We start from the raw sequence: 113,334 nt of genomic DNA, 5'->3' as shown, positions 1-113,334 counted from the left end.
GATCGCACTGATCACCGCCCTCTGGCGCTGCCCAGCCTGCCACCGCAACCCCAACGACTCCACCACACTTGGTCAAGGACCATGACCGAGCCCTGAACCAGGGGATTGACACCCCTCGACCCACCGCACCGTCGTCCGGCGAACCGGCAGCCCGTGCGGTGGTGTCAGGTGCTGCGGTAGTTGCTGTCATCACGGAGCAAGGTCCAAAAGCCAGGTGTGCTGGCCGCTGAAGTGTGCGAACGCGGCGGTGCAGCCGAACGGCCGGTTGAAGCTGAACGTGGACCGGCTCGGCGCACTGGGCCAGCACACCGCGTTGCGCGGGGCGGGAACGGGCTGGAGCCTGCGCGAGTACCGCCATTCCGCCCTCACCCACCTCGGTGAGCAGAAAGCTGACTGTTGACGCTGATGGCGAAGTCCCGGCACCGGAAACCGGAGAGCGTCCGCCGCTACTTCAAGCCGTCTCCGGAGGCGATCGCCGAGATCACCAGCCTGCTGGCACCAGGCGACGCCCGCCGGTGACCTGACCCCGGCAAGCTGATGGAAACAGTTGAGTTCCGGTCCCAGGATCCAGCTATAGTCCTGGTGTGGCCGTCGTAGCGATCTCTCGCCGATTTACCGGCCCCCTGGCCCCCGAAGGGCGCCGCAGGGGTCGGACCTCGCCACGTCTCCAGAGCTGAGCAGGCTGACCCCACCGTGCGGCCAGGCCCAGGGGCTGGGGGGTTTCCGAAACCCCGTCACTGCTCTTGGCCAGGAGGCCGACATGCCCGCTCACCTTTCCGCTGAACAGCTCGCCCGGGACCTGTCCGTCCGCGACCTCACCGACCCCGCCACTGGGCCGCACGCTCTCCAGCTCGTCCTCAACCGTGCCGTCGAGGCCCTGGCGGAACGCTGGGGATGCGAGGTCCGCTGGAGCCGCGGCGAGCGCACGGTCACCATCGAGGACAACTACGACAACCTCGGCTACCGCGCCGACGACATCACCCGCGACGCCCGGTACACCCGCTACGTCGACGACCAGAGCATGCTGCGCAGCCACTCCAGCGCACTGATCCCGGCGGCGCTGCGCGCGTTGGCAGCGGACCCGGCCGACGACGTGCTCCTGGTCTGCCCCGGACTGGTCTACCGCCGCGACAGCATCGACCGCCTGCACACCGGCACGCCCCACCAGCTCGACCTGTGGCGCGTCACCCGCCGCCCGGTCCCCATGACCACGACCGACCTGGACGACATGGTCACCACTCTCGTAGCGGGGATCCTCCCCGGAGCGAAGCACCGCCACGAGGACCGTGTCCACCCCTACACCCTTTCCGGCCGCCAGGTGGACGTGGACCGCGACGGCGAATGGATCGAGGTGGCCGAGTGCGGGCTGGCCCATCCGAAGGTGCTGGAGCGGGCCGGCCTCGACGCCTCATGGAGCGGCCTCGCCCTCGGCATGGGACTCGACCGCATGTTGATGCTGCTCAAGGGCATTCCGGACATCCGCATCCTGCGCTCGGCCGAGCCCTCCGTGGCCACCCAGATGGCCGACCTGGCCCCCTACCGGACCGTGTCCGTGATGCCCGGCATCCGCCGGGATCTGTCCGTTGCCGTTGACCATGATGACCTGGCCGAAGACCTCGGCGACCGGGTCCGCGACGCTCTCGGCCCCGACGCCGACTGCGTGGAAACCGTCGAGATCCTCAGCCAGACGCCCTGCACGGAGTTGCCACCGCGGGCCCTGGAGCGGCTCGGAGCCCGCCCGGATCAGAAGAACGTCCTCCTCAAGGTGGTCCTGCGGCACCTGGACCGCACCCTCACCGACCACGACGCCAACCTGCTGCGCGACCGCATCTACGCCGCCGTCCACCAGGGCAGCGCCCACCAGTGGGCGACAGTCAGCTGATGTGAGCTCAAGGCCGGCGCCTTCCCCGTGAGGGCGCCGGCCCGCCGGTGGGTCACGCCTCCTCGGACGTCCCAGGGGCGCGAAGCGGCCTCATCCCCCTGGAATCTCGGGCGGTCGAAACGTTTCGCATGCCCCCGATCGCTCAAGATCAGAGCCCCGGTGGATCAGATGTCGATGATGATGATCCCCGCCAGCGAGTCATACCCATGCGGGTACCGCGTGGCCTCGCCCGGCGTCGCGTACGTACCGCGGCAGGCCGCCTTCGAGAACACGGACGAAGTACGGCTCGCTGAGGTGGCCGCGGACTTCGGGGAGGTCGGTGAAGACCATGGTGTCCTCGGTCTCGACCGGTGCGGCGAGCGTGGCCGAGACCCGGGCCAGACGCAGGCTGTGGACCGGGGAGAAGACGTGCGCTTGGCAATCCGCGCAGGAACGGGATCATCCTGACCGGGATCCGGACGACGCCCTCGTGATCCGGGACACCGGTGGCGTGGCCTTCCGCCCACTCGGTCTCGCTGACCACGCGGTACATCTCCATGTCCGGCAGCCAGCCCTGGACGACGATCTCCGCCGTCTCGTCCTCCAACCACACGGTCGGAGAACCACCGTTGGGTGTGTCCGGGTCAATACCCCTGAACCGTAAGGCCATGACCACTGCCTCTGCCAAGCCGGTTGCAAGTCCTTGCGCCCACCACCGTTCCGCTCCCCTGACAGGCCGTCAAAAGCGCACGGACGCAGCCGGACGGCACGCGCCGCACGACGGAGGCCCGCAGCGGCCAGCAGGCATCGGGCCCGTGCTCTCGATCAGGCGGTGCGATGCTCGCCGAACGCCAAGGTTCCGGAGGAGACCTGGCCGGTCGTTCTGGGATTCGCCGGACAGGGGAGGCAGGGCAGGAGCACGATGCTGCGCATGCCGCCCAAGTCAGCCGAGAATCCGACCATCGCCCTCCTGCCCGCCGCCCTCAACCCGGCCGCCGAGCACGCGAGCAGCACCTCCGAGAACCCGGCCGCCCAGGTCGTGGCCGCCCAGGCCCGCCTGGACGTCGCGGCCGGCGAGGGCACCGAGCACATCATGATGCTGGCCACCGGCATCCTCATCTCCGCAGCCGCCGTCACCGAGAAGTTCGCCACGCACCAGGACATCGAGCCCGGCGAGCTGCTGCGCCGCCTGGCTGAGGACGTCCCGGCCGACGGGGAGGGCGACGGTGAGGGCCTGGTCCCGCGTCTGCTGTGCAGCTTCTTCCCCGCGGAGGGCACCGACCTGCGCACGTCGCTGAACGGCATCACTCAGACGATGGCCGGGATCTGAGACCGGAGCGAGAGCGACTTCTTCGACCTGGCCCTCCACACCGCTGCCTTCGCGGCAGCCCTGGCCACGTCGCTGATCAACCGGCGCGTCTACACCCTCGACGAGATCGTCAAGGCCGCCGAAGCCGTCCTCGACCCCACTCCGGACCCCGCCTGACCGAGCCCCGTCGCCCCGTCCGCACCACCCGGTCCTTCACTGAAAGGGAACTCGTGAGCACTCCCGGCACACCACCACTCCCGGCCGCAGCGCCGGGCCGGACCGCCGGCCCGAAATGATCGAACTCGCCGAGCACCTCGGCCTCCGGGAGGAGGCGGAGAGCCTGCGGGGCGACCGGCGGGCGGAGCAGTTCCTGCCGCGGCTCCAACGTGCCCTCGAACTGGCCGGCCTGCCCGCCAGCACCGGCCCGGGCGACCCCGGGATCGTCTTCGCCCCGGTCGGTGACTTCGGTGTGGGCTTCACCGCCGGTCCGTCGCGGTGGAGTGGAGGGTCGGGAGCGGCCTCGAAGCGCTCTACGACGAGAGCGAGACCGGGGACCCGGCGGACCGGCTCGTCCACACCGTGACCGGCGGCATCGACAACGCCCTGCGCCAGATCCTGCGCCAGTGCGACCTTCGCATCCTCCCTGCGCAATCCGCACGTCAAAGCCGGACCGGGGGCGCAGGCCCGGCCGCCGAGGGTGGCCGGGCGACCGGGACAGCCAGGTGCGGGATCTCCAGCAGCGTGAGGTCGGCGGTCACCCCGTCCAGGCGCTGCGGTGCTGAGCAGAGTTTGGCGGCGAAACGGCGTCTGGCCCTCCACCATGAGAAGTGGAGGGCCAGACGTTGGGTGGTGCGAGGTCAGTTGTTGTACAGCGCGGTGACCTGCTCGGAGGTGAGGGGGTAGGGGTAGGTGCGGACGTCGCTGGTGGCGCCGGCCGTCAGGTTGCCGACGGGGTAGTTGGCGGCGGCGTCGGCGCCGATGGTGATGGGGCCGGTGGCGTTCCAGGGGGTGGGGTTGGTGTCGGCGCCGGCGTACTTGCCGTTGACGTAGAGCGTCATGCTTCCGGTACCCGCGTTGAAGGTGGCCACCAGGTGAGTCCACACGCCCAGTTGGGGCGGGGTGGCGCCGTTGGCGTGGTGGTAGGTGCCGGTCCAGTAGTTGTCCGAGTCGGGCGTGACGAACGCGAAGGCGTTGAAGGCCTTGGAGTACTGGAGGTAGTAGGAGCCGCGCTCCTTGCCGTTCTGGGTGACGAAGGTCTGATAGCCGTCGGTGTTGTCGAGCTTGACCCAGGCGGAGACGGAGTAGCTCCTGCTGGTGTCGACCGAGGGGCTCGCGGTCTTGTAGTAGGCGCCGTTGAGGTTGGCCGCGCTGTTGGCGGTTCCCTTGTGGTCGGTCGTCCAGGCGGCGTTCCCGACGAGGGTGGCGGGGTTGGTGCCGCCGGAGTCGGTTCCCCTGGCGGTGCTGTTCAGCAGCCACTGGTTGGGGACCTGGGCGGTGGTGAGCACGGTGTCGGGGCCGGTCTGCCAGCTGTACTTCGGGGCGGTCGGGGTGCCGGCCCGCTTGCCGGTCCAGATCTGGATCTCGCCTGCCTCGGTGATACCCCACAGAGTGGGGTTGCCGTTACCGGTCAGGTCACCGTCAGAGCCGACCCGGGGCCACAGTTTGGTCGTCAGGGTGCCACCGATATCGGTCGGGGCGCTGATCGCGGTCAGGGTCGGGTACTGCACCGGGTCACCGAACTCGTCGGGGATGCTGCCGGTGCCGGTGGTGAAGGTGAAGCCGAGCAGCACGCCGGTTGCGGCATCCCTGGTCCACAGGCCGGGGTGGCCCTGACCGGCCCAGTCGCCAGGGGAGAGCAGTTCGCGGTTCTTCCAGCCGGTGGCCGCGAGCCGGACCGGGGTGCCGAGTTGGTTGGTGCCGATGGTCGGGTAGTACCAGAGCCCGGCGTCCCCGTCGGCACCGCTCTCCACGGTCAGCAGGCCGGACTTGTTGCGGAACTGCTTGCCGGGGTCCAGATCGGTGGCGACCGGGTCACCGACAGCGGCGATCTGACGGGTGGTCGACCAGGTGGTCGCGTATCCGGTGCACTCGGCGGAGCCGGTGGCGCAGCCGGGCTTGGCCAGCTCGGCCTTGTTGTCGAACCGTCCCTGGACGTTGGTGTTGCCCGGGTTCGGGTACAAGTAGAGCTTGGGTGAGCTGTCCTTATGGGCGAGCAGGTCGTCCACGTTCTTGCCGCCGCTGAAGGTGCCGCGGTGTGTGGTGCGGTAGTTGGCCCAGCTGTCCTTGTCGGGAGAGTCGGTGACCTTGGCGGCCAGCGAGGTGGCCGGGCTCTTGGCGACCGGGTTCCCCGGGACGGTGTAGGCGCGCAGGTTGCCGTTGGAGTCCGGGCTCAGCACGTCCGGCGCGCCGTCGCCGGTGACGTCACCGAACACCGGGGCCGGGCCGCTGGCGTTCCACGGTACGTAGAACGCGTAGGGCGAGACCTGGGAGTTGTTGCCGGCGTTGTCCTGGGCCTGGACGTAGAGGATCTGGGTTCCCCAGTTGCCCGGGGTGACCTGGATGCCCGCGGTGGGCATGGTTCCGCCGCACTGCCAGGCGGCGTTGGTGAGCTGCGGGTCGTAGCTCCATCGCAGGCAGGCCAGACCGGAGGTGAGTCCGCCCGAGGGGTTGGGGTCGGTGGCGGTGACCGGAACGGTGCCGCTCTGCCCCAGTGCGATCTGCGGGGTCTGTCCGTTGCCGGCGGCCGGGAACTGCTTGCTCGGGTCGGAGACCGTAGCCGGGAAGGAGACGTTGGGTGCGGTCAGGTCGACCTTGAAGTGGCAGTCGGGCGAGAACTGGGTCATGCCGACGCCAGGGAGGGTGTCCGTGGCGAAGGCACCCCAGCCGTAGTGGTGACCGTCCTTCAGGGCTCCGGCGGGAAGCTGGAACGGAGCGTTCGCGCCGCTGTTGACCATGCCGGTGTAACCGGAGGCGATCTCCGGTACGCCGCTCTGCGCGTAGTCCCAGATGTGGTACCAGCCGGCCAGCTGGCCCTGGACCGGGCTGGTGACGGTCATGTTGAGGCTGGCGTCGGCGGAGTTGACCCAGCCCCAGCTGTCCAGGCCGCTGTTGTCGCAGGCGTCGCTGGACCCGCCGGGGACGACGGTGTGCGGTGACGCGGGACCGACGTGCGGGTTGGTCGGCACGTTCGGTACGCGGTCGTACTCGATGGACAGCGCCGCCCCGTTGTAGTCGAACCGCTTGAAGGCGTTGCGGTCGCTCTCGTTGCCCTGGATCGTGAAGGCTGCGACATTCCAGCCCGCGGCGATGCCGTTCTTGACGATTGTGGTGGCGTCCCAGGTGACGGCGACGCTGCCGGAGCAGCCGCTCTGGCGGGCGCCGCCGACCTGCGCGGTGCCCAGGAAGTCGTAGCGGGCGGGCGGGTTGTTCCAGGTGGTGTTGCCGTCGAACTCCGCCGACAGGTAGGCGTTGACGCCGTACTTGTTGCTGCAGGACCAGTCGGAGGTGGAGTACTCGTCGACCTTGAGGGTGGCCTTGTTGACGATCGCGCCCTTGTAGGCGGAGACGTTGAACTGGTAGTAGGTCCGTTCGATTCCGTACGGGCTGGACCAGCCCTGGTAGCCGACGCCGGGCCGGTCGGCGCCGGAGCTGCCGGCCTTGTTGAAGTTGCTGGTGCCGGGGAAGCCCTGCTGGATCCAGGTCCAGGACTGGCGGTCCATGGTGGCGGGGATCCAGGACGGGTCGATGTAGACGGGGTACTTGGTGTCGGGGCCGGCCAGTACAGTCTGGTCGGCCGTCAGCTCCACCGCTGATCCGGTTGCCTTGACCGGCATGGTGGCCACCTTGGCTCCGGTGCCCGGTCCGTCCGCGTTGCTGGTCGCCATGGACGTGGCCGGTGCGGTGGGGGTGCTCTTGGGGGCTGGGGCGGCCTTGAGGGCGCGGGGGGCTGCGGCGGGTGCCTGCTGACTGCTGGAGTCCCAGATCAGCGGTGCGGGTGCGTGGAAGACGGTGGTGCCGGAGGCGTCCTTGGCCTCCAGGTTGCCGCCCTCGTCCGCGGTGACGGTGACGCCGTCGGCGCTGGTGGCGAACTTGAGGTTCTTCAGTGCCGGGTTGGCTGCGGCGTCGGCGTTCTTGACCACCAGCACGGTGGTGAAGCCGCCCTGTTCGCTGGCGGTCACCTTGAGGTCAACGCCGTTCAGGACCTCGGTGTACAGCGCCGAGTTAGCGGTGACCGCCGGCTTGGGCAGGGCGAACGGGGTGCTCACCGCGAGGCGCTTGCCGTCCTTGGACCTCATGGTCGCCAGCGGACCGTTGCCGCCGCCCGAGAGCACCAGTTCCGACGGCGTCGCCTTCGGAACGAGCGATCCACCGGGCCCCGCCACCAGGGAGGAGTCCAGGGCGACCCAGGTGTCCCCACGCTTCATCCGCTGTTGCTTGGGATGCTGGGTTTCCGACAGCTTTCCCGCCGGGGTGGCCACGGTCTCGGTGTACTCGGTGTCCAGCGACGGGATCGGCACCTCGACGCTGCTCTGCAGCGCCTTTGCGATGGCCCGGCTGGTCTCGTCCTCACTCAGGGGGCGCCCAGCTGCGGGCGGGGTGTCCTTGGTGTGGGCCGCGTCGGCCGCAGCGATTGTGGCGTCCAAGTCGGCCTGGCCGGCCGACCAGGCGGCGGGAGCGGCGGCCAGGAGGCCAGTGGTGAGGCCGAGGGCCGCCAAGAGCGCTGCCGCGGACGTTCTCGGGCGCTTCCGGGGCACCGAGAATTGACTCGGCGTCAGTTTTTGCACGGGCTTTTCCCAACCGAAGACTGCACTGGCGACGTTCGCACAGAGACCAATCTGAAAGATGATCCAGCATTGAGAGAACGTCAATTCGTTACCATCCTAAATGCCCGATTTGCCTTGTCTTATAGATCTTTCACAGGCATGTGGTGTGCATCACCGTGCTGCGATTTCATGATCACCTTGACGTGAGGGGATGCGCTCCCCGTAAATTTCGCTGCATATCTCACGGCCCGAGGATCGAGCCGACATGATCCGGGGGGGCGAATGAAGCTGGGAGCACCGGCCCTCTGGGCTCTTGCCATGGCCCTGCTCTCCCTCGTCCTCGGGGTCAGGGCGACGCCAGGCACCGCCCAACTCGGGGCGGTCGCAACAACGCTCACCGCGCACTACGGCGCGGCGCTGACCGCCGCCAGCACTGCCGAGCCGATGCGCAGCGACGATCTTGCCCCCATGGGCAGATCCGCCCGCTCCGGGAGTGACATCCCTCCCACGGAGCTGGGTCTTCGGCAGCCTTGCGTCCGCGTCGAGGTGCGCACCGACCAGGAGGTTGCGCAGCGCTTCACCGACCCCGGCGGAGGCGATTCCAGCCGCTGGCAGCTGGCGCAGGACTCGTCTGCCGGGAGCGGCCGCGCCAGGTCTCCGGTGCGCTGATTGGCAATCGCTCACGTACCCGGGCATAGCGATTCACTGCGCCGGGTTCCACTCCTTCACGCGTCCGCCTCCCCGCTTCCCGAGGGCCTGCCATTTCGCACGCGTCGAGCAAATTCAGCGGCCGGTCGAACCATCCGTTCAACGGGGGCGTGATCACATCCAAGATCACGCATATGTGACGGACTGTCATTTCCATCTAAAAGAAGGTAAATCTGCTGTGAAACCACTCTGGCGTGCATCGCGCGTGCGCTACCTATCCGGGCGAAGGCGTGCGGCTGCGGCTGCGGGTGTGCTCGGGCTGGCGGTCTCCCTCCTCTCGCCGGCAGCCACATCGGCTGCCGCCAAGGACACCGATCGGATCTGGAGCCCGGACGGCACTCCCCTGCCGGTCACCACGTCGGTCGAGGGGACAGCCGCCTCCGGCGCGAAACCGGCGCAGCCGCGGTACCAGGTACCCACGGACTGGACCCCCGCCACTGCGGACTCCAAGGCCAAGGCAGGGCTGCAGGCCGCTCCCCAGACCCTGGCTGCCTCCGCCGGCCCGGCCGGCGGCGACGGGACTTTCTCCGCTACCAGCCTCTCCCCGAGCAGCGCCTGGGCGTCCGGCGGGACCAGCGGAGCGTTCACCTACAGCTACCCGGTAGACCTGCCCCCGGCGCTCGGCGGTGCCGAGCCCGGGGTCGAACTCTCCTACGACTCATCCTCGGTGGACGGTCGCACCTCCTCGACCAACGCCCAGGCCTCCTGGATCGGTGACGGCTGGGAGTACAACCCTGGGTTCATCGAGCGGTCCTACCAGGTCTGCGACAAGCACGGCATCGACAACTCGGCCGACCGCTGCTGGGCCGGCGACAACGCGACCATGTCGCTCGGTACCCACTCGGGTGAACTGGTCAGGGATGACACCGCCGGTGTCTGGCACCTCAAGAACGACGACGGGACCAAGGTCGAGTTCCTGACCGGCGCCGCCAACGGCGCTGACAAGGGCGAGTACGTCAAGGTCACCGACAGCGCCGGGGTGTCCTACTACTTCGGCCTGAACCACCTGCCCGGCGGGGACAAGACCGACCCCGCCACCAACTCGGCCTGGTCGGTGCCCGTCTACTCGCCGAACGTCGGCGACCCCTGCTACGACTCGGCCAAGGGCAAGGCCTCCTGGTGCAACCAGGCATGGCGCTGGAACCTCGACCACGTGGTGGACCAGCACGGTAACCTCACCACCTACAGCTACTCCGCCGAGGCCAACAGGTACTCACGCGGCGGTGCGCAGAACCAGGGCAACGGGACCCTGACGGCCTACACCCGAGGCGGTGCACTGACGTCCATCGGCTACGGCCAACGGCTGGCCGACCAGATCACGGCCAAGGGAGCGAACAAGCCCGCCGCCAAGGTGCTGTTCACCGCTGCCGCCGAGGGCCGCTGCTCCACCGCGGGCGGGTTCAACTGCACCGGCGCGACGCTCGGTACGGCCAACGCCTCGCACTGGCCGGACGTCCCGTACGAACAGAACTGCGCCGCGACCGGCACCTGCACCACCTACGGGCCGACGTTCTGGAGCAATGTCCGGCTGGCCTCGATCACCACCCAGGTGCTGTCCGGCGGGAGCTACAAGGACGTCGACGTATACGCGCTGACGCACTCCTTCCCCGACCCGGCGGACACCACCAAGCCGGTGCTCTGGCTGGCCGGTGTCCAGCGGACGGGCAAGGACGGCGGGACGCCGGTTACGCTGCCCGCCACCACCTTCACCCCGGTGATGCTGCCCAACCGGGTGGACGGCACCAACCTGGTGCCAGCCCCTGCGGCGTTCCACCGCCCGCGGATCCAGATGGTCACCACCGAGACCGGTGGCCGCACCAACGTGGACTACAACCTGCCCGCCTGCTCACGGCTGAACAGCCGGATGCCGGCCTCGGCGGACACCAACACCAGCACGTGCTTCAACGTCAAGTGGTATCCGCCAGGCTCGGCTTCCGACGCGGACCCGGTGGACGACTGGTTCAACCGATACACCGTCAAGTCGATCGCCGAGAACGACCCGCTGACCGGAGCACCGCAGAAGATCACGTCCTACACGTACGGGCCTGCCGCCTGGCACCGGAACGACTCGGCCCTGACCGAGGCCAAGAGCCGTTCCTGGGATGTCTTTCGGGGCTTCGCCGACGTGACGATCACCACCGGCGACGGCGCGGACGGAGCCCGGACCCAGACCCGGACGACCTACCTGCAGGGCATGGACGGCGACCTCCTCACCTCGGGTGCCCGCCGTGCGGTCACCCGGGCCAACTCGCTGGGCGAGCAGGTCACCGACGACGACTGGCTGGCGGGACAGGTGCTGGAGAGCACCACCTACACCCAGGCCGACGGATCGCCCACCGCCTACACGGTGAACCGGGCGACCAACCCGGCGACCACGGCAACCCAGGCCCGGGGAGCCGGCATGCCCGCCCTGGTAGCCCGCTACAAGTCCACCAAGGTCACCACCACGAACCGCACTCTGAAGGCCGACGGAAGCTGGCGCACCACAGGCAGCGTGGTCGGCACCGACCCGGCCAACGGCAACCGTCAGGTGAGCGAGAGCCAGACCGCCGACGGCCTGGCCGAGGTCTGCATCCGCACCGAGTACGCCACCTCCACCAACCCTCAGCTGCATTCGCTGGTCAGCCGCAGGCTCACCCTGACAGGGGACTGCGGTACCACGGCCACCGCGGCAAGCACCGTGGCCGACACCCGCACGCTCTACGACGGCAAGGCGTTCGGCCAGGCCGGCGACACCGGCGACGCCACCGCGACGCAGAGCCTGGACCGCTACGACGGCACCGGCACCGCGCAGTACGTGACGACCGCGACCACCGGCTACGACACCTACGGCCGGGTGACCTCCACGTCCGATCCCACCTCGGTCGATATCCAGCATCCGACCGGCGCAGTCATCAGGACCAGCTACACCGGTGCTACCGGTGAACTGCCCACGGCCGTCACCGTCACCTCGCCCGCCCCGGGATCCGCCACCGACTGGACGGCGAGCACCCTGCTTTCCCAGGGCCGTGGGCAGGTCGTCACCCGAACCGATCTCAACGGGAAGGCCACCATCACAAGCTACGACGCTCTCGGCCGAATCACCGCGCTCTGGTTGCCCGGCCGGAGCACGGCACAGTCCGCCAACACCACCTTCGCCTACGTGGTCAACGGGACGGGCGGCCCGAGCAGCGTCACCACCTCCAGGCTCGCCGACGACGAGCAGTACCGAACCGTCACCGTGGATATCTACGACGGCCTCGGCCGCGTCCGCCAGACCCAGACCACTCCGGGGATCTCGGCCTACCAGGGCCGCATGATCTCGGACACCTATTACGACTCGCACGGCCGGACGGCCAAGGCCAACACCGCCTGGTACAACGACGACACCGCCCCAAACGGGACCCTGTTCACCACCGGTGACGCCCAGGTCCCCGCACAGACCAGGACGTCCTACGACGGCCAGGACCGCCCGACCGCGTCGGTCTTCTACTCTCTCGGCCAGGAGCAGTGGCGGAGCAGCGTGGCCTATCCCGGAGCCGACCGGACCGATCTCACCCCAGCTCAAGGCGGCACTCCCACCTCGACGGTGACCGACGCCCGGGGGCGGGCAGTCCAGCTCTGGCAGTACCGGACCGCGACGGCGACCGGGAACCGGGCGGACGCCGACGTCACCACCACGGCATACACCGTCGGTGGACAGGTCGCCACCCGCACCGACTCCACCGGCAAGAACGTCTGGAGCTACGAGTACGACCTCCGGGGCCGTTCGACCAAGCTGCGCGACCCCGACACAGGCACGAGCACCACCAGCTACGACGCCTCCGGCCGGGTACTGACCCGGACCGACGGCCGGGGTGTCGCGACCACCCGGACCTACGACCTGATCGGCCGTCAGGTGGCCCTATTCGAGGGGACCACCACGACCGACCCGACCAAGCAGCTGGCCGGCTGGAGCTACGACTCGATCGCGAACGGCAAGGGCAAGCCGGCTGCCTCGACCCGCTACGTGGGCGGTACCTCCGGCGACGCCTACACCAGCAGGGTCTACGGCTACGACGACGGGTACCGATCCACCGGCTCGGTGCAGACGCTGCCCGGCAAGGTCGTGGGTCAGACCGGCCCGTTCAGCTACGCGACTCGCGCCTCGTACAACCCGGTGAGCGGCAGTCTGAAGGCGACCAACACTCCGGTGCTGGCAGACCGCCCGGCCGAGACGATCAACTACACCTACGACGTCAACGGACCGATGCTGTCCTTCGGCTCAGCCTCCACCACCTATGATCTGTCCACCAACTACGACGCCTACGGCCGGCCGGTCCGCACCACCGTCAACCCGTGGGGCACTCAGATCGTCTCCACGGTGAACTACGACGAGGCCACGGGGCGCGTGCTCTCGCAGTACGTGGACAAGCAGACCGCCGCCACCGGCGCGACCCAGCAGACGGGCTACACCTACGACCCGTCCGGACGGGTCACCTCGGTGCGGAACGTACCGGACAACGCCCCCGCCCAGACCGACCTCCAGTGCTTCGGCTACGACTACCTCGGACGTCTGAACGAGGCATGGACCGACCGGGGCACCGTCACCACCAAGCCGCAGCCGTCGGTCGCAGGCCTCGGTGGGTGCACCGCCACGACCCCGGTCAAGACCGCCATCGGTGGTCCCGCGCCGTACTGGCAGAGCTACGGCTACGACCTGACCGGTAACCGGACGAGCCTGGTCAAGCACGACCCGGCCGGAAGTCCCGGTGCCGACGTGACGGTCACCCAGACCTTCCCGACGGCCGGGCTGGCCAACAACGGCGACGGCACCGGCGGCCCGCACGCGCTGCAGGCGGGTACCGGCGACGCACCGGCCACGTACCGGTACGACGCGGCCGGAAACACCACCGCGATCACCACCACGACCGGCGCCAGCACCCTGAGCTGGGACGTCGAGGGCAAGCTCACGCGCTACTCCAAGCCCGGTGCCGGCGGTTCGACCGATTACGTCTACGACGTCTCCGGCAACCTCCTGGTCCGGTACGAGGCGGGGAAGATCACTGCCTTCCTCGGAGCGGACGAACTGACCTACGACGTGGCCTCAGGGAAGTCCTCCACAGTGCGTTCCTACACGCTGCCGAACGGCCTGACCGCCGTGCGCAGCGGGACCTCGATGACGTTCCAGATCGCGGACCCCCACGGCACCAACACACTCGCCCTCGACGCCACGTCTCTGGTCGAGGCACGGCGTCCGAGCGACCCGTTCGGCAACGCCCGAGGTGCCCAGGCGGGCAGCTGGACCGGCAGCCGCGGCTTCATCGGCGGACTCAAGGACGACGGCACCGGCCTGACCACCCTCGGTGCCCGGCAGTACCAGCCGAGCACCGGACGCTTCGTCAGCCCGGACCTGCTGCTGGCGGGTGACAACCCGCAGCAGTGGAACGGCTACGCGTACGGGGACAACGCCCCCACCTATCTGACCGACCCGACCGGTCTGATCCCGGACGGCTGCGGCACCGAGGGCGCCTGTTACGGGTACAGCCCGGGCGCGGGCTGCCCCGGCGGGTGCGGCAGCACGGCCAACACGGACTGGGGACAGAGCAAGGGACTCACCCCTACCAAGGGCGGCGGCTGCCGACCCGGGTACTGCGGTGTACCCAAGGCACCGCTCACCGCGAACGACAAGGCGTCGAACGCGCGAACCGCCAAGGCTGCTGCGTCCAACTGCACGGGCTCGATGCCGTACGGCTGCATCAAGGCGACCTCGAAGGTGACCAAGAAGCCGAGCGCAGTCACGGTCGGACTGCAATGGATCAGCGGCACCGGCCCCAAGGAGATCCATTTCGGTCCGGGCGACGAGTTCACCGAGGAGCTGCGCCGGGACCACTCGATGGACGTGGTCCGGGACCTGATCGGCAAGGGCATCGCCAAGGGCAAGCAGTCCGACAAGCTCGGGTACAACGTGCTCAGCCGCGAGGGGGCCTACCGCCTGTTCGAGGACTACACCGACGTGGTCACGCTGGGTCTGACCGCCGGAATCAAGGATGCCGGCTCGGGCGGACGGTACGGCAGTGCGACCTCGGTGTTCGTCGGGTCCTACGACATCTCGTACCAGGTGAAGTCGGTGGACAAGAGATCCGGCGTCGCCGATGTGGAGATCACCGTCACCAACAAGACCACCTTCAACTCGCTGGTGCACCCACCGGTGCTGCGAAACTTCTGGGACAGCTACATTGGTGGGCCGATCAACCGGGCAGCGGACGCGCTCGGCGGGCCGATATCAACCAAGACCCAGTACGCGACCTGGTCGGAAAGCATGGTGATCAAGTGAGCAGGCGGTTGAAGATCGCTGCCGGAGCGCTGGCCACCCTGCTCGCGCTCCTGCTCGGCTACGGCATCTCCACCGACGACCTGTCCGGCGGCGACGCGAAGGCCTCCGACCTGGTCGGTACCTGGCTGGGTCCGGACGGGGCGAGGATCTCCTTCGCGGCAGACGGCACCTTCGCCAGCCAGGACTACCCAGTCGAGGTCTCTCCCGCGACCGGACAACCGGTCCGCCGGGCCTCCGACAGCGGTGCCTGGGACCTGGCCGGCACGGCGAACTCGCCCGGCGACCAGGAGATCGAGCTGACCTTCCTCAACCCGGCCGACGGCACCAGGTACGGCGGTCGATTGAGGGCACTGGGGGCATCAGCCTCCAAGGGACTCTCCGTCTTCTGGTCGGAGGATGCCACTACGAAGATCGTCTTCAAGCACGTCGGTTCCTGACCCGCTGACCCACCACCGGCCCGATCTCCGGCCGAACTGAGCGCGCCCGTGTCGGGCGGACGGCCCTTCGACCATCCGCCCGACACGCTGCCGACTTCCTTCGTCACTGATCCGGCAGCGCTCCCAGCGGGCACCTCACCCGGCCCCGCGCCCGACGTCGAGCGTCAGCACCGGCCTGCTCCACTCACATAGCGGCTGCGCCCTCGCCGGCCGCCCCGCCCCTTCCGCCTGTCCCGGCCTGGCTCCCTGCCGCCATGGGAGCGGGGGTCCGGCCAGGGGCCGTACCTGCGGTCGTCACTCTTCACGACCAAACCTTCTGACGTTCTGTCATTTCCTTTCAAGAAAAGGTAAGTCTGCTGTGAAATCAATCTGGGGTGAAGCGCGTATGCGTCACCTATCGGGCCGAAGGCGTGCGGCTGCAACTGTGGGCATGCTGGGTCTGGCGGTCTCCCTTCTCTCGCCGGCGGCCACATCGGCTGCCGCCAAGGACGCCGACCGGATCTGGAGCCCGGACGGCACCCCGCTGCCAGTCACCACCTCGGTCAAGGGAACAGCCGCCCCCGGCGCGAAGCCGGTGCAGCCGCGCTACCAGGTCCCCAAGGACTGGGCCCCCGCGACAGCGGACTCCAAAGCCAAGTCGGGACTGCAGGCAGCACCCCAGGCTCTGGCTGCCTCCGCCGGCGCGGCCGGCGGTGACGGGACCTTCTCCGCCACCAGCCTCTCCCCCAGCGGCGGCTGGACCGCCGGCAACGCGTCCGGCTCCTTCACCTACGGCTACCAGATCCAGGTGCCTCCCGCCCTGGGCGGCAGCGCACCCGCGGTCTCGCTCTCCTACGACTCGTCCTCGGTGGACGGCCGGACCTCCTCCACCAACGCGCAGGCATCCTGGATCGGTGACGGCTGGGACTACAGTCCGGGCTTCATCGAACGCTCCTACTGGGGCTGCGACAAGCACGGCATCACCGGCTCCGGCGACCTCTGCTGGGCCGGGAACAACGCCACCATGTCGCTCGGCGGACACTCCGGAGAGCTGGTGCGCGACGACACCACCGGCACCTGGAAGCTGAAAAACGACGACGGAACCAAGGTCGAATTCCTGACCGGCGCCGCCAACGGCGCCAACCAGGGCGAGTACGCCAAAGTCACCGACAACGACGGCAACTCCCTCTACTTCGGCCTGAACCACCTGCCCGGCGGGGACAAGAGCGACCCGGCCACCAACTCGGCCTGGTCGGTGCCCGTCTACTCACCGAACGCGGGCGATCCCTGCTACGACTCGGCCAAGGGCAAGGCCTCCTGGTGCAACCAGGCATGGCGCTGGAACCTCGACTACGCCGTCGACAGCCGGGGCAACCTGACCGTCTACAACTACGCCACGGAAGCCAACAACTACTCGCGCGGCGCCGGCCAGAACCAGGGCACCGGCACACTGACCGCCTACAGCCGCGGCGGAGCCCTTACTTCGATCGGATACGGCCAGCGCCTGGCCGACCAAATCACGGCCAAGGGCGCCAACAAGCCCGCTGCCAAGGTCCTCTTCGCCACTGCCCCCGAAGGCCGCTGCTCCACCGCCGGCGGGTTCACCTGCGCGGGCGCGACCATCGGCACGGCCAACGCCTCGCACTGGCCCGACGTCCCTTACGACCAGAACTGCGCCGCCACCGGTACCTGCAACAACGCCGGCCCGTCGTTCTGGAGCAACACCCGGCTGTCCTCCATCAGCACCCAGGTGCTGACCTCGGGTGCCTACCGCACCATCGACAGCTACGCGCTGACCCACTCCTTCCCCGACCCCGCCGACACCAGCAAGCCCGCTCTGTGGCTCGCGAGTGTCCAGCGCACCGGGCAGGACGGCGGCACGATCGCGCTGCCGGCGACCGCGTTCACCCCGGTCATGCTGCCCAACCGGGTCGACGGCACCAACCTCGTGCCCGCGCCGGCCGCCTACAACCGCCCCCGGATCCAGATGGTCACCACCGAGACCGGCGGCCGCACCAACGTCGACTACAACCTCCCCGCCTGCTCCCGGCTGAACAAGACGATGCCGTCCTCGGCCGACAGCAACACCACCACCTGCTACAACGTCAAGTGGTACCCCCCGGGTTCGGCAAGCGGCGCCGACCCCGTCGACGACTGGTTCAACCGCTACACCGTCAAGTCGGTGACCGAGAACGACCCGATCACCAACTCACCCCAGAAGATGACCTCCTACCAGTACGGGCCCGCGGCCTGGCACCGCAACGACTCGTCGCTGGCCGACACCAAGACCCGCACCTGGGACCAGTTCCGCGGCTTCGCTAACGTCACCGTGACCACCGGTGACGGCCAGGACGGCGCCAAGGGACAGACCCGGACCAGCTACCTGCAGGGCATGGACGCCGACACCCTCGCCTCCGGGTCAAAGCGGACCGCCGCAGTCACCAACTCGGCCGGTGAGCAGCTCACCGACGACGACTGGCTGAGCGGACAGGCGTACGAGACCGGCACCTACACCCAGGCCGGCGGCAGCCTCACCGCGTACACCACCACCAAGGCCACCGGCCCGGTCGTCACAGCCACCCACGCCCGCGGATCGGGACTGCCCGCTCTGACAGCCCGCTACGCCGCCACCAGCACGACCGTCACCAACCGGGCCCTCAAGGCCGACGGGGGCTGGCGGACCACCGGCAGCACCGTCACCACCGACCCGGCCAACGGCAACCGTCCGGTCAAGACCTCGGACACCGCCGACGGCCTGCCCGAGCTGTGCACCCTGACCTCGTACGCGACCTCGACTAATCCGCAGCTGCGCTCGCTGGTCAGCGGGCGCACCACGGTGAGCGGCGCGTGCACCACCCCCACGGTCGCCAATACCGTCTCAGGTGACCGCAGCTTCTACGACGACAAGCCGTTCGGCCAGGCCGGCGACACCGGTAACCTGACCACCGGACAAGTACTGGACCGCTACGACGGCACCACGGCCGTGTTCGCCACCAAGGGCACGAGCACCTACGACCTCTACGGCCGAGTCACCTCCGCCACCGACCCGAACAGCACCGACGGCCAGCACACCGGTGGTGCGGTCACCCGCACCACCTACAGCTCCGCCGGGGCCGGTGAACTGCCCAACCAGGTCACGGTCACCTCGCCCGCACCCGGCTCGAGCACTGACTGGACCGCGACCACCACGCTCGCCCCCGCAAGGGCACTGCCCCTGACCACCACCGACCTCAACGGCAAGGTCACCACCCAGACCTACGACGCGCTCGGCCGGCTGACCGCAGTGTGGCTGCCTGGGCAGCCGACCAGCGCACTGGCGAACAAGAAGTACGACTACGCGGTGAACGGGACAAACGGTCCCACCACCATCACCACCTCGGCCCTGCCCGACACCGACCGATACCGCCAGATCAACGTCCAGATCTTCGACGGCCTGGCACGGCTGCGGCAGACACAGAGCACTCCAGGCGTCTCCGCCTACCAGGGCCGCCTCATCTCCGATGTCTACTACGACTCGCACGGCCGACCGGCGAAGGAGAACCCCTCCTGGTACAACGACGACACCAGCCCCAACGGAACCCTGTTCGGCACCAGTGACGCCCAGGTCCCGGCACAGAACCAGACCGTCTACGACGGCCAGGACCGCCCGACCACCTCGGTCTTCAAATCCCTGGGCCAGGAGCAGTGGCGCTCCAGCACGAGCTACCCCGGTGTCGACCGCACCGACAACAACCCGGTCCAGGGCGGCACTCCAAGCTCCACCCTCACCGACGCCCGGGGCCGAACCATCCAGCTGTGGCAGTACCGGACTGCTACCGCAACCGGAGTGATCTCCGACGCCGATGTCACCGCCACCACCTACACCCCCGGCGGCCAGGCAGCGTCGAGGACCGACGCAACCGGCAAGAACAGCTGGACGTACAACTACGACCTGCGAGGCCGGCTGATCGCCAGCACCGATCCGGACGCCGGGGCTGGGACCCGAAACTACGACGGCGCAGGCCGGCTGACCGGCACCACTGACAACCGCAAGGTCACTCTCACCCGAAGCTATGACTTGATCGGCCGTCAGACCGGCCTCTTCGAAGGCCAGTCAACGACTGACCCGGCCAAGCAGCTCATGGCCTGGAGCTACGACTCCGTCGCCGCAGGCAAGGGCAAGCCTGCCACCGCCACCCGGTTCGTCGGAGGTGCGACCGGCGATGCGTACACCAGCAAGGTGTACGGCTATGACGAGGGCTACCGTTCCACCGGCACCACCCTGTCCATGCCGGGCAAGGTGATTGGCCAGACCGGAACCTTCAGCTACACCACCCGCGCCTCGTACAACCAGGCCACCGGAACTCTGAAGGCCACCAACACCCCTGCCCTGGCGGACCGTCAGGCCGAGACGGTCAACTACACGTACGACGTCAACGGGCCGATGCTGAGTTTCGGCTCGGCAACCACCACCTACGACCTGTCCACCAACTACGACGCCTACGGCCGACCGGTCCGCACCACGGTCAACCCCTGGGGCACCCAGATCGTCTCCACCGTCAACTACGACGAGGCAACCGGCCGGACGGTCTCCCAGTACATCGACAAGCAGACCGCCTCAACCGGAGCCACCCAGCAGACCAACTACACCTACGACCAGGCCGGGCGCGTCACCTCCGTCAAGGACATCGCGAACAACACTCCTGCCCAGGCCGACCTGCAGTGCTTCAGCTACGACTACCTCGGCCGCCTGAGCGAGGCTTGGACCGACAAGGGCGGCGTGACGGTCAAGCCGCAGCCCTCCGTTCCCGGTCAGGGCAGCTGCACCAACGCCACTCCGGCGCAGTCGAACGTAGCCGGTCCCGCCCCGTACTGGCAGAGCTATCGCTACGACGTCACCGGCAACCGGACGAGTTTGGTCAAGCACGAGACGAGCGGTGACACTACCGTCAGTCAGGCATTCCCCACGCCGGGCAAGGGCAACACCGGCGACGGCACCGGCGGCGCACACGCACTGCAGAGCAGCGCAGGTAGTTCCTATACCTACGATGCTGCCGGTAACACCACCAGGATCTCCACGTCCGCAGGCAGCAGTGACCTGGCTTGGAACACCGAGGGCAGGCTCTCCGCTCTCACCGACCCGTCCGGCTCAACTGGGTACCTCTACGGACCCAACGGTTCCTTGCTCGTCCGCACGACGTCAGGCAAGACCACTGTCTTCCTGGGATCGGACGAACTGACCTACGACACGAGCACTGGTACTGCGAAGCTCGCCGATGTCCGGTATTACACGCTGCCCAACGGCCTCACTGCCGTCCGCAGCGGGGCGTCGATGACCTTCCAGATAGCCGATCCGCACGGCAGCAACACGCTCGCCCTTGACGCCACCACCCTGGCCGAGTCCCGTCGACCCATGGATCCGTTCGGAAACCCGCGCGGGGCCCAGCCCACCAGCTGGGCCGGGGACAAGGGCTTCGTCGGCGGAGTTAAGGACGACACCACCGGGCTCACCGCCTTGGGCGCCCGTGAATATCAGCCCGGCAGCGGGCGGTTCATCAGTCCCGACCCTGTGCTGGACGACGGGGATCCGCAGCAGTGGAACGCCTACTCCTACAGCAACAACGCGCCGACCTACCTGAGTGACCCCACGGGTCTGCGGCCCGAAGGTGCCTGCAGCGGACCGTGCAACGACGGACGTATCGAAACCTGGTCAGGCGGGCCTGGTAACTGGACCTACACCCAGGTCTTTCCGCCCGACTCGGACAATAACGTCAAGGTCGACCACATCGAGTTCAGCAAGAAGCCGACGAACTACACCGTCACCATCAAGGTCAAGCCCGCTCCGCCGAAGCCGGCCGCACCCAAGCAGGGCTACAGCATCGCGTCCGACCCACGACGCTGCGGTTACGTCATGGGCACCAACGTCTGCGGCGCGGACAACATGCGCAAGCCCACCGGCTCGGGTAAGGACCTTCTCTGGGGCATGCCCCGGCTCATACCGTCAACCCTGGACTTCGTCACCAAACTCGGCCCTGGCTGCTGGTTCCAGGAAGAAGCCTGCGCTGGTCACCTGGCTGAGAAGTGGGACGAATACGCCAAGTCGCATGGTGCAGACACCGACAGCGACCTGTACGGCGACGGTGAGACACTCGCCAGTATCGCGACCCTCGCCATCGGTGCCGAGGGCGTCGTGGTCAAGGCCGCCCGCGAACTCGAAGCCGCATCGGTGGCCGGCTCTGCCGCCAAAACCGCAGAAGCGGCGGAAGGCGCGAATGCGGGAGCTGCGGGAAGGCCGTCCTTCCGCGACGACCTGTCCCACATCTTCCGGAACGACCGAGGGCACTACGCGGACGATACGCCTGCCAACCGGGCTGCCATCGAGAGCGCGGTGAAGCCGGAGAACCTGAAGTTGAGCATTAACCTCGGAGAAAATGGTGCGAACGGCTCTCTCCAGAAGTACTTCATGGACCTGCCCGACGGATCACAGGTCTGGGCTGAGGTCCGCAACGGCAACACCATCACCAACGGTGGACTGAACCCGGCAGGAAAGGCGAAGAAGTTCTGATGACCAAATACACCATGGCGCTGAATGAGCGGGAGGCTTTCCTCGCCATGTCCAAGTTCGTATGGCAGTTCGCTAACCGCGCGGGCGACGACCTGCTCACTCTCCTTGGCGACATCCACATCCACGAGGATGGCGAAACAACCGATCCGGCTGCCTGGGATGACTGGATCAAGTGCGTGCGTGAAGTCATCGCTGAACGTAACCACTGACGCTGACACATGAAGGGAGGCTCGCGATCGGCACTCGGTCGCGAGCCTCCCGCATGTCACGCCATCAATTGCCAGGGGTCTGTACGGTCATCGGCTCTGGCTCACATTCGGTGGTGACGGAATGTGCGCTTCGTGGCGGAGTGTGATGGCGGGAGGTCAAGGAGGTGACAGGTGGGGCCGCCTCTCCCCGAGACGTCCAGACTTCCGGGACGGACAGTCCCACCCGGCCAGGCTCCGGCAGATGTCCACGGCGCGCTGACCTGCCGGCATTCCCAGTCCGCACACGCCAGGCCGATGTGACAATCCGTCACCACCGAATACGGGACAGAGCCGTTGGCTGGACAGACCCAGTTCAGTAGCGGGCGCTCCACGTCGTGCAGGCGGGCTGGTGCCGGCGGGTCCGCACCACCGTGCCGCCGAGCGTGATGTGCTCGCTCAGGGTGGTGGCGCAGCACCGGTAGCCGCCCGGAACGGGTACCCGGGGGGCCGTTTTCGGCTCGGCGTCCGGGGCGGCAACGGTGGTGGCGGAGGTGATCTTCCTGAACCGGGTGAGGCGGCGGCTTCGTCGTCCTTGCGTCATCGCCTCAGCATCCACACACCCACGGGCTCCCCCGCTTGGACGCGCCGCGGTACCGCCGTTCAGCGCAACCCCGGGCTCCCTCTGAGGCCGGTACGACGGAGACCACCGCGTCCCACTAAACAAAACAAGGGGAGCGGGCTGTCGCGGGAGCGCGGGCGGGGCGGTGACGGGCGGCCCGCCTGGGCTGGCCCGGCGCCACGCAGGGCTCACGGAGCCGCGCGCCCCACCGCGTCCTCAGCCACGGCGTCGATGCTCTCCACGACGCAGAACAATGAGGTGGTCTCGGTGATCTCCAACACGCGCCGGACGAAGCGGCTGGGCGCGACCAGCACGAGGTCGGTGCCCTGGGCGGCGGCGTGGCGGCGGGCGACGAGGAGCTGGTTGAGGCCGGAGCAGGTGAACAGCTCCACGTCGGCGAGGTCGACGGCCAGCACCGCGGGCCCGCCGTGCAGGGCGGCGGCAAGGGCCCGGGCTGCCTGCCGTTCGGTGTCGATGGTGAGGTCGCCGGCGAGCAGGCAGGCGGACACGGGGCCGACGCGCAGGGTGTCGGTGCGCAGGTCCGTGGGCGCAGGGCCGGCGCTCTGCTGGGTCGTCATGCCGCCGCACCTGCCACCGCGCTCGCGCTCGCCGGCCGGACGGGGGCCGGGGCCACGGGGGTGTCGCCCGCCTCGGCGGCGTGCTGAAGGCTCTCCCACAGCTCCTGGGCCCGGGGGCGCAGACTGAGGCAGGAGGGAGATCCTGCCGCCGCGGCGGTGAGGTAGGCGTCGATGCCTGTGATCATGTGCCGCACAGAACGGCGGGCCGGGTCGAGGCCCGCAGGGTCGTCCCCACCGTCCAGAGGGCCCAGGCGCTGGGCGAGGAAGGTGGTCAGCCGGTCGAGTCCGGCGCGGGTCGGAGTGGTCACCGGGCACCTCCGGCGCACTCGGGCCGCCCCGGGCGGGCGGCGGGAAACTGGACGTGTCTCCACCATGACCCGATCCTGATGTCACGTCAACCAAAGCACGAAAAGTCTGGCATGTTTTCACCGTCGTGTAACGCGCCGCGCACCGCCCTGAGCTGTCGGGGTGCCGAACCAAGCGGTGGCCCAGGCAGTGGACGTTCCTGACCAACCACTCCCGGGTGCGGGTGCAGATCGCCCGGGACCCGGCATCCGGGTCCGCGACATCGCCGACCGCTGTCTGCTCACCGAACGGGCCGTCCAGCGGATCATCGCCGGCCTGGAGCAGACCGATTACCTCTCCCACGAACGCCGTGGCCGGACCAACCACTACAGCGTCATCGACGGCAAACTCTTCGCCGTCCTCCTGCGCTGACCCCCGTACGCGGAGCGGACCCCGGCGACCGACGCGCGGTCCGGTCAGCTGCCGGTGCCGGGCGGCATGTCGAGCTCCGCCCAGACGGTCTTGCCCCACGGCTGGGGGGCCGCGCCCCACCGGTCGCAGGTGCGGGCGACGACGAACAGGCCATGGCCACCGGGCCGGGCGGGCAGGTGCGGCTTCCGCGGGACGGGCAGGACGGGCGAGGCGTCGTTGACCTCGATCCGCAGGCGCTGCTCGGTCGCGTCGAGGACGAGGTCGAGCGGTCCGCCACCGTGAAGCGCGGCGTTGGCGAGAAGTTCGGCGACCAGCAGCAGGACATCGCCGTCGTCCGGCCACGACCAGTCGGCGAGGGCGATGCGGGTGAAGCCGCGCGACACTGCGACGGGCCGCTGCCGGTCGGCCAGCGCCAGGCGGCGGCGCTGCCCGCCCGTCGGCAGGAGCGGCGGGTGTCCCGCAGGCTGTCCGTTCAAAGCCGGAGGGGAAGCGCTCATGCGGTCAGCCCTTCGTATCGGAGATCGTCACCGACTATGCGGCTGCCCGCTGTGGGGCGGTTGATACGGCTGGGCGACCTGTAGTTCCCGACTTGCCACCAGCACCGACCCGGACCTCGGGGTCAGGGGATCTCGGCGAGCGCCGCCCCGACCGTCGGGTGCACGTCGAACGCCGCCTGCGCGCCGGTGATCTCCAGCAGCCGCCTCACCGGCGGCGATATCGCCGCAAGGCGCAACTGCGCACCGGCCGCGAGCGCGTCGGCCCGGGTCTGGAGCAGCAGGTTCAGGCCGGAGGAGTCGCAGAAGGTCACCCCCTCCAGGTCGGCCACCACGACCTGGATGTCCCAGAAAGCCCGCTCGAAAGCCTCCCGGGCCGGAGCCAGCGTCTCGATGTCCAGGTCTCCCGAGATGCGCACCACGTTGTGGTCGGTGCCGGGGCGCACCTCGACGTGCAGACCGATCTCCGTGTCCTGGGGGCCCGCCGCATGGCGTGCTGCTGCGTCGTCGTGCGCCGGCATCCTCATCCCCTCCTGGGACTTCCTCGTGTCGGTCGGTCCGCGCGCCCGGGGCGGGGGCAGCCCCGCCCCGGGCGGGTGTCAGGCTGCCTCCAGGCCCTGGCGCAGTTGGGTGAGGATGCGGGCGAGCAGGCGGGAGACGTGCATCTGGGAAAGGCCGAGGCGCTCGCCGATCTGGGACTGGGTCATCTCCTGGGTGAAGCGCATCGACAGGATGAGGCGGTCGCGCTCGGGCAGGGCCGCGACCAGCGGCTGCAGCGACACCAGGTCCTCCACCAAGGCGAAGCGCTCGTCCGTGCCGCCGAGGCGGGCACCGAGCACGCCGGGGCCCTCGTCGTCGTCACCGGCCGGCACATCCAACGAGTCGGTGCTGTGCGCGTTGGCGGCGGTCAGCCCCTCGATGACCTCCTCCTGCGACATCCCGACGAGCTCGGCGAGTTCGGCCACCGTCGGCGCCCGGTCCAGCTTCTGCGACAGCGCGTCCTGGGCCTTGGCCAGGGTCAGACGCAGCTCCTGCAGGCGGCGGGGCACATGGACGGCCCAGGTGGTGTCGCGGAAGTGGCGGCGGATCTCGCCCACGATCGTGGGAATGGCGAAGGTGGTGAACTCGACCCCGCGCTCGGGGTCGAACCGGTCGATGGCTTTGATCAGCCCCACCGAGCCGACCTGCATCAGGTCCTCCATGCTGTCGCGGTGCGCGCCGAAGCGCCGCAGCGCGAACCGCACCAGGGAGAGGTTGAGCTCCACCAGCGAAGCGCGGACGTAGGAGTACTCGCGGGTGCCTTCCTCCAGTGCGGCCAGGCGCACCAGCAGCACGCGGGTCAGGTCCCGGGCGTCGGCCGGGGCGACCTCGCGCAGCTCCTCGACGTCGGCCAGCTCGGGCGCCGCCTCGAAGGAACGGCTTGGCGCCGGTGCCTCCGTACCGCTTCGTACACAGGTGCTCTGGAGGAGTCCCTCACTGGTAACGGCCATGTCGGTCCTTTCCCTCGGCAGCGGTCCGTACCCAGCTACCCTCTCACCCGGTTCGCACTCGCCCGAATGGTGTGAAGGATTCGTGGAAAGGCGCGGTGATGGTGGAGGCCCGCACCGCGCCCGTGCAACCACCGCGCCCGACGGCCCCGGCCGCCGTCGCCGGGGCGGTCCTGAGCGGGTCAGCTTCGACTGCGCTTGCCGAGCCGCATCCCACCGAACACCAGGGCGAGGATGAACAGCACCGCTCCGATCACCAGCAGCCAGAGCATGCCCTTCACCAACACTCCGACGAAGCCGAAGACCACCGCGATCAGGACGATGAACAGGAACAGGGCCATGCCGACCTCCAGATGACGGGGCGCCGCGTCCAGCGGCCCCGGGCTCGTCGTTCGCACCCGCCGTCCCTCAGCTCGCAAGCGCGCCCGGCGACGGGACCGCCTCAGACGCTGCCATCTGCTCGGGCAGCCCGCCACCGATGCCCCCAAACGGCCTGGCCTCCGCCTGGCCCGCTCGCCACCAACGCGGCGGCGAAGGCGCCCGAGCGCCTGTCGGCCGCACGTCCGCACACGCCGACGGGCTCCGCACCACGGCATCAGCGGTGCGGAGCCCGCCGTACGGCCGAGCGCGTGGCGCAGCAGACCTGTCGCAGAACGACTGTCGCGCCCCGCGCAGGCACAGCGGAACCAGGCCATCCGCGCACGTCACCCGACGCGACAGCACCCCCTGCGCAACAACGCACCCGCCACAAGGGCCGGGTGCCAGCCTGGCGGGAGAAGACCACCCGCTCAGGTGACAGGGCCGCCTCCCCTGGCCCACTTCGCCCTGACCACCGGAGCCACAATCTCCACCCTGCGGGCGACCGCGGTCCGCGGAAGACCGGTCTTCCCCGCCAGGGCATCGACTACCCGGCCCGCCGCCAGACCCCTGCCGTGCGCCCTATCCGGCAGGGCACCGTCCAACGCCCCGGCCGCCACATCCGGCCCCGGCCACCTCGGTGCCCAGGACACCCGCAACCTCCTGCAGCCCGTCCTCGCCCACCGCGTCCACACCATCGCGCGTCACCACATCGTCACTCGTAGCCCAACGTAGACCCCCCACGACACCAAGCGGTCCGCAACACCCTGACCACCCAGCACCGTTGACACCCCCAGGACAGCACCCAGGCCACCACCGGCCCGGTGGTCCCCACCCCAGCTGGAATACGACAGTCATTCAGTACACGGCTGATACACAGCCGCGCGTCAACGGAAGCCCCGCTACGAGCAGGCTGAAGTGCCGGTCGCGGAGCCTGTAGGCACACCCGGTGACCACTGCCACCGGGGTTCTTCGTCCCTTTGGCTCTGGGAGGCCGCTGTCGTGTCTGTGTCCACGCAACCTGAAGTCCGAGACCCGCACACCACCGCCGGTCGGCTCCCGCTGAGGCGCCGGGGGGCGATGTGGGCCTTGGCCGCCGTCCTCCTCGTCGGTGTCGGCGCCGGGGGTGGCACGCTGGTCCCTCGGCAAGGCGACGGTGCCGGACAGGTCAACGACAGCCGGGCGAGCCGGGCACTGGCGCTACCGGTGTCGGACGCAATCGCCGCTCTCGACCTCCCGTGGCCGCAGGAGGGGCAGTCGGCCGTCGCGGCGGCGAAGGTCGGCGTGCTCGCTGTCAGAGGGGGGCAGCAGCCGGTGCCGATAGCGAGCGTGACCAAGGTGATGACGGCGTACGTCGTTCTCCGGGACCATCCGCTCAAGGACGGCGAGGACGGGCCGACGATCACGGTCGACGCGCAGGCCGCCGCAGAGGCGGGTTCGGCGGACGAGTCGACCGCTCCCGTCACTGCCGGGCAGCGCCTGACCCAGCGCAAGCTGCTGGAGGTGATGCTGCTGCCCTCCGCCAACAACGTGGCGCGGCTGCTGGCCCGGTGGGACGCGGGCAGCGAGGAGGCGTTCGTGTCCCGGATGAACGCGGAGGCCGCCCGGCTGGGGATGACAGGCACCACCTACACCGGGGCCAGCGGTCTGGAGGCCACGACCGTGTCCACCGCCGCCGACCAGCTGAAACTGGCCCGTGAGGCGATGAAAGAGCCGGCGCTGCGGGCCACGGTGGCCCTGCGCGACACCACGCTGCCGGGCCGGGCCGAGCCGCTGCACAACACCAACAGGCTGCTCGACCTGCCCGGGGTGGTGGGTCTGAAGACCGGTTCGACCACCTCGGCGGGCGGGAACCTGATGTGGGCGCTGGAGGTCACCGACGCCAAGAGCGGCTCGGGGCGCCGGCTCGTCTACGGCGTGGTGCTCGGCCAGCGGGCCGGCGCCGCTCCCGCGGACGGCATGCGGGCGGCTCTGGAGAGCAGTGGCCGACTCGTGGACGCCCTGCGGCGGAAACTGCCCGGTGTCCTGCCGACGCTCGACGGCGGCCAGCGGGAGTGGGCGTGAGCACGCGCACCGGCACGGCCCCGGCAACGGTTGTCGCGGTCCCGGCCCACGGGTCGGGCGGCGGAGACGGGCTGCGCCGCCGGACGGTCCGTCGCCGTCTTCCGCACCGTCCGACCCGTCGGGCTGCGGGGCGGCGCGGGCGGCTGATCGCGGGGGCCGCCGCTGTACTGGCCGCCCTGATGGGGCTGAACCCCTGGCTGCCGAACGGCCCGGTCAACCTCGCCAGCCTCTGGCAGACCGTGCTGCCCTGGTCGGGCCTGGGCATCATGGCGCTGCTCCTCCTGGCGGCACTGCGACGCTCCGCCCCGGCCGCAGTGGCCACGCTGCTGCCCGCTCTCCTCTGGAGCGTCCTGTTCACACCGGCTCTTCTCGACAAACGCACGGGCGGCGGGGACTTCACGATCGTCAGCCACAACGTCAACGAGGACAATCCCGACCCCGCCCGGACAGCGCGTGCCCTGGCCGGTTCGGGAGCCGACGTCGTGGCGGTGGAGGAACTGGCGAGCCGCGCGCAGGAGGCCTACCGGCGCGAGCTGGCCACCACCTACCCGTACTCCCAGGTGCGCGGGGGCATCGGGTTGTGGAGCAAGTACCCGCTGCAGGGCGTGGAGCCGGTGGAGATCATGCCGTGGACCCGGGCCCTGCGCGCGACCGTCCAGACGCCCAAGGGCCCCGTCGCCCTCTACACGGCCCATCTCGCCTCGGTCCGGGTGCGCTTGGACGCCGGATTCACCACCGCCGACCGCAACGACGCGGCCGCCAAGCTCGCTGCGGCCGTCCGGAGCGAGCCGCTCGCGAGGGTCGTCGTCCTGGGCGACTTCAACGGCTCCTTCGACGACTCCGCGCTGCGACCGCTCACCGGGCAGCTGCGCTCGGCCCAGCAGGAGGCCGGGGACGGTTTCGGCTTCACCTGGCCCGCGCCGTTCCCGGTGGTGCGCATCGACCAGATCCTGGTGAAGGGCATCACCGCGCGGTCCGCGTGGACTCTGCCCGACACCGGCAGCGACCACCTCCCGGTCGCGGCGTCCCTGCGGCTGTGACCGCTTCCGCCCGCCCGCACCCGCCCGGGGCAGCGGCCCGCGCACCGCTGCCCCGGCAGCCGCGACCGGTCCCCGGCGTGTTGGAATGAGCACCCCACCCCCGAGCGACGACATCGGAGAGCTCTTGTCCGCCACCCGAGTACCCGACGCGGTCAACGTGCTGCTCGTCGAGGACGACGCGATCATCCGCCGCTCGGTCCAACTGGCCCTGGAACGCTACGGGTACCAGGTCGAGGTCACCGGGGACGGCCTCGACGGCCTGGACGCCGTCCGGGCCGGCGAGCACGACGTCCTGGTCTTGGACGTGATGCTGCCCGGCCTCGACGGCATCAGCCTGTGCCGGCGCGTCCGCGAGGAGACCCTCACCCCCATCCTGATGATGTCCGCCCGCGGCGACGCCCTCGACGTCGTGGCTGGCTTGGAGGCCGGCGCCGACGACTACGTCGTCAAGCCCGTCGACATCCCCGTGCTCGTCGCCCGCATCCGCTCCCTGTTGCGCCGCGCCACCTTCCGCGACCAAGCCGCCGCGCAGCCTGCACGAGCGGAGCAGCCCGTGCCGGGCGAGCCGCACAGCCCGCCCCCGCGCTCCCCTGCCGGGCAAGGGCCGGACCTGCTCACCTTCGGTGCCCTCACCATCGACCTCCGCGGCCTGGACGTGTGTCTGGACGGCCGGGCCGTCCCCCTCACTCCCACCGAGCTCCGTCTGCTGCTGGTCTTCGCGGAGCACCCTGGCACGGTCCTGGACCGCCGCCGCCTGCTGCGCGAGGTGTGGGACTACGGCTGGGAGGGCGACACCCGAGTCGTCGACCTGTGCGTGGTGCGGCTGCGGAAGAAGATCGGCGCCGACCGCATCGAGACTGTCCGGGGCTTCGGCTACAAGCTCGTGCGGAGCTGACGCGATGACCGCACGAGGCGTCGGTCCGCACTTGCTGGACCCGCGCTCCCTCCGCTGGAAGATCACCGCCCTGGTCGCGCTCGCCTGCGGTGCGATCGCCGTGGTGATCGGCGTGCTCGTCCACCAAGCGACTGCGGAGCGGGGCGACCGGACGGGGCGCGACCTGGCGATCGCCCGGCTGGGCTCCGCGGAGCAGGAGTTCTCCCGTACCGGCCGCCGCCCCGACTACGCCTCCCTCCAGCCCAAGGCCAGTCTGCCCGGGCCGCTGGCCCAGGCGGTCCAGGACTCGCAGGTCCCCGGTGAGTACGCGCTGTGGTACGACGTCAAAGCACCGAACTGGTACTGGATGTGGGCGGCCGTCCCGGTCGGCGACGACCAGGTGCTGACTGTCCGCACCGACTTGAGCGCCAGCGTGCGCAGCCTCCAACTGCTGGACCGCAGCATCGTCAAGGCCGCCCTCGCGGCCCTCGCCGTCGTCGTACCCGTCACCGCGCTGGCGGCGGAGCGGATGAACCGGCGCCTGCGCCACACCTCCCGGACCGCCCGCCGGATCGCGGACGGCGATCTCGACGCCCGCATCGGCCGCCGGGGCCGCGCCCGCGACGAGATCACCGAGATGTCCACGGCCGTGGACGAGATGGCCGCGACGCTGCAAGCGCGGCTCGCCGCGGAGAAGCGCTTCACTGCCGACGTCGCGCACGAACTTCGTACCCCGTTGATGGGCCTGGTCACCGCCGCCGGTCTGCTGCCCGAGGACGATGAGGCCACTGATCTGGTGCGCACCCAGGTCCGCGCCCTGCGCGGCCTGGTGGAGGACCTGCTGGAGGTCTCCCGTCTCGACGCCGGTGCCGAGAGCGCCCGCCTCGACGAGGTACCGCTGGGAGATCTCATCGACGAGGTGAGCAGGAAGGGCGACGGCGCTGTCCGGCTCCGGCTGACGACGCCCGCCACCGTCCGCACCGACCCGCGCCGGGTGGAGCGGATCATCACCAACCTCGTCGCCAACGCCCACCGGCACGGCACCGCCCCCGTCGAGGTCATCGTCACCGGCAGCCGGATCACCGTGCGCGACCACGGACCCGGCTTCCCGGACACCCTCCTCGCCGATGGGCCGCAGCGCTTCCGCACCGGGGCTGCGGAACGCGGCCACGGCCACGGCCTCGGCCTCACCATCGCCACCGGCCAGGCCGCAGTCCTCAACGCCCGTCTGACCTTCGCGAACGCCCCGGACGGCGGAGCCGTCGCCACCCTCGACCTCCCCGCCTGACCGCCCGTCGCGGTGCGCACGAGGGGGCGGCCAGCTGCGGCTGACAGCTGGAACTCACCGTCCTGGTGCCGAAACTCCCCGCCGGAGGTCAGCGCCCTGCACCGGGAAGCAGCGGGCCGGACGGATTGGGTCAGCGGTGCCACAGGGGCTTGGTGTGCTTCGCCTCGGCGGCTGTAGCCGCTGCCGCCGTCTGGGCGGCGGCCTGTTTTCGCTCGGCCCGCTCCGCAAGCCCGCTCGCGGGCCCGCTGGTCGGCATCGGTCTGACGGCACGGCCGCAGCGGCTGCGGTCGCGGTTGGGCCGGCCGGGGCCGCGTACGGTTCGAGGCGGGCGAGCAGCTGGTGCAGCGTCATCTCGATCCGGCCCGCGCGGTAGGCGAGCTCGGCGGCCGGCCCGGGAACGACGGCAAGGAGCGCCCGGCGGCCCGCGACCCGCCTCAGCGAGGCTTGACCGCGCCCTCCGGCGCGGTGCGCCGGTGCCGACCGGGCTCAGGCGTGCCGGGCGAGCTTGACGGCGGAGACGAGAAGGATCACAGCCAGCGCCGGGATGAGGACCACCTCCGGGAACGCCCCGAGCAGCAGCCCGCCCAGCACAGCGCCGGCCACCGACCCGGCGGCCATCACGACGGTGAAGCGGACATTGGCACCGAGGACGGCGAAGCTTCCGTCGCGGCTGTAGCGGGCGAAGGCCACCAGCATGGTCGGCAGCGAAACCAGCAGGGACAGGCTCAACAGCTGTCCTGTCTCAGCGGAGTTTGACTGGCCGGTTCTCGTCACCTGCGGGCCGGGGCGGCCTTGGTCCGGGTGGTGGCGAGGTCGGTTACACCGCGCCCTGTCAGCGGGAGCGGTGTAACCGGCGGCTTCCAGGTCGGCGATGATCCGCTGCACGGTGCTCTCGGTCAGCAGGCAGCGGGTGGCGATGTCGCGTACCCGGATGCCGGGATCGCGGGCGATCTGGACGAGGACCCGGGCGTGGTTGGTCAGGAAGGTCCACGCCGTCCCGGCACCTCTGCGGTGTCCATGGGCTCAAGAACAGGCTCGCTGTTTCACGGCAGCAGAAGCACGACATCCATTTCGTGTAAAACTTGACATGCGGTACGCGACGGGCAAAGAGTGGAGTGGTCGCTGCTCGAACGGGCCGTCTGCGGGCGGCCGCTCACGGAGGTGGCTCGATGGCGCGTCCCACTCGTGACGGCCCGGAGTGGCCCCTCGGCGCTCCGGTTCACCGTCCTGCCCCCGGCAGGGCCGTCACGGTGCTGGTGACCGACGACCCGCTGGAGGTCAGCTTGTCCGGCGGGACGGAGCGCGCGGTGGCCCACGTCAGTGGGGAGATCATCTTCGACAACGCAGGACGGCTCCTCGACGTGCTGAGCCAGGCGGCCCTGGCCGGCCCGGCCGGACTCGACGTCGACACCACGGGCGTGACGTTCACCGACAGCTCGGGCCTGAACGCCCTGCTCGAACTGCGCACCCGGGCCCTCGCCGCCGGGCGGCAGCTCACCCTGCGGCCCGGCGCGTGCGTGGGTCGGCTGTTGGACCTCACCGGCACCCGCGGCGTGTTCGCTCCCGCCACGGAAACGTCGGACGACGCGACGGACCGCGAGCCGTGACCGGGCGAGTCGGCGGCGCGCCGTCCTCCGGCGGACGATGCCGATGCGTCGGCTGACGACAAGTGACCCGCACGGTCCGGGCTTGCAGCGGCGCCGCCGAGGCCGCGCGTTCAGCTACCACGCGGCCGACGGGACGTTGGTGCACGAGGCAGCAGAGCTTGCACGGATCAAGGCCCTGGCCATCCCGCCGGCCTGGCGCGAGGTGTGGATCTGCCCGAAGGCCAGCGGACACATCCAGGCGGTCGGCACCGATGCGGCAGGCCGCCGGCAGTACCTCTACCACCCTGACTTCCGGGCCCGCCGGGAGGAGGCCAAGCACGCGCACGTGCTCGACGTGGTGGCCCCCGCGCTGCCACGGCTGCGCCGCCGGGTCGGCCGTGACCTGGCACTGAAGGGCCTGCGGCCGGAGCGTGTCCTGGCCTGCGCGACCAGGCTGCTGGACCTCGGCTTCTTCCGCAGCGGTTCCACTCTCTACGAGCGGGAGAACGGCTCCTACGGTCTCACCACGCTGCTCCGCGAGCAGGTCGACGTGCGCGGCGCGGCCGTCCGCTTCGCCTACCCGGCCAAGTCCGGGCGTCGGCGCGAGCTGGTCCTCACGGACGCCGACACCGCCGCGGTGGTACGGGCGCTGCTCGGCCGCCGGGACCCCAGTCCCCAGCTGTTCGGGTACTGGCAGGCGCCGCAGTGGTGCCCGGTGGACGGAGCGCTGCTGAACGCGTACCTGCGTGACGCGGCCGACGCCGACCTCAGTGCCAAGGACTTCCGGACCTGGCACGCCACAGTCCTCGCCGCCGTTGGGCTCGCCGCGTCCTGGCCGGTGGCCGAGCGCTCCGCGAGCGAGCGGCGGCGGGCCGCGGCCCGGGTGGTGCGGGAGACGTCCGAGTACCTGGGAAACACTCCGGCCGTCTGCCGCGCCTCCTACATCAACCCGAAGCTGTTCGAGCTCTTCGACCAGGGGTTGACCATCGCCCCGAGCCTGCCGCAACTCGGCGCGGGCGCCGGCGGCACCGGGCTGCCCGGGATCGGGAACAGGGTGGAACGGGCGGTCGTCGACCTGCTCGGCGGAGCTGCGGCCCGGACTCGCCCCGGAGAGTGAACCGAGGCACCGCGAGAGTGCGGCCCGCGACACAAGGCCCCGCGACAGGACCGCCGACGACCTCGACGGCAGGCCCCCGTGGCGCTCAGGGCCGTGGCGCGGGGTTCACCGTCGGGCGCGGCGCAGCGTGGTGACCGGCAGGACGACCCAGCAGAGCACGAACCAGAGCAGTACGGCGCCTGATATCGCCCAGGCAGCCCCGCCGAGACCGGCCACCCGCAGGAGCAGGAGCAGCGCCGCGGAGACCGTGACGGCGAGCAGGGCCAGCCCGAGGGTGATCAGACGGGCGACTGCGGTGACCATCCGTGGTTTGACGTGCTCCCCGGCCAGCAGGCGGTGGTACGACACCGGGGCGATGAGCGTCCCGACGGCGAACGCCCCGAGCGTCACCACCACGGCGTAGAGGCCGCGTTCGAAGCCGTCGACGGTGGCGAACCGAGGAGTGAACGCCACTGTCAGCAGGAAGCCGAACATGATCTGCGCGCCGGTCTGGGCGATCCGCACCTCCTGGAGCTGGTCGCCCCAGCGGCGGTCGGCCCGCTCCTCCTCCGTCTCGTCCCGGCCACTGTCAGCTGTGCGAGGCTGATCCGCCATGTGGGTCTCCGTTCCGTGCGAGAGCGTCCGACGCTGTTCACGGCGCCATGCGAGCCACTGCCGACGTCGGTACCGCATTCGGGATCTCGGCCCAGACGATCTTGCCGCGCGGCGCCGGGCTGCTTCCCCACCGTCTGCTGAGGCGCTGGACGACGAGGAGTCCGTGCCCGCCCGGCCTCCCCCGGCCGGCCGGCCGGTGCCGTGGGAGAGCGCTGCTGGTGTCCCCCACCTCGACCAGGAGGGCGCCGTCCCTGAGGACGGTCAGACCGAGGAGTCCGGGGCCGCCGGCATGCAGGGCTGCGTTGGCGACGAGCTCGCAGACCACCAGGACGGTGTCCTCGCCGACCAGCTCGGCCACCGCGAGGGCGGTCAGCGCGCCGCGCACGCTCCGGCGGGCTGAGCTGACCGGGTGGGCCTCGGCGCTGAGGTCGATCTGGAAACACCGCACCGAAGGCGGCCCGGCCGGGCCGGGCGGTGCCGCTGGATCGGAGGACACTGACCGTCACCTCACGCTCTGGCCTGTAGTGGTCGGTTGTCTGCCCTGCGTCTGCCCTCGCGGGAGCCGGCCCATCCGCGAACCTGTCCAGAATATGAGGAAATCTTCTTCTTCGTGGTGGTTCTCCGTTGCCCCAGTGGGCAGAAGTAGTGGACGGGGGCCTGCGGAAGGAGGAGCTGATGGCAGCCGAGACGATCGTTGCCCCACGGACGGTCAGCACCGACGATGCCCGTCAGCTGTCCCGTGCCCTGTTCCTGCGGCTGGCCGAGGCCGAGCCGGGGAGCGCGGCCTACTCGTACGTGCGCGGCACTCTGATCGAGCTCAACATGTCCCTGGTCCGTTTCGCCGCCCGTCGCTTCAGGAGCAGTCACGAGCCCATGGAGGACATCCTCCAGACCGGCATGGTCGGGCTGATCAAGGCGATCGACCGGTTCGACCCGGCCCGCGAGGTGGAGTTCGCCACCTTCGCACTGCCGACCATCCTCGGGGAGATGCGCCGCTTCTTCCGCGACACCACCTGGGCCGTCCACGTGCCGCGCAGCCTTCAGGAAGCCCGGCTCGCGGTGGCCCGGGCGACCGGCGAACTGGAGCAGACCCTGGGACGTCCTCCGGCCAACGCCGAGCTGGCCGACCGCACCGGCCTGACCGAGGACGCGGTGGCAGCGGGCATCGCGGTGGCGACCGCCCGCACCGCCGGCTCGCTGGACGCACCCGGTGCGGCGGACGAGGACGACGCCGGCGCCCTGGAACGCCACCTGGGCGGTGACGATCCGTCGTTCGCGGCGGTCGAGGCCGTCCAGTCGCTCAAACCGCTGATCGCCGCCCTCCCGGAACGGGAGCGTTCCGTCCTGGCCCTGCGCTTCACCGCAGACCTGACCCAGGCGGAGATCGGCCACCGCCTCGGCCTCTCCCAGATGCACATCTCCCGCCTGCTCACCCGGACCCTGGGCGACCTACGGACGGCCCTCACCGACTGCGACTGACGCGCGCCGACTCCCGCCGGTGTGCGCAGGTCGATCTCCCGTCCTCGCCGCCCCGCACCCGGTCGCCGCGCTGCGCACACAGCCGCGATGAAACACCCGAGAACCGGCCGATCGGTCCAGGTGGAGGAGGGTAGCGCGGCGTAGCGGGGTGCCGTTTCGCCGGTGCGCCGAACCCCTCGCTGGTCATCCCAATCGCCGACCCGGGAGGGTCCGAGGACTTCTGGAGGAACCATGGCGGTCCGTCACCAACTCATCAACCGGCCTCCGCACCAGGTGTGGGTCGTGCTCGCCGAACCGGACCGCTTCTCCGACTGGGTGGTCGGCGTGGCAGGCAGCACACCCGGCAGGGGCGAGTGGCCACAGGTCGGGGCGGATCTCCGCTACCAGGTGGCCCTCGGGCCCTGCAAGGTCGGCGGGCGCACGGTCGTCCGCCGGAGCGAGGCTCCCCACCTGCTCGAACTGGAGGCGCTCAGCGGCGCGCTCGGCACCGCGAGGATCGCCATCGAGATCCGGCCGTGGGGCGAGGAGGAGAGCCTGGTCGTCGTGGACGAGCACCCCCTGCGAGGCGTCGGGACCCTGCACAACGCGGCAGCGGACGCGTTCCTACAGGTGCGGCACCGCAGCATGCTCAGACGGTTGGCCGACGTGGTGGAGCGCACCACCGCCGGCCCTGACGGGCCCACGTCCTGACTTCCGACGACCGGCGCGCACGGGACCCGGCGCGTTCCCGCACCTCAGCGACCAAGGAGCTGTCCATGGCAGACGCAGTGGTCATCGGAGCAGGCCCCAACGGCCTGACCGCAGCCAACCTGCTGGCGGACGCCGGCTGGAAGGTGCTGGTCCTCGAGGAGCAGCCCGAGCCCGGCGGCGCGGTGCGCAGCGACTGCGGCGTCGATCCGGACTTCGTCAGCGACGTGTTCAGCTCGTTCTACCCGCTCGCTGCCGCGTCGCCGGTCCTGCGGGCGCTGCGGCTGGAGGAGGACGGGCTGCGCTGGAGCCACGCGCCGAGCGTCCTCGCCCATCCCCTGCCCGACGGCCGGTGTGCCGTTCTGGAACGGGACGTCGCGGCGACCGCTGCGGGTCTGGAGCGGTTCGGTGCAGGGGACGGTGAGGCCTGGCGTGAGTTGCACGGGCTGTGGGAGCGGTTCGGCAGCGAGCTGCTGGGGTGCCTGTTCACGCCGTTCCCGCCGGTGCGACCCGGGCTGCGGCTGCTGGGGAAGGCGCGGGGGGCCGGTGCGCTGCGACTGGCCCGCACCATGCTGCTGCCGGCCCGCCGGCTGGGCGAGGAGTACTTCGAAGGCGAGGGCGGCCGGCTGCTGCTGGCCGGCAACGCCCTGCACGCGGACCTGTCGCCGGAGTCCGCGATCGGCGGCGGTTTCGGCTGGTTGATGAGCATGCTCGCGCAGAGCCACGGTTTCCCGGTCCCGGTCGGCGGGGCCGGCTCGCTCACCGCCGCGCTGGTGCGCCGCCTGGAGCGCCACGGAGGGCAGGTGCGGTGCGGCGAACGCGTCACGGAGGTCATCGTCCGCAACGGCCGGGCGCTGGGGGTCCGAACGGCGGACGGAAACGCCGTCCGGGCCCGGCGGGCGGTGCTCGCCGATGTCTCCGCGCCCACGCTGTTCACCGAACTCGTCGCCGCCGAGCACCTGCCCGCGCAGCTGCTGCGCGACGTGCACCGGGGCTTCCAGTGGGACTTCTCCACCTTCAAGGTCGACTGGGCGCTGAGCGGCCCCGTGCCGTGGACGGCCGAGCCGGCGGCCGGCGCGGGCACCGTGCACCTCGCCGACGGCGTGGACGACCTGACCCGCTTCGCCGCGCAGCTCGCCACCCGGCACGTCCCCGACCGCCCGTTCCTGTTGGTCGGCCAGATGACCACGGCGGACCCGACCCGCTCGCCGCAGGGCACCGAGTCCGCGTGGGCGTACACCCACGTCCCGCAGCGGATCGAGCACGACGCCGGCGCCGACGGCATCCTCGGCAGCTGGAACGAACGCGAGCAGGAGGCGATGGCCGACCGGATCGAGGCGCAGGTCGAACGCTTCGCCCCGGGCTTCCGCAGCCGGATCCGCAACCGGCGCGTCCTCAGCCCAGTCACCCTGCAGCGCATGGACGCCAACCTCCACGGCGGGGCGATCAACGGCGGGACCACCGCCCTGCACCAGCAGCTCGTCCTCCGACCCACTCCCGGCACCGGCCGACCCGAAACCCCGGTCAACGGGCTCTACCTCGCCTCCGCCTCCGCCCACCCCGGCGGCGGCGTGCACGGCATCCCCGGAGCCAACGCAGCCCGGGCCGCCCTCCGCAGCCCGGCCACCCGGGCCGTCCTGACCACCGCCCGGCGGACCCTGGCGGGGTGATCGCGCGCGCTGATCCCGGCGGTGGCTCGATCGAGACCGCCACCTCGGCTCCACGATCGGCGTCCGCAGCGCCCCGCGCGGCCTCTCTCCGTCCTGCCCCGCCGTCACGGGCCGGCAGCTGGATCACCGCAGCTCACGGTCCGGGCCGCAGGCCGGATCGCCCGCGCCTGGACTGCTGGTGCCGTGCCCGTTCGGTGCCGAAGTGGGTGGGTCGGCGTAGGCTGAGCAGTGACGGCGCGTGTCCACACCGGACGTACGCCGCTCCCGCCGCTTCTCGTCCACCACTGGTCCGGGATCCCCGGACGGTGCTGGTACGAGTGGGCTCCCTCGTAGCGTGGGGACCATCGACGGGCCTGGAGGCCAGTCCATGTACCCCCACCACGACGACGCCTGCCTGCCGGACACGCCGATACGCACGGTCACCGCCCGCCTGGGTGACGCCGCCCTGTGCTACCTGGCGGGCACCCTCGATTTCGACACCGCGAGGCCGGCCCGCACCGCGCTGCACCGGGCCATGCTGCTCCCCTGTCCTGTGGTGTGCGTCGACCTGCGGGACGTGGACTTCTTCGCCTGCGCCGGCCTCAACGAGCTTCTCGACTGCCGCGCCGAGGCCCTGCGGACCGGCCGGACCCTCGTCCTCATCGCGCCCAGCCCGCCTGTCCTGCGCCTGCTGCTCCTCTCCGGGACCAGGCACCTCTTCGCCGTCTCCCGCGACGTGCGCCTCGCCCTCGCCGCCTACCGGCCGAACACCCCGCCCCGGGCCCGGGAGCGCCGCACCAACACCAACGGTGCGGACCCGGAGGGACTGACCTTGGTGATGCTGGTCAAAGCCCGGTGAGACAGCAACGCCTGGGCCCTGCACGGGCGACCAGCGGCCGGGTTCGGGTTTCCCGACCGCGCCGCTCCGTGGAACCAGGCGTCGACCGCCGCCTCACCGGCGTTCCGGGCCCCACCGCGCAACAGCAGCGTCATGGAGACGGACGGTGGAGCGCCGGATTCGGCTCGTTGCGGCCCGACAGCTGAGCGGGCGGGGGTGCCGTACGCGCCGGCGGCGGGCCGGTCTTGCACGGGCCCCGGCCCCGGCCCTGACCACTCGATGTCGTGAGGTGTCTACGCAGCCAGATCGGGGTGGCGTGTGTGCTGCCCGGTTGGGTGGGCAGACGCGGAGTCACGGGCTGAGGACGGTTGCCGACGTGACCTGACCGTGGGAGCCGAGCACCGTCCCCCGGCCGGCGGGAAGCTGAAAACTCCGCTCGCCGGTATCTGATCTGGAGGAATGATGGACAAGTCCAACCCGGTCCCGAAGGTCGTCGACGCTGTGGCGGATGAGACCGCCGAGCTGAGGGACCGAGAGCTCCCCGACCTCCCCGGTGCGCCCGGGGCTCGGCCACCGACGCTGGCCGAGCCCACCGAGCCGCAGGAGCCGCTGCCGCCCAAGCCGGACCAGTCCGCGCCCGCCCCGCTGTCCGCCACCGCCCGCCCGGCCGGCGGCGACCCGGCCCTCCGGGCGCAGGAGGGCGCGTTCCTGACGACGGCTCAGGGCCGCCGGGTGACCGACAGCGACCACTCGTTGAAGGCCGGGCCTCGCGGGCCGGTGCTGCTGCAGGACCATCACCTGCGGGAGAAGATCACCCACTTCGACCACGAGCGGATCCCGGAGCGGGTGGTGCACGCCCGCGGGGCCGCCGCCCACGGGGTCTTCCGCGGGTACGGCACCGCCGCAGGGGTGTGCCAGGCGGCGTTCCTGGCCGAGGGGGTGCAGACGCCGGTGTTCGTCCGGTTCTCCACCGTGCTGGGCTCGCGGGGCTCGGCCGACACGGTGCGCGACACCCGTGGCTTCGCCACGAAGTTCTACACCGGGGAGGGCGTCTTCGACCTGGTCGGCAACAACATCCCGGTGTTCTTCATCCAGGACGCGATCAAGTTCCCCGACGTCATCCACGCCGGCAAGCCGCACCCCGACCGGGAGATCCCGCAGGCGCAGTCCGCCCACGACACCTTCTGGGACTTCGTCTCCCTGCACACCGAGGCCACCCACCACACCCTCTGGAACATGTCCGACCGTGGCATCCCGCGTTCCTACCGGATGATGGAGGGCTTCGGCGTCCACACCTTCCGCCTGGTCAACGCTGAAGGCGCCTCCAGTCTGGTGAAGTTCCACTGGAAGCCCAAGGCGGGCGTGCACTCCCTGGTCTGGGAGGAGGCCCAGCTGCTCAACGGGACGGACCCCGACTTCCACCGCCGCGACCTCGCCGACGCGATCGAAGCCGGGGCCTTCCCGGAGTGGGAGCTCGGCATCCAGGTGTTCCCCGACACCGACGGGCAGACCTTCCACGGGATCGACCTGCTGGACCCGACCAAGCTCGTCCCCGAGGAGCTCGCCCCGGTGCGGCCGGTCGGGCTGATGACGCTGACCGCCAACCCGACGAACTACTTCGCGGAGACCGAGCAGGTCGCCTTCCACCCCGGCCACCTGGTCCCCGGAATCGACGTCACCGACGACCCGCTGCTCGCGGGGCGGCTGTTCTCCTACCTCGACACCCAGATCACCCGCCTCGGCGGCCCCAACTTCGCCCAGATCCCGGTCAACCGCACCCACGCGCCCGTCAACGACATGCTCCGCGACGGCTTCCACCAGGACGCCGTCCACACCGGCGTCGCCCCGTACAAGCCGAACTCCCTCGACGGCGGATGCCCGTTCTTCGCCGGCCCCGCCGAGCGCGGCTACGTCGACTTCCCGACTCCCGTTCCGGCGGCGGCGAAGGTCCGCGAGGCCCCGGCATCGTTCTCCGACCACTTCAGCCAGCCCCGGCTGTTCTGGCTCAGCCTCACCCCCACCGAGCAGCAGCACGTGATCGCGGCTTACACCTTCGAGCTGTCCAAGGTCCACGAGCAGGCGATCAAGGAGCGCACCCTCCAGGTGCTCGCCAACATCGACCCCCGCCTCTGCTCCGAGGTCGCCGCCGGTCTCAGTCTGCCCGCACCCCACCGTTCCGAGCAGCTCGCCGACCCCGAGCCCAGTCCGGCCCTGTCCCAACTGGCCGGGTCCTGGCCGGTCGAGGGCCGGGTGATCGGGATCGTCGCCGGCCCCGCCGCCGACGTCGGCAGGGTTCGCGAGGCCCGCGACGCGGTACGGGCCGCCGGGATGACCGCACTGCTCGTCGCACCCACCGGCGCCCCCCTGGCCGAGGACGTCCCCGTGCAACGCACCTTCGCCGCCGCCCGCTCGGTGGAGTTCGACGCCCTCCTCGTCCTCGGCGCGCCCACCCCCGGGGCCGACGACCTCGGCGCGCGCGACGCGAAGTCCGCCCCGCACGGCGCGGCCGGCGGCGTGGACTCCCGGGTCACGCTGCTCGTCGGCGAGGCGTACCGGCACGCCAAGCCGCTGGCCGGCCCCACCGATGCGCACCCCGTGTGGGCCTCGGCCTCCCTCGACCCGCACACACCCGGCATCGTGACCACTGACAGCGCGGCCGATCTGGTCAACGGCCTGGTGGGCCACCTGGGCACCCACCGGGTGTGGGACCGCTTCCCCCCTCCCGCGAACTGACACCGGCAGGCCGGCCTGCCGGAGCCCGCAGCCACCAGGGGCCTCGGCAGGCTCGATCTGCGGCAGAACGGAGGGACGATGTCCTCCACGCCAGAGCACGCCGGGTTGACCCGGCAGATCCTCGCCGCACTCGCGGCGGCGGAGAGCACCCTGTCAGTCGCCGAGTCCCTCACCGGCGGCCTGCTGGCCTTCACCGTCGCCGAAGCCCCCGGCGCAGGCGAGGTGTTCCTGGGATCCGTCACGGCCTACGCGACCGCCGTCAAGGCGGACATCCTGAAGGTGGACCCCGATCTGCTGGAGGCACGCGGACCGGTCGACCCCCAGGTGGCCGAGCAGATGGCCGAAGGGGTCCGCCGCCTCCTGGGCTCCACCTACGCCCTGGCCACCACCGGCGTGGCCGGCCCCGCCCCGCAGGACGGCCACGAGCCCGGCACCGTCTACATCGCCCTTGCCGCCCCGGACCGAACCTGTTCCCTGCGTCTCGACGTCTCCGGGAACCGCCGCGCGGTTCAAGGAGCCGCGGTCGGCGCGGCCCTGACCGCCCTGCGCGACCGTCTGCGCCCCGCCTCCGGCGTCCGCCACCCCGGAGCGGCGGACGCCGGAGGCGGCGAGGCGCCCGGTATGACACCGGGCGGCCCGCCCACCCCAGGTGTTGAACCACCTGAACGGGGCAGGCGCACGGCAGGTGACGCAGCACGTCACAGCGGAGCGGCCGACCGAGAGGGAACGGACATGAGCGAGCAGCAGAAGGCCACCCCCGGCTCCGGTGAGAGCGTCGACGAGAAGGTAGGAGCAGCTGCCGAGCGCATCCAACGCGCCCTGGGCAGCCCGGATGCGGGACGGGTGGCGGGCCCCGGCGCCAAGTCGGACGACCGTCCCCAGGGCGGCCCCGCCGAGCGGGCTGCCGGGAGTGAGCCCCCTGCCGCTGACAGCGAGGCCCCCTGAGCGGGGCACCCCGGACGGTGGGACCGGTCTGCGTCAGCTGACCGCCCGCCGATCCGGTCCCCGCTGCTACCACTGAGCCGCACGTCCGGGAGGTTCGTGATGACACGCGCTCTACCGAAACAGAGCGAGACGGCGCCACCACCGCGCGCCGAATGCTCCGTCATGATCTGCGGTGAGTGTGGGCACCAGACCGCCCGGAACTCGACGGGGTTCTGCAGCCTCACCTGCTATCAGACCCGCCCACGTGACCCGGGCACGGCACAGCGGGCACTCTCGTACTTCCTGGGCCGTACCGCGCTGCGCAACCACGCGCGAAATCCCTGACACGTGGACCAGCCCTCACCGGACGGGGCACGTACCGTCCGGACGTCCTCCCAGTTCCCGAAACGGGAGCGAGGAGTGGCGATGAAGGCGCTGACCTGGCACAGAACGCGGGACGTCCGCTTCGAGGAGGTCCGGATCCGGCGATCACGGACCCCACCGACGTGATCGTCAAGGTCACCACGACCGGCGGCTGCTCGGCATCCCGGGTGTCCCAGGTCCGGTCCGGCCTGGAACGCGAGGCGGCGTGAGTCCACGTCGACTCCCCCACCCTGGTCCCCGTCCCGGTCGCCGACGTGCTGCCCGCCACCGGACACCCCTACCTGACGGCCCACCACCGACCGGCGGCCGTCAGTCCTGCGGGACGGTCACGACGATCTGGCCTTCGTCGTTGACGCCGTGGCTGGAGACCGAGGGCGTGGCCCTGGTACTGGCGGAGCAGGGCTTCGGCGTCTGCGTAGAGGCAGCGGTCGGCCGACGGGAGGACGACGAGTCCCTGTCCGGCGAGGGCGCCGAGCCGGGTGATGGCGTTGACCGCTTCGGCCTCTCCGGCGCGACGGGCCAGGAGGTGGTCGAGCTCAGGGGACATGGTCAGGACCCGGGCCGGGGACGGCGCGTCGGCGCCCTGCTGGTGGACGTCGTCCTTGCGGTTGAACGCCGCGAGCAGGACGGAGGTGTCGGCGACCGCGACGCCGAGCGGGGCGGTGGTGGTCACCGGCCGGTGCCTTCGTGCATTCACTCGTCGGCGCGGGTGGCCAGGTCCGGCAGGCTTCGGCTGCTCGCCGGAAGTGGAGGGGGGCGGTCCTCTGTCCGTCAGCGGGTGGCGGGCGTAGCGTAGCTGGTTGTGGATCACGGGGTGGACAGGGTGGTGGTCGGGCTGCCGGCCGAGTGGCGGCTTCGCCGGGCGTTGTCGGCGTTCGGGGCGGGTGCAGTTGTCGCGGCATGGTCGGCGGCCTACTTCGTGGGGCACCCGGGTGTCGCGGCACTGGCCTCCGGCGTGCCGGTCACTGTGGTGATCCTGCTGGCGTGGTTCGGCGGGCGGTGGTGCTGGCCCCGGCCGGTATTCGGTTCCAGCTGATGTTCGTCACCGTGCACTTCTGCCGCTGGGCGGAGGTGAGGGACATCGAGTTGATCATGAAAGAGCGCAACAAGCTCCCCTGCGGACACGTAGGAGGGTCATTGCCGGGTGAGGTGACCGAGGAAATTTTCGTGCACCGGCGCGGCCGCGACGCGAAGGGCCGCAGCCGCCAACCCTTGCGCGTGCCGACCCCGTACCGGTTGCGATGGGCTCCGCAGCCGGGATTCGCTGCCGCCGCCGATCGGATCAAGGCCTACTGGCTGTCCCGCACCTCCGTATGACAACCCGACGAGAGTCCCTCTCGCGAGCCGCTCCCTGCGAGTCGCCTCCGCGACGGCGCCGTCGCCGGCAAAGACCGCGGCGCCGTTGCTCAGGCTCGACGACGCCCCGGCCGGCCAACGGCTGACCGCCGCGCACAAGGAGCACGCCGATGGCACCCACCAGCGTGTACGCCTGGCGAGGACGCGCCGTCTTCCCCGCAACTCTCCGGACGAACACAGACTCGCCGCGAGGTCCGCCTCCTCAGCACGGCTGCCCGCCGCAGCTGTCGGCTGACTCGGCGTCATAGACCACTGCCGCACCACCAAGTAACCTTCCGAAGGAAGATCGGGTGGTGAAAAAGTTGCCGGGAATGCCTCGGTGCGCTACGAACAATAGCCGCGAGCCGCGAGCCGCGAGCCGCGAGCCGCGAGCCGCGAGCCGCGAGCCGCGAGCCGCGAGCCGCGAGCCGCGAGCCGCGAGCACGTCTGACGGGCTGTGTGCGATTCTGCCTTCGGGCGGAGGTGTGCGATGGAGCCTGACGGACGCGTTCTCGTCCCGGTCGGTCCCGAGGCGTGGCGTTGGCGGACCTTCGGGAGCACCAGGACCCTGGTGGTGGCTGCCAGGACGGTCACCTCACTCGTCCGGGTGCTGGACGTGCTCCCCGCGGTGGTCCACGACGACCCCCGGGTGGCGACCGTCTTCGCCTACGATCCCTCGTCGGCGTTCAACGACGGTGTGCTCGCACTCCTGAGGTCGCTCGGCTGCCGGACGCTCCCGTGGGCGCAACTGGAGGACATCAAGCCCGACCTGCTGCTCACCGCCAGCGAGAACATCGGTGTCCCCACGGGCGACTACCCGGTGCTGGTACTGCCCCACGGCGTGGGCTTCCAGAAGTTCGTACCGGACTCCGCGGGCCCCGGCACCCGGCTCTCGGGGCTGGTGGCGGACGAGTTGCTGACCACCCGTCGGGCCTGGCTCACGCTCTCCCATCCCGAGCAGGAGAAGCAGCTGGCCGCCGCCCGTCCGAACACGGTCGGGCGGACCGTCCTGGTGGGTGACCCCTGCTTGGACCGGTTGCTGGCCAGTGTCCGGTGGCGTGACAGGTACCGGGCCGCGTTGGGGGTGCCGGACGGTCTGCGGCTGGTGCTGGTGAGTTCCACCTGGGGTGCCGGCTCGCTCATCGCGAACCGTCCCGACCTGCCGACCGAGCTGCTGTCCCAGCTGCCGGCCGACGAGTTCCGGGTGGCCCTGGTCCTGCACCCGAACGTGTGGGCGGCGCACGGCGCCTGGCAGATCCGGAGCATGCAGCAGGCGGCGACGGAAGCCGGCCTGCTCGTGGTCGACCCGACCAACGGCTGGCAGCAGGCGCTGGTCGCCGCAGACCTGGTGATCGGCGACCACGGGTCGGTCACGCTGTACGGCGCCGCCGTCGACCGCCCGCTCCTATTGGGCGCGTTCGGCGCCGAGTCGGTGCCGCAGACGGCGGGGTACGGGCTGCGCGCGGCGGCGCGGTGGCTGGACGCCGGCCCGTTGCGGGCCCAGGTCGACGCTGCTGTGACGGAACACCGACCGGGCCGGTTCGCGGAGATCACCGCGCGGGCGTTCGCCGATCCCGGCAAGGCGCAGCCCCGTATCCGCCGGCTGGTCTACGACCTGCTCGGGCTGCCGGTCCCCGACGGCCCCGTCCGAGGTACCCATGCCTATCCCGCACCGCCGACCACCGGGGCCCCGGTCACGGCGATGTCCGTGCGGACCGTGGTCGAGCGGGCGACGGACCGGGTCGAGGTGGAGATCCGCCGGTACCCGGCCCGGCTGGCCGTGGAAGGCGCCGAGCAGGAGCACCTCTTCTGGCATCTCGCCTGCGACGTGGACGAGCCGGACCCCCGGCTCAGTGAGAGCGCGTCCGTCCTGCTCCGGGCGGGGGCGGCGGTCCCCGAGGAGACCGGGTTGGCCCGGATCGCCGGTCTGCTGGCCGACTTCCCCGGTGCGCAGCTCGCGGCGCTCGCGGTGGCGGACGGCTGCCTGCTCGGCCTCCGGGACGGCAGCGTGCTGCTGGCCACCGCCCGCTGCGACCCGCCGCCCGATCCCGGGCTCGCGGCGGCGGGCGTCTACGCCTGCCTGCGGCTGGGCCGACGCGCCGTCAGCTCCGTCCACCTCCGGGTCGGGGACCGTGAACAGGAACTGTGGCTGCGTCAGGTGCTGCCGCCCTCGGAGCCGTCCGCGAGGCGGGCCCGGAGCACCTCCGCACGAGGACTGCCGCCCGCCTCGTAGATGGCCAGCGCGCGCCGCAGGAGGCCGTCGGCCCCGCCCGGGTCGGTGAGCAGGCCGGCCAGGTCCTCCAGGGCCTGCGCCTCGTAGTGGTGGGCACTCTGCCGGTGGAGTTCGTCGACGGCGGTGGTCAGCGCCGTGACCGCGGCCGGCCCCTCGCCGGCCCAGGCCCGGGCCCGGCCGAGGTCCGCCAGGGCCCGAGCCGCCATCCGCGGGTCCCGGAGGTCCAGGAAGCTGTCCCGGGCCGTGGTGAGCTCCCGCGCCCCGGTGCCGTGTTCTCCGGCCGCGCTGTGGGCGCAGCCGAGGAAGTACCTGGCCAGGGCCTGGCCACGGGGTTCGCCGGCCTGGATGTTCATCGCCAGGGCGGCCCGGTAGGCGTCGACGGCGCGGGCCGGGTCGTGCCGGTCCCAGTACCGCCCGAAGAACTCCTGCACCGACGCCTGCAGGACGAGGTGGCCGGATCCGGCGGCGAGCCGCTCCGCCTGCTCCAACTGCTCCCGGGCCTGGTCGTCGCGGCCGAGGTCGAGCAAGGGCCTGGACAGCAGGCTGCGCAGCCGCGCCTCGGCGGCCGCCTGACCGTCCCTGGCGGCGGCCGCCGCACCGAGGTCGAGTGACTCCCGCCAGTCGGCCAGGTGCCGGTGGTGCAGGAACAGGACGGTGAGCACCTCCGCCAGCTGCCAGGTCTGCCGGTCGAAGCCGAACCGGGCCGCCGCGCGGAGCACCGTGAGCAGGTTGGCCCGCTCGGCCTCCAGCCACGCGATGGCGTCCTGCCCCGGGTCGTCCGCGCGGGCGAACGGATCGTGCGGGTCCGCCCGGCCGTCGCCCCGGTGGCCGACGAGTCCGGCCACCTCGGTGATCCTCAGCCGGTCGGCCCGTACCGCCAGGTCGGCGAGGGTGGTGAGCACCAGGTAGTGCCCGGCCACCCGGCCGACGACCTGCCGCTCGGTCTCCGGCGGGTCGGTGTCACGGGCCGTTTCCAGGGCATGCAGCCGGACCAGCTCGTGCAGGCGGTAGCGGCCGTCGTCGGTGCGGCTGAGCAGGCTCGCTGATTCGAGGACGTCCAGCAGATCCTGGGTCTGCGGCACGGGGAGGGCGGCGGCGACGGCCGCCAGTGCCGTGTCGAAGGTGCGGCCGGGCAGACAGCCGAGCACCCGGTAGAGCCGGGCGGCCGGCGCCGGAAGGTCTCGGTGGGCAAGTTCGAGTGCGGCGGACACGGGGCGCTCCTGGTGGGCGGAGGATACCGAGAGTCGGCTCAACCGGCTCCGCTCGTCGGCGAGTTCGGCGGCCAGCCCGGCGATGGTCAGCCCGCCGTGGATCACCAGCCGCGCTCCGGCGATCCGCAGCGCAACGGGCAGTCTGCCGCACAGGTCGACGAGGTGGGCCGCGGCGGCCGGCTCGGCGTCGACCCGGGCCCGGCCGCACAGTCCGGCCAGCAGCTCGACCGCGCTCTGCCGGTCGAGGACGTCCAGTTGCAGCAGAGCGGCGCCGGCCATCGCGAGCTCGCCCAGCCGCCTCGTGCTGGTGGCCAGGACCGCGCTGCCGCGCCCCTGCGGCACCAGCGCCGTCACCTGGGCGGGCGAGGTCACGTCGTCGAGCACCACAAGCATCCGCCGGTCGGCCGACAGGCTCCGGTAGAGGCCGGTGCGGTCGGCCAGGCCCGTCGGCAGGTACTGCTCGCTCACCCCCAGTGCTCGCAGGCACATCGCAAGGGCTTCCGATACGTCCGCGCCGGGGCCACCGCGCAGCGCGGTGAAGTCCACGAACAACTGCCCGTCGGGGAAGGCGTCCTGACGGCGATGGGCCCAGGTGTAGGCGGCCGCGGTCTTCCCGACCCCGGGGAGCCCGCTGAAGACACCGACGGGGCATCCCTCCCAGTCCGCCCCGGAGGTGAGCAGTCCGTCGAGATCCGCGAGCTGCTGCTGCCGGTTCACGAACGGCCGAGGCGGGCGGGGCACCTGGTCCGGCCTGCTCGGGACCGGGGCCGCCGCCGCCTGGTAGTTGAACGTGATGCCACCGTGCACCGCTCCCGCCAGGACGGCCGGGCCGTTGACCGTGCCACCTGACAGACTGTTGGCGGTACCCGGCGGCCCAGCGTTCGACCTGCCGTCCTCCAGGCTCATGACCCCGCCTCTCCGGCTTGCTGACCGACAGCCACGGTACTGGACAGCGGCGCCCCGGACAGCCGGATTCCGCGTGTCCCCCGCCCGGCGCCCCCAGCGAGCCCGAGGCGATCGGATGAACGCGTACCGGGGGGCGGCGTGGCGCTGCGGACGAGGGCTCGGAGGGACCTACCAAGGACGCATGGACATCCGGACGGGCCGAACTGCCCTGCTCAGCATCGCGATGGTCGTCTCTGCATGCACGGCGGTCTCCCTGTCCCCGGTTGCCGCGCCCGCGGCGGCCGTATCCGTTCCCGGGCAATCGGCAGCCGTGTCACAGCCCTGGGACGCGACTGCGGCGGAACTGGACCGGGTGATCCAGCGGACGGCGACCGACGCCGGTGTCCCCGGAGTGATCGTGGGCCTCTGGAAGCCCGGACAGCCACGCTACGTACGGGCTTTCGGCGTCGCGGACACGGGCGACTGCGCCCCGATGCGCACCGACCTGAACATGCGGATCGGCAGCGAGACCAAGACCTTCACCGTCACCGCGCTGCTCCAACTCGTGGACCGTGGGCAGGTCGGCCTGGACGACCCGATCTCCGCGTACGTCGACGCGGTGCCCGACGGAGAGCACATCACACTGCGTCAGCTCGCGGATATGCGCAGCGGCCTGTTCGCCTACAGCAAGGACGAGGGCTTCCAGCACCTGCTGGCGACCGAGCCGCATCGTCAGTGGTCGCCCAGTGAGCTGCTCGGCATCGCCTTCGAGCACCCCAACCAGTTCCCTCCCGGCACGCGGTTCGACTACTCCAACACCAACACCGTGCTGCTCGGCCTGGTCGTCGAGAAGGTCACCCACCGCCCCCTGAGCGAGGTGATCGGGGATCTGATCACGCGGCCGAGCGGCCTGGACCACACCTTCCTGCCGGAGGCTGCGGAGTTCCCGCTGCCGCACGCCCACGGCTACACCGACGTGACGCCGGACGGCACGGTGGCGGACGCCACCGACTTCAACCCCAGCTGGGGCTGGGCAGCCGGCGCCATGATCTCGAACCTCGACGACATGCGCGCCTGGGCGGAGAACGTCGCGACAGGCCAACTGCTGGCCCCGCAGACCCAGGCGGAGCGCCTCGACGCACACCCCACCGGCGCGCCGGGTGACGCCTACGGACTGGGCATCGACATCAACCACGGCTGGATCGGCCACGCGGGCTCGCTGCCCGGCTACCAGAGCCTGACGGTCTACCTGCCCACCCAGAAGGCGACGATGGTGATCCTGCTCAACACCGACATCCGCTCGAACGACGAGAACCCCAGCACCCTGCTCGGCCGGGCCATCACCCAGGTCGTCAGCCCGGACAACGTCTACGGCGGCGCATCCGACCAGAACTGACACCCAACCCCGCCGGCCGGACCCCGCCCCGCACCCCACCGGCACGACCACCGCCCGAAAGCAGCGGCAGTACTTCGGTTCCCGTTGTCAACGACGATGAGCAGTCTTCTGTCTCGTGTACTGCCTGGAGCGACCGGCAAATGAGCGTTCCGGCCCGTCCGGAGCGCCTCCGGTCCGGTCGGAATCCCCGAGCGCGTCCGCAACCTCCACGGCGCCGTCCCGGCGCAAGCCATCAAGGTCAACGCGGAGCACCCGTCAGGGAAACCGTCACCCAACTCGTGGGCCACATCGAACCCCAGCGCGGTCTCGCCGACCCCTCCGGCACCGGCCGGCCCACCCCTGCTCGAGTGGCTATCCGTGCCCCGCAGAATATGCACTCCCGCTCAGCCAACCGGTCGTCGAAGCAGCCCAGTTCGGGCGGGACCTGAAACGGAACGGGCCGATCCGGGCAGCCGGTGCGTGCACGCGACGATGCACCCCGCCGACGCGCCGGGCCTGGAAACGTCACCACCCCGAGCCCGACCACCGACGCTGTCGTACATCTCCCCCTCAACCCTGCTCTTCCCCGGTGCGAGGTGACGGCCGACAAACCTGCCTGTGTCTCATGTCTCCCAGCCGCCGATCCTCCTGACGGGGCGGTGACACGCCACAGGCAGCCCCAGGATCCCGGGACGCGCGCATCCACAGATCAGCGGAGTACCCGCACCGGGCCACCGAGAACTCCTAGGGTGGGACCGACAACGGAACGGCACAGGGGGACATCATGGATCCGATCTCGGCAGCAGCTCTGGTGGCTCTGGCCGGAACAGTCGGCGGCGAAGCCGGCCGACAGATGTGGCAGGGACTGTCGGCCCTGGTCCGCCGCCCCTTCAGCCATCGGGATCCCGGTGAGGTTGCGGGCGCTCCTGGCGTCGGCTCGGGCCAGGAGGAGCTCGCCGCGTTCGAAGCGGCCCCCGCCGATCCGGTACGAGCGCAGAGGCTGATCACGATGCTCGAGGTGCGGGCCTCCATGGACGCCGAGTTCCGCACTCTGCTCGCCAACTGGTGGGACCTGGCCCGGTCCGGCGACACCGGCGGCACGGTTCACAACCACGTCGAGGGCTCCCAGAGCGGCCCTGTCGTCCTGGGACGGGACTTCTCCAACATCACCTTCAACATCCACCCGACAGCCACCCCCACCGACTGAGAACGACCGGCAAACGGACCATTCGAGGCATCGCCTGGTGGGGCGCCCGTCCCACCGGTCGCGGCTCGTTGCCCGGTGGATCAGCGTGCGGATCGTGACGAGGACGGCGGCGACGCGGAGGAGAAGTCCACGACCGCGCCGTTCCTCCCGGTCCAGCGCCGAAGCCCGCCGCAGTCGTTCATCCACGAGTGGGTACGCTCGATCACCCAGCACCCGCCGGCCTGGAACGGGGCCGACAGGCGCCTACCGGCGATCTCGGCGCTGAATCCCAACTCGGCTGCCAGCACACGGAACTTGGCACTGCCGCAGCCGTCGCAGAGGTTGGCAATGCCGGGCACTGCGCCGACCTGTCAGGGGCGGCCGTAGCGCGCACACTTCAGGTAGGCGACGGGAGGGTGCTCCGCGCCGTTGTCCAGGCAGATGCGGACGACGCCGACTCCGGCCTGGTAGAAGGTCACGGGGAAACTGAACTTCGCGCTGGCGCCGCACACCCCGTGGTCGCTGAAGTTGACCGCCACGTCGTGGTTCTGGGAGTCGACGCCGAAAGCCGTGGTGCCGCGGCAGCTCGTCGCGCTGACCGACTTGTGCTCGCCTGACACGACGACCTGCCGGTTGTACCAAGTGATCGTGCCCCGCGTGTACGTGTTCCCGTAGGTGACGTCGAACGAACTGGTCGGATACGCGGCGGCCTGGGCACCAGCGGCAGGAGCCCCGAGAAGCAAGCCCGCGGTCAGTGCGGTGGTGCTGAAGGCCGTGGTGAGGAGCTCGGGCATGTCGTCTCCGGAGCGTGGGGCCCGCTAGGACCGGCGGAAGTATCCGCCTCAGTATCCCCTGCACGGTAGATGGCCAGCTTTGCAGGCAGGGTGGCCGGGCTGTTCAGCCTTGTTGGCCGGCGCCTCGGTAACCCCCTCCAACTCTGCTGATCAGCGCACGTACGGTAGGCGCAAGCAGCGTGGCACCGGCAGCTCGAAGCGTGGCGACCGCGTCACGCCGGCGCGAACGAAAGGTGGGGAACCCATGGGAGCAGGCGCGGAGCAGTTGGTGGACATGGGGGCGCTCTCGACCGCGTGGCAGGTTCGCTGGGGGACGTGCCATCCGGTTGGGCACCTCCTGTCTGAGGCATTCAGAGAGCGGTGGGTGCGGTTCCACTACCTGCCGGGCTCGAAGCGCTACCCCGACAGCGAGGCCGAGTACCGCCTTCTCCTCGGGCGGCAGCACACAGTCCTCCGCGACCTGGGCGCTCCCGCCGAACTCGTGGTCATCACCTGCGCGTGGAACGGTGACGACGGAACGGAACCGGTCGAGCGCACCCCCGAACTGAAGGCCGTAGCACCCGGCGCGTACTGGCGCACGATCATCGAGGACGAGCGGGCCGACCCTGCCGACCAGGTGGCCACCCACCTGTACGTCGGCCACCTGGCCAACGCGCCGCAGGCACTGGACCCGCTGCTGCGCGCGATCGCCGACGAGGTGACAATCGGCGTCATCCTCGCCCCGGAGGGCCTGGACTGGCTCGTGCACCCCTATGACGGCGGGATCGACATCATCACGGCGACCTCAGCCGAACGCGACAGACTCAAGGACCGCCACCCCGACTGGCTGTCGCCGCACCCCAGGGGCTACTGAAGCCACCGGCCCACTGCGAACGGCCCGACCCCTCTGGCCAACTACGACGCACCGTGGCACCGCCACCTGTCAGTGACTTCGCACTGCCGCCGTCGAGTCCGGCGACGACTCTGACGTCCGCTTCGGTCATGCCCAGGATCCCAGCGACCAGGCGGACCTGAAGCAGAGTCGGGTTGTGCCCACGGCCGAGCATGCGGATGGTGGACCTCGCCAGTCCAGCGGCGCCGATGGCGATGCGCGAGGCTGCGAAGCCCGGCCCGGCGGACTCGGATCACCACCGGAGGCGTCCGGGCCGCCGGGATCGAGGTCGGTGCGTGCCGACCGGGCCCCGCCCGCAGCTGCCAACGCCTCTGGCCGGCACGGCGGTTGGCGGCGCGCCCGGCGGGACAGGGAGTGTCGGACGCGCCGCCGCCGGTCAGGCCGAGGGGTGGGTGCAGAGGGTGCTCTGCTGCTCCGGGGCCAGCGCCGGGGCGGTGGTGACGCAGACGATGCTCAGCTCGTTGGTGACCACCTTCGGGGTGGCGAGCACGGCCGGGCCGGAGCGCAGGACAGTGGTCGAGGCCACCGTCAACCACGGGCTCCCCCAGGCGCGCTGGGTCTTGAGTTCAACCTTGGCCAGGACCGGCTGACCGGTGGCCGACGTGAGCCGGGCGAGGCCGGCGAGACCGGCGGCGTCACGTTCGTGCCAGACACAGGGTTGGCCGGTCGCCGAGGCGTCGGTGGTGCAGGTGACCGGGCCCGTGAGCGTGGCAGGGTCGGCGAAGGCTGTCGCGGGTACGGCGAGAAGGGTGGTCATACCGACAGCAACGGCTGCGATGCGGGTGCGCATAACGGTGTACTCCCTAGGAATTGAAGGCTTTTGGCCCGTTGGGGTGAGTCTTGCACACCGTGCACGGATCATCACTGTGGGGAGTGTCACACGTTTCGTAGTCGGGTGAACACCCAGGGCTACCGGGATGGACGGGCCGCGTCGCCCGAGCGACAGGAGCCCCCGGGCATCCGGCGCCCCCCCTGGCCGGGCCGCCCGCTCAGCGGCGCCGAGGCGACTCCGGGAATGCGATGTCACCCCGGGGCGCCCGCAACTCCGGAAGATCATCAACAAGCTGACACTGCGATTAAGCGGCCATCGGAGTTCCTGGCCATCGGCCTTGCGCCCACTGACCAGCCTCCGTTGCCCGACTGACCACCGCTCAGTCGCGTGGTCGGTACGCCCCCCAGCACTTCTGGGGTAATTTGTCCTGTTCCGGCGACCTGGGCAGCCGACCTAAACTGCGCGAGAGCCCAGGGGGGGTACAGGATGAACGAGCAGGAGCTGATCAAGTCGGTCGGTCGCCGTACGGCACTTCGGTACCTGGCGGTAGGAACTCTGATGACCGTCGTGTCCGCGTGCAGCGGAAACGGCTCCGGGGGCGGGCCGACGAAGCAGGCACTCAAGGCCTTCGCCACAGGCCGCTGGGAGTACAGCTCGAACGCCGATCACGTGGGAGTTCTCACCGTCACCGCAGACGGGCGCTGGTCGACCACCCAGTGGAACGGGCTAGAGGGACGCTGGGAGCTCACCGGCAGCAGCCTCACGATCCGCATGGATGGACGCCCCGGCCGCCACGACGACTTCGGGTCCCCCTTCCTCCTGCAGGACATGACCGAAAGCGTCGATGAAGGCTTCTCGGGCCGGTACGAGCTGAACGACGGCTGGTCCAGTGACATCGGGGAATCAGCCGAGGTCAGCTACAGGAAGGGCGAGCTGGCTGTCTTCTTCCCCGGCTACTACGACGGTGGAAAGGGCGCAGGACTCACGGTGACGTGCACCCGGCAGAAGTAACCGCACGGCGACATGACCTCCACCACGCGGAGCACCGCCGCCGCCGGCGACGTCGACCACAACCTGCCGACCCTCTGCCCGGTCCTCGAGAACACCCTCGCCTCCGCAGCGACGCAGTCGGCACTCTCTTCTGCAGCTCGCGCGGCCGCAGAACGGCCTGCTGGGCAGCTCTCCAGTGTCGGATCGGAATTGCACCGGGGCCGGCAACCGATCGGGCCCCGGGCGGCGGTGGGGCGGAGAGGGCAGGATTCGAACCTGCGCGGACCCCGAGAGGTCCTGCTCGACCGTTACCGGCCAGGCACCCGATCAGCCACTCCGGGCACCTCTCCCAAACCTCCGGGGCGGTGCGTTGCCCCTTCGGCGTGACACCACTCTGCCCACCCCACCTGACACCGACCTGACCTCCGCCTGACCGGACGCCGGACCGGGCGCCACGGGCGCCGCGAGCTGCACGAACTCGTCGGCCTGCCCACCGGCGAAGCCTCCGTGAGCCCCCCGCCCGGCTCGTACCCGAGAGCTGGAGCACCTTCAGCACATGGCTCGGGGATCCTGCGATTCCCGGGCCACGGACACCTACGGCAGGTCCTGAGACGCAGCAGTCGTGGAAGTCTCCTCCTCGGGCAACCAACACCAGCCCTCGAAACGGTCTCCGAGGCGTTGGTCATCGGCAGGCAGGGGCCGCACGATATCTCGGTGCGGTCCTCGCCGGGGTGGTGCGGTCGCGGGTCCCGGCGGATCAGGGCGGCAGCTGTCACTACCCGTCAGGTCAGCGATGGCGCGCGGGCGGGCACCGGCATCTGCACCGGTCGCCACCGGCCGGCGAGCGCGTGGTCCGGCCAGCCGGCGGCCCGGTGATCGGACTCTCCCGCTGGCGCCCGTCCGTCATCGCCCGCGAACGGCTGACGCCCGGTCAGGGTGCCCCCACAGGAGCGCCGACCGGGTCCGCCACGAAGGTCGGAGCGCACGAGGTATCGGAGCAACCGGCCACAACCGCCCGTCCCCTGTGCCGACCCGGGACCTCCCCAAGCTCCACGGCCCCGGTCTGGATCAACGGAGCCGGAGGCGGATACCACCCAACGGTCCACCGGGTGACGGACCGTCCCCTGTGACTCGACGACCTCCCCGCTCGCCGACCGCCCGCACCGGGGCGCCGCTGAACGCGGACGGACGCGGTCGAGCCAGCCGGAAGCCGCCGGCCGAGCGGAACTGTGGCCTGGCTGACGCAGGAATTTCTGTTATCCGAGACCCGGCGGGAAGCGCGTCGTCCAGATCGCGAAAACCCCCGGAAAACCTCGCCAAGAGGCCTTCCAACGGCCGCGACAAGCATGCAATGGTACATGTCACACATCCCCCACGGTGTGCCGTGCGGACGGGCTTCCCAACTCCCGTTCCTGCCACTCCCCCATGACCGCGCCCTTCGGCGTGGCCGCAGAACAGCCGGAAGGCCCCCACATGCGACGTTCCTCCGCCATGCCCACGGACCTGCTCAGACTGCTGATAGCCGCACTCGTCTGCTGTCTCGGCGCGACCCTGTTCACTTCCACCGCACAGGCGGCGGCCGGCGGCCGGACGCCCGCTCCGAGAGCCAAGCCGGCAAGGCCGGGTGTGCCGCCGCTGGCGGCGGCCACCCGGCTCTCGGTCGACGCCGAGGCGGAGTCCGCCGAGCAGTCGGTCAGCCTTGCGCAGCGCGCTCCCTTCCGCGCCGCCAGTCCGGCCGAGCGGGCCGTGGAGAGCAAGTTCGGCCTGTCGGCCCAGCAGGGGCCGGCCGCTCCCGCGGCGTGCAGTGTCGGCGACTTCACCAGTCGCACCGGCAGCGCGCTCGTCGCGCAGATCAAGTCCGCCGGCACCGACTGCGTGAACTCCCTCTTCGGCCTCAAGGGCGCCGACGCCACCGCCGCCTTCGGTGAGACGCAGATGGTCACCGTCGCCAACGCACTGCGCGCCGTATCGGTCAACTACCCTGGGAACAACAGCACTTCGGCTGCCCAGTTGGTGACCTTCCTGCGCGCGGGCTACTTCGTCCAGTGGTACAACCCCGAGACGGTCGGCAGCTACGGCAGCACGCTGCAGACCGCGATCCGCGGCGCCCTCGACACCTTCTACGGCAACGCCCACTCCAGGGACGTCACCGACTCCAACGGCGCGACCCTGGCCGAGGCCGTCACCCTGATCGACAGCGCTCAGGAGAACGCCCGCTACCTGCCGGTCGTCAGGCGGCTGCTGTCGGGCTACAACAGCTCGTACGACAGCTCCTACGCGATGCTCCTCGCGGTCAACAACAGCTACACGGTGCTGTGGCGCGGCCACCAGGCGGACGGCTTCGTCGCCGCCGTGCAGGCCGACCCGAGCGTGCTGACCGCCCTGCGCGACTTCGCCGTCACCAACGACGCGCTGCTCGGCACCGGCAACGGCTACCTGACCGCCAACGCCGGCCGCGAGCTGGGGCGCTTTCTCCAGCACAGCGAACTCCGTTCCGCCGTCCGCCCGTTGGTCAAGGAACTGCTCGGTCGCAGTGCCATCACCGGCCGGACCGCCCAGCTCTGGGTGGGTCTCGCCGAGTCGACCGACGACTACGACGCGGCCAACTGTGCCTACTACGACACCTGCGACCTGGCGTCCAGGCTCCGCGACAAGGTCCTGACGATCCACTACACCTGCAGTCCGAGCATCGACATCGTGGCCCAGCAGATGAGCGACGCCGAGCTGGCCGCGAGCTGCACCAGCCTGCGCAACCAGGACGCGTACTTCCACAGCGTGGTCAAGGACAGGGGACCGGTCGCCGGAGACCTCAACTCCACCATCGAGGTGGTGGTCTTCGACTCCAGCGCCGACTACAAGACCTACGCCGGGAAGATTTTCGGGATCAGCACCGACAACGGGGGCATGTACCTGGAGGGCAACCCCGCGACGGCCGGCAACCAGCCCCGGTTCATCGCCCACGAGGCGGAGTGGCTGCGCCCCGACTTCCAGATCTGGAACCTCAACCACGAGTACACCCACTACCTCGACGGCCGGTTCGACATGGCCGGCGACTTCAACGCCGGTGTCACCACCCCGACCATCTGGTGGGTGGAGGGCTTCGCGGAGTTCGTCTCCTACACCTACCGGGGCGTCGCCTACGACAGCGCCGTCACCCAGGCCGGCCAGAACACGTACAAGCTGAGCACGCTGTTCAACACCACCTACGACAACAGCGACAGCACCCGGGTCTACAACTGGGGTTACCTGGCCGTCCGTTACATGCTCCAGTCGCACCGCGCCGACGTGGACACCGTCCTCGGGTACTACCGGGCCGGCAACTGGGCGGCCGCCCGGACCTTGCTGACCAGCACCATCGGCACCCGCTACGACGCGGACTTCGCCGCCTGGCTGGCCGCCTGCGCGGCCGGCAACTGCGGCACCGTACCGCCGGCCAACCAGGCGCCGACCGCCGGGTTCACCGCCGCCACCACCGGCCTCTCGGCCGCCTTCACCGACACCTCGACGGACCCGGACGGCACCATCGCGGCCCGCTCCTGGAACTTCGGCGACGGCACCACCGGCGCCACCACCAATCCCGCCAAGTCCTACTCGGCGGCCGGTACCTACACCGTGACGCTGACCGTCACCGACAACAACGGGGCCACCGCCACCACCAGCAAGGCGATCACCGTGGCGGCCGTCGGCGCAGCCGAGTGCGCCGCGCCCGACTCGCGTGAGCTCGGCCGTAACTGCAAGCGCAGCAACCTGTCCGCGACCACCGGGAACTACAGCCACCTGTACCTGAACGTCCCGGCGGGGACCACCCAGCTGACGATCACCACGACTGGTGGCACCGGCGACGCCGACCTCTACTACAGCGCCAACGGCTGGGCCACCACCGCCAACCACACCGTCAGTTCGCGCCGGTCGGACAACAGCGAGACCGTCACCATCAGCAACCCGCCGACCGGCACCGTCTACCTCAGCCTGTACGCCTACGCGGGCTTCGGGGGCGTTTCGGTGACGGCGTCCTTCTGAGCAACCGGCGAAGAACCGAACCGAATTGACCCGCTGTCCGGTGCGCCACGGTGGCGCACCGGACAGCGGGCTTCCGCGTACCTTGGCGCGGGCTGGAATCTCCCCCTGGGGGAGCTCATAGCGTTCCTCTCGGCGCCGCAGGGTGCGGCCGTCGAGAAGGGGTGTGTCTCATGGCTACGTTCGTACTGGTGCCGGGTCTGTTCCTGGGGGCCTGGGCGTGGGAGGCGGTGGCCGCCGAGCTGGAGGCCAAGGGGCACCGGGCGGTGGCGGTGACGCTGCCCGGGCTGGCGGAGCGCGCGGGCGATGACGCGTCGGACATCGGGCTGGCGTCGCACGCGGACGCGGTGGCGGAGGTGCTCGCCGCCGAGGGCCCGGGGACGGTGCTGGTGGCGCACAGCTACGGCGCGTTCCCGTGCGTCGCGGCGGTGGACCGGCGGCCGGAGCTGGTGTCGCGGCTGGTGTTCGTGGACACCGGTTCCCCGGAGACGGGTGAGTCGGTGGTGCTGACGATGCCGCAACTGGACCTGCCGGCGGCGGTGACGGGGGACGCGGTTCCGGTGCCGAAGGAGATCCCGGCGGTGCACGGCGTACCGGAGGCCGAGCACGAGCGCTGGCTGCGCCTGGCCACCCCGCAGCCGGTGCGGACGGTCACCGAGCCGGTCGAGCTGACCGGCGACTGGCTGCGGGTGCCGACCACCGGGGTGTTCTGCCTGTCGAGCGGCTTGACCATGGAGTTCGCCCGTTCGCTGCATGCCACCGGGATGCCCCGCTTCGCGAAGCTGGCCGAGCCTGGCGTGACCTTCTTCGAGCTGGCGACCGGTCACTACCCGATGCTCTCCGCGCCGCTGGAGCTGGCCGAGGCGCTGGAGCACGCCGCCGACGGCGGAGGCCGCAGCCTTTACGACAACTGACCGAGGATGACCTTGAGCGGCTCTGCGCCTGCGAGAGCCAGCTCCTCCGAGGCCGGATCGGTCGGCACACAGGACGCGGGAGAGGTGGCTGCTGGGGCGGGTCGCAGCCCCGGGACGGGAGACCGCCCTGGTGCTGATGACCTGGATCGCGGAACCGGCCGACGAACCTCTCCCGCTGGAGCCGGCCGAGCGGGAGACCAACACCTGGTTACCTCGACGCCGAGGTCGAGGTCCGGCGGACCCTGACCGTCGCCGAGGTGGCGGGCGCCTTCGAGCGGACCGCAACGGCCTTGCGGGCCAGGGTCCGTGACTCGGGGTACGCCGGTGCGGCGACCTTCGATGTCTGGCACGACGAGGTCACCGGACAGTTGCGGTGCTCGACCGGGACGGTCTCCCCGGAGGGTCTGTCCTTCGGCGGCACCTACATCCCCACCACCGACCTCGGGCCGGCCGTCGCGGGCTTCCGGGTGGACGACTCCCCCGGGGGTGATCGCCATCACCGACGACGATTCGAGGACGACTCGGACGGACATCCGGACCGCCGCTGCCAAGGCTGGTAACCGGCCACCAGACCCAGACCCACCATCACCGCATCGCCCCCTCCGGGGGCCTTCGCATACCCGCCGACCGGGGCCGGTCAACTGACGCGCCGCACCCAGTGCCCGCCGCGCGCACCGCACCGCCGCCTGCCGCTCCGGTCGAGCGAGGTGCCGCCGCAGGGCCGTGCACAGGAGCCGGAGCCCCGACCGGAACAGCGCCCCGGAGCCGCGAACAGGCGAACCGAGCATCTCCGGGGAACCCGTCTGAGCACCGAAGGGGCGCCACCTGCGGATGGCCCCCCTTCATGCTGTGGTGAGCCGTGCGTCTACTCGTCGGGGTCCTGGTCGCTCTCGTGGAGGCGGAGGGCCCTCAGGATCTGGTCTGCGAGATCTTCGGCGCTGATGTGGCCGGTCACCTTGCCGGTGTCGGCATCGTAGGTGTTCAGGGTGAAGCTCTCTCGGTCGACGATTCCGGTCCTGCGGAAGACTTCGAACAGCGCGGAGCGGGGATGCGTGGGCACGGTCTGCTCTCCTCCGGTGGGTCGGTGGCGGGGTCCCGGAGTTCCGGGATCACGGTCGTGGTGACGTTTGGCGTCCTGTGCCTCGGCGCTTCAGCTCGCGAGCTGGGCACCTCGTTCGGAAGCCATCGCCGGAAGTGGCAGCCAACTGGCGGGGACGTCGCGCATGATCAGGGCGCAGTCAAGGGTCGCGCTGCCCGGTGGGAACCGGTCCGGGTCGTCGAAGAAGGACGATGCGGCGGAGCGGACCCGGCCGGCCTCCACGTGCCAGGCATTGGTCGACAGTTCCATGCCGTCCAGATGCCGGCCGGAACTGGTGGCCGAGAAGCCCTTCACCCCGTCCTGGAAGAAACGGGAGGCCTCGGCAAGATCCGTGAAGAGCTCGCTCCCGCGCAGCTCGTCGGACGGTTCGACGGTGACATCCACGCGGGTGTCGCCATCCGATGTCGCCAGTGCGACGCGCATCCGACCGGGTGTCTCGTGCACCTCGAAGTCGGCGCGGCCCAGTTCACCGGGGAAGAGTCGGCCTCCGGCCCAGGCGTTCAGCCGCGAGGCGGTGTCGCGCCGTGGAATGTAGACCCCGGTCTCGACGCCTTCCGGCCCGTCCCATTCGACGGCGATCCGATGTGCCGCGTTCTCGCTCCGCAACCCGAACGCCTTGGGTGCCCAGACCGGCCGGACACTTCCCAGGCGCAACAGGCAGATGCCCGCGACCGCGTAGCCGTTCACCAGTTGCGGGCGCAGTGGCCGCGGGAGCAGGCGTACCGCGGCGTCCGGGGCGACTCGGTAGTTCACCAGCAGCCGTCGTTCGACGATGCTGGACAGCTGCGGCTGCCTCATGATCCCTCGTTCTGCGCCCTGGGGCGCCATTTGGTGTGGCGAAGCACGATCTGCTCGGGGCAGACGGCGCTGAGGAACCGACCGACGCAGGCAGCCAGTCGATCTTCAGCCAGTGTGTAGAGGATTCGGTTGCCGTGGCGACGTTCGGTGACCAGTCCGGCTGCCTTGAGCACGCCGAGATGGCGTGAGATGGAGGGTGCACTGATCGCGAACCTGCTCGCGATCTCGCCGGCTGCGAGCTCGCCGCCTCGGAGGTCCTCAAGGATCTGGCGCCTCGTCGGATCGGCGAGAGCCCGGAAGACCCCCGCTTCGTCCTGAACTTCTGTCATGCCTGATATTTAGCAGATTAGCTAAGCAGCTAACAAGAGGGGGTGGGATGAAGCTCGGGGGTGTGGCTGTCGAACACCGAGCGCCATCGGGAGCGGCGCGGTGGACGGCAGCTGGCGCGGTTGGCCGGTTGGGGTTGCCGAGGTGCAGGGCTGAGGTGGGGTCAGTGGCTGTTGGTCCTGTTGCTGGCCGTGCTGGTCATGCTTGAACTACGGCTGTGTGCTTGACCGGCCTGGCGTTCACCTTGCGGCGTGGATGCTCACCCGGCGCCGGTGACGTGTGTGCAGTGCCAGCGGCACCCCGTCGATCCAGTCGCCGACGCGCCAGTGGCGGGTGAGCACGGCTCTGGCCGGCAGTACGTCGCGGCCACTCGGACGTGGAACCAGCCCCCGTTGCCGCGGCCCCCATCGCGGGCAGCCGGCGCACCAGTTCTCCAGGCATCTCCGCCGTGCGCACCGACCCAACCCCAGGATCCGGAACGCGGAGACCACGCCCTGACAACCGGGCATGCATGGCCGGTGCTTTGACCTGTGCGAACGCCTGGCGGCACGTCAGCATCGAGCTGTGGACGACCGCTTCCGTGACACCGGTGCCCCCGTGCGCAGCCGACCGGCCTGCCACGTCCGCAACACCCGTGCGCGTACGTGAGAGAGGCGGTGTTCCGATGGCGGAGGGGGCCGTCCTGCTGCCTGCCTGCGGGGTGGCCGACGAGCCGGGTGACGGGGTGGCCCTGTGCGAGGGACCGCGGGCGGAGCCGATCGTCGCGGCCAAGCTCCGGCGGCCGTCCTTGGCTTCCTTGGCTTCCGGTCCGACCGCTACCGCCGTGACGGTCGTGGTGTTCGTCCTCGCCGTCCCGTGCCACCGATGAACAGCGCCGACCCGAACCCCGCGACAAGGAGGACGCCATGACGGAGCGCTACCTGAACCAGGACCCGGCTGCGCCGACACCGCCCACCAGGCAGCAGACGCCCCGCGCGGTGCTGACACCAACAGCCTGAGCGGCGGGACGATCGGCCCGAGCCGGACGCCCACTCGCCGTCACAGGCCGACGGCGGTGAGCTCTCGCAGGAACGCCTTCCTGGTCCGGTGGCGCTGACGAAGCTCATGGAGCCGCTCGTCGAACTCGGCTGTCGCGCCGTCCTGTTCGGCGAGCGCGGCGAGGTCCGCCAAGAGCTGCACAGCGGTGGCGTAGTCCCGCCCGGCCCGACGCCCGATCAGGTCCTCCACCCGGGCCCAGGCACCCTCGCGATCGCCGGCCAGCACGGTGACCCGACCCCGCTGGGCCACCACGGCGGCCTCCCGAACGGCCTCCTCGCGTACCCGCCGCTCAGCTGCCTCCCGGGCCAGCCGCCCCGCTGTCACATCGGAGACGGCAGCGCGCAGCTGACCGGCCGTCCGAACACCGGCCGACGACCCGTCAGCCAGCGCCTTCGGGCGGTCCTGGCGAAGCCTGCGCCGCAACGCTGCGGCGACCTGCTTCGGGTCCTCACTCGGCAGCCTGCGGAGCGGGGCGTTCTTGTCCTCGTCGGGCAGCGCGGCCACCCGTTCCCCGGGGAGGCCGGGTTCGAGGACCGGGTCCGGCTGCGACCGCGCCGTGGCGGCGGCCGTGACGAGGTCGGCGTCGATCCTGAGGAACGTGGTCAGGTCGGCGAGTGAGTGCGGCAGATCCTCCAGGCCGGCGGGCAGCGGCGGTCCGACGGCGTGGTCGGGCACTTCGCCGCCTCCGACGCACAGCAGCCAGGCCAGGTACAGCAGGCGAAGGTCACCGGCCGCGACGTCGTGGCGGGCCTCGGCGATGGAGGGCAGCCAGTGCTCCTCGGCTCCGTGTTCGTCGCCCCAGTCACCGCGGTCGCCGCGGTCACCGCGGTCGAAGAGGTCCTCGAAGTCGTCGTGGTCACCGTCCTGGTCCTCGGAGCTGAGGGTCAGGATCACCCGGTCGCCCGATTGGCGGACCTGTGCGGACGGTCCCACGCAGTAGCGCCGGGCCACCGCCAGCGGCAGGTCGTCCGCGCTCCAGCGCAGGACCACCTTGCGGTCCCCCCAGTTCGCGAAGTACAGGTGAGCGTCGTAGCAGGACTCCATGAGCTGCTCGCAGCTCCCCTTGAAGTCGCCCCACTGGTAGGTGTTGACGAACGACGTCGGCGTGATCTCGGCCCTGGTCGAGGTGCGCCGCACCTCGACCATCTGTTCAGCGGTCAGAGGCCGCTCAATCGCCGCGAACTGGTAGAACTGGAACTCGGACACGGTGCCCTCACTTCTGTAGTACTCCCCCGTGCCTACCCCGTCCCGGCCGCCCAGCACACCATCCGAACCCGAGGTCAGCAGCCGGGGCCACGCCCACCTGGCGGCGACGTGGCACCGGGTGCCTGGCGCTCCGGCGCTCAGGCCAGGCGCGGCGGCGACGGGGGTTCAGGCGTCCAGCCAGCCCGCACGGAGGGCTCCGTCCGAACCAGCGGGACGGGCGGACCGCGCCCGTCAGCCCGCCCGGATCCTCGGCAGCTCCGCGCAGCCGGTCTCCCCTGGCTCCGACCACTCCGGCGTTCGACATAGAATCAACGCTTGCCCTAGCGATGTGGTGTGCGGGACCTCGGCCCTGAGGAGCCCACGGCAAACCCCAGGGAGAAGTGAGGAATGCCAGTGATCTGCGTCGGAGGCATGATCGGCATCGGCAAGACCAGCGTCGCCGAGCTGCTCGCCAAGGAGCTCGGCAGCGAGGTCTTCTACGAGAGCGTGGACGAGAACCCGATCCTGCCGCTCTTCTACACGGCCAGCCCCGAGGAGATCCAGGCGAACCGGTACCCCTTCCTGCTCCAGCTGTACTTCCTGCAGACCCGGTTCGCCGCGATCAAGGAGGCGTACCGGCAGGGCGACAACGTCCTGGACCGCTCCATCTACGAGGACTGGTACTTCGCCAAGGTCAACCACGACCTGGGCCGGATCAGCTCCCTGGAGATGCAGGTCTACGAGGGCCTGCTCGCGGAGATGATGCGCGAGATCGACGGCCTGCCGTACCGCAAGGCACCCGACCTGATGGTCTACCTCAAGGCGGACTTCGAGACGGTGCTGCACCGGATCGGGCTGCGGGGTCGTGACTTCGAGCAGGACGAGGGCCTGGTGGAGTACTACCGGACGCTCTGGTCCGGGTACGACGACTGGGTGCACAAGCACTACTCCGCCAGCGAGGTCCTGGTCATCGACATGAACCACACCGACGTGGTGCACGTCCCCGAGGACGCGGCCCGGGTGGCCCAGCAGGTCAAGGACACCCTCGCGGCTGTCCGCCAGCCGGCCTGAGCCCACGCCCACGGCGGAACCCTGCGACGACCGGCAGGCCCCAGGCCCGTACGGTTGATCAGGCGGTGCAGCCCCGGCCGGACGCCGCGCTGTCCCCAGGAGATCTGACCGGGCGTTCGCGGATTCGCCGGGTCGGGAAGACAGGGCAGGAGCCCTACACGGCACCCTCCCGAACGAGATCCTCGGATTCCGGGTGGCCCGGATCATCGGCCTGGGCGGCGGCACGCAGCGCCGCCTCGACCCGGCGGTTGCTGGTCATGGTCGCGGTGACGGCGGTCATGGCCAGGAGGAGGCCGGCAGCGGTGTAGAGCGGGGTGCGTACGTCGTAGGTGGTGGCCAGCCAGCCGCCGAGGAAGGCACCGAACGGGGCGGCGCACATGGCGAGCATGCGGGAGGTGGAGGCGACCCGGCCCATCAGGTGCGCCGGGACGATCGTCTGCCGCAGGGAGGGGGCGAGCACCATCGTGGCACCCATGCCCGCTCCGCAGACGGCCAGCGCGAGACCGGCGACGTACGGGTTCGGGGCGGCGGCAAGGACCAGGATCGCGAGCCCCTCGACCGCGGCCGTGCAGGTCAGCGCGGTGCCGGTGCCGAGTCGCCGGCTGAGGAAGGAGGCGATGCCCGCGCCGAGCAGACCCCCGGTGGCCTCGGCGGTGAGGAGCAGGCCGAAGCCGAAGGTGCCGATGCCGAGCCGGTCGTGGGCGAAGAGGGCGAGGACGGTCTCCACGGCGAGGAAGGCGATGTTCCCGACCGCCGGGCGCAGCGCGAGCCCGAGCAGCAGCCGGTCCCGGAAGACGTAAGCGGCTCCGGCCCGGGCCTGCCGCAGCAGCGACTCACGGGCCTGGGGTGCGGGCCGGGGTGCGGCGGGCAGCGATCGTACGAGCAGGGCGGAGAGCGCGAACGAGACCGCGTCGGCGAGCAGCGGAACCGCCCGTCCGAGCACGAGCAGGGCGCTGCCTGCGGGCGGCCCGGCGAAGCCGGACATGGCGGTCTGGGCGCCGCGCAGACGGGAGTTGGCGCGCTCCAGGAGTGCGGGGTCGCGGCCGAGCAGGTCCGGCAGGTAGGCGGTGGCGGCGGTGTCGAAGAAGAGCCCGCCGAGACCGAGCAGGAAGGCGACGGCGGCGAGCAGCGGAATGCTCAACGTGTCGAGTGCGGCGGCGGCCGCCGGTATCGCGAGCAGCGCCGCACGTGCCGCGTCCGCAATCCACATCGTGCGCCGGCGGTCCCAGCGGTCCACCAGTGCTCCGCCGAGCACCCCGAAGAGCAGCCACGGCAGCGTCCCGGCGGCTGTGACGACGGCGAGCGCCATCGGATCCCGCGTCAGCGTCAGCGCGAGCAGCGGCAGTGCGGCATGGGTCACCCCGTCACCGAGCGAGGAGACGGTCTGCGCGGTCCACAGTCGTCCGAATCCGGTCGGCAACTTCGTTGTCTCCGAGCTCACTTGACGTCTCCCTCGATCTGCCGGGCCGGTGCCGGGTGAAACAGTGCGAAGACCAGCGAGGCGTCCGGCAGCGACGGGTCGGACAGCTCCCGGTACTCGTCCGCCAGGGCCTCCAGCCGGGCCCCCAGCTGCGCGAACTGCTCATCGGTGAGCCGCAGATGCGCCATCCGTACGTGCCGCTCGCCGTCGGCCGGTGCTGCCTCCAGGTCGGCCACCGCGTGCCGCATCAGCACGTCCGGGCCACCCTCGCCCGGGTCCGGCAGCACGATCGACCGGGCGGCCATCGCGTAGTACCGCTCGGTGACCCCCCGGACCTTCCGCGTCCGTACCACCGTCACCAGGCCGGCCCGCTCCAGCAGCCGTACGTGATAGCTGGAACTGCCCTTCGCAAGGCCCACCCGTTCGGCGATCTGGGTGATGGTCGCGGGCTCGAAGCGGAGCACGGCCATGATCCGGTGGCGCGTGAGATTGGAGACGGCGCGAAGCTGCTCGTCCGTGGTGACATGGAACGTCTCGGGAAGATCATCGGTAGGCACGCGCTCAATGGTCAACGATCCTTGACCATTGCGCAAGGGGGTTTGCCCGCGCGTCCGCAATCGGCCACCCTGCAACGTGCGGCTCGCCCTCCCGCGCTCCCCTCCCTGCCTCGCTGCAGCCGGCCCCGGGTGACTTCGCTCCGCCCGTGCCGAGACCTCAGATATCGGCAAATGGGCTGCAGGATTACATGGTTGACGCACCGTCAGCTGCGGGCTGCGGCATAGCGGCCGGGCTACGAGCTCACCTCTTGAGCGAAGCCCCGCTGTCGAGTCGGCTCCGACCAGCGGGGCTGCGGTAGCTGTGCCTGTTCAGGAGTGTGCTTCGGCCAGGACCGGGGCCAGCATCGACTCCAGGGTGTCGGCGCTCACCACGTTCATCGTGCGGGCGGCGAGCCGCCCCTGGCGGTCGACCACGATCGTGCTCGGGAGCGTCTGCGGATTGAACGTGCCCTTGGGGAACTTGAGGAGCTGGGTGCCGTCCGGGTCGTACAGGCTGGGATAGGTGATGCCGTTCGTCTCCTCGAACCGCCTGGCGTTGCTCACGTCTGCGTCCGAGGTGTTGATCCCCAGGAACTGAACGTCCTGGTCCTTGTACTTCTGGTGGACCTGCTCGAGCCCCTTGGCCTCGGCACGGCAGCCGGTGCACCAGGAACCCCAGATGTTGATCACCACCACCTTGCCCGGGTAATCGGACAGCGCGGTCTGCCGCCCCGACAGATCGGTCCCCGCGATCGCCGGTGCCGCCCTGCGGGCTGCCACCGCCACGGTGTCGACACCGTGGCCGCCGCTGACGAAGTCGCCCGCCCCGCCGGCGCCCGAGCCGGCACCGGAACAGCCGGCGAGCGCGATGACCGCTACCACTGCGGTGACCAGTGCGGCCGGACGGAAACGGGGTGCGCGAGCAAGTGACACGGACATGGGCCCGAGTCTCGCACGACACCTGAGGGCACATCAGAGGGGGCCACCCGCCATCACCCCGAGGATGGTCTGCACCGAGACCAAGAGAGGCGACCACGGAGTCGACCAGGAGGACTTCGTCACCATCGCCGACCTGATCCGTGAACAGGCCGTACCCGGCAGAGACAGATCAGGGGCCCGGGCAGCGCTCGGCCCGCCCAGAGTTGCCTCACCGTGCCGGGCAGGGTTCAGGACACCATGTCGTAGACCGCCAACCCCAGGAGGAGCAGGACCAGGGCCAGCATGACCGCGCAGGTGAGACGGAACCGGAACCTGCTCCAGTACTCCGCCCGCCGACCGTCGGGAGTGTCGGTGCGCCAGACCGACGGGATGTCGACGCGACCTTCGGCGAAAGCCGCAGCGGCCCGCCGCACATCCCCGGGGTGATAGTGGTAGTACGTCGGCGCCGCCCCGTACGTGCCTCGGCTCTCCCCGCCGAACTGGCGGATGCGGACGTCGGCCCGCCCAGCGGCGCCCCGCAACCAGTCCTCACGTACCGGCCACAGTGCGACGACCTCGCGGCTGTCCAGCCACGGCTCCTCCTCCTGCGGCGACTCGGGCCCCTCCGGATCCGGCGTGTGCGGCATACGTCCCCCTCGAAACGGCAGGCCCCCAGTACACACCCGCCTACCCTCAGGCCGACAGAGCAGCTACGGCGCGTGGCCGGCGCCACCGGGCGCCGGCCACACCGGGCCCACCGACGGTCAGCCCTCGCTGCGGCCCTGCCAGGCTGCGCGTTGGCGCAGCGAGATCCGGTTGCCGTCCGGGTCCACGGCCTCGCTGCGGACGCCGAGCCCGTAGTCCTCCGGTTCGGGCTGGTCCAAGGTCACTCCACGGTCGCGCAGCACCTTGAAGTCCGCTCGCAGGTCGTCCGATTCCAGGAAGACCAGACCGGGCACGCCCACGGTGAGAAAACGCCCTTCGGGCCCCGGGTGGTCGATCCGCTTCTCCAGGCCGGGCCGCTCGGTGCAGAACCTCAACGCGCGCTCCTGGTCGGTGACATGGAGCGTCACGTACATGATGTCCGTCGATAGGTCTGTCGATCAGTACTGATTCACCGACGGACACCGACCAGAGAATGCGACGGACAGGCGAAGTACCTTTCCCACCAACGGAATCGAGGCCCACCGACCTCACTCCAGCGGGATCCCCTGGAACCGGACAGATCTGCTGGACACATCCACCGCCACGCCATCCGGCTACTCGCGCGTCAGCGCAAGCCGTGGCCACGGACATCACACCCGCGTCCAGGTGATCACGTCGAACGTACCAGCAGCGAACGGCAGTTGATCCGCATCACCCGGCACCAGCGGGACCTCCGGCTCGGCCTGGCGCAGCACCGCACCTCCGCGTCGGCCGGATACAGGCGTGTGCCAGGAGTGCCGCCGAAGTCTTCGTTGTTCCGGGGCTCAGCCGCGCAGGGCGGCGATGGCCTTCTCGATACGCCGTTGGCGCGTCTCGGGCCGCTTCGCGCTCTCGACGGCGCGCACGTGCTCCTGCTTGCGGCCAGGGGTGAGGTTGTCGTACGCGGCGCGGGCGACCGGGTCGTCGTCCAGGGCCCGGGCGAAGTCCGGGGGCTCGACGACGACGCGCGGCTCGGTGTCGAGCACGACCTCGACCTCGACCTCGTCGCCGACCGCTACGCCTGCGGCCTGCCGGTTGGCGTTGCTCAGGCCGAGCAGGTGGCGCCCTCGGAGGATGGCGACCCGGCTCTTCCACGAATGCCCGTCGACCGTGATCGTCACCGGCGGCCGCGCACCCCCGCCGAGTGCCGCCACCACCTCGGGCGGAACTTCCAGGCCCCGCATGGGCTCGGGCGGCTCGACGCGTGCACGAAACTTCATGATCCTTCTCCTGTCGTTCGGCGGCTCCGGCCCACCCGGCACCGACCAGCGGCTCCCGGTCCCACCCGGGACCATCACCGTGCCCGGGACGGCTGCGGTCCACGCTGCGCCGTCCCGGGAAGCTGTGAGGCAGGAAGTCGCGGCTACTCCGCGTACGGCTGGTCGGTTCCCTGGGCGCTGTAACCGACACTCCAGACATAGCCGTCCGGGTCGGCGAAGGTTCCGCCGTACCCGCCCCACGGCAGCGCACCGGCGGGCTTCAGGATCGTGGCGCCGGCCTCCCGGGCCTCCGCGATGATCTCCTCGACCCGTGCCTCACTGCGGACGACGTAGGTCAGCACCAGCCCGCTGAAGCCGCTGCCCATCGGGTCCGTGCCCACCTGGCCGGCCAGACCCTCACGACTGTAGAAACCCACCGGCGACGCGCCGTCGGAGTCGAAGAACACCGAGATGCCGTAGTCGTTCTGGATCTTCCAGCCGAGCCCCTCGACGTAGAACCGCTTGGCCCGGTCCATGTCCCGGACACCGAGGAGAATCGAGCTGACGTGCGCTTTCATATCGTGCTCCTTGCACTGTGGATGGAGGTGTACCCGGCATCCGGGCCGGGGGCCGGCTGCCGCACCGGCGCAGGTGCGCCGGTCAATCGGTAGGACCCGAGGGTCAGTCGGGGCGCGAGCGGAGGCACCGGGTCAGGACGGCGTCGGGGCGAGCGACGTGGCGGCCTCCCAGGCGAACCCGTCCGGGTCGGTGAAGGCGTCGGCGGTGCCGCCGAGGACGATGCGGTGCGAGCCGGTGCCGTCGACCGGAACCCCGAGGTCCTTGGCGAGAGCCCGGCGCTTGTACAGCGCCAGCGTGACGGCGCCGGACCGGCCGGGGGCGAACTCGGTGTACTTGCCGCCGAAGCTCTTGGCCACGGTCATGCCCCGGCTGACGTAGAGCTGCTTGGTGGCCTTCACGTCCTCGACGCCGATCAGCAGGACCACCTCGCCGATCTCGCGGGTGGCGGGACCGGTGTCCTTCTTCGCGGAGGTCGCGATCTTCCAGATCGTTCCGTCCGGGGCCTGGACAACGCCACTGTAACCCCAGAGCGACTTCGCGGCGGGCTTCAGGACCGTGGCGCCGGCGTCCACGGCCGCGCCGACGAAGCCGTCGACGGTGGCCGGCCCGGCCACCGTGAGCGCCAGGGTGAAGCCACGGAATCCGGTGGAGTGCGCCTCGGACGCCCGCAGGCGTATGTACGAGTCCACGCCGAAGGCGCTGTAGAAACGGCGAGCGGCCTCAAGGTCGGCCACCTCGAGGGTGACGGACGCGACGGACGTGTCGGCTGCGGTGGAAGCTGTGGTTGCCATGACCATCACGCTAGGGGCTGGGCGGCAGCCGGGGCTTCTCGATTCCTGACCAGTCCTGAGACCTGCTCTCCCTCCCGTCCGGCCCGGTCGTGCCGGGCAGGGCCGCTCCCAGGCCCCCGAACGGAACGGGGCAGGCGCCAACTGCCATGCTTGACAACGGTGTTCGAGTGCGAGCAGCCCGGACGGGGCGGGTGCTTGCGCAGCGGGCCAGGTGGCCTGGGCCGGCGTCGGCTGTGTCAGTCGCCGGCGGTGGTCGCGCTGCGGATGCCAGCCTCGTCGAGATAGCGCAACCGCCGCACACAGGCCCGGGCACCGTCCTCGGTGACGTAGACGTCGACCTCCCCACCGGCGTGCACCCACCCGCCGGTCGACCGGTTCAGGACCGCCCACGGCCGGTGGCCACGGTCATCCGGCGGCAACCGCACCACCTCGTACTGCGGCAACGGCTCCGTCCGCCCGACCGGCCCGGACTCCGCCCCGGCTCCCTGTAATGACCGTCCCGGTCCCACCCCCGTCATGGGTGCCACCCTACGGGCCCCACCAGCCGAAGCAGCGTCAACTGATCAATCAGCGCAGCCGAATCAGCCTCCCGAGGAGCCCCGAAAGGAGCCGCCCCGGCGTACCCGGGGGCGCGCGCGTACCGGGAGCCGACGCTCCCGCACGGCAACGGACCGAATGCCCCCAGGGTCGTCGGCCTTCCCGTACCGTTGCCACCCCGGCAGTCCGGACGCCCGACCGCGAAGCCGTTCCCCGCCTGGGCGCAGGCCGCGTTCACGTTCCCGGCTGAACGAACGTGAACAGTGCCCAAGCCGATTTGACGCTCGGTCAGCAGCCGCAGCCGGCCAGGTACGGCGTACTGGGCCACCTCCGTGGGCATGAACTTCCCCTTCTGGATCGCCCCCGCGACGCTCGTCTTCGAAGAGGTCTGGGACCTTGAAGGCGACCTCGGCTTCAAGGGCATGCACCCGGAACTGGAGATCGACGCGGTACACCGGTCGGCTCCGGACGACGGCAAGCAGAGCTGGCCCCAATGGCATATCCAGGGCCACTCGTTCGACCTGACGTTCCGCGCATCGGGCTTCTCTCAGTACTTCCGCCACGCCCCGCGGCTCACGCCGACCCAGGTCCTGCCCGTCGCCGAGCGCGGAGGCTGCTGCTTCACCGAGGTCGGCTTCGGCTGAGCAGCTTCGGTGCGACCGGGAGACGATAAACCAGGCCACACCGGGTCAGATCTCAAGCGCGGTCTCACTGTCCGGCATGGGGCCCGCCGTGAGGCACGCCTCGGCCTTCCGGCCTTGAATTACCAGGCCGCGCGTCTCCGGGTCCACCCAGACAGTCGGGCAGTTCTCCCCGTTGGTGTGGGGGCCTTGGCGATGAACACCAGCTCCATGCCAGCCTGCTGACGGCGAACACTTCCACGGTCCTCTGTGTGGACACCTCACAGCATGCAGGCGAACCATCACCCTGTCAGCCGCATCGCGTTGGCCTACACGGGCATAGTGATCGCCTGGCAGTCCGACCCGTACGGCAAGATCACCAAGTACGCCTACGACGCCAACGGCAATGTCCTGACCAGCCCCCCCGCCCCGTACCGACACTTGGACCTACGACGGGGCAAACCGGGTCAACTCACACAAGGACGGCCGCGGCAACACCACCAGCCACGTCTGCAACAGCAGCAACCAGCTCACCTCCACCACCAACCCGGCGGTGGAAAGACCGGCTACGGCTTCGGCACCCTCGGGCTGCTGACCAGCGTCACCAACCCACGTGGCGGCGTCACGGCCTATGGCTACACCAGCGCCGCCGACCGGCTCTCCGCCACCACACCGCTCGGACCCTCGCGGACGAACCGGACCACCGGAGCGAGGTCGGCCGCCACGTACGCCCGCAGCTCCTCACCCACCGGCCCGGACAGCAGCTCGCCGAGGATCCCGAACGGTCCGGTCAGGCGGCCGCTCAACGCCCGGACACACACCCGGACCCGGGCCTCGTCCTCTGTCAGATGGTGGGCGGGGCGCCCGGCACGGACGCCACGGCCTCCCAACGACGATTCCCCTCCCCGGTCGCCCGCAGCGACAGGGCCGACCGGTCGGCCCTGTCGCCCCGCGACCACACCCACGTCACCGGGTCGGCCACCACCCGCTCCAGCTCGACGCCCTCCACCGCCGAGCTGTCCTCCTGGACAGACGTCGTACTGTCGGCCGCCCGGTCTCACGGGCCGGGCCGGGCGCGGGCGCGGTCAGGCCGGGGGACCCGAGTGCGGCCAGGCCGAAGCTGACAGGCCCCGTCAACGGGGGGAGGTGCGGCAGGACGCCGGATCCTTCACAACCATCTCGCAGAACGCCAGGCCCGCCCCAAGCTGAGTCGGGAGTTCGTTGCTCTGTCCGACCGGCAACCCCGCGCTCCGGTCGAACTGCTGCACCGCGGCACGGGCCGAGGCCCGGGCTGCGAGCGAGAAGCACTCCCCGCGCTCGAGAACGACCTCGGCCGCCGCCCGGACCCTGACCGGCCGCCCCGTGTCGTCCCGGTCCAGCTTCGACCACTCACCGAAGAAGTCCCCGACCACCCGCCTCGACTCCGTGCACGACGCTTCCGCCCCACCATTCGTCGAAGCCCCCACCACATAGCCGCCTCCGGCCAGCACCACGGCACCGGCCGCAGCCAAGGCGATCCCCCACGTTCGTCTCATGGACGGTCACCCTAGAGTGCCGATCCTCGCGGCCAAGAAGCGCCTCCAGGGCAAGCGGTCGCCAAGCACAGCAGCCGACCCAGCCGGTGGCCACGGCAGGCAGCCAGCAAGCACGGACGCGGGCGGGCGGCAAACGACAGCCGGAGCGGACGCAGGCAGCAGAGGCCAACAGCCGGAGCCGGACAGCAGCCTGACGATCCAGTCGCCAGGACCGGGCCGTTGCGGGCGGACAGGCGACCGGGGAGGCTGCCGCTCACTGAGCAGCGAACCGACCTGCTACGGCAGAGGCGGCCACCCAGCGGTCCGGACGACCGCTCCAGAAGGTCCCGACGCAACCAGGCTGTGCGGGGCGAACGACCAGACACGACAGCGACGGAGACTCCCCCAGCCCGGCACCCGGGCCTGCTCACCGGCAGTCCGGGTGCGCGGCGGGCAAGCCAGTCGAGCCGGGACGGGTCCGGAGAGCCACCGCGGACAGCACCGCCACAACCGTCGGACGGGGCAAGGCAAAGAAGCACCGCCCACGAACGGACCAACAACGAAGAGCTCTGCGGCGACATGTCTACTGTGCTGATGTGCTAATCCGTGGAATTGTTTCAGTGGCCGCAGCAGCCCTGGCCGTGCTGGCGCTGGCCGGCTGCGGCTCAGGTGGCAGCACTCCCGGCCCCACCCCGAGCAGCAAACCCGCAGCCACCCCGACGACGCCTCCGGCCAGCAGCACTGCCATGGCATCCTCTCCCCCCGCCACGCCGACAGCCGTGCGCAGCAGCACCGCCGCGAGCGTTCCAGCGGCCCCTGGTACTGCGATCACCGCCGAGCCATCGGCCCCCAGCCGCACCGCCACCACAGCGCCGTCCAGCCGTACGCCCACCAGTAGTGGGAGCGGGAGCGGTGCATGCTCCATCACCACCAACGCGGGAAACTGCTACAAAACCGGCGAGTACTGCCGTAAGAGCGACATCGACCGTTCCACCACCGACGCCCACGGCCAACCCATCACCTGCACCCGCGAAGGCGTCAACGGCTCGCAACCTCACTGGCGCTGACCACGCTCCCGACCCGACCCGAGCGAGACGAGAACGCACAGCTGCACGCAGACAGGAAGATCCGATCCGGAACCTGGAGTACCGGCCTGACGACCCGTGACCCGTCCCGACGTGGTCTGCTGCGCGCAGGTCTGACCGCGCGAGACTCGTGACACGGCTTCCGGGTCGCTCCTCGACGACCGCTGAGGTCACGGGGAGGTACAGCTCCGGGGATCCGGCGAGTGGCCGATGTGGAATCCTGGGCCGATGCGGCCGATCGGCTCGGGGCCTGCGGGCGGGCGACGGCGGTGGCTGGGCGAGCGGTTCACTGGCCGGATTCCTGGCATCGTGGGAGAGCCGGCTCGGTGCCTATCTCGAACGCCGGTCGGCAATTCCCGGCATCCCACCATCGAACCCGTGAACTGGGCTTCGGTCGCCCGGCAGTTCAGCGCTGCCCGCGTCTGCGAGTGACTCCGTCCCCGCCCGGAGGGCCCCGCCCGACGCGCAGGGACGGCCAGGGCCGGACGGTCAAGATCACCCGGCAAACGGTCAGATCCACCTGCCGCAGGACACCGGCCCGTCCCAGCCAACTCCGACCGGCGCCGTCTGCACAGTGGCGGATGAGCCAGGCCGCGTACGCTCAGCACCGTGCCCCGCCATCCGACGAAGCCCCGCCGCCTGGTCGCCGACGGGCACGTCTACCTGTGGACCCTCGGCCACAGTCACCGCCCGGCGGAGAACGGCTCCGCCTCGGGCTGCCGCGAGACTCTCACGCTCTACCCGCAACCGGCCGGCAGCGGCGGCCCGTTGCGCATCGTCTTCGACGAAGGCCCTGGCCGGTACGTCCCGGGCGGCTTCCCCCTGGGATCGGGGGACGTGGGCTCCACCCACGGCGGCGCCCTGAACCTGCACGAACCGGGCACCGTCCGAGCCCTGCTCGATGCGGCGGTCTCCTGCGGTTGGCAGCCGCAGCACCCATCTGCCGTGGAGCTCGACGGCTGGCCTCTCCTGGAAGCGGTGGTCGCCGCACGAGCCCAGGCCGGCCCACGGCATCCGGTCGATTTCCACTGACGCCGTACCCGCCCCCAAGGCAGCCTCGCCGGTCACCTTGCCGAGGGACGCCAGGCCGCCGTCCCTCACCCCTGCGTCCCCCCGGCAAGGGGTCACCCACGGCTGGGTAAAGCTTTCCCCTGACGATGGATCAACCTGCTTCCATCACTGGGGAATGCGACAAGTGGTCGATACGATCCGCACCTGACAATCCGCCAGGACATCTCAGGGGGGATCGCTCCATGACCACCGATCACATCCACCGGCGCACCGGCCTGCGCGCCGTGGCAGCCGTGTCGCTGCTGGCCGGCACGCTGGCCGTCGGCATTCCGTCCGCACAGGCGGAGCCCGTCCCGAACGGCCGGGCCACCCTGGAGGGCACCGCCCCCGAATGGACCGGCAGCGCCACCGACACCGGGGCCACGGCCGGATCCACCCAGGTCGGTGCCCGCGTGTACCTCGCCGGCCGGGACGCCCAGGGGCTGACCGCCTACGCGACCGCGGTCTCCGACCCGGCCTCGCCCTCGTACGGCAAGTACCTGACGCCCCAGCAGGCCGAGGAGCGCTTCGGTGCGAGCCCGCAGCAGATCGCGGCGGTCACCGCGTGGCTGAAGTCGGCCGGTCTGAGCGTCACCGGCGACGGCCGGCACTACCTCGCGGTCACCGGTGACGCCGCGGCCGTGCAGAAGGCGTTCGCCACGCCGCTGCACGACTACCGCAAGGACGGCCGCACCTTCCACGCCCCCGCGCACGCCGCCTCCGCCCCGCGCGAACTGGCCGACGCCGTGCTCACCGTCACCGGCCTGGACAACGCGCCGCACCGCGCCGAGCCGAAGGACACCCTGCCGGGCCCCGGCGCCGGCTTCCGCAACGCCGGGCCGTTCTCCACCTACTACGGCTCGAACACCGCCGGCACGCTGCCGGACGCGTACGGCGCGAAGATCCCGTACGCCGTCCACGGGTACACCGGCACCCAGCTGCGCGCCGCCTACGGTGCGGGCAAGTACACCGGCCAGGGCGTGACCGTCGCGATCACCGACGCCTACGCCTCGCCGACCATGGCGGCCGACGCGGCCGCGTACGCCAAGCGCAACGGCGACCAGGCCTACCGCAAGGGCCAGTACACCGAGGTGCTGCCCGCCTCCTACAACAGCGTGGAGGACTGCGGCGCCTCCGGCTGGTACGGCGAGGAGTCCCTCGACGTCGAGGCGGTGCACGCGCTCGCCCCGGACGCGAACATCGTGTACGTCGCCGGTGCCTCCTGCAACGACCCCGACCTGCTCGACGCCCTCAACAAGATCGTCGACAGCCGGCTCGCCGACATCGTCTCCAACTCCTGGGGCGACATCGAGGCCAACCAGACCTCGGACACCGCGGCCGCCTACGACCGCACCTTCAAACTGGGCGCGATCGAGGGCATCGGCTTCTACTTCTCCTCCGGCGACGACGGCGACGAGGTCGCCAACACCGGCAAGAAGCAGGTCGACATCCCCGCCAGCTCGGCCTGGGTGACCGCCGTCGGTGGCACCTCGCTGGCCGTCGGCAAGGGTGACCGGTACCAGTTCGAGACCGGCTGGGGCACGCAGAAGGCGACCCTCTCCGCCGACGGCAAGAGCTGGACCGACTTCCCGGGCACCTTCACCGGCGGCGCGGGCGGCGGCACCAGTGCCACCGTCAAGCAGCCCTTCTACCAGCGCGGGGTCGTGCCCGACTCGTTGGCGAAGGCCAACGGCCCGACCCGGATGCGCACCATCCCCGACATCGCCGCGGTCGCCGACCCCAACACCGGCTTCCTGGTCGGCCAGACCCAGTCCTGGCCCGACGGCACCGTCTCCTACGACGAGTACCGGATCGGCGGCACCTCGCTGGCCGCCCCGGTGATCGCGGGCGTCCAGGCACTGGCGCAGCAGGCCCGGCACTTCCCGATCGGCTTCGCCAATCCGGGGATCTACGCCCGCTACGACTCGCCGCTCTACCACGACGTGACCGACCGGCCGCTCGGCGCCAACCGTGAACTCGCGGTCGCCCGCGTCGACTTCGTCAACACCGTGGACGCCACCGACGGCCTGCGCACCTCGGTACGCAGCCTCGGCAAGGACAGCTCGCTGCACGCGGTCCGCGGCTACGACGACGTCACCGGCGTCGGCACGCCCGCCCCGGGCTACGTCGCCTCGTACGGGAGCCTGTTCCACTGAGTCGGAGCCACTGAGCCAGAGTCACTGCGCCGGAGCCACGGCCGGCCCCGGGACCCTCGGGGCCGGCCGTGGCTCGCCCGCTCGACGCCCTGCCGGAGCGAGCTCCCCCACGCCCCCGCTCCTGCGGGTCGGAGCGGAGCCTCCGGGGCCGACGCGCCCCCGCCCCCGCCGCCGGAACGGCCGACGGGGGCGGGGGCGGTCTGTACGGCCTTTCAGCCGCACCCGTGGCTCAGGTGCGGCGGGCGGGCTACCAGCGGAAGGTCTCCCAGGCGCCGCGCTCGGTGGCGCGAGAGCGCAGCTTGGCGTACCCGTCGCCGGAGTAGGCGAGTTCGGCGGAGACGTAGCCCAGGTTGGCGTCGGCGAAGAAGTACGTGTTGCCGGAGCCGGGCGTGTTGGGTGTGTAGAACCTCTCCCACGGACCGATCTCGGTGGCGCGGGCCCGCAGTTCCGCGTAGTCGGACCCGCCGTAGGCGATCTCCGCCGAGACGAAGTCACCGTTGGCCTCGGACCACAGGATCGTCTCTCCGGTGCTCCGGTTCCGGCAGAGCCCGAACAGCTCCCACGGACCGACCGCCGTGCCGCGGGCCCGGAGTTCGCCGTAGCGCGCTCCCGCGTATCCGAGTTCGGCGGAGACGAACCTGTCGTTCGCTCCCATGATCACGATGTTGTCGTAGCAGTCGACGGCGACGAGCGACCGGGTCGCTCCCAGGGCCGACGCCGCCGCCTGGCGTGCGGGGCCGGCCGACGGGGCGCTCGCCGACGCCGTACCGGTCAGGGTGAGCGGAAGGGTGGCGGCCAGGCCGATGAGGAGTGTCTTCCAGAGCTTCAAGGCTGGGTGTCCTTTCGGAGGAACGGGTGACGTCGGTTCAGTGCTGTGGTGATGTGCTCGGACACGTCCCGGCGCGGCGGAGGTGAGCAGCCGTCAGGCTGCTCCTCACGACGGTCGGGTGGGCCCTGACGCACCGCTGGTCGCGGCCCCCACCCCCGTGGGAGGCCGTGAGCGGTCCGCGGTGTTCGGTACCGGTGCCGGCCGGGCCGGGGCGGCCGAATCGCGGTGGGCCCGTCAACGTTCGCGGGTCATCAGGGCTCCTGCGTCCGTTGGACGGAAACAGCCTGGACTGTGGCTGCGGCACCATGTCTAATCGGCCCAGGGTTTGTCCGGCAGGGGCCTGGGGGCCGGACAGACAACCGTGGTCAATGGGGGGATTGGCGTGGGGCGTCCCGAGAAGCCGCTGGACCCGGACGGTGGTCGGATAGCACTCCTGGCGGCCGGTCTGCGCGAGCTGCGGGAGCGGGCGGGGCGCCCGGGCTACCGGCTGATGGCCCAGCGCGTCCACTTCTCCGCCAGCACCCTCGCCGAGGCGGCCAAGGGACAGCGGCTGCCGTCGCTGGAGGTCACGCTGGCGTACGTGGCGGCCTGCGGCGGCGACGAGGCGGAGTGGCGGACCCGATGGGAGTCGGCGGCCGACGCCGGAGGCGTGCTGGTGCGCGAGAGTCCCGCGCCGCCGTGTCCGTACCAGGGCCTGGCGGCGTTCCAGCCCGAGGACGCCCCGTGGTTCTTCGGCCGGGCGCAGATGGCCGAGCGGCTGCGCGAGCGGGTCGAACGGCTGCCCCTGGTAGGACTGTTCGGGGCGTCCGGCAGCGGGAAGTCCTCGCTGCTGCGGGCCGGACTGGTCGGTGCGCTGGAGGCGGACCAGGCGGCTGCGAGCCGCTGGCGGACCGTCCTGATGACCCCGACGGCGCAGCCGCTGCGAGAGTTGTCCGACCGGCTGGCGAAGTTGTCCGACGGCGATGCCACCCACCTGTTCGAGGAGTTGACGGCCGATCCGGCCGCCCTGGACCTCGCGGTGCGGGGCGTTCTGGCGGCCGGGCCCGCCGAGACCCGACTGCTGCTGGTGGTCGACCAGTTCGAGGAGGTCTTCACGCTCTGCGCGGACGAGCGGGAGGCGTGCCGGTTCGTCGACGCCCTGCTGGACGCGGCCCACGGCCCGGGCCGGCGGACCACGGTCGTCCTGGGCGTGCGGGCCGACTTCCTGGGCCGGATCACCCGGCACCCCGGGCTGACCGAGGCGCTGCGGGACGAGGCCCAGCTCCTGCTGGGGCCACCGTCGCAGGGCGAGCTGCGGGAGATCGTGGTGCAGCCGGCCGCGCGGGCCGGCCTGCGGCTGGATCCGGAGCTGGCGGCGGTCGTCCTGGCGGACGCGGCGGAACAGCCGGGCTCCCTGCCGCTGGTCTCGCACGCGCTGCTGGAGACCTGGCGCCGGCGCACCGACGAGGAGCTCACGGCGGCCGCCTACCGGGCCTGCGGCGGTGTGCGCGGTGCCCTGGCGCAGACGGCGGAGGAGGTGTACCAGCGGCTCGGTCGGCAGCAGGATCTCGCCCGGCGGATCCTCCTCCGGCTGGCCGTGCTCGGCGACGGCTCCGAGGACACCCGTCGGCCGATCACCCGGTCCGAACTGCACGGTCTGGCCCCTGACCCGGCGCTCGCCGAGGTGTTGGACCTGCTGGCCGGGGCGCGGCTGGTCGTGCTGGACGGGGATCGCGTCCAGCTGGCGCACGAGGCGCTGATCCGGGCCTGGCCCCGGCTGCACCGTTGGCTCACCGACGACCGGGCGAGCCTGCTGGTGCACCGCCGGCTGACCGACGCCGCCCAGCACTGGCAGGCCCTCGACCGCGATCCCGGGGCGCTCTACCGGGGCACCCAACTGCAGACCGCACGGGCCTGGGCCGCGGAGCACCCGGGCGAGGTCAACCGGTGGGAGGCCGACTTCCTGCGGGCGGGTGGCGACCTGGCGGCGGCCGAGCTGGGGGCGGTGCGCCGGCGGACCCGCCTGTTGCAGCGGCTGGTCGCCTGTACTGCGGTGCTGCTGGTGCTGGCGCTGCTCGGCGGCGGTGTGGCGCTCAACGAGCGGCACACCGCGGAGCAGCGTCAGACGGCGGCTCTGGCCGGGGAGTTGGCCCTGAAGTCCCGCTCGCTGCTGTCGAGCGACCCCGCCCTGGCGGGTCTGCTGGCCGTGACGGCCGCCCGGATGCACCCCGACGCCGAGACCCGGGGCGCCGTGCTGAGCGCCGCCGCCGCGATGCCCCACCGCACCGAGTTCGGCACCCCCGGGGTGCCCGTGTACAGCGTCGACTTCGCCCCGGACCGCACCCTGCTCGCCTCGGGCGGGGTGGCCGGATCGGTGTCCCTGTGGGACCCGGTGACCGGCACCCTGGTGGCCGAACTCGCGGGCGGCCAGGGCGTGGTGCAGCAGGTGCGGTTCAGCGGGGACGGCCGGCTGCTGGCCTCGGCCGGGGTCGACGGCACGTCCGGGTCGGTGATCGTCTGGGACGTGGCGCAGCGCCGCCAGGTCGTCCGATTGGTGGAGGAGGGCGCGGGCCGGGGCATGGCGTTCAGCTCGGACGGGCACCTGGTGGCGGTCGGCGCGGCAGGCGGCTCGATCGCGCTGCACGACCTCTCCACCGGTGCGCGGACGGTCCTGGCGGCGGGTCAGGCCCAGGTCACCTCGCTGGCCTTCAGTCCGGACGGGGGTCTGCTGGCCTCGGTCTCCGGCGCCGACGGGCCGCTGGTGTGGGAGGTCGGTACGGGCCGGCGGATCGCCCAACTCTCCGCCGCCCGCTCGGATTCGGTGGCCTTCGGGACGACCGGCCGAATCCTGGCGGCCTCGGCCGACGACCACGGCCTGAGCCTGTGGGACCTGAGCGGCCCGGCCCCGGTGGCGATCGCGCCGCCCGCCCTGGCCGATGCGTACGCCTGGACACCCTCCGCCCCCGCGGGCGACCGGATCGCGGTCGCCGACGAGACCGGCACGGTGCACCTCTGGGACTTCCGGCGTGGTGTGGCGCTCGGCTCCTACCGGGACCGGGGGCGCAGCGAGACGGTGGCGGTGGCGCTCAGCCGGGACGCGGGCATGCTCGCCTCCGCCGGCTACAACGGCACCGTCGTGGTGCACGACCTGGCGGCCGAACCGTTCGGCGGTTTCAGTGCCGAGGTGACCGATGTCCGGACCAGCCCGGACGGTGCCACGGTCGCCACCGCCGGAAGCGACGGCGCGGTACGGCTCTGGACCCGGGACGGCAGGCCGACGGGAGTGCTGGACGGTCCGGGGGACGAGGTGGCGGCGGTGGCCTTCAGCTCCGATGGACGGCTGCTGGCCGCAGTGACCCGCAACCGTCTGGTCACCCTGTGGGACGTCGCCCGGCGCCTTCGGGTCGGCGAGCCGCTGGGGCCGTTCGGTTTCGGTTCCGCCACCGGCATCGCCTTCGCGCCCGACGGGAAGCTGTTGGTGGTGGCGGCGCTGGGGCTGTTCGCCTGGGACGTCGGTGCCCCGGCCGCCCCGGTGGACGTCACCGCCCGGTTCGCCTCGCGCCTCGCCACCTCGGTGGTCTTCACCCCCTCGGGTGAGCGGCTGCTGGGTGTCGGGCCGTCAGGGAAGCTGGCCGGCTGGGACCCGGCCTCGGGGGCGTTGCTGAGCCGTGACGACACCGGTCAGGGAGCCGTTCAGGCGCTGGCGCTCAGCCCGGACGGCAGCGTGCTGGCCACCTCCGGCGACGGTCGCACGGTGGCGTTGCGCGACGGCCGGACAGGTCGGCAGACCGCGCTGCTGAAGGGCCACGCCTCGGCCGTCCAGACGCTGGCCTTCAGCCGGGACGGGCGCCTGCTCGCCTCGGCGGGCGACGACGGAAGCGTGCTGGTGTGGGATGTCGCGGCACGGCGCAGGCTGGCCACCCTCACCGGCCACACCGCCCGGATCCGGGCGCTCGCCTTCACCGACGACGGCGCGCTGCTCTCCGGCGCGGAGGACGGCCGGGTGGTCCGCTGGCCGCTCGACCCCGACCGCGCGGCGAGTGACCTCTGCCGGGGCGCGGGCAGCGGCCTGAGCGCGGAACAGTGGGGCGACTACCTGCCGTCGCTGGAGTATCGGGGTACCTGCCGCTGAGCCGCGCTGGGTCCGCGACCGTGAACGACCCGCCGCGGCACCGCGCGACGTCACCGGAGTACACCGGCCGGGTGGACGGACGGGCACCGCGCACCAAGAATTCGGGCACGATCCGCCTCCCTCCGACCGATCCGTCCCCCGTCGGCGTGTATACAGACGATACTGATCAACCGTCACCCGGAACACGCGCTCACAGGCGTCCCGGCTGCACCTCCGTACCGAGATGAGACACCGATGCACCACCACTCACCCGCCGTCAGCCGCCGCACCGTGATCGGCACCGTCGGCGCCACCGCGGCCGCCGTCGCCCTCACTCCCCTGGCCTCCGCCGCGGCCGCCCCCTCGTCCGGGACGGCCCCAGCGGCCGGGCCGCGGATCACCGAGGTCCCGCAGACCCGGGCCCGCTCGGCCACCGGTGCGGCGGCCACCGCGGTACGGACCGCGTTCCCGATCGGGTACGTCGGGGTCAGCTGGACCGGCTCCCAGCGCGGTGCGGAGATCCGTCTGCACGGCACCGACGGGAATCCCGGCGCCTGGCGCCGGTTGGTGACGGGCTGCGCGGCCGGCCCGGACGGGGTCGCCACGGACCCGGCGCGCACCGCCACCGCGCTGATCGCCGCGGCCGGCGCGACCGGCTACGACCTGCGGCTGCCGGACGGCGCCACCGATGTCCGCTCCGCCGCGATCGACACCCGGCAGGGCCCGGTCCGCAGGGTCGCCGTGGCCGCCACCGCACCGGGCACCTTCGGCGGCATCGAGTACCTCACCCGCGCCGCCTGGGGCGCGGACGAATCCAAGCGGTTCAAGAACGGGACCGAGAACACCCCGACCGCGTTCTACCCGCTGCAGACGCTGACCGTCCATCACAGCGCCGGCGTCAACGCCGACCCCGACCCGGCCGCCACCGTCCGCGCGATCTACGACTACCACGCCATCACCCTGGACTGGGGCGACATCGGCTACCACTTCCTGATCGACGAGGCGGGCCGGATCTACGAGGGCCGCTACTCGGGCACCGACCCGTTGCCCGCGCACGACAGCACCGGCAAGCTGGTCACCGCCTTCCACAGCGCCGGCTACAACTCCGGCAACCTCGGCATCTGCCTGCTCGGCACCCTCACCGGCCGGCTGGCCACCGAGGCGGCCCGCCAGTCGCTCACCGCGCTGCTCGCCGAGTTGTCGCGCCGGCACAACCTCGCCCCCGAGGCGGACCTCACCTACGTGAACCCGATCAACGGTGTCACCAAGGCGGTCAAGACCATCAGCGGCCACCGCGACTGGCTGGCCACCGACTGCCCCGGCGCCAAGATGTACGACGCCCTCCCGGCGCTCCGCACCGATGTCGCCAGGATCGTGAGCGAGACCGGCTGAGCCACCCCGCCAACTCGGCGCACGCGCCCGGGTGGTGCCGGCACGCCACCAGGACCACCCGGGCCTCCTCATGATTCGCGCAAGACCCTTCCCGTGACGAACGATCTCTGACAGAGTCGTCCGCTGTCCGGGACGGGGCTCACGGGGGAACGCTCGAGTTCGTACTGCGCAGCCTGCGAGCAGAGCAACTGCCGCTCGCCACTGCGGTGCTGACCACGGGCACTGTGCTCGCGCAAGCGGACTCGACGGTCCCGGCCACCGACCTGCACCGCACGGAGGAACCATGAGCGCCCGTCGGACCGTCGAGCCGGAGACCCCGGAGCAGCCGGGCCCCAGGGTGCGGCGGCAGGCCCCCGCCGGAGCACCCTGGATCCGCACCCGGCTGCGCGCCATGCCGGCCGCCGCCCTGCTGACCGCCCTGCTCGCGCTGGTCACCACCTTCCTGGCCGCCGCCATCCCGCTGACCGGGGACCGGGGCGCCGACCGGGCGCTGCGCGGCTACCTGGCCGACGCCGGGCTCGACTCCACCGGCCTGCACGCCAGTGCGCGCAGCCAGACCGGGAACGAGATCGGCGGTCTCGACTCCGTCGCCAAGCTGCTCACCGAACGGATCGGCACCCGGCTGCCGCTCGACCCGGACGGCCTGGTGTACGGCACGGCGAGCGCCCGCTGGACGAGCCTCGCCACCCCGGGACTGGCCGCCCCGGACGGGGTCCCCCCGCAGCTCTCCCTGATGTACCTGCACGATGCCCCGGCCCACGTACGGCTGACGGAGGGTCAGTGGCCGACCGGCCGGCTGCCGGAGGGCGAGCCGTACCCCGTGGTGCTCTCCGAGGAGAGCGCCAGGACCCTGGGCGCCCACCTCGGCCAGGTGCTGGACGAAGGCCCGGACCCGAAGAACCCCCGGCCGCCCCAACGGGTCAGGGTGACCGGCCTCTTCACCGCCGATCCGAAGGACCCGTTCTGGATCGGCCACGGCTGCGCGCTGACTGCCTGCCAGCGGTTCACACCGCTGCGGCCACCGGACCGCTACTGGCAGGCCGCCGCACTGGTCAGCCCCGAGTACGTCCGGACGGTGGCCGCCTGGGGACAGGGCGGCCAGGACTTCTGGCGGCTGCCGGTCGACACCCGGAGGCTGCGGGCCGACCGGCTCGCGGACACCTCCGCCGCGCTGGCCACCGTCACCTCCGGACCGGTCGCCGCCGCCCTGGCCACCGAGAGCCGACGCCCCGACCTGCGGTTGCAGTCCCAACTGCGCACCCTGATCGACCAGGCCAGGGACCGGCAGGCCGCCGCCACCACGCTGACCTCGGTCGGCCCCGCCGGAGCCGCCGGCGTGGCCGCCGTGGTGCTCTGCCTGGCCGCCGCACTGGCGGCCGACCGCCGGATCACCGAGCTGCGGCTGCTCCGGGCCCGCGGCGCCGGTGCGAGCTGGCTGGCCCGTCGGCTGCTCGCCGAGGGCCTCCTCACCGTGCTGCCCGCCGCTGCGGTCGGCACCGCCACCGCCCTGCTGCTGTTCCCGACCTACCGTCACACCACCGCCCTGGTCGCCGCGGTGGCGGTCACCGTGCTCGCCTGGCTGGCCTTCCCGGTCCGGGCGGTGCTCGCCCTGCGGCCGCCCAAGGCCGCCACCCGCCGCCGTCTGACGGCCGAACTCGTCGTCCTGGCCGCCACCGTGGCCGCCGTGACGCAGGCCCGCCGCCGGGGCGTGACCCCGGTCGGCGAGGGCATCGACCCACTGCTGGTGGCCGCCCCGCTGCTGCTCGCCCTGACCGGAGCGGTACTGCTGGCCCGGCTCCAGCCGCTGCTGGTCGGACTGCCGGCCCGCTGGTCCGCCCGCCGCTCGGGCGCGGTGACCTTCCTCGGACTGACCCGCGCCGCCCGGGGCGGCCCCGGCGGACGGCCCTCGGTCCTGCTGCTGCTCGCCCTGCTGCTCGCGGTCGGCTGCGCCGCCTTCGGCTCCACCGCACTGGCCGGGGTGACCGCCGAGCGCGCCGCCGCCGCCCGCTACCGGGTCGGCGGGGACGCCGTCGTCCGGTCCACCGCGCCGGGCACCCTCCCGGCCGGCTTCGCGGAGGCTGCCGCCCTGCTGCCCGGTGTCCGCACGTCCCTCCCGCTCCGCACGGACGACGACCTGACCCTCACCTCGGAGAACGGCGGCTGGACCCAGGTCCATCTGGTGGCCGCCGAGCCCGAGCCGTACGCCGAGGTGGCCAGGACCGCCGGGCGCGGCACCTTCGACCCGGCCCTGCTCGGGCCTGCCAAGAACGACCTGGTGCCCGCCCTGGTCAGCCCCGACCTGGCGCAGGGCGACTACCGCCTCTACCTGCCCACCGGAATGGTGCGGATCCACACCGTCGGCACCGTCACCGCCAGCCCGGCGGCGTTCGGCACCACGGTCCCGACCGTGCAGATCGCCTTCGCCGACACCATCGGCCCGCCGAACACCTGGATGGCCACCGGCCCGGTCGACGAGTCCGCCCTGCGCGCGCTGGCCGAACGGAGCTTCCCCACCGTCGACGCCCCCGACCTGCCCGAGGCCAAGGCACCCGGCTTCAGCCTCCACACCAGCACCGAGGCGGAACGCGAGCTCGGCGAGGAGCCGCTCCGGCAGGCCGCCGAGCGGACCTTCTGGGCCGCAGTCGCCACCACCGCTCTCTACGCGGTGCTCGCCGTGCTGCTCACCCTGGTCCGGGCCGCACCCGAACGGGCCGCCCTGCTCGCCCGACTGCGCACCATGGGCCTGAGGCCGCGTCAGGGGATGGCCATGGTCCTCGCCGAATCGCTCCCGCCGGTGCTGCTCGCCGCAGCCGGCGGGGCCGGGGTCGCAATGGTCGCCGTCCTGCTGCTCGGCCCAGCCGTGGACCTCTCCCCCCTGGTCGGCACCGCCGTCGAGCCCGGCCTGCGCCTGCTCCCCGGCCCGATCACCACCCAGGCCCTCGGCCTGGCCGTCCTGGCCGTCCTCGCAGTCCTGGCCGAAACCGCCGTCACCGCCCGACGCCAGATCACCACCGAACTGAGAGCAGGTGACCGCTGAACCATCACCGCACCCGCGCCCTGGTCACCGGACGGCTGCAGAGCCGACCTCGGCCGGTGGTTCTGGCAACGGCCAGGCCGGGTCCGGCGTCCGGGTGGGCCGGCCGCCGAGGAACGGCCCCCGGCGGTCGTCGCGCACGGCGACCGCCCCACCCGGGAGCAGACGGGGCCCTAGGCTTCCCTCGTCACCCGGACCGTCGGCAGACCCAACCTGAGGAGCGCGCACCGTGTTCGACCCCGCACCGGAGCACCCGTACCCCGATGCCCACCGACCGGACGAGGCGCCCGCCCCGCACCCGCTCCTGCAACCGGTGCTCGGACTCCTGGGAACCTGGCGCGGCCGGGGACGCGGCGGATACCCGACGCTCGACGCCGGGTTCAGCTACGCGCAGGAGGTCACCTTCAGCCACGACGGCCGGCCCTTCCTCCACTACGAGACCCGGGCATGGCTGCTCGACGCCGACGACGCACCGCTGCGCCCGTCGGCCCGGGAGAGCGGCTGGTGGCGGCTCCAGCCCGACGGCCGGGTCGAGGCACTGATCACCCAGCCCACCGGCATCGCGGAGATCCTGGTCGGCCGGGCGGACGGCACCGCCGTCGACCTCGCCACCCACGAGGTCGCGCTCGCGCCCACCGCCAAGGAGGTCAGCGCCACCCGTCGCCGCTACACCCTGGCCGACGACGGCACGCTCACCTTCGTCCACGACCTCGCGGCGGTCGGCCAGGCACTCCAGCACCACCTCTCGGCGCAGCTGTGGCACCAGGACCGGAGCCTGTCCCCCGAATGAGGCGGGCCACCGCACCTGCGGACGCACCGGACGCCGAACTGGTGAAGCGTCAGCGGCCACCGACCGCGGTGCGGGCCCTCAGCGGCGCCGCGCCCGGGGCAGGCGGGCCGGCCGACCTGCCCGGCCCCGGGGCGGCACGGGTACGCACCGGCGCCAGTACGTGAAAATCCGGTCCAGTTTGAGTGCGACGTCCGGCGCCGGCCGCCCGTACGCGATGAACGGATGCGGCAGCGTCAGGGCCGAGCGGCCGATCCGGTCGACGACGATGCGCTGGTAGCGGTAGTCAGAGCGATAGTTGTCGGAGCGCCACTTGATGGACCGGATGTCCTGAACGTCCTCCCAGGGGCAGAAGTGCACCGGGATGAAAGCCTGTTGGACCCTCAGCCCCGCCGGGCTCAACGTCACCCGCCCGCCGAAGCTGACCAGCAGCGGCACCCCCGCACTCGGCACCCCCGCCATCAGCGCCGCGGCAACCGGACTCGCCGGGAACTGCGCCGACGCCACCGCGACGGCGAAAGCGCCCAGCGCCGACGAGATCAGCACCGCGCGAAGCCGCCACTCGACCGGCAACCCGAAGACCACCTTGTCCACCCCGTTGTCCACAGCCACCGACGGTACGCCCACCGAACGCACCGGTACAGGAGTTTGCAGCGAGCCCAGCTCGCCCGTCACGTCCTTGAAGCGAGGCCGGGCGGCAGGTGGCGTACGGCCATCGCCACGACCTCGCCTGCCGTGGCGAATCGGTTCGGAGCGCAAACCATCGCCTCACAGCAGACGGCGAACTCGTCGTGGCAGAGCTCGATCGCCGTCGCCACGAGGTTCGTGGAACCCTGGCTGTCATGACCCAGGCCGCCGTCGACCAGGCGCGGCGTCTCGTCCGTGACCGTTTCCCCGCTGCGCTCGCTGCGCTCCTTGCCGGGTCGACCGCCGATCCCCCGCACCGAGACGATCGGTTGCTCACGGGAGAAAGGTCACCCCCGGAAAGGCCGCGGACGGCCCGTCGAGCAGGTGCCCGCGCCGGTGGCGCAGGTGCTCGTCGAAGAACGCGAGCGGGTACGCCTGCTGGATCCTCACCGCCTGCTCGGGGTCGAGGGTGCCGATCACGTCCTGGAGTTGCTGCCCGCTCCATCCGAGCAGCTTCGCCACCTGGGCGAACAGCGCCTCGTTGTCGCCGTACGAGATGTGGGCGGCGCCTTCGGCCTGGATGTTCAGCCGCGGGCCCCGCAGGTGCGACCAGAACGCGGCGGCCTCGGGGTCCGTCGCCCGGGTGAACTCGGCGGACATCATCATGAACGGCCGGTCCAGGTCACCGGCCAGCGGCGGGTTCATCTGCATCGGGCCGTCGAGGCTCAGGCCGGCCAGGATGCGCTCGTCGGCGAGCGCGGCGCAGGCGGTGGCCGTCCCGCCCTTGGACCAGCCGAACGCGCCCATCCGGCGCGGGTCCAGGGAGCCGAGCAACCCGGTCGGCAGCTTCCGCCGGTCGACGTCCGGATTGCACCCGGCAGCGAGCTGCTCGACGCACCCCAGGACGAAACGCAGGTCGGCGGCGAAGTCACCGGGCAGCGTCGGCGCGTCGCGGTCGCGAAGCGGAACGGCGACCCGGCCGTCGGGGAACTCGGTGTAGGTGTCGTACTGGTGAGCCACCGTCACCACCGCGTACCCATGGCTGGCGAGCTCCTGCACCATGACGGTGTGGTCGCCCTGGTGGCTGTGCGCGCCGTGCGAGAACACCACGCCCGGCAACCGCCGACCCGACCGCAGCACCGGTGCGCCCACGTGGCCGGCGGTGAGCGGCGCCAGCGGGACCAGCGCGCCGAACCCCACGTCGGTGAGGAACGCCTGCAGGGCGCCGGCCGGCATCCACGGCGCCACCGGGTGCCGCCGGACGTCCTGCGCGGGGTACCAGACGGTGGCCATCAACTCGCGGAAGTGCCCGGTGCCCGCGATGGCGTCCGGGCGCGACCGGTCGACGAGATGCAGCTCGACCGTTCCGACGGGGTGCGGACCGGTGGGCGCCGGAAGCGTGAGCCGCGTCGCGGTGGGGGTGCCCGGCTCCGCCCACGCGGGGCCGGCGATCGAGGCGAGCGGCGCGGCAGCCAGCGCGGCTCCCAGCACCCGGCGGCGCGTCAGGCCCTTCCGGCGGATGAACGGCGTGGTGGTCATGGGCCCTCCCGTGGTCACGGATCGTCAACTGTGCCGCGACGGACGGTCCGTGGGCACAGGTGAACGCTGTCACGGGCCCCTCCCCTGCGGCATCGGCCCACGGGTTTACACCCGGGGGCGGATGCGGCCGACGGTGTCGTCCCCCACTACCCGCCGGTGGCGGGGACGCGCGCTCGGCTACCACCTCATGGGTACCGCCGCCCCGAATCCCGGCTCGCCGTCAGGCCCGTCGAGCTCCAAGGCCACCACGTACCGGACCGTCCCAGATTGCCGGCCACGGTTCACCACAGGTCAAGGATCATGCTCAGCTCATCCCGCGGCGGAGTTGGCCGCTGAGGACGGCAGCCAGATCGACCCGGCCGGCATGATCGGGTGGTCCTTTACGGGAGCCGCACCGTGACCCATGGGGTCACCTCCGGCACAACTTCCCATGCCGGAACACCGACTACGCGTGCTCGGCCGGCGCCGCAGAAGCACTTCGACCGGCTCACCGGTCTGCTGAGGCGCCGTCCGCTCCGGTCTGCCCGCACCGTGCACCGAGCACTTCCTCGGGCCCCACCGTGCCCGGCAACGCGCCCCGGCCAGAGTTGGAAGACGCTCTGCCCATCCGTAGGAACCCTCCCGTCCGGCACGGGGGTACCGGCGGGTACGGGTCACCTCGTGTCAGGACAGGACGGCGGCGGGCCGAAGGTCCGGCCCGGCGTGCGCTGGTGACCCCCGGTCAGCGGCGGCCGGTGGACAGGATGACGAGGAACTGGCCGCCGCCCGGCTCGATGTCGGCGGTCACCGGCAGTCCCGGTACCAGCCGGGAGAAACGGTCCACCAGCCAGTCCGCCGCAGCCTGGGCGTCCTTCCTGGTCGGGCAACGGCCCACCATCTCGCGGCCGCCCTTGCGCTCCAGCCTGCCGGCGACCGTGATCAGCGGCGCGGGCTCGACCACGTACAGGCGGTCCGGCCAGGCGATGACCACCTTGACCGCGCCCTTGCGGGTGTTGCACCCGCGGTGCGCGAGCCGCTCCGGGATCTTGGCCTTCCGGTCCGCGGTCCGGCTGTCCACGCTGGGCCCTCGTGGATCGTTCACCGACTCGTCCGGATCGACCGGTTCGTCGCACACCCAGCACAGCCAGCCATCACGCTCGGCCACATCATCAAGGAGACTCACCCGAGCAAACTAGCCTGCCCTGCCACCGCCGCGCACACCAGGGCCTGCGGGCTGGCGTCCCGGGGGGCTCGAAAACTGGTCTGTAACGTCCGGGCCACCCTGGGCCCTCTCTTACGGTGTACGGGACCACAAGGGGGGAAAACAATGGCCGGCAGTCGCGTAGCTGCAGAATCCAGGGATGCCGAGTTCCTGGAATTGACGGCTGGGCGGACTGCACAGCTGTACCGATCGGCGTGCCTGCTGACCGGCGGTGACACCCACCTGGCGGAAGATCTGGTCCAGGACACCCTGGCTCGGATGTACACGATCTGGCGGCGGCAGAATTCCTGGCTGATGGGTCATACCCGGATCGAGGCCCCGGGCGCGTACGCGCACCGGGTCCTGGTCCGCACCTTCCTCGCCCACCGGAAGCGCCGTTCCAGCGCTGAGCTCCCGGTCGGGGAGCTGCCGGAGACCCGGGCCCAGGGCCAGGACAGCGCGCTCCGACTGACGCTGCTGAACGCGCTCGCGCAACTCCCGCCGCACGACCGCGCGGTGCTGGTGCTCCGGCACTGGGAGGACCGCAGTATCGAGGAGACCGCCGAGGTGATGAGGACAAGTCCGGGCGCGGTGCGCACCAGGACGACCCGCGCGCTGGCCAAGCTGCGCCTGCTGCTCGGCGACTCGCTCGCCGAGCTGGCGGCCCGCTGACCCCGCCCGTTCCGCTCCGTACCGCTCCGCCCGTTCCGCTCCGACGACGACCATGACGACAGTGATGAGGCATTCGCGTGTCCAGTGACAGCAAGTTCGAAGAGGATCTGACGTACGCCCTGTCGCGGACCGCAGAGGCGTTCCGCACCGAGACGACGCGGCTGGACATGGTCGGCCTCGAACGCGGCCGCCGTGCCTGGCGGCACCGCCGCACCACCATGACGGCGGCCGGTGCGACCACCCTGGCCCTGGTCGGCGGGAGCGTCTACCTCATGGCCGGGATCGCGCCGACCGGCAGTGCCGCCACTGCGGCCTCCGACCGGTCGGCCAGCCCCTCACCGGCCGGCCTGGGTCGGGCTTCGGGCCCGGCGCCGGTCTCCAGCGCACGCATGCTGACGGCCCTGCAGGCGGCCCTGCCCGCAGGCTCGTTCAGCAACCCCGAGGGGCTCGAGGACGCCGACGTCCCGATCCCCGGCGCGATGCTCAGCGCGCGCTTCGACGACGGGCACGGCCTCGGCGTGGTGTCGGTGCGGGTGGAGCGCTGGGCCCAGCAGTTGACGGCCGGAGCCCAGGAGGTCAGGTGCCCGGATCCGGGGCTCCGGGCGTACGACTCCTGCGAGACCAGCACCCTCGCCGACGGCTCGGTCCTGACCCTGTTCCAAGGGCCGGAGTACCCCGACGGCCGGCTGGACACCAAGCGGTGGGCAGCCACGCTGTCGGGCCGGGACGGCCGGCTGGTCGAGCTCTCCGAGTGGAACTCGTCCGCGTCGAAGGGCTCCCCTAGCACCCGCCCCACTCCCCCGCTGACTCCCGCTCAACTGACCAGCGCCGTGACCTCGCACGTGTGGGACGCCGTCCTGGCCGACCTCCCCGTGACCGAAGCGCAGCAGACCCGCCCGGCCGCTTTCCCCACCGCAGAGATCGTCGCCACCGCAGCCCGCCTCCTCCCGCGCGGGCTCACACCGGCCACCGTGGGCGCGAGCGAGGACGGCTACGCCGGCTTCACCGTCGACGACGGGAAGGGCGCGAGCCTGGTGGAGATCAACGTCCAGGACTGGAGCCGCAGCATCACCACCATCTCGGGCCGGTACTCGACCGGGGAGACCCTGCCGGACGGCACCAGGCTGCTGACCAGCCAGGAGGGCTCCGACCCCGGCCACTGGACGGTCGAGGCACTGCGTCCGAACGGCCTGCGGGTCGTGGTGTCGGTGTACAACAGCGCCGGACTGCACCAGCCCGCGAGCCGGACGACCCGGGCACTGACCACCGAACAGCTGAAGGCGATCGCCACCAGCCCCGAGTGGAAGCTGTCGGGCTGACCGCGCGTCCCCCAACTCACGCGACGGCGATTCCGCCGGCCGGGTCGGGTCAGCCCGGCAGGAGACGGGCTGCCGTGTCGCGGAGCCAGGTGCGCTCGGTGGAGACGAAGCGGTGCAGGGTGCGGGAGGCGAGCGCCGTGCGTTGGGCGGTCCGGCGGCGTTCCTGGTCGTAGCTGCGCAGGGCCGCCGGCAGGCCGGAGCGGCCGTGGTCGGCGACGGCACGGGTGAGGGCTTCCGCGTCGAGGATGGCGGTGCAGGCGCCCTGGCCCAGGTTGGGGGTCATGGCGTGGGCCGCGTCGCCGACCAGGGCGACCTTGCCGCCGTGCACGAAGGTGGGGAGGGCGGGGAAGAGGTGACGCATCTCGTAGCGGAGCCAGGTCTCGGGGTCGGTCTCGGTGAGGATCCGGGGGATGGGGTCGTGCCAGCCCTCGAAGAGACCGCGCAGGTCGGCGGCAGTGGCGCCCTCGGGGACGGCGGCGTACCAGTTGGTGCGCCCCGGTTCGACCGGGGTCAGGCCGAAGAAGCGGCCCCGCCCCCAGGTCTCGCCGTGGATGTCGCTGCCGAAGTCCGCGATACCGATCCAGGCGACCGACCCCACCTTCCGCGGGCCGCTGCCAGCGCCGAACCAGGCATCCCGTACGGCGCTGCGCAGCCCGTCGGCCCCGACCACCAGGTCGTACCCGGCTGCCAGGGCGGCCACGTCGGTGACGGCCTCGCCGAGTTCGACGGTCACGTCGCCCAGGACGTCCAGCTGGGCCAGCAGCGCATCCATCAAGTAGGGCCGGGAGATCAGCAGTTCGGGGCGTCCCGCCTTGCGTTCCAGGCGCTCCAACGGGAGTTGGGCCAGCACCCGCCCCGCAGGAGTACGGACCTGCGCGGAGCGGTACGGCACCGCCCGGCCGCGCATCGCCTCACCCGCGCCGAGCCGGTCGAGGGCGTCCTGCGCGGTGGGGTGGAGGGCGAACGCGGTGCCGTAGCGCTCCAGTTCGGTGCGGCGTTCACGGACGGTCACCTGCCACCCCGCCCGGCGCAGCCCGATCGCCGTCGCCAGTCCACCGACGCCCGCCCCCACCACAACGGCCGTACCCGTCATCACGCCCCCCGACATTGCGCCCCCGCTCATCGCGTCCACCGACGACAGACCACTACAGCTGTGGTACCACGACTGGGGTATTCTGGGCAACATGCTGAGGAAGAACGAGAGTTGACGGTGGGTCAAAACCGTCGGGATCTGCTGCGCGACGCCGCGATCGAGGTCCTGGCCGCCGCCGGCGGACGAGGACTGACGCACCGGGCCGTCGACGCGGCCGCCGCCGTGCCCCTGGGCACCGCGAAGAACTACTACCCGACCAGGGACGCCCTGCTGCACGCCGCAGCCGAGCGCTGCGCGGAGCGGTACCACCGGCTGACGGCGGAGCTGGCCGCCGCCGGAGCCGGCCCCGTGGACCGCCAAGGCTTGGTGGCCCTGCTCGCCGGCCTGCTCCGCAACGTCGCAGGCCCCGGCCGCCCCCGCATGCTCGCCTACCTGGAACTGCAGTCCGAGGCGGCCCGCAGGAGCGAGCTCACCGCCGTCCTCGACCCGATCGCCGCCGCCGACTTCACCGGCTTCGAGCAGGCCCAACGCATGGCCGGACTCCCCGTCACCCCGCAACGGGCCGCCACCGTCACCCTCGCCCTGCACGCCGCCATCCCCCACCTGCTCACCGGCGGCCCCGGCACCCTGGCCCACGCCGGCCTCGACGACCTCGACCGGTTCGTCCACGACCTCCTGGACGCGGTCTACCCCCCGTGACGCCCCGGGCGTCAGTGGGCCCGGGCATCAGCCAGTCGGCCCCGACATCAGTAGGGCACGTCGAAGCAGTAGCGCTCGCTCCACGCGGAGGCTCCGTACTGGTTGGCCGCACGCAGGGCGATACAGACGTGGTCGCCGGAGAACGGGCCGGTGACGTGGTAGCTGGTTCCCGCGGTCGAGTAGACCTTGTTCACCTTCGAGGTCTGGTTGTCGTACTGGACGTCGTACCGGGTCGTGTCCGGCTGCGCGTCCCAGGTCATGGTGAACGGCATGTCGCAGGCGCCGACGCAGCCATGGTCGAAGGTTGCCCGGTAAGCCGTCACGACCGCAGGTGGAGTCCCCTGGGGCGCGGGGGTCGGCGTGGGCTTGGGCGCCGGAGGTGGCGGGGTCGACGGCGAACCCGCACTGCTCCCGCCCGGCGTACCGCCGCCGCCCCCACCCCCGCCACCACCGCCACCGCCACCGGCGGCAGCGGCGCCCGAGGAGCTGCCGGAGCCACCCCCGCTCGCGCTCCCGGAGCTCTTCCCGCCGACCGCGGCTCCTGACGATCCGTCACCGCCACCCGCCGGCGGCCCGGTGACGGGTGCGACGTCGGCCGTCGGGGGCGTCGTCGACGGGGGTGGCGACGTGGCCGGGGCACTGGTCTGGCCGGTGGAACTCGTCGGTGCGGTGGGCGTCACCGGCGCCGACGAGCCGGTGGGGCTGCCACTCCGGGAGCCGAGGCCCTGGGCCTCCGGCGTGCCGCCCCCGCCCGGGCCCAACACGACCGTGACGGCCGTTCCGATGGCGACCGCGGCCGCCAGGAGGATCAGCGCCAGGCGCCGCCGAGGTGGCCGCTCGACGGCGTTCCGCTCCGTCGGGGTCGGCGACAGGGTCGGTATCGTCGTGTCGCCCGCGTGCCGGATCAGCACGGCCAGGCCGGTCCGGTCGAGGGTCTCCTCACCCAGGCTCAGCTCCGCACCCAACTCCGCGGGCGTCGGCCGCTCGTCGGGGTCCTTGGCCAGACAGCGGCGGACCAGACCGGCCAGTGCGGCCGGGACTTGTTCGAGGTCCGGCTCCTCGTGCACGATCCGGAAGCCCAGGCCGAAGGCGTCCGTCTGGCCGAACGGGTGCTCCCCGGTCGCCGCGAAGGCCATCACCAGCCCGAGCGCGAACACGTCGGCCGCCGGACCGATCCGGCCCCGCATCTGCAACTGTTCCGGCGCCATGAACTGGGGCGTGCCCAGCACCACCCCGGTCTGCGTCAGGGTGGTGACCGCCGCCCCCCGCGCGATCCCGAAGTCGATCAGTCGGGGACCGTCCCGCCCGAGCAGGATGTTGCCGGGTTTGACGTCCCGGTGCACCAGTCCGGCCGCGTGGATCGCGCTCAGCGCCTCGGTCAGACGCACGCCCAACGCCCGCACCGACACGGTGTCGAGGGGACCGTGCTCGGCGATGACCGCGTTCAGCGTGGGGCCGGGCACGTACTCGGTCGCCAGCCAGGGCTGCTCGGCATCCACGTCATGGTCGACGATCGCGGCGAAGTACGGCCCCGACATGGCCCGGGTCGCGGTCACCTCACGGCGGAACCGGGCGATGAAGTCGGAGTTCTGCGTCAGCTCCTCGTTGATGACCTTGACCGCGACCAGGACCTCGTCGTGCCGCCCGAGGTAGACCCGGCCCATACCGCCCACCCCGAGCACACCGAGCAGCTCGTACGGGCCGACCTGTCGCGGATCGCTGTCCTGGAGCGCCTTCAACGCGCCACCCCCGACGCAGTCGCTGCGGGCACGAGCAGCGGGTCGGGCAGCACAGTCAGCATGTCTCTCTCACGTTCGACGAGGGGGAGGCGCAGGCGCGCGGTCCCGGAGGCTTCGACGGTGTGAGGTCTCGCGGGCCGCCACCGCGATGATGGCGGCTCGGCCGCCCGCAACGCCAGGTCAGGGCACCGGCCATTCGTGGCCGGTCGCGCCGACGGGCCCCGCCGCTGACGTCTCGCCAGGTCACGGCCTCGGAGGGCTCGCAGGCCCCGCTGAAGCCCCGGGGTCTCGTACCCACCGGCACCTTCACGGCAGCCGGGAGCCTGCTCGCGTGGACGTCCCCGGATACTCGTGGTGGGTGACCTGCTGACGGCCGCTCAGGCACCCGCGCTGGGTCAGCGGGCGAGCTCGGGCCATCCCACCGTGTTCGAACAGGTCTCGTAGTCGTGGAAGGTGAGGTGGTCGCACTCCTCGCCGGTGGCCTGCTCGTACGCCTCCTCGTGGATGTGGAGGATGGCCTCGGCGTGCAGGTCGGTGAAGGGGGCGAAGCGCTCGGGGTGGCCGAGGACACTCTCGTAGGTGCGGCGGCCGGCGGCGACGACGGCGGCACGTGAGTAGAGGAAGCCGTCGTCGGACTGGGGGAAGGGAGAGCCGCCCGGCGCGGTCAGGCCGAGGACCGGGAGGGTGCCGAACTCCGCGCGGTCGAGGGTGAACAGCGCCTCCGCGAGGCGCTCGCCGAAGCCGAGGATCTGCTCGACCGGCTCCTCGGCGAGGGTGGCGGCCAGGTCCTCGCACGCATCGTCCAGGTCGGCGCAGTCCACCCGGCCGTCCTCGGTCATCCCGAGCCGGTCGATCAACTGCCAGAAACGGTCCCAGGACATGGCCGGGCGGTACTGCTCGGAGACGGGGTCCATGACGTGCGCTTCACTCCCGGTCGGACGGGCGGACGGACGGGCTGTTCGGACACAGATCCTGCCACGCCGGTCCGACAGGCCGGTCGCGGCTACCGGGACTCGGCCTCGACGCCCCCGGTCACTCCGCGCCCGGCCTTCGACGCGGCGGCGCCGACCCGCTGTCAGGAGCCCCAGCGGGATGCCCTCGCCATGAGTTCCACGGCGGTGACGGCGCCGGGCCCGCCGCGCTCGCGGAGGAACTCGCCGGGGAGGGTGTAGCGAGCACCGGCCTGCGGGGAGCGGGCGGCCTGCCGGACGATGTCGTCCACCAGCACGGTCGCCATGTCCAGCCTCGGGTAACGACCGTGGAGCGCCTCGCCCTGGGCGTCGCTGAGGAACGCGCTGCCGACGCCGAAGTCCATACCGACGCCCCGCCGGGTCAGGTAGGCCAGGACTCCTCGGCGTTCGGCGATACCGTCCGAGGTGTGCAGGGCGATCGCCTCCCAGACCAGGTCGGTCCGGTCGGCGCCGAAACCGTGCTCGGTGAGGAACCGGGCGGCCAGGTCGGCGCCTTCGACCTCGAAGCGCGCCCGGCCCGGAGCGGACGGCGAGGCGCCGAGATCGTGCAGGACGCAGGAGTGGAAGAGGAGTTCGGCGTCGAAGTCGGTGCCGGGCTCCAGCCCCTCGTGTTCGGCCAGCAGCCTGGCGAACAGGTAGCTGCGGATGCTGTGGTTGGCGACGGGTTCGCTCTCGCACGACCGGACGAGTTCGACGGCGGCACGGGCGACGGGGGTTTCCGGGAGCATCGGCAGGATGCGGTCTTCGGTGTCCATGAGCCGACCGTAGGTGCCGCGCGGGCCCGACGGGCAGTGGCACGGATGCCAGAGGGCGATAGCATCGTGCCATGACGGACCGGGCTTCGGACAAGGCGCACCACGTGGTCGTGGTCGCCCTCGAGAACGTCCTCGCCCTGGACCTCGGGATCCCCTGGCAGATCTTCGGGAGTTGGCCGGACGGTCCCTACACGCTCTCGGTCTGCACCGACCGGCCCGGCCCCGTCCAGGTGCACGGCGGCCCCGCGCTGTCCGTCGGGTACGGACTGGACCGCCTGGCATCCGCCGGCACCGTGATCGTCCCGGGCTACCTGGACCCGGCCGCACCCGGCGCCGAGGTGACCGCCGCACTCGCGGAGGCGGCCGCCCGCGGCGCCCGCATCGCGTCCATCTGCACCGGTGCGTTCGCCCTCGCCGCCGCCGGCCTGCTCGACGGCCGCCGGGCCACCACGCACTGGCTGTACGCCCGGGCGCTGGCCCGGCAGTACCCCAAGGTGACGGTCGTGCCCGAGGATCTGTACATCGACGAGGGGCAGGTGCTCACCTCGGGCGGCGTGTCCTCCGGCCTGGACCTGTGCCTCCACCTCATCCGCCGCGACCACGGCCCCCACCTGGCGAACCGGCAGGCCCGCATGCTGGTGGCCGCCCCGCACCGCACCGGCGGCCAGGCCCAGTTCATCGACCTGCCGGTACGCCCCGAGCCGTCCGCCAGGCCCGCCCTGTACGACTGGGCCCTGCGCAACCTCCACCAGCCGCTCACCGTTGACCAGTTGGCACGCCGGGCCGGTGTGTCCCGCCGCACCCTGATCCGCCGCTTCCACGCCGACACGGGGCTGCCGCCCATGCGCTGGCTGCTCGACGCCCGGCTCGCCCGCGCCCGCGAACTCCTCGAATCCGGCGACTTCACGGTCGAGGCCGTCGCACGCCGCTGCGGCCTGGGCACGCCGGCCAACTTCCGCACGCTGTTCAAGACCCACGTCGGAGTCCCGCCCAGCGTCTACCGCGCGACCTTCCTCGGCTGACCGGCACCCCTCCCCGGCCCCGACAGCGCTCGTCCGGTGACGGCCCGTCGGCTCAGAGGTCGCGCCCACTGCCGACCCGACGAATGTCCGCCCCACGGCCGATCACCACGCCGCGAGCGGCTCAGCCGGTGCCCTGCGGCGGCAGCGCCGCCACGGTCGGATGGTCCCGTCCGATCGGACCGAGCTTCGCACTGCTCCCGGGGGCGCCGAGGTCGGCGAAGAACTCCTCGTTCACGGCGGTGAAGTGCTGCCACTCCTGCGGGGTGTCGTCCTCGAAGTAGATCGCCTCGACGGGGCACACCGGCTCGCAGGCCCCGCAGTCGATGCACTCGTCCGGCTGGATGTAGAGCATGCGCTCCCCCTCGTAGATGCAGTCGAGTGGGCACTCGTCCAGGCATGCCTTGTCCTTGACGTCCACACAGGGCAAAGCGATCACAAACGTCATCGAACTGCCGTCCTCTCCGGAGCGTTCCTGCTCGTCGTTCTGACGCAGCCGAACGTAGGACCTCAAGTAAGCTTGAGGTCAAGAGGGGGTTCCGGCGTGACGAGTGATCAATACGGTGAAGTCCTGGCCGGCCCGGACGACTGGCTGAGCATCGGCGAGGTGAGCGCACGGACCGGGGCCGCCGTCTCCGCGCTGCGGTTCTACGAGGAACTCGGCCTGATCGCGTCCGAACGCGACGGTCGCAACCAACGCCGCTACCCGCGGCACATGCTGCGCCGGGTCGCGCTGGTCTCGGTGGCGAAACGGATCGGCATCCCGTTGCAGGACCTCCGGGAGGCGTTCGCCGATGTGCCGCTCGACCGTCCGCCGAGCCACCAGGAGTGGCAGCGCGCCTCGCGCGAGTGGAGGCGTCAGCTGGAGGAGCGCCGGCTGACCATCGAGCGGCTCGAGGCCGAGCTCACCGGGTGCATCGGCTGCGGCTGCCTCTCGATGAAGGCCTGCGCCTTGCTGAACCCCGGCGACACGCTCGCCGGGGACGGCTCCGGCGCCCGCCGCCTGTGAGGGCCCCGAGGTCACGACGGCCGGTGCCGGTTCCCGGACGGGACGTCAGCACCCCACGGTGGCCGCCTCGTTCTGCCGGATCAGCTCCAGCACCTGCTCGGCCTCCTGGTGGTCCAGGTCGCTGAACAAGGTGTGCGCGCGCCGCAGCGCGCCCAGCGCAGCGGCGGTGCGGCCGAGGGCGAGCCCGGCCCGCCCGAGGGCGTGCAGGGCGGTGGCGGTGGCTTCGGGGTCCGCCATGGCCTCGAAGCCGGCGAGCGCGGCCTCGAGGTGGGGCACCGCCTCGGCCGGATGCGACCTGGCGACGTGGAGCCGGCCCAGGTGCAGCCGGGTCTGGTGGATGTGCGGTACGTCCTGAGCCGCCTCGGCCAGGCTCAGCAGCCGGCTCAGGAGTTCGAGGGCGGGTCCGTGGTGTCCCACCGCCGACAGGGAGATGCCCTGGCACAGCATGATGGAGCGTCTGATGCGTCGGCTCATCGCCGTGGGTCCGGTGCTGCGCTCGTGCTCGTCCAGCGCCCCGGTCGCCTCGCCGAGTGCTTGCAGGGCCTGCTCGGGCAGGTCCCGGTGCCGCGCCGCGATCGCCGTGTTCAGCCCGGCCTGGGACTCACGGAGTCGGTCACCGGCGCTCCTGGCCAACGCCATTGCCTGGGCGAAGAACGGCAGCGCGGCGTCGAACCGCTGCTGCACCGCCAGCGAGATGGCGTGGTCGTTGGTGGCCGCGATGCGGACCTCCGTGTCACCCACCGCGTGCGCGGCGGCCAGGCCGAGGCGGGTGAGCTCCTCGGTCTCCTGCCACCAGCACCGGAGCCTGCCCGGATACGCCGCAGCGAGGCTGAGCACCGCCAGCGGCTCGTGCAGCCCGGCCGCCGCCCCGGCGCGGGCCGCCGCCAGCAGGGCCTGCCATTCCAGGTCGAACCAGGCCCAGGCGGACTCGGCGTCCTCCGGAGCGCCCGGCTGCCCCTCCGCGTGCCGGATCCAGTCCTGTTCGAAGGCGGTCGGTCGGCGGCGGGCGTTGGTGAGACGTTCGGCGTGCCAGGCGGCGTCGGCCGCCCAGCCGACCCAGCGACCGAGAGCCGCCGTCCGGGTGCCGGCGTCGAGTCGCGAACGGGCGTGCTCCCGGGCCACTTCGAGCACCAGGTCGTGGAAGCCGAAGCGCCCGGGCCCGGCCATCGTCAGCAGGTGCAGGTCGACGAACTGCTCGACGACGTCCTCGGCCTGACGGGCACTGACGTCCAGCACCGCCGCCACGGCACCGGTGCCGAACGGGGCACCGCCGATCAGGCCCAGGTGCGCGAAGGCCGCCCGGACGTCGACGCCGGACAGCGAGGGGGCACCGGCCTCGGGGAGGCTGCTCTCGATGGTGCCGCGCACGGTCCGGTCTCCGGTGCTGAACTCGTCCAGCCGGAGCCGGGCCTCGTGCAGGCCCCGGAGGAAGGACCGGACCGTCCAGGTGTTGCGCGCGGCCAGCCGGGCGCCGGAGATGCGCAGGGCCAGGGGCAGGTCGGCGCACTGTTCGGCCAGCTCCGCGAGTTCCTCGGGTTCGGCGTCCGCCCTGGCGTCCCCGATCGCGTGGCGCAGCAGGGCCACCGACGCGTCCCGGGGCAGGGTCGCCACCTCCAGGAGGCGACGGCCCGTCAGTCCGGGCATCCGGTTGCGGCTGGTGACGAGCACCGCCCCGCCGCCCGGGCCCGGCAGCAGCCGGCGGACCTGGGCGGCGGAGCGGGCGTCGTCCAGGACCAGCAGCAGTCGGCGGTCGGCGCTGACCCTGCGCCAGAGTGCCACCCGGGCCGCCGGTTTCTCGGGCAGCTGGGTCTCCCGCCCCGCGACCGACGTGATCAGCTCCGACAGTACGTCCTCGGCCGGGCGCTCCCGGCCGCCGGTGCTGAGTGCCACGAAGACCTGCCCGTCCGGGAACTCGGCCCGCAGTCGGTGTGCCGCGTGCACGGCCAGCGCGCTCTTGCCGACACCCCCCGCACCGGACAGCACCATCACGGGCACCGCCTCGTCCGGGGCGGGCCGGAGCAGGCGGGCCGAGATCTGCGCCAGGCTCTCCGAGCGGCCCACGAAGTCGGCCACCGCGTCCGGCAGTTGGCACGGTGCGGGTGGTGGGGAACCGGCCGCCGGGTCGGTCCCACCGGCCGCCGGGAGCGTCCCGCTCAGGATCGCCTGGTGCAGCTCCGTCAGCGCGGCGCCTGGTTCGATCCCGAGCTCCCGCACCAGGATTCCGCGCCCTTCGCGGTAGCACTCCAGTGCGTCGGCGGTGCGGCCGCTGCGGTGCAGGCCGAGGATGAGCTGCCCCCGGAACCCCTCGTGCAACGGGTGCAGACCGACCACCTCGGTCAGTTCACCGAGCAACCGCGCGTGGCGTCCCAGCGCCAGATCGGCGGTGATCCGGTCGGACAGCGCCCGGATCCTGCGCTCCTCCAGCCCGTGCACGACCGTCTCGGTGAGCCGGTCCGCCGGGATGCCCTCCAACGGACGTCCGCGCCACAGGTCCAGTGCCTGCGCGAGGACGGCGCCTCCGGTTCCCCAGTCCTGCCGCGCGCAGGCCTCCGCGCCCCGGCGGCACAGCTCCTCGAACCGGTGGAGGTCCAGCTCGCCGGGCCGCGTCTCGATCGCGTAGCCGGCCCGCACCGCGCGGACCCGCGCGGCCGGCCCGGGACCGAGGTGCTTGCGCAGCCGCACCATCATCACCTGGAGCGCTTCCCGGGGCTGCTTCGGCGGCAGCGAGTCCCAGATCTGCTCGACCAGTGCCTCGGCGGACACCACCGCGTTCGCCTGCACCAGCAGCGCGGCGACCAGCGTCCGCAACCGCCCCTGCGGCAGGTCGATCGACGCGCCGGCGTCGTCACGGATCCGCAAGGGACCCAACAGCCCGAACTCCACGTTTCCCCCAGAACGGATTCCGCCCGCTGTGATCTTGTAGGGGGAGTGTAGGGGCGGGCGGCGAAGGTGGTGTAGACCACCCGCCGGACCGGCCGTCCGGCCCACCGGCGGAGGTCCGGTTTCCCGGCACCCGCCGGGTGCCGCACACCGTCCTGACGCCCCCTCGGTATCCAGCGGGCCGAGCGTCGGGACGAGCCGACCCACTCCCCTGTGAAGGACACCCCATGCGATCCAGACTCCTGAGCGGTCTCGCCGTTGCCGCGGCCGGCCTCGCAACCCTCGTGCTCGGCGCCGGCCCGGCCAGCGCGTACGCCAGCTACACCGTCGACCTGCACGGCCCGCACAACATCGGGATCTACGCCGGCCCCGGCAGCGCCAACCCCAAGAGCGGGCCGGACCTCTTCTACGCGGACCACGACTCGGTGATGATCGTCTGCTACGCCTGGTCGACCGACACCCTGGGAACCGCCAACCGGATCTGGTTCGGGCTCGACGGCTACATCAAGAAGGGCGCCTGGACCGGCCCCACCTACACCAACCACCCGACCCAGTGGGTGTCCGGCGCCTACCTGTACAACGAGAACACCAGCAACTCCCATGGTTTCCCGCTCTGCTGACCCGACCCGCCCGGTGATCCGGGCCCGGACCGAAGCGCGCCCGTGACACCGTCCTGCGGTCGGGCGCACGCCGGAGGCCGTCCAGCGGTTCGGCGCGGCCTGCGCCCTGCTGGACGGCCTCCGGCCCGGCCGGGACGAGGTCGTCGTCCCGGCCCGCACCGTGTACGCCCGTGGGTGGCGCCGGCCGTCTCGGCCCCCGGTGCGGGCCGCGCCTACCGGGAGCGGCCCGCACCGGCCGACCCCGCCTGCACCTTGCGGGCGGGCAGGCCCTCCGGCCGCCTGCGCCGACGCCGCCGGGCCGCGCGGGCTCCCGAGGTGTCGTCCTGCTCCGCCACCGTGACGCTGTACAGGTCAAGTTCGCGGAACGGGTTGGGCTGGACCGTCCGCAGCCGCGTCGACCAGGCCGACAGCGTGCTCTGGTACCAGATCGGGACGGTCGGCATGTCCTGCAGGATCGCCCGCTCCGCCTGCTGGTAGAGGTCCCACGCCTGCTCGCTGGTCGGTGCGGTGTCGGCCGCGGTGAGCAGGGCGTCGACGGCGGGGTTGCTGTACCGGCCGACGTTGTCGGAGGCGCCGGTCCGGAACATCGGGCTGAGGAAGTTCTCGATCGACGGGTAGTCGGCGATCCAGCCGGAGCGGAACACCGCGGTCACCTCCTGGGCGTTCAGCCTGCGCCGGAACTCCCCGAGGGTCGGGATCGACACGAAGCGGCAGCGCACGCCGAGCGTCTCGGTGACCGAGGCACAGACCTCCTCCATCCAGGGCTGGTTCGGCGAGTCGATGTTGGACGTCAGCTCGATGTCGCCCTCGAACCCGGACGCCTCGAACAACTCCCTGGCCCGCGCCGGGGAGTAGCTGCACAACTCGCCGCCCTGGTTCTCGGCCCGGCCCGAGACGGCCGGCGGGACCAGGCCGTCGGACGGCGCCTGGTGACCCTGGAAGATCTTGTCGATCAGCTTCACCCGGTCGATCGCCATCGAGATCGCCTGCCGCACCCGCCGGTCGGCGTACCGCGGGTCGTAGAGCGGGAAGGTGATGGTCTGGATGCCGAGGTAGGTCCGGTCGTACGTGCGGTTGGGCAGGTCGTCCAGGTACCGGCTGCCCTCCAGCGCCCAGAACGGGGTGACGTCCAGGTAGTCGAGCCGGTCCGCCACCACGTCGTGGTAGGCGTCGCCCAGGTCCGCGTAGATCCGGAAGTCGACGCCGCCGATCTGCGGCTTGTCCTCCCCCGCGTAGCCCTCGTAGCGCTCGAGCAGGATGTTCTTCTCCAACTCCCGGGAGACGAACCGGAACGCGCCGTTGCCGATCGGGTGTGCCTCGTACGCCGCCCGGTCGTCGAAGAACGCCTTCGGCAGCGGGAAGAACGCGCTGCAGCCGAGCGTGACCAGGAATTCGGAGAACGGCGCCGACAGGGTCACCACGAAGGTGTGGTCGTCGACCACCTTCAGGCCGGACAGCTCCGTGACCGTCGAGTCGGGGGCGTTCACCTCGCCGAAGCCCTCGATGTGTGCCAGGAAGCTGGCCGCCTGCATCTTGTTCGGGCCGTGCGCCGTGTGGTTCCAGGCGTCGACGAAGCTGCTCGCGGTGACCGGAGTGCCGTCGTGGAACGTCCAGCCGCGCTTCAGCTCGATGGTGAACACCGTCGAGTCGGTGGTCGTGATGGACTCGGCGACCGCGTTCCTCGGGTGGGCATCGACGGGGTCGTAGGAGACCAGGCCCCGGAACAGCGCCGCGATCACCTTGACCCCGCCGGATTCCGTCGTATGCCCGGGTATCAGCGCGTTCTCCGGCTCGGTGCCGTGATAGCTGATGACCGTGCCCCGGGCGGCCCGGGTGGACGCGCCGTTCGTGCCCGGGACAGTCCGGCCGGGCAGAGCTGCGTTGCGGGTGGTCAGGGTGGATCGCATCGTTCCTCCGGGAGATCTCGTCTGGCGGGTGCGGCCGGATTCGCACCCAAACCGCTGGGCGTCCGCGCCAGTTGGAGTTCATCAGGGCACGGAATTGGTCGCCAGCTTCGGACCACCGAAACAATCAACCGTCCCGGACGGCAGCGCGGGCCGGCTCCAGGCGACTGCCCGGAACCGGCCCTGACGGAAAGTCAGTACCGGGGGTGGTGACGGTGCTGGCGCACGGGCCCACTACCGGTGCGCACCGGACCTGCGGCGGCGGGCGACGAGGGCCAGCAGGCCGCCGCCGAGGGCGACCGCACCCGCGCCCGCCATGGCGATCGGTCCGGCCGCGGAGCCGCCGCCGGTGGTGGCGAGCGGACCGGTCCGGGTGTCGGTGACGCTCGGGGCGGGCGTGGGCGACGCCGAAGCCGTCGGGGTCGCGGTGCCGGTCGGGGTGGTGCTCGGCTCCCGGGTGGGCGTGAGCGTCGGCGTCCCGGACGGCGAGGGGGACGGGGTGGTGGCAGTCCTCCCGAGCAGCACCTTGACGCGGTCGTTGTCTCGGTTCCGGTCCAACGGCAGGTCGGTCACACCGGGCGCCAGGCGCACGGTGACGGCCGCGTCCTCGGCCGGTACGTCGAGCTGGAACTCGTAGGTCTTCACCAGGCCGTTGGGGGCCCAGCTGCCCACCGCGCACTGGAAGTTGCCCTCCTCCGGGGTCGAGCCGCCCTCGGACGGCACCTCGTGGCAGGACGGTGGCACCTTGCTCGCGGTGACGCCCTGCGGCAGCTTGAACCGGATCATCGGCAGCTGGTCGCCGCCGCTCCGGTCGAGGATCGAGGCCGGACCGTGGTTGCGCAGGCCGACGGTCAGGGCGCCCGTGCGGCCGCCGTCGGCCGGTGCCCAGGCGCCGACGGCCTCGAAGTCGGCGCTGTTGTCCGCCTTCACCTCCAGCGAGGTGAACTCCCGGTAGTTCCCGACGAGGTTCGGGCCGCCGACGTCGGCGACGGAGGTCTCGGGCTTGCCGAACGTCAGCCTCGGGCCGTCGCCGGGTCCGAGGGTGAACCCTTCGAGGATCCCGTCGTACTTGGTCGTCAGGTTGGCGAACACCCGGAAGAAGATCTGGGCCGCATAAGCGCTGGCGGTGACGCCAACCCGGATCGGGTCGACCGTGACGGTCTCCCCCGGTTCGATCCGGCTCTCGATCACGCACACCATCCCGGTGGAGTGCACCCAACCGTCCGGTTCGTTGACCCCGTACCGGCAGTTGGCGTACCGCTGCTCGAACCGGAGCATCTCCTCGGTGGAGAACTCCAGGACCACCCGGTTCGCGGGCAGCGCACCGGAGTTGGTGATCTCCAGGGCGGCGGCGATCGTACTGCCGGGCTTGACGCCGCTCTGCTCGGGAATCCGCTTGAGCTCCAGGCGGGGACCGCCGATGACGATCTCGAGGTCCAGGGTCGCCGGGGCGGCGTTGGAGCTGGTGGCCGTGATGTGCAGGACTCCCTTGGTGCCGGTCTTGGCGCCCTTGGCTGCGTTCACCACCGGGCTGTCGGAGACGTACAGCGGGCTGTCGATCTGGCCGACCGAGCTGCGGCAGGTGCTGACGGTGTCCTGGGTGGTGCAGTGCGGGGCCACGGTCAGCTCGGCGATTCCGGTCAGGTCCCGGGTGTCGTAGCGGAGAACGGCATCCTTGGCGAAGCCCTCGCCCACCTTGTCGAGGACGAGCTTCAGCTCATCGCCCTGCCACGGCTCGTACCTGACGTCAGGGTCGACCGAGACGGTCCTCGGCCCGTCGAGTTCGAGCTTCAGCCCGTCGGCCGCCGCGGCCGGAAGGGTACTGCCGGCCACCGCCAGGGCGAGGACGGCGGTGAGCCCGACGGGTCGGGCCAGACGTAGGGAGGCCACAGGTGTCCTTTGGTCACGGGGATTTACCCGCACCCTAGGTTCTCCACAGGACGCTGTCGGCGTGTTTCAGCCCTGCCTGAAATGCTCCGCGCCGGACGTGATCCGCGAGCCCCACGGGCACCTGCGCCACCGACCGTCGCGCACCGGCCCGACCCTAACCGGCGCCTCCAGAGTTTCGTGCCGCCAAGACGGCGGAACCCCGCCGGCAGCAGCGAACCTCCCATCAAGATCATTTGCTCTGGGACAGCCGCCCTTTGCCTCACCCGAAAGCGTTTGACGCCGGCTCAGCCCGCTGAGAGAGTGCTCCCGCCGCAAGATTGAACGCGTTCGAAAGAGGGAGAATCGCATGTCAGCGACCATGGGCGGGCGCCTGGCCGCCACGCTCGGCGCCGCCGCCGTCGTCCTGATGACCATCGGTGTGCCCACGGCCACGGCCACGGCCACGGGCGGGCAGTCGGCCGTGACCGACCCCAAGGCCGTCCCGAGCCCCGGCTCGTTCGCCACCGGTGCGTCCACCGACGCGTGCGACGCCACCACGGCACCGGGCTGGATCACCACCACCGAGCCCACGCTCACCGCGCGCACCACCGCACCCGGAGCGCGCTTCAAGGTGTGGAACGCGGCCGGCGCCAAGATCTTCGACCGCACCGCACAGACGACTGCCGACGGCACCGTCCAGGTCCGGCCCACCGGCCTCGTCGAGGGCGCCGGCTACTCCTGGCAGGTCTGGCCCGACTACGGCCCGGGCGGCGGGAAGCCGACTGCGGCCTGCCACTTCGGAGTCGACGCCACCGCCCCGCAGTTCACCGTCGGCTCCACCGACTTCCCCGAGTCCACCAGCGGGGCGACCCCGCTCAAGTACGCCGGCCAGACCGGAACCTTCACTGTCAAGGGCACCGACCAGGGCTCGGGCGTGGCCTGCTACCGGTACGTCCTGAACGGCACGTCGAGCGTCGGTTCGCCGTGCCAGGGCGCCGGCACCGTGGCGGCCGGCCCCGACGGCACCGCGACGTTCCAGCTGAAGCCGACCCAGTGGGGCACCAACATCCTCACCGTGCAGGCCGTCGACAACGCGGGCAACGTCACCCCGCCGGTCACCTACAGCTTCTACGCTCCCTCGAACCCGAACCCGCCGGTCGCCCCCGGCGACGTCAACGGTGACGGCATACCGGACATCCTGCTGCCCGACGCGGCCGGCAACCTCCAGATCATCAGCGCGGACGCCACCACCACCGTGCCGACCTCGACCGTCGCCGCCGTCCGCGCGCCGGGCGGCGCCGGCTGGAACGGCGTACAGCTGCTGCACCGCGGCTGGGACCGGTCGCACGCACCGGTGGACGACCTGATGGCCCACCAGCCCGGCGGCGCGGGCCTCTCCCTCTACCGCAACTTCGACATGGGCGCCTTCGCCCGCGGCTTCTCCTCGGTCGAGCGGGCCGTGGACCCCTTCGACCCACCGGTGCTTCCGGAGGGCTTCAACCCGGACTGGTCGAAGGCCACTCAACTGGTGCCCCTGGGCGCGCTCGGAGCGGACCAGCGGACCTCGATCCTCACGGTCGAGGACGACAGCCTCTGGCTCTTCACCGACCCCGGCTTCCTGTACGGCTACCAGACCTTCGTGAGGATCTCCACCTCGGCCGCCTGGACGGGGTACGACCTGATCGCCCCGGGCAAGGCCGCAGACGGCACGCTCGCGCTCTGGTCGCGCAACCGCGCCACCGGCGAGCTGCGGACGTACCCGATCGCCAAGGGCGCCGACGGCACGTACGACTTCACCGCGCTGGCCGATCCCGCGACCGGCACGGTGATCGGCACCTTCCCGGTCGCCCAGTACCCGACGCTCGGCAGCTCGGGTGACGGCAACGGCGACGGGCAGCCCGACCTGTACGCCGTCACCGCCGACCGTCACCTGCTGACCTTCAGCGGAGCCACCGCCCCGAAGGACCTCGGCGCCCTGCGCTGATTAGGACGACCGGGGGCCCGTCCGATCGGACCGGACGGGCTCCGGTCACCTGGCGTTCTGCGTGACCCGCCTCGTACGGATTTCGTCGTCCAGGTCCACCGGATCGAGGTCGGCCTGACCGGGCAGCTCGCCCCGGTCGGCCTCCTGTCCGCAGCCGCCAATCCGGACAAGCCCGCCCCCACCAACTGGGCGAGGCCGCACACCACGACCCGGCCCACCGCAGCAGCTCCGCGAGGGTCCGACTCCCGCCGTCCAACCGGCAGATCCCGCTCGTGTGGTGCGGCGGGCGTCCGACCGGCGGCCTCGCGGCGGGCGGACCCGCGAGGTCGTGGCCCGCTTCGCGAGGTGAACCGCCGACGATCGACCCTACAAGGATCTAGCTTCCCGGGCGTTCCCACCGCCGGTAGACATGCCTCCGATTCCAACCCCTCGGAGAGCCTCCATGCACCGACCCGCCATCACCAGGCACCCCTACCTGGTGCTGATCCTCCTGCTGGCCGCGCTGTTCGCGGCCATACCCGCCACCCGCGCCGCCGCCGAGGACAGCGGCAACGCCTCCGCCTACATCTCGGGCGACTGGTTCGGCGAGGAGAAGCCGTACTACTGCGGCCCGGCCGCGGTCCAGACCGCGCTGCAGCACCGCCTCAAGTCCGTCCCGCCCAACCAGAACCAGATCGCCGCGACCCTGGGCACCAACACGGACGGCACCGACTCGGTCCGCCAGATCATGTGGGGTCTCAACGCCTACGGGAACACCGACTGGTACCACGCCATGACGGTCAACTCCCCGATGACGACGACTCAACTGCAGTCCTGGCGCAACGACGTCGTCTACAACATCGACCACGGCTACCCGATCGTGGTGAATCTGGTCGGCCTTCCCGGCTCGCACCCGCCGAAGTGGCCCAACCGCGAGGTGTACCACTACGTCACCGTGGTCGGGTACTTCGACAGCGGCCGCCAGGTCCGGGTGATCGACAGCGCTGCGGGGGCCGGCGGCGGCCTGCGCGACGACTGGGCCCAGACCGAGAAGGAGTGGACCGCCCCCACCGACGACCTCGGGGTGTGGATGCGTGGCAAGGGCTACTCCGCCCATCCCGCTCCGGGGTCCGCACCGGGCACCGGACCGGAGGTCGGACCGGTCGTACCTTCCGGTGGCAGCTTCATGATGTGGGGCGACAGCGCCAACGTCCGCTCCGCACCGGGCACCGATGGCACCGTCGTGCACACCCTCCGGCACAACGCCGTCGTCCGGGTCCAGTGCCAGCGCCACGCACAGTTGGTCGTGGCCGAGGGCACCAGCAACGACGTCTGGTCCTACCTGCCCGAGTACCGGGGCTGGATCACCAACATCTACCTCTACGGCCCACCCCTGCTCGCCGGCATCCCACTCTGCCCCGCCGGAATGGGGGGCACGGCAGGCACCCTGTACCGGACCTGGGACACCGTCAACGTCCGCTCCCTGCCCAACTCCTCAGGCGCTGTCCTGAAGTCGCTGCCGGGCGGAACCACCCTCAACATCCAGTGCCAGAAGCACGCCCAGGCAGTCACCGCCGAGGGCACCACCAACGACGCCTGGTCCTACCTCCCCGATCTCGGCGGCTGGATCACCAACATCTACGTCGAGGGACCGGGCTGGATCCCGGGCGTGGCCGAGTGTGCGGGCAGCACCGGCAGCGGGGGCGGCGCAGTCCGCACCTGGGGCTCCGGGACCAACGTCCGGTCCCAGCCCAGCACCGCGAGCAATGTGCTGAGCACGCTTCCGGGCGGTAGCACCGTCAACGTCCAGTGCCAGAAGCACGGGCAGTCGGTCTCGACCGAGGGCACCACCAACGACGCCTGGTCGTACCTGCCCGCCCTGAACGGCTGGATCACCAACATCTACGTCGAGGGACCGGCCTGGATCCCAGGCGTACCCGAGTGCTCCGGCACCTTGGGCGGCCCGAGCGGTGGCAATCAGCTGACCTGGGGCGGCGGCACCAACGTCCGCTCACAGCCCTCGACGTCGAGCAGCGTGGTCGGAACCGTCGCGGGCGGCAGCACCGTCTTCGTCGGCTGCCAGTCGCACGCCCAGTCCGTGTCGGCGGAGGGCACCACCAACGACGCCTGGTCCTACCTGCCCGCCCTGAACGGCTGGATCACCAACATCTACATCGAAGGGCCGGCCTGGCTCGCCAACGTGCCGGACTGCGACACCCTGACGGTCAACCGGCTGGAGCCCAGGCCCTGACCCCGGCCCCGTAACGATCCTGCCACCCAGGCACTCCGCCCCGAATCCGAAGACTGCCGGAGAACTGACGAGGGGGGTCCGGGGCGTGGCCCGCCCGCCCCCCCCCGTGGCCGCCGCCCCGCCCGCCGGGCCCGCCCCCCGCGCGGGGGGGGCGGGGGGCCCCCCCCCCCCCCCCGCGGCCGGGGGGGGGGGGGGGGGGGGGGGGGCGCCCGCGGGGGGGGGGCCCCCCCCCCGCGGCCCCCCCCCCCCCCCCCCCGACCCCGCCTGCACCTTGCGGGCGGGCAGGCCC

The 113,334-nt window shown here is 71.5% G+C and carries 87 protein-coding genes, 1 tRNA gene and 3 pseudogenes; 47 read left to right on the top strand and 44 right to left on the bottom strand.

The window, feature by feature from the left end; genetic code table 11:
- Positions 1-295 precede the first annotated feature (295 nt).
- The 3 genes and pseudogenes from ACIRPK_RS22665 to ACIRPK_RS22655 form a co-directional block, all read left to right on the top strand.
- Positions 296-519, top strand: a pseudogene (locus tag ACIRPK_RS22665) (site-specific integrase); the annotation flags it as partial.
- A gap of 241 nt (positions 520-760) precedes the next feature.
- A complete protein-coding gene (locus ACIRPK_RS22660; protein WP_403041086.1) occupies positions 761-1,882 on the top strand; it encodes a hypothetical protein in 1,122 nt (373 codons plus the stop codon).
- Between the two features lie 910 nt (positions 1,883-2,792).
- A complete protein-coding gene (locus ACIRPK_RS22655) occupies positions 2,793-3,191 on the top strand; it encodes a hypothetical protein (protein ID WP_403041085.1) in 399 nt (132 codons plus the stop codon).
- An 836-nt stretch (positions 3,192-4,027) separates the two neighbouring features.
- Here the strand turns inward: ACIRPK_RS22655 and ACIRPK_RS22650 are convergent.
- Positions 4,028-7,885 (bottom strand): LamG-like jellyroll fold domain-containing protein, encoded by a 3,858-nt coding sequence (locus ACIRPK_RS22650; RefSeq protein WP_403041084.1) that lies wholly within the window; start codon positions 7,883-7,885, stop codon positions 4,028-4,030.
- Between the two features lie 366 nt (positions 7,886-8,251).
- Between ACIRPK_RS22650 and ACIRPK_RS22645 the strand changes: the two genes are divergently transcribed.
- From ACIRPK_RS22645 to ACIRPK_RS22625, 5 genes are all read left to right on the top strand, one after another.
- Complete coding sequence (locus ACIRPK_RS22645) at positions 8,252-8,602, top strand: hypothetical protein (protein ID WP_403041083.1); 351 nt, start codon at positions 8,252-8,254, stop codon at positions 8,600-8,602.
- 289 nt (positions 8,603-8,891) lie between these two features.
- Entirely contained in the window at positions 8,892-14,936 is a 6,045-nt protein-coding gene (locus ACIRPK_RS22640) for an RHS repeat-associated core domain-containing protein (protein WP_403041082.1), read from the top strand.
- Complete coding sequence (locus ACIRPK_RS22635; RefSeq protein WP_403041081.1) at positions 14,933-15,373, top strand: hypothetical protein; 441 nt, start codon at positions 14,933-14,935, stop codon at positions 15,371-15,373. Before ACIRPK_RS22640 ends, ACIRPK_RS22635 begins: the two co-directional genes overlap by 4 nt.
- Before the next feature lie 430 nt (positions 15,374-15,803).
- Positions 15,804-21,896, top strand: coding sequence for an RHS repeat-associated core domain-containing protein (locus tag ACIRPK_RS22630; protein WP_403041080.1), 6,093 nt, complete (start codon positions 15,804-15,806; stop codon positions 21,894-21,896).
- Positions 21,896-22,105, top strand: coding sequence for a hypothetical protein (locus ACIRPK_RS22625; protein ID WP_403041079.1), 210 nt, complete (start codon positions 21,896-21,898; stop codon positions 22,103-22,105). The genes ACIRPK_RS22630 and ACIRPK_RS22625 overlap by 1 nt, the downstream gene beginning before the upstream one ends.
- A 352-nt stretch (positions 22,106-22,457) precedes the next feature.
- Here ACIRPK_RS22625 and ACIRPK_RS22620 read toward each other — a convergent pair whose 3' ends face one another.
- The 3 genes from ACIRPK_RS22620 to ACIRPK_RS22610 all read right to left on the bottom strand — a co-directional run bounded on the left by ACIRPK_RS22620 (position 22,458) and on the right by ACIRPK_RS22610 (position 23,589).
- Positions 22,458-22,685, bottom strand: a complete 228-nt coding sequence (locus ACIRPK_RS22620) for a hypothetical protein (RefSeq protein WP_403041078.1) — start codon at positions 22,683-22,685, stop codon at positions 22,458-22,460.
- 206 nt (positions 22,686-22,891) lie between these two features.
- Positions 22,892-23,281 (bottom strand): STAS domain-containing protein, encoded by a 390-nt coding sequence (locus ACIRPK_RS22615; protein ID WP_403041077.1) that lies wholly within the window; start codon positions 23,279-23,281, stop codon positions 22,892-22,894.
- Complete coding sequence (locus tag ACIRPK_RS22610) at positions 23,278-23,589, bottom strand: hypothetical protein (protein ID WP_403041076.1); 312 nt, start codon at positions 23,587-23,589, stop codon at positions 23,278-23,280. Before ACIRPK_RS22610 ends, ACIRPK_RS22615 begins: the two co-directional genes overlap by 4 nt.
- A 187-nt stretch (positions 23,590-23,776) precedes the next feature.
- Between ACIRPK_RS22610 and ACIRPK_RS22605 the strand changes: the two genes are divergently transcribed.
- A complete protein-coding gene (locus ACIRPK_RS22605) occupies positions 23,777-23,998 on the top strand; it encodes a hypothetical protein (RefSeq protein WP_403041075.1) in 222 nt (73 codons plus the stop codon).
- Positions 23,999-24,042: 44 nt separating this feature from the next.
- Here the strand turns inward: ACIRPK_RS22605 and ACIRPK_RS22600 are convergent, their stop codons facing one another.
- From ACIRPK_RS22600 to ACIRPK_RS22585, 4 genes are all read right to left on the bottom strand, one after another.
- Entirely contained in the window at positions 24,043-24,495 is a 453-nt protein-coding gene (locus tag ACIRPK_RS22600) for an ATP-binding protein (protein WP_403041074.1), read from the bottom strand.
- 122 nt (positions 24,496-24,617) lie between these two features.
- Positions 24,618-25,013 (bottom strand): STAS domain-containing protein, encoded by a 396-nt coding sequence (locus tag ACIRPK_RS22595; protein ID WP_403041073.1) that lies wholly within the window; start codon positions 25,011-25,013, stop codon positions 24,618-24,620.
- Positions 25,014-25,091: 78 nt separating this feature from the next.
- Complete coding sequence (locus ACIRPK_RS22590) at positions 25,092-25,982, bottom strand: RNA polymerase sigma factor SigF (RefSeq protein WP_403041072.1); 891 nt, start codon at positions 25,980-25,982, stop codon at positions 25,092-25,094.
- Positions 25,983-26,161: 179 nt separating this feature from the next.
- Entirely contained in the window at positions 26,162-26,377 is a 216-nt protein-coding gene (locus ACIRPK_RS22585) for a hypothetical protein (protein WP_403041071.1), read from the bottom strand.
- 1,165 nt (positions 26,378-27,542) lie between these two features.
- Between ACIRPK_RS22585 and ACIRPK_RS22580 the strand changes: the two genes are divergently transcribed.
- The 4 genes from ACIRPK_RS22580 (at position 27,543) to ACIRPK_RS22565 (ending at position 31,602) form a co-directional block, all read left to right on the top strand.
- Positions 27,543-28,400, top strand: coding sequence for a D-alanyl-D-alanine carboxypeptidase family protein (locus ACIRPK_RS22580; protein WP_403041070.1), 858 nt, complete (start codon positions 27,543-27,545; stop codon positions 28,398-28,400).
- 143 nt (positions 28,401-28,543) lie between these two features.
- Positions 28,544-29,440, top strand: coding sequence for an endonuclease/exonuclease/phosphatase family protein (locus tag ACIRPK_RS22575; RefSeq protein ID WP_403041090.1), 897 nt, complete (start codon positions 28,544-28,546; stop codon positions 29,438-29,440).
- Positions 29,441-29,525: 85 nt separating this feature from the next.
- Entirely contained in the window at positions 29,526-30,335 is an 810-nt protein-coding gene (locus ACIRPK_RS22570; protein ID WP_403041069.1) for a response regulator transcription factor, read from the top strand.
- Positions 30,336-30,339: 4 nt separating this feature from the next.
- Positions 30,340-31,602 (top strand): sensor histidine kinase, encoded by a 1,263-nt coding sequence (locus tag ACIRPK_RS22565; RefSeq protein WP_403041068.1) that lies wholly within the window; start codon positions 30,340-30,342, stop codon positions 31,600-31,602.
- Between the two features lie 486 nt (positions 31,603-32,088).
- Here ACIRPK_RS22565 and ACIRPK_RS22560 read toward each other — a convergent pair whose 3' ends face one another.
- Positions 32,089-32,331, bottom strand: a complete 243-nt coding sequence (locus ACIRPK_RS22560; protein WP_403041067.1) for a hypothetical protein — start codon at positions 32,329-32,331, stop codon at positions 32,089-32,091.
- 129 nt (positions 32,332-32,460) lie between these two features.
- A pseudogene (locus ACIRPK_RS22555) lies at positions 32,461-32,583 on the bottom strand (MarR family transcriptional regulator); the annotation flags it as partial.
- Positions 32,584-32,771: 188 nt separating this feature from the next.
- On the opposite strand from ACIRPK_RS22555, the gene ACIRPK_RS22550 reads away from it, so the two are divergent.
- Together ACIRPK_RS22550 and ACIRPK_RS22545 are read left to right on the top strand one after the other, a co-directional pair.
- The gene (locus tag ACIRPK_RS22550; RefSeq protein WP_403041066.1) at positions 32,772-33,209 is read left to right on the top strand and encodes an STAS domain-containing protein; all 438 of its coding nucleotides are present in this window, start codon (positions 32,772-32,774) and stop codon (positions 33,207-33,209) included.
- An 82-nt stretch (positions 33,210-33,291) separates the two neighbouring features.
- Positions 33,292-34,305, top strand: coding sequence for a DNA topoisomerase IB (locus tag ACIRPK_RS22545; RefSeq protein ID WP_403041065.1), 1,014 nt, complete (start codon positions 33,292-33,294; stop codon positions 34,303-34,305).
- A gap of 105 nt (positions 34,306-34,410) precedes the next feature.
- Here ACIRPK_RS22545 and ACIRPK_RS22540 read toward each other — a convergent pair whose 3' ends face one another.
- Positions 34,411-34,899, bottom strand: a complete 489-nt coding sequence (locus tag ACIRPK_RS22540) for a DUF6328 family protein (protein ID WP_403041064.1) — start codon at positions 34,897-34,899, stop codon at positions 34,411-34,413.
- A gap of 37 nt (positions 34,900-34,936) precedes the next feature.
- Positions 34,937-35,395, bottom strand: coding sequence for an ATP-binding protein (locus tag ACIRPK_RS22535; protein ID WP_403041063.1), 459 nt, complete (start codon positions 35,393-35,395; stop codon positions 34,937-34,939).
- A gap of 179 nt (positions 35,396-35,574) precedes the next feature.
- Here ACIRPK_RS22535 and ACIRPK_RS22530 point away from each other — a divergent pair, with 179 nt between their 5' ends.
- The 6 genes from ACIRPK_RS22530 to ACIRPK_RS22505 all read left to right on the top strand — a co-directional run bounded on the left by ACIRPK_RS22530 (position 35,575) and on the right by ACIRPK_RS22505 (position 43,230).
- Positions 35,575-36,378, top strand: coding sequence for a SigB/SigF/SigG family RNA polymerase sigma factor (locus tag ACIRPK_RS22530; protein ID WP_403041062.1), 804 nt, complete (start codon positions 35,575-35,577; stop codon positions 36,376-36,378).
- 231 nt (positions 36,379-36,609) lie between these two features.
- On the top strand, positions 36,610-37,068 hold the full coding sequence (locus tag ACIRPK_RS22525; RefSeq protein ID WP_403041061.1) for an SRPBCC family protein: 459 nt from the start codon (positions 36,610-36,612) through the stop codon (positions 37,066-37,068).
- Between the two features lie 65 nt (positions 37,069-37,133).
- Positions 37,134-38,735 (top strand): phytoene desaturase family protein, encoded by a 1,602-nt coding sequence (locus ACIRPK_RS22520; protein WP_403041060.1) that lies wholly within the window; start codon positions 37,134-37,136, stop codon positions 38,733-38,735.
- Positions 38,736-39,102: 367 nt separating this feature from the next.
- The gene (locus tag ACIRPK_RS22515) at positions 39,103-39,573 is read left to right on the top strand and encodes an STAS domain-containing protein (protein WP_403041059.1); all 471 of its coding nucleotides are present in this window, start codon (positions 39,103-39,105) and stop codon (positions 39,571-39,573) included.
- 441 nt (positions 39,574-40,014) lie between these two features.
- A complete protein-coding gene (locus ACIRPK_RS22510; protein WP_403041058.1) occupies positions 40,015-42,285 on the top strand; it encodes a catalase in 2,271 nt (756 codons plus the stop codon).
- Between the two features lie 78 nt (positions 42,286-42,363).
- Positions 42,364-43,230 carry a CinA family protein gene (locus ACIRPK_RS22505; RefSeq protein ID WP_403041057.1) on the top strand — a complete coding sequence of 289 codons (867 nt, stop codon included), beginning with the start codon at positions 42,364-42,366 and terminating at the stop codon, positions 43,228-43,230.
- 640 nt (positions 43,231-43,870) lie between these two features.
- Here ACIRPK_RS22505 and ACIRPK_RS22500 read toward each other — a convergent pair.
- A complete protein-coding gene (locus ACIRPK_RS22500) occupies positions 43,871-44,266 on the bottom strand; it encodes a hypothetical protein (protein WP_403041056.1) in 396 nt (131 codons plus the stop codon).
- Between the two features lie 311 nt (positions 44,267-44,577).
- Between ACIRPK_RS22500 and ACIRPK_RS22495 the strand changes: the two genes are divergently transcribed.
- Both ACIRPK_RS22495 and ACIRPK_RS22490 read left to right on the top strand, forming a co-directional pair.
- The gene (locus ACIRPK_RS22495; protein ID WP_403041055.1) at positions 44,578-44,910 is read left to right on the top strand and encodes a hypothetical protein; all 333 of its coding nucleotides are present in this window, start codon (positions 44,578-44,580) and stop codon (positions 44,908-44,910) included.
- A 508-nt stretch (positions 44,911-45,418) separates the two neighbouring features.
- Positions 45,419-47,161: a CDP-glycerol glycerophosphotransferase family protein gene (locus tag ACIRPK_RS22490; RefSeq protein WP_403041054.1), complete on the top strand. Its 1,743-nt coding sequence runs from the start codon at positions 45,419-45,421 to the stop codon at positions 47,159-47,161.
- On the opposite strand, the gene ACIRPK_RS22485 is transcribed toward ACIRPK_RS22490, so the two are convergent.
- Positions 47,083-49,278, bottom strand: coding sequence for a hypothetical protein (locus ACIRPK_RS22485; RefSeq protein WP_403041053.1), 2,196 nt, complete (start codon positions 49,276-49,278; stop codon positions 47,083-47,085). The genes ACIRPK_RS22490 and ACIRPK_RS22485 overlap by 79 nt on opposite strands.
- A 310-nt stretch (positions 49,279-49,588) precedes the next feature.
- Here ACIRPK_RS22485 and ACIRPK_RS22480 point away from each other — a divergent pair, with 310 nt between their 5' ends.
- The gene (locus ACIRPK_RS22480) at positions 49,589-50,653 is read left to right on the top strand and encodes a serine hydrolase domain-containing protein (RefSeq protein ID WP_403041052.1); all 1,065 of its coding nucleotides are present in this window, start codon (positions 49,589-49,591) and stop codon (positions 50,651-50,653) included.
- A 988-nt stretch (positions 50,654-51,641) separates the two neighbouring features.
- The gene (locus ACIRPK_RS22475) at positions 51,642-51,839 is read left to right on the top strand and encodes a hypothetical protein (protein ID WP_403041051.1); all 198 of its coding nucleotides are present in this window, start codon (positions 51,642-51,644) and stop codon (positions 51,837-51,839) included.
- A 350-nt stretch (positions 51,840-52,189) separates the two neighbouring features.
- Here ACIRPK_RS22475 and ACIRPK_RS22470 read toward each other — a convergent pair whose 3' ends face one another.
- Positions 52,190-52,612 (bottom strand): hypothetical protein, encoded by a 423-nt coding sequence (locus ACIRPK_RS22470; protein WP_403041050.1) that lies wholly within the window; start codon positions 52,610-52,612, stop codon positions 52,190-52,192.
- Positions 52,613-52,976: 364 nt separating this feature from the next.
- Between ACIRPK_RS22470 and ACIRPK_RS22465 the strand changes: the two genes are divergently transcribed.
- A complete protein-coding gene (locus ACIRPK_RS22465) occupies positions 52,977-53,465 on the top strand; it encodes a hypothetical protein (protein WP_403041049.1) in 489 nt (162 codons plus the stop codon).
- A gap of 415 nt (positions 53,466-53,880) precedes the next feature.
- Here the strand turns inward: ACIRPK_RS22465 and ACIRPK_RS22460 are convergent, their stop codons facing one another.
- On the bottom strand, positions 53,881-54,261 hold the full coding sequence (locus ACIRPK_RS22460) for a hypothetical protein (protein WP_403041048.1): 381 nt from the start codon (positions 54,259-54,261) through the stop codon (positions 53,881-53,883).
- 501 nt (positions 54,262-54,762) lie between these two features.
- Here ACIRPK_RS22460 and ACIRPK_RS22455 point away from each other — a divergent pair.
- Positions 54,763-55,287 (top strand): hypothetical protein, encoded by a 525-nt coding sequence (locus ACIRPK_RS22455; protein ID WP_403041047.1) that lies wholly within the window; start codon positions 54,763-54,765, stop codon positions 55,285-55,287.
- A 234-nt stretch (positions 55,288-55,521) separates the two neighbouring features.
- Here ACIRPK_RS22455 and ACIRPK_RS22450 read toward each other — a convergent pair.
- Positions 55,522-55,616: transfer RNA gene (locus ACIRPK_RS22450), tRNA-Tyr, on the bottom strand.
- 1,123 nt (positions 55,617-56,739) lie between these two features.
- Here ACIRPK_RS22450 and ACIRPK_RS22445 point away from each other — a divergent pair.
- The 3 genes from ACIRPK_RS22445 (at position 56,740) to ACIRPK_RS22435 (ending at position 60,757) form a co-directional block, all read left to right on the top strand.
- Positions 56,740-59,286 (top strand): collagenase, encoded by a 2,547-nt coding sequence (locus tag ACIRPK_RS22445; RefSeq protein WP_403041046.1) that lies wholly within the window; start codon positions 56,740-56,742, stop codon positions 59,284-59,286.
- 170 nt (positions 59,287-59,456) lie between these two features.
- Entirely contained in the window at positions 59,457-60,197 is a 741-nt protein-coding gene (locus tag ACIRPK_RS22440) for an alpha/beta fold hydrolase (protein ID WP_403041045.1), read from the top strand.
- A gap of 257 nt (positions 60,198-60,454) precedes the next feature.
- The gene (locus ACIRPK_RS22435) at positions 60,455-60,757 is read left to right on the top strand and encodes a hypothetical protein (RefSeq protein WP_403041044.1); all 303 of its coding nucleotides are present in this window, start codon (positions 60,455-60,457) and stop codon (positions 60,755-60,757) included.
- A gap of 305 nt (positions 60,758-61,062) precedes the next feature.
- On the opposite strand, the gene ACIRPK_RS22430 is transcribed toward ACIRPK_RS22435, so the two are convergent.
- From ACIRPK_RS22430 to ACIRPK_RS22415, 4 genes are all read right to left on the bottom strand, one after another.
- Positions 61,063-61,257 carry a hypothetical protein gene (locus ACIRPK_RS22430; RefSeq protein WP_403041043.1) on the bottom strand — a complete coding sequence of 65 codons (195 nt, stop codon included), beginning with the start codon at positions 61,255-61,257 and terminating at the stop codon, positions 61,063-61,065.
- Between the two features lie 90 nt (positions 61,258-61,347).
- The gene (locus ACIRPK_RS22425; RefSeq protein ID WP_403041042.1) at positions 61,348-62,094 is read right to left on the bottom strand and encodes a DUF2071 domain-containing protein; all 747 of its coding nucleotides are present in this window, start codon (positions 62,092-62,094) and stop codon (positions 61,348-61,350) included.
- Positions 62,091-62,423: a metalloregulator ArsR/SmtB family transcription factor gene (locus ACIRPK_RS22420; RefSeq protein ID WP_403041041.1), complete on the bottom strand. Its 333-nt coding sequence runs from the start codon at positions 62,421-62,423 to the stop codon at positions 62,091-62,093. The genes ACIRPK_RS22425 and ACIRPK_RS22420 overlap by 4 nt, the downstream gene beginning before the upstream one ends.
- A 1,036-nt stretch (positions 62,424-63,459) precedes the next feature.
- Positions 63,460-64,665 carry a hypothetical protein gene (locus tag ACIRPK_RS22415; RefSeq protein ID WP_403041040.1) on the bottom strand — a complete coding sequence of 402 codons (1,206 nt, stop codon included), beginning with the start codon at positions 64,663-64,665 and terminating at the stop codon, positions 63,460-63,462.
- Positions 64,666-65,052: 387 nt separating this feature from the next.
- Here ACIRPK_RS22415 and ACIRPK_RS22410 point away from each other — a divergent pair, with 387 nt between their 5' ends.
- A complete protein-coding gene (locus ACIRPK_RS22410; RefSeq protein ID WP_403041039.1) occupies positions 65,053-65,715 on the top strand; it encodes a deoxynucleoside kinase in 663 nt (220 codons plus the stop codon).
- Positions 65,716-65,869: 154 nt separating this feature from the next.
- On the opposite strand, the gene ACIRPK_RS22405 is transcribed toward ACIRPK_RS22410, so the two are convergent.
- The 9 genes from ACIRPK_RS22405 to ACIRPK_RS22365 all read right to left on the bottom strand — a co-directional run bounded on the left by ACIRPK_RS22405 (position 65,870) and on the right by ACIRPK_RS22365 (position 72,285).
- Complete coding sequence (locus ACIRPK_RS22405) at positions 65,870-67,135, bottom strand: MFS transporter (RefSeq protein ID WP_403041089.1); 1,266 nt, start codon at positions 67,133-67,135, stop codon at positions 65,870-65,872.
- A gap of 17 nt (positions 67,136-67,152) precedes the next feature.
- Positions 67,153-67,692, bottom strand: a complete 540-nt coding sequence (locus tag ACIRPK_RS22400) for an ArsR/SmtB family transcription factor (RefSeq protein ID WP_403041038.1) — start codon at positions 67,690-67,692, stop codon at positions 67,153-67,155.
- 309 nt (positions 67,693-68,001) lie between these two features.
- Positions 68,002-68,610 (bottom strand): TlpA family protein disulfide reductase, encoded by a 609-nt coding sequence (locus tag ACIRPK_RS22395; RefSeq protein ID WP_403041037.1) that lies wholly within the window; start codon positions 68,608-68,610, stop codon positions 68,002-68,004.
- Positions 68,611-68,837: 227 nt separating this feature from the next.
- Entirely contained in the window at positions 68,838-69,236 is a 399-nt protein-coding gene (locus ACIRPK_RS22390; protein ID WP_403041036.1) for a hypothetical protein, read from the bottom strand.
- A gap of 117 nt (positions 69,237-69,353) precedes the next feature.
- Positions 69,354-69,668, bottom strand: a complete 315-nt coding sequence (locus ACIRPK_RS22385; protein ID WP_403041035.1) for a glyoxalase — start codon at positions 69,666-69,668, stop codon at positions 69,354-69,356.
- 390 nt (positions 69,669-70,058) lie between these two features.
- Positions 70,059-70,493 (bottom strand): YdeI/OmpD-associated family protein, encoded by a 435-nt coding sequence (locus ACIRPK_RS22380; RefSeq protein WP_403041034.1) that lies wholly within the window; start codon positions 70,491-70,493, stop codon positions 70,059-70,061.
- Positions 70,494-70,636: 143 nt separating this feature from the next.
- On the bottom strand, positions 70,637-71,050 hold the full coding sequence (locus ACIRPK_RS22375; protein ID WP_403041033.1) for a VOC family protein: 414 nt from the start codon (positions 71,048-71,050) through the stop codon (positions 70,637-70,639).
- Between the two features lie 132 nt (positions 71,051-71,182).
- The gene (locus tag ACIRPK_RS22370; RefSeq protein WP_403041032.1) at positions 71,183-71,848 is read right to left on the bottom strand and encodes a glyoxalase; all 666 of its coding nucleotides are present in this window, start codon (positions 71,846-71,848) and stop codon (positions 71,183-71,185) included.
- A gap of 230 nt (positions 71,849-72,078) precedes the next feature.
- Complete coding sequence (locus ACIRPK_RS22365) at positions 72,079-72,285, bottom strand: hypothetical protein (protein ID WP_403041031.1); 207 nt, start codon at positions 72,283-72,285, stop codon at positions 72,079-72,081.
- 432 nt (positions 72,286-72,717) lie between these two features.
- Between ACIRPK_RS22365 and ACIRPK_RS22360 the strand changes: the two genes are divergently transcribed.
- Both ACIRPK_RS22360 and ACIRPK_RS22355 read left to right on the top strand, forming a co-directional pair.
- Positions 72,718-73,023 carry a hypothetical protein gene (locus ACIRPK_RS22360; RefSeq protein WP_403041030.1) on the top strand — a complete coding sequence of 102 codons (306 nt, stop codon included), beginning with the start codon at positions 72,718-72,720 and terminating at the stop codon, positions 73,021-73,023.
- 264 nt (positions 73,024-73,287) lie between these two features.
- A pseudogene (locus ACIRPK_RS22355) lies at positions 73,288-73,635 on the top strand (hypothetical protein); the annotation flags it as partial.
- Here the strand turns inward: ACIRPK_RS22355 and ACIRPK_RS22350 are convergent.
- Complete coding sequence (locus tag ACIRPK_RS22350) at positions 73,635-73,805, bottom strand: hypothetical protein (RefSeq protein WP_403041091.1); 171 nt, start codon at positions 73,803-73,805, stop codon at positions 73,635-73,637. The pseudogene ACIRPK_RS22355 and the gene ACIRPK_RS22350 overlap by 1 nt on opposite strands.
- Positions 73,806-76,207: 2,402 nt before the next feature.
- On the opposite strand from ACIRPK_RS22350, the gene ACIRPK_RS22345 reads away from it, so the two are divergent.
- Together ACIRPK_RS22345 and ACIRPK_RS22340 are read left to right on the top strand one after the other, a co-directional pair.
- On the top strand, positions 76,208-76,630 hold the full coding sequence (locus tag ACIRPK_RS22345) for a hypothetical protein (RefSeq protein ID WP_403041029.1): 423 nt from the start codon (positions 76,208-76,210) through the stop codon (positions 76,628-76,630).
- A 221-nt stretch (positions 76,631-76,851) separates the two neighbouring features.
- Complete coding sequence (locus tag ACIRPK_RS22340; protein WP_403041028.1) at positions 76,852-78,804, top strand: protease pro-enzyme activation domain-containing protein; 1,953 nt, start codon at positions 76,852-76,854, stop codon at positions 78,802-78,804.
- A gap of 247 nt (positions 78,805-79,051) precedes the next feature.
- On the opposite strand, the gene ACIRPK_RS22335 is transcribed toward ACIRPK_RS22340, so the two are convergent.
- Positions 79,052-79,633, bottom strand: coding sequence for a fascin domain-containing protein (locus ACIRPK_RS22335; protein ID WP_403041027.1), 582 nt, complete (start codon positions 79,631-79,633; stop codon positions 79,052-79,054).
- Between the two features lie 382 nt (positions 79,634-80,015).
- Between ACIRPK_RS22335 and ACIRPK_RS22330 the strand changes: the two genes are divergently transcribed.
- The 4 genes from ACIRPK_RS22330 to ACIRPK_RS22315 all read left to right on the top strand — a co-directional run bounded on the left by ACIRPK_RS22330 (position 80,016) and on the right by ACIRPK_RS22315 (position 88,939).
- Positions 80,016-83,744: an XRE family transcriptional regulator gene (locus ACIRPK_RS22330; protein WP_403041026.1), complete on the top strand. Its 3,729-nt coding sequence runs from the start codon at positions 80,016-80,018 to the stop codon at positions 83,742-83,744.
- A 234-nt stretch (positions 83,745-83,978) separates the two neighbouring features.
- On the top strand, positions 83,979-85,115 hold the full coding sequence (locus ACIRPK_RS22325) for a peptidoglycan recognition family protein (protein WP_403041025.1): 1,137 nt from the start codon (positions 83,979-83,981) through the stop codon (positions 85,113-85,115).
- 283 nt (positions 85,116-85,398) lie between these two features.
- Positions 85,399-88,152, top strand: a complete 2,754-nt coding sequence (locus ACIRPK_RS22320) for an FtsX-like permease family protein (protein ID WP_403041024.1) — start codon at positions 85,399-85,401, stop codon at positions 88,150-88,152.
- A 226-nt stretch (positions 88,153-88,378) separates the two neighbouring features.
- On the top strand, positions 88,379-88,939 hold the full coding sequence (locus ACIRPK_RS22315; protein ID WP_403041023.1) for an FABP family protein: 561 nt from the start codon (positions 88,379-88,381) through the stop codon (positions 88,937-88,939).
- Between the two features lie 78 nt (positions 88,940-89,017).
- On the opposite strand, the gene ACIRPK_RS22310 is transcribed toward ACIRPK_RS22315, so the two are convergent.
- From ACIRPK_RS22310 to ACIRPK_RS22295, 4 genes are all read right to left on the bottom strand, one after another.
- The gene (locus ACIRPK_RS22310) at positions 89,018-89,611 is read right to left on the bottom strand and encodes a hypothetical protein (protein WP_403041022.1); all 594 of its coding nucleotides are present in this window, start codon (positions 89,609-89,611) and stop codon (positions 89,018-89,020) included.
- Complete coding sequence (locus ACIRPK_RS22305) at positions 89,608-89,880, bottom strand: hypothetical protein (RefSeq protein WP_403041021.1); 273 nt, start codon at positions 89,878-89,880, stop codon at positions 89,608-89,610. The genes ACIRPK_RS22310 and ACIRPK_RS22305 overlap by 4 nt, the downstream gene beginning before the upstream one ends.
- Before the next feature lie 16 nt (positions 89,881-89,896).
- On the bottom strand, positions 89,897-91,102 hold the full coding sequence (locus tag ACIRPK_RS22300; protein WP_403041020.1) for an alpha/beta hydrolase family protein: 1,206 nt from the start codon (positions 91,100-91,102) through the stop codon (positions 89,897-89,899).
- Positions 91,103-91,823: 721 nt separating this feature from the next.
- Positions 91,824-92,264, bottom strand: a complete 441-nt coding sequence (locus ACIRPK_RS22295; protein ID WP_403041019.1) for a hypothetical protein — start codon at positions 92,262-92,264, stop codon at positions 91,824-91,826.
- 144 nt (positions 92,265-92,408) lie between these two features.
- Here ACIRPK_RS22295 and ACIRPK_RS22290 point away from each other — a divergent pair, with 144 nt between their 5' ends.
- Entirely contained in the window at positions 92,409-92,954 is a 546-nt protein-coding gene (locus ACIRPK_RS22290; protein ID WP_403041018.1) for a SigE family RNA polymerase sigma factor, read from the top strand.
- A gap of 77 nt (positions 92,955-93,031) precedes the next feature.
- Positions 93,032-94,273: a hypothetical protein gene (locus tag ACIRPK_RS22285; RefSeq protein WP_403041017.1), complete on the top strand. Its 1,242-nt coding sequence runs from the start codon at positions 93,032-93,034 to the stop codon at positions 94,271-94,273.
- 49 nt (positions 94,274-94,322) lie between these two features.
- Here the strand turns inward: ACIRPK_RS22285 and ACIRPK_RS22280 are convergent, their stop codons facing one another.
- On the bottom strand, positions 94,323-95,366 hold the full coding sequence (locus ACIRPK_RS22280) for an FAD-dependent oxidoreductase (RefSeq protein WP_403041088.1): 1,044 nt from the start codon (positions 95,364-95,366) through the stop codon (positions 94,323-94,325).
- Between the two features lie 117 nt (positions 95,367-95,483).
- On the opposite strand from ACIRPK_RS22280, the gene ACIRPK_RS22275 reads away from it, so the two are divergent.
- Positions 95,484-96,065 (top strand): TetR/AcrR family transcriptional regulator, encoded by a 582-nt coding sequence (locus ACIRPK_RS22275; protein ID WP_403041087.1) that lies wholly within the window; start codon positions 95,484-95,486, stop codon positions 96,063-96,065.
- 47 nt (positions 96,066-96,112) lie between these two features.
- Here the strand turns inward: ACIRPK_RS22275 and ACIRPK_RS22270 are convergent, their stop codons facing one another.
- The 3 genes from ACIRPK_RS22270 to ACIRPK_RS22260 form a co-directional block, all read right to left on the bottom strand.
- The gene (locus tag ACIRPK_RS22270; protein WP_403041016.1) at positions 96,113-97,804 is read right to left on the bottom strand and encodes a serine/threonine-protein kinase; all 1,692 of its coding nucleotides are present in this window, start codon (positions 97,802-97,804) and stop codon (positions 96,113-96,115) included.
- 395 nt (positions 97,805-98,199) lie between these two features.
- Positions 98,200-98,718: a DUF4240 domain-containing protein gene (locus tag ACIRPK_RS22265; RefSeq protein WP_403041015.1), complete on the bottom strand. Its 519-nt coding sequence runs from the start codon at positions 98,716-98,718 to the stop codon at positions 98,200-98,202.
- A gap of 161 nt (positions 98,719-98,879) precedes the next feature.
- The gene (locus tag ACIRPK_RS22260; protein ID WP_403041014.1) at positions 98,880-99,530 is read right to left on the bottom strand and encodes an HD domain-containing protein; all 651 of its coding nucleotides are present in this window, start codon (positions 99,528-99,530) and stop codon (positions 98,880-98,882) included.
- 71 nt (positions 99,531-99,601) lie between these two features.
- Here ACIRPK_RS22260 and ACIRPK_RS22255 point away from each other — a divergent pair, with 71 nt between their 5' ends.
- Positions 99,602-100,552 (top strand): GlxA family transcriptional regulator, encoded by a 951-nt coding sequence (locus ACIRPK_RS22255; protein WP_403041013.1) that lies wholly within the window; start codon positions 99,602-99,604, stop codon positions 100,550-100,552.
- 121 nt (positions 100,553-100,673) lie between these two features.
- Here the strand turns inward: ACIRPK_RS22255 and fdxA are convergent, their stop codons facing one another.
- The gene (fdxA, locus tag ACIRPK_RS22250; protein WP_403041012.1) at positions 100,674-100,997 is read right to left on the bottom strand and encodes a ferredoxin; all 324 of its coding nucleotides are present in this window, start codon (positions 100,995-100,997) and stop codon (positions 100,674-100,676) included.
- Positions 100,998-101,093: 96 nt separating this feature from the next.
- Between fdxA and soxR the strand changes: the two genes are divergently transcribed.
- Positions 101,094-101,558, top strand: a complete 465-nt coding sequence (gene soxR, locus ACIRPK_RS22245) for a redox-sensitive transcriptional activator SoxR (RefSeq protein WP_403041011.1) — start codon at positions 101,094-101,096, stop codon at positions 101,556-101,558.
- Positions 101,559-101,603: 45 nt separating this feature from the next.
- On the opposite strand, the gene ACIRPK_RS22240 is transcribed toward soxR, so the two are convergent.
- Entirely contained in the window at positions 101,604-104,417 is a 2,814-nt protein-coding gene (locus tag ACIRPK_RS22240; RefSeq protein WP_403041010.1) for a BTAD domain-containing putative transcriptional regulator, read from the bottom strand.
- A gap of 248 nt (positions 104,418-104,665) precedes the next feature.
- Between ACIRPK_RS22240 and ACIRPK_RS22235 the strand changes: the two genes are divergently transcribed.
- Positions 104,666-105,058, top strand: coding sequence for a hypothetical protein (locus ACIRPK_RS22235; protein WP_403041009.1), 393 nt, complete (start codon positions 104,666-104,668; stop codon positions 105,056-105,058).
- Between the two features lie 212 nt (positions 105,059-105,270).
- Here the strand turns inward: ACIRPK_RS22235 and ACIRPK_RS22230 are convergent, their stop codons facing one another.
- Together ACIRPK_RS22230 and ACIRPK_RS22225 are read right to left on the bottom strand one after the other, a co-directional pair.
- Complete coding sequence (locus ACIRPK_RS22230) at positions 105,271-106,965, bottom strand: ABC transporter substrate-binding protein (protein ID WP_403041008.1); 1,695 nt, start codon at positions 106,963-106,965, stop codon at positions 105,271-105,273.
- A 231-nt stretch (positions 106,966-107,196) separates the two neighbouring features.
- Positions 107,197-108,852 carry a hypothetical protein gene (locus ACIRPK_RS22225; protein ID WP_403041007.1) on the bottom strand — a complete coding sequence of 552 codons (1,656 nt, stop codon included), beginning with the start codon at positions 108,850-108,852 and terminating at the stop codon, positions 107,197-107,199.
- Positions 108,853-109,198: 346 nt separating this feature from the next.
- On the opposite strand from ACIRPK_RS22225, the gene ACIRPK_RS22220 reads away from it, so the two are divergent.
- Both ACIRPK_RS22220 and ACIRPK_RS22215 read left to right on the top strand, forming a co-directional pair.
- Entirely contained in the window at positions 109,199-110,815 is a 1,617-nt protein-coding gene (locus ACIRPK_RS22220; protein WP_403041006.1) for a hypothetical protein, read from the top strand.
- A 442-nt stretch (positions 110,816-111,257) separates the two neighbouring features.
- Positions 111,258-113,045, top strand: a complete 1,788-nt coding sequence (locus ACIRPK_RS22215; RefSeq protein ID WP_403041005.1) for a C39 family peptidase — start codon at positions 111,258-111,260, stop codon at positions 113,043-113,045.
- The last annotated feature ends 289 nt before the right edge of the window (positions 113,046-113,334 follow it).

This window comes from Kitasatospora sp. NPDC101801 (assembly GCF_044766665.1).
Lineage (GTDB): Bacteria > Actinomycetota > Actinomycetes > Streptomycetales > Streptomycetaceae > Kitasatospora.
This window is presented reverse-complemented; position numbering and strand designations above follow the sequence as displayed.

Excerpts from the sequence above, each read along its gene's own strand:
- ACIRPK_RS22385 (WP_403041035.1), bottom strand. The coding sequence starts at position 69,668 with ATGTACGTGACGCTCCATGTCACCGACCAGGAGCGCGCGTTGAGGTTC.
- ACIRPK_RS22235 (WP_403041009.1), top strand. The coding sequence starts at position 104,666 with ATGCGATCCAGACTCCTGAGCGGTCTCGCCGTTGCCGCGGCCGGCCTC.
- ACIRPK_RS22565 (WP_403041068.1), top strand. The coding sequence starts at position 30,340 with ATGACCGCACGAGGCGTCGGTCCGCACTTGCTGGACCCGCGCTCCCTC.
- ACIRPK_RS22260 (WP_403041014.1), bottom strand. The coding sequence starts at position 99,530 with ATGGACACCGAAGACCGCATCCTGCCGATGCTCCCGGAAACCCCCGTC.
- ACIRPK_RS22455 (WP_403041047.1), top strand. The coding sequence starts at position 54,763 with ATGAACGAGCAGGAGCTGATCAAGTCGGTCGGTCGCCGTACGGCACTT.
- ACIRPK_RS22550 (WP_403041066.1), top strand. The coding sequence starts at position 32,772 with ATGGCGCGTCCCACTCGTGACGGCCCGGAGTGGCCCCTCGGCGCTCCG.
- ACIRPK_RS22530 (WP_403041062.1), top strand. The coding sequence starts at position 35,575 with ATGGCAGCCGAGACGATCGTTGCCCCACGGACGGTCAGCACCGACGAT.
- ACIRPK_RS22320 (WP_403041024.1), top strand. The coding sequence starts at position 85,399 with ATGAGCGCCCGTCGGACCGTCGAGCCGGAGACCCCGGAGCAGCCGGGC.
- ACIRPK_RS22230 (WP_403041008.1), bottom strand. The coding sequence starts at position 106,965 with ATGCGATCCACCCTGACCACCCGCAACGCAGCTCTGCCCGGCCGGACT.
- ACIRPK_RS22485 (WP_403041053.1), bottom strand. The coding sequence starts at position 49,278 with ATGAGCCTGGAGGACGGCAGGTCGAACGCTGGGCCGCCGGGTACCGCC.
- ACIRPK_RS22600 (WP_403041074.1), bottom strand. The coding sequence starts at position 24,495 with ATGAGCGCTTCCCCTCCGGCTTTGAACGGACAGCCTGCGGGACACCCG.
- ACIRPK_RS22375 (WP_403041033.1), bottom strand. The coding sequence starts at position 71,050 with ATGAAAGCGCACGTCAGCTCGATTCTCCTCGGTGTCCGGGACATGGAC.
- ACIRPK_RS22360 (WP_403041030.1), top strand. The coding sequence starts at position 72,718 with ATGAACTTCCCCTTCTGGATCGCCCCCGCGACGCTCGTCTTCGAAGAG.
- ACIRPK_RS22395 (WP_403041037.1), bottom strand. The coding sequence starts at position 68,610 with ATGTCCGTGTCACTTGCTCGCGCACCCCGTTTCCGTCCGGCCGCACTG.
- ACIRPK_RS22510 (WP_403041058.1), top strand. The coding sequence starts at position 40,015 with ATGGACAAGTCCAACCCGGTCCCGAAGGTCGTCGACGCTGTGGCGGAT.
- ACIRPK_RS22620 (WP_403041078.1), bottom strand. The coding sequence starts at position 22,685 with ATGACGCAAGGACGACGAAGCCGCCGCCTCACCCGGTTCAGGAAGATC.
- ACIRPK_RS22630 (WP_403041080.1), top strand. The coding sequence starts at position 15,804 with ATGCTGGGTCTGGCGGTCTCCCTTCTCTCGCCGGCGGCCACATCGGCT.
- ACIRPK_RS22390 (WP_403041036.1), bottom strand. The coding sequence starts at position 69,236 with ATGCCGCACACGCCGGATCCGGAGGGGCCCGAGTCGCCGCAGGAGGAG.
- ACIRPK_RS22325 (WP_403041025.1), top strand. The coding sequence starts at position 83,979 with ATGCACCACCACTCACCCGCCGTCAGCCGCCGCACCGTGATCGGCACC.
- ACIRPK_RS22280 (WP_403041088.1), bottom strand. The coding sequence starts at position 95,366 with ATGACGGGTACGGCCGTTGTGGTGGGGGCGGGCGTCGGTGGACTGGCG.
- ACIRPK_RS22215 (WP_403041005.1), top strand. The coding sequence starts at position 111,258 with ATGCACCGACCCGCCATCACCAGGCACCCCTACCTGGTGCTGATCCTC.
- fdxA (WP_403041012.1), bottom strand. The coding sequence starts at position 100,997 with ATGACGTTTGTGATCGCTTTGCCCTGTGTGGACGTCAAGGACAAGGCA.
- ACIRPK_RS22490 (WP_403041054.1), top strand. The coding sequence starts at position 45,419 with ATGGAGCCTGACGGACGCGTTCTCGTCCCGGTCGGTCCCGAGGCGTGG.
- ACIRPK_RS22505 (WP_403041057.1), top strand. The coding sequence starts at position 42,364 with ATGTCCTCCACGCCAGAGCACGCCGGGTTGACCCGGCAGATCCTCGCC.
- ACIRPK_RS22410 (WP_403041039.1), top strand. The coding sequence starts at position 65,053 with ATGCCAGTGATCTGCGTCGGAGGCATGATCGGCATCGGCAAGACCAGC.
- ACIRPK_RS22570 (WP_403041069.1), top strand. The coding sequence starts at position 29,526 with ATGAGCACCCCACCCCCGAGCGACGACATCGGAGAGCTCTTGTCCGCC.
- ACIRPK_RS22255 (WP_403041013.1), top strand. The coding sequence starts at position 99,602 with ATGACGGACCGGGCTTCGGACAAGGCGCACCACGTGGTCGTGGTCGCC.
- ACIRPK_RS22440 (WP_403041045.1), top strand. The coding sequence starts at position 59,457 with ATGGCTACGTTCGTACTGGTGCCGGGTCTGTTCCTGGGGGCCTGGGCG.
- ACIRPK_RS22300 (WP_403041020.1), bottom strand. The coding sequence starts at position 91,102 with ATGACCACCACGCCGTTCATCCGCCGGAAGGGCCTGACGCGCCGCCGG.
- ACIRPK_RS22265 (WP_403041015.1), bottom strand. The coding sequence starts at position 98,718 with ATGGACCCCGTCTCCGAGCAGTACCGCCCGGCCATGTCCTGGGACCGT.
- ACIRPK_RS22540 (WP_403041064.1), bottom strand. The coding sequence starts at position 34,899 with ATGGCGGATCAGCCTCGCACAGCTGACAGTGGCCGGGACGAGACGGAG.
- ACIRPK_RS22445 (WP_403041046.1), top strand. The coding sequence starts at position 56,740 with ATGCGACGTTCCTCCGCCATGCCCACGGACCTGCTCAGACTGCTGATA.
- ACIRPK_RS22525 (WP_403041061.1), top strand. The coding sequence starts at position 36,610 with ATGGCGGTCCGTCACCAACTCATCAACCGGCCTCCGCACCAGGTGTGG.
- ACIRPK_RS22370 (WP_403041032.1), bottom strand. The coding sequence starts at position 71,848 with ATGGTCATGGCAACCACAGCTTCCACCGCAGCCGACACGTCCGTCGCG.
- ACIRPK_RS22645 (WP_403041083.1), top strand. The coding sequence starts at position 8,252 with ATGGCCCTGCTCTCCCTCGTCCTCGGGGTCAGGGCGACGCCAGGCACC.
- ACIRPK_RS22625 (WP_403041079.1), top strand. The coding sequence starts at position 21,896 with ATGACCAAATACACCATGGCGCTGAATGAGCGGGAGGCTTTCCTCGCC.
- ACIRPK_RS22460 (WP_403041048.1), bottom strand. The coding sequence starts at position 54,261 with ATGACCACCCTTCTCGCCGTACCCGCGACAGCCTTCGCCGACCCTGCC.
- ACIRPK_RS22340 (WP_403041028.1), top strand. The coding sequence starts at position 76,852 with ATGACCACCGATCACATCCACCGGCGCACCGGCCTGCGCGCCGTGGCA.
- ACIRPK_RS22420 (WP_403041041.1), bottom strand. The coding sequence starts at position 62,423 with ATGACAGAAGTTCAGGACGAAGCGGGGGTCTTCCGGGCTCTCGCCGAT.
- ACIRPK_RS22380 (WP_403041034.1), bottom strand. The coding sequence starts at position 70,493 with ATGAAGTTTCGTGCACGCGTCGAGCCGCCCGAGCCCATGCGGGGCCTG.
- ACIRPK_RS22220 (WP_403041006.1), top strand. The coding sequence starts at position 109,199 with ATGTCAGCGACCATGGGCGGGCGCCTGGCCGCCACGCTCGGCGCCGCC.
- ACIRPK_RS22425 (WP_403041042.1), bottom strand. The coding sequence starts at position 62,094 with ATGAGGCAGCCGCAGCTGTCCAGCATCGTCGAACGACGGCTGCTGGTG.
- ACIRPK_RS22655 (WP_403041085.1), top strand. The coding sequence starts at position 2,793 with ATGCCGCCCAAGTCAGCCGAGAATCCGACCATCGCCCTCCTGCCCGCC.
- ACIRPK_RS22660 (WP_403041086.1), top strand. The coding sequence starts at position 761 with ATGCCCGCTCACCTTTCCGCTGAACAGCTCGCCCGGGACCTGTCCGTC.
- ACIRPK_RS22475 (WP_403041051.1), top strand. The coding sequence starts at position 51,642 with ATGCTCGAGGTGCGGGCCTCCATGGACGCCGAGTTCCGCACTCTGCTC.
- ACIRPK_RS22520 (WP_403041060.1), top strand. The coding sequence starts at position 37,134 with ATGGCAGACGCAGTGGTCATCGGAGCAGGCCCCAACGGCCTGACCGCA.
- ACIRPK_RS22590 (WP_403041072.1), bottom strand. The coding sequence starts at position 25,982 with ATGGCCGTTACCAGTGAGGGACTCCTCCAGAGCACCTGTGTACGAAGC.
- ACIRPK_RS22615 (WP_403041077.1), bottom strand. The coding sequence starts at position 23,281 with ATGACGACCCAGCAGAGCGCCGGCCCTGCGCCCACGGACCTGCGCACC.
- ACIRPK_RS22470 (WP_403041050.1), bottom strand. The coding sequence starts at position 52,612 with ATGCCCGAGCTCCTCACCACGGCCTTCAGCACCACCGCACTGACCGCG.
- ACIRPK_RS22515 (WP_403041059.1), top strand. The coding sequence starts at position 39,103 with ATGTACCCCCACCACGACGACGCCTGCCTGCCGGACACGCCGATACGC.
- ACIRPK_RS22290 (WP_403041018.1), top strand. The coding sequence starts at position 92,409 with ATGGCCGGCAGTCGCGTAGCTGCAGAATCCAGGGATGCCGAGTTCCTG.
- ACIRPK_RS22595 (WP_403041073.1), bottom strand. The coding sequence starts at position 25,013 with ATGCCGGCGCACGACGACGCAGCAGCACGCCATGCGGCGGGCCCCCAG.